This window comes from Streptomyces phaeoluteigriseus (genome assembly GCF_001896135.2).
GTDB classification, from domain to species: Bacteria; Actinomycetota; Actinomycetes; order Streptomycetales; family Streptomycetaceae; genus Streptomyces; species Streptomyces phaeoluteigriseus.
The window spans coordinates 1236858-1331267 of record NZ_MPOH02000011.1 but is presented as its reverse complement, the minus strand read 5'-3'; the positions used below and the strand labels follow the sequence as shown (position 1 = coordinate 1331267).

The following is a 94410-nucleotide window of genomic DNA, read 5'->3' as shown; positions in this document are numbered from 1 at the left end:
CCGGCGCCGGACGGTGCCGTGGCCGTCCCGGACACGGCGGACCGCCCGCCCCGCCCGCCGCCGAGAGCCCGTCATCCAGGGCCGACGCCCCGGTAAACCTGGATGTCTGAGAAACTTCCAAGAATCCGTGGGGCGGTTGAACACTCCTCGCTCCGGCCGCGTATTGAGCCGTGGGGATCTCATGTCCTGGCCGCCGACGACGTTTTGGAGCACTTCGTGGGACACACAAGGCGCAGGCGCCCGACGGGCGGACGACGAGCGACGTTCGCCGCGGTCGCGCTGATGCTCGGCGGCGGGGGGTTGATGGCCGCGAATGTCTACGCCTCCGCCACCGAGGACGACCAAGGGCCCTGGACCTCTGGTTCCGTCACGATCGACTGTCCGGACGTGGGCAGTCGGCTGACCTCGGTTCCGGACGCCGCGGGCGAGGAGGTGGACCGCGAACTCGCCCTGCTCGACCAGCAGATCGCCGCGGCCTACCAGCAACTGCAGAATTCGGCCCAGGCCGTGCGCGACGACGCCGGCTTCGCCGACAACGCGGTGATGAACCCGTTGAAGGAGAAGCGCGCCGCGACCATCGAGCGCATCGGCATCGCCATCGACCGCGTGGCAGACCGACCGGAGGGCCTCTCCGACCTCGCCGCCTGCACCCTGCGCACCGCCGACGACAACGCGGGCGAGGAAGCCGGGGGCGACGGCGGAGACGGCCAGAACCAGGGAGACGGCCAGCAGGGCGGAGACGGTCAGCAAGGCGGAGACGGGCAGCAGGACGGCGGCGAAGGCGACGGCCAGCAGGACGACGGAGGCGGCGAAGGCAACGGCGGGCAGGCGGGCAACGGCCCCGTGGCCGCCGACTTCGTCGACATCACGACCGTGCAGCCCTCCCAGCAGGCGGCCGACCCCGGTGCCGGCCCCTCCAAGGGCACCTTCGCCACCAGCTGCGGAGTCAACGCCAACGGCCTGTTCAACTCCGACAACGTGATCGTCGCGCCGGGCGTCACCAACGGCGCCCACCACTTCCACGACTACGTCGGCAACCAGGCCAACGACGCCTTCGCCTCGGACGACGACCTCGCGAACGGCGAGACCACCTGCGTCGACCAGGGAGACAGGTCTTCGTACTTCTGGCCCGTGCTGCGGCTGCAGAACGGCACCCAGGAGCAGGACGCACAGTCGCCCGGCGGCGGCGTCGAGGGCAACGCGGGCGAGATCGTCACGCCCAAGGAGGTCACCATGACCTTCGTGGGCAACCCGCGCTCCGAGGTCACGGCCATGCCCCGGCTGCTGCGCATCATCACCGGCGACGCCAAGGCGTTCGTCAACGGCACGGCCAACGCCAACGCCTCCTGGAGCTGCACCGGCTTCGAGGACCGGCAGTTGAAGGACAAGTACCCGGTCTGCCCGGCCGGCAGCGACGTGGTGCGCTCGTTCCGCTTCCAGAGCTGCTGGGACGGCAACAACATCGACAGCGCCAACCACCGCACGCACGTGGCGTTCGCGGCGGCGGACGGCAGCTGCCCGGCCGGCTTCAAGGCCATCCCGCAGCTGGTGCAGCGCATCGTCTACGACGTCGACGCGCCGAGCCTTCAGGACGGCGGCCGTACGACACCGCTGTTCGCGGTGGACTCCTTCCCCGAGCAACTGCACAAGCCGGTCACCGACCACGGTGACTTCATCAACGTCTTCGACGAGGACCTGATGAACGAGATGGTCGCCTGCATCAACGAGGGCCGCACCTGCGGCGCCGGCGGCAACGGTGGCGGCGGCGACAACGGCGGCGGTGGTGGTGACGACGCCGGTGGTGACAACGGCGGCGGTGCCGACAACGGCGGCGGTGGTGACAACGCCGGCGGTGACAACGGCGGTGGCGCGGACCAGCCCGGCCAGGACCAGGGCCAGGACCAGGGCCAGGACCAGGGCCAGGACGACGGCCAGCAGCAGCCCCCGGCCCAGAACCCCGCGGAGCCCTCGACCGAGCCCGCCGCGGGCGGCGCCGGCTCCGCCGACACCCCCCGCACCGCCGAGCCCCGCGTCTACACGAAGCCGAGCGCCAAGTCGACCAAGCCCGCGGCGGAGACCCCCGCCCAGGACACCGGCGCCAAGGGCGAGATCGGCACCCCCGCGACGGCGGCCCCGGACGGGAGCCCGGACCAGAGCCCGGTCGCGGCGGACACGGGTGACACGCCGTCCGTAGTGCCCGCACCGCAGGCCCAGGGCGGCCTGGCCGAGACCGGCGCCGACCTGTGGCCGGCGGCAGCCGGCGCGCTGCTGCTGATCGGCGGGTTCGTCATCCTGCGCCGGTCGGCGAAGCGTACGTAAGCGAGTTCCCGCCGAGGCAACCGCCGCGCAAGGGCACGAACGGGTGCTTCCTGACGCGAGAGGCCGCCCCGCCACCGGGCCGCACGGGTATATGTCGCTCGGAGTGACCGCACAGGTCACTCCGGGCGGCACCGGCCCCGGACCGGCGGGGCGACCGCGCGACGAGGGGAGCCCCATGCAGCACACGCCCAGCGATCCGGGCACGGACACCGATCCGGAGTACTACGACCTCGGCAGCCACCGCCGCACGGTCACCACCTCCTCCGCCGAGGCCCAGCGCTGGTTCGACCGCGGCCTGGTCTGGTCGTACGCCTTCCACCACGAGGAGGCGGTCGCCTGCTTCGAGCGCGCCGCCCGCGCCGACCCCGACTGCGCGATGGCCCACTGGGGCATCGCCTACGCGCTCGGCCCCAACTACAACAAGCCCTGGGAGTTCTTCGACGACCAGGACCTCGCACGGACCGTGGAGCGCACCCACGCGGCCGTGGAACTCGCCCACGGGAAGGCCGTACACGGCACTCCCGTCGAACGCGCCCTCATCGGCGCCCTGCGCGCCCGCTACCCGCAGGAACGGCCCGCCGAGGACTGCTCGGTGTGGAACGAGCCCTACGCCGACGCCATGGCCGCCGTCCACGCCCTCGCCCCCGACGACCTCGACGTGGCCGCCCTGTACGCCGACGCCCTGATGAACCTCACGCCCTGGCAGCTGTGGGACCTGCGCACCGGCGAACCGGCCGAGGGCGCCCGCACCCACGAGGCGCGGTCCGTGCTCGACGCGGCGCTCGCCACGGAGGCCGGCGCCCGCCACCCCGGCCTGCTGCACTTCCACGTCCACCTGATGGAGATGTCCCCGACTCCCGAGACCGCCCTGACCGCCGCCGACCGCCTGCGCGACCTCGTGCCGGACGCCGGCCACCTCCAGCACATGCCCTCGCACCTGGAGGTGCTGTGCGGCGACTACCGGGCGGTGGTGTCGGACAACACGCGGGCCATCGCCGCCGACGAGAAGTACGTGGCCCGGGCCGGCGCGATGAACTTCTACACCCTCTACCGTGCCCACAACCACCATTTCAGGATCTACGGCGCGATGTTCCTCGGCCGGTCGCAGGTAGCCCTGGAGGCCGCCGCCCGGCTCGAGGAGTGCCTGCCGGAGGAACTGCTGCGCGTGGAGAGCCCGCCCATGGCGGACTGGCTGGAGGCCTTCCTCGCGATGCGGGTCCACGTGCTGATCCGCTTCGGCCGCTGGGCCGACATCCTGACTCTTCCGGAGCCCGCCGACCCGCGGCTGTACAGCACGACGACCGCGATGCGGCACTACGCCCGCGGCGTCGCCCTCTCCGCGACCGGCCGCGTCCCCGAGGCGGAGGCTGAGCGGACGCTGTTCCGGGCCGCCGCCGCCCGGGTCCCGCAGACCCGCATGCTGTTCAACAACACCTGCGCGGACATCCTCGCCATCGCCGCCGCCATGCTCGACGGCGAACTGGAGTACCGCAAGGGCCGGCACGAGGCCGCCTTCGCCGCCCTGGAACGCTCGATCGAACTCGACGACAGCCTTCCCTACGACGAGCCCTGGGGCTGGATGCAGCCCACCCGGCACGCCTACGGCGCCCTGCTGCTCGAACAGGGCCGGATCGCCGAGGCGGAGGCCGTCTACCGCGCCGACCTGGGCCTCGACGACTCGCTGCCGCGTCCCTCCCAGCACCCCGGCAACGTCTGGTCCCTGCACGGTCTCCACGAATGTCTCGTCCGGCTGGGCAAGGACGGCGAGGCGCGGATCGTCGCCCAGCAGCTGAAGTTCGCCGCGGCGCTGGCGGACGTACCCGTCGAGGCGTCGTGTTTCTGCCGTCTCGACACGGCTTACGGGACCCCGGGCGCGAGCGGCTGCTGCGGCATGGACAATTGACCGATCGCCCGTCCGGGATGCCGAGCCGCCCCGCCGTCCCCACGATGGACGCAGGAGGCGGTACCGGGCAGTCCGAGCGGACGGGTAGGCGATGGCGCAGGCCACGCGGAACAGGGGGACCTCGGACCATGGCGGGCGCAGGGTGAACGAGACACGCACGAAGAGAACGGCGGGTACGAACCGCCCGTCCGGCGGGATCGGCCGAGCCCGCGGCTGGGCGCGGCTGGCCCTGGCGCTGGTCGCGGGCTGCGCCGCCGTCGTCTTCTCGGGCCTCCTCGACTCCGGCGGTTGGCTGATCCTGCTCACCGGGTTCGCCGGGCTCGCGCTGGCCGGGGCCGGCGTCTGGTGGATGCTGGCGCACCGCGGCGGTGCCCGGCTGCTGGGCGGCCTGCTGGCCGTGGCCGCACCCGTGGGGGTCATGGTGCTCTACGCCGCCTCCGGCCTGTGGGTCGTGGCCGTCGGCGCACTCGCCCTGTGGGCCGCGGCGCTCGCCTCGGCCCGCTCGGCGCTGCGCAGTCTGCGCCGTCCGCGCGGCATGCACACCCGCAAGGCACCGCCCCCGAAGCGCCCGGTGCTGCTGATGAACGTGCGGTCGGGCGGCGGCAAGGTCGAGAGGTTCGACCTCGTCAAGCGCGCCGAGGCGCTCGGCGCCCGCGTGATCGTGCTCGGCCCGGACACCTACCCCGACCCCGTGGAGGTGGCCCGGCAGGCCGTGGCCGACGGCGCCGACCTGCTCGGCGTCGCGGGCGGCGACGGCACCCAGGCGCTGGTGGCCTCCGTGGCCGCCGACCACGGACTGCCCTTCCTGGTCATCGCCGCCGGGACCCGCAACCACTTCGCCATGGACCTCGGCCTGGACCGCGCCGACCCGGTGCACAGCCTCGAAGCCCTCACCAACGGGGTGGAACTCCGCGTCGACCTCGGCGACGTGGGCGGCCGCCCCTTCGTCAACACGGTGTCCTTCGGGGCGTACGCGGAGATAGTGCAGAGCCCCGAGTACCGCGACGCCAAGGCCGCCACCGCCCTGGAGCACCTGCCCGACCTGCTGGCGGGCGAGGGCGGCACCGTCCTCGACGTCCACACCGACGACACCCACCTGTACGCCCCGCAGGCCCTCCTCGTCAGCAACAACCCCTACGCCCGCGCCGACCCGCTCGGGGGCGGGCGCCGCCCCCGTCTGGACACCGGACAGCTCGGGGTGATCGGCGTCCGCGTGGAAGGCCCGGGGCAGGCCGCCGAACTGGTCCTGCTCGGCGAACGCGCCAGCGGGATCACCTCCGTGACGTCCCGCCGGGTCACCGTGGAGGCTTCCGAGGGCCACATCCCGGTGGCCGTGGACGGCGAGGCGCTCGACCTGCCGGTGCCGGTCGTGTGCACGCTGCGGCCCCGCGCGCTCCGGGTCCGGGTGCCCCACCACCGTCCGGGCGCCCCCTACGCGCCGCCGACCGTCGACTGGCGGCGCATCGTCGCCCTCGCACTCGGCCGCACCGACACCCGAACGACCCAGGAGACGCACGATGTCTGACCACCGAACCGAGCCACGCGTCCGCATGCCGCACCTGGTCCGCGACCTCGCCACCCTGGACCAGGCCCTGTACGAGACGGTCACCATGACCAGGACACCCACCCTGGACACCGCCCTGCGCCGGCTGTCCGCGGCGGCGGACCACTCCAAGCTGTCCTTCGCCGTCGCCGGGGTGCTCGCGCTGAGCGGCGGCCGGGCCCGGCGCGGGGCCGTCCTGGGCGTCGCGGCCGTCGGTGTGGCCTCGGCCAGCGCCAACCTGCTCGGCAAACGCCTCGTCCGCCGTCCGCGCCCGCACCGCGCCGTCGACTCGCCGTTCCCGGGCCGGCACGTGCCGATGCCGGACTCGGCGTCGTTCCCGTCCGGGCACACCGCGTCGGCCGTCGCCTTCGCGGCAGCCGTCGGACCGGCCTTCCCGGTCGCCGCCGTCCCGCTGGGCCTGCTCGCCTGCGCGGTCGGCTACTCGCGCGTCCACACCGGCGTGCACTACCCGGGCGACGTCGTGGCGGGCGCGCTCCTCGGGACGGGGTCGGCGGCCCTGGTCCTGGCGGCTGCGGCCCGGCTGGACGGGCTGAGGACGGGACGCTGAGCCGCGACCGGCCCCGGCTACTCCCGTCCGCAGTGGAGGAAGACGTGGGGCTCGGGTACGGCCTCGGGGTGGTCGGGGGTGAACAGCAGGTTCTCCTCGGCGAGCACCGTCAGCCCCGCCCCCGTCACCATCTCGACGAGATCGTCGCGGGCGAAGCTGGTGACCCGCACCGGCTGCCCCATGAACACCGCGTCCACGCCCTCCACGTCCAGCGGCACGGTGGCGAGGACGAGGCTGCCGCCCGGCAGCAGGGCCCGCGCCAGCCGGCCGACCAGAGCGCGCTGCTGGGCCCGGTCCATCTGGAGCAGTGAGAAGTACACGCAGACCGCGTGGAACGAGCCATTCTCCAGCGGCAGTTCACGCACGTCCACGCACCGGAACGCCGCGTCGGGGACCTGCCGGGCGGCGAGGGCGACCATGACGGGGGAGACGTCGACGCCCAGCACGTCGTGCCCGGCGCCCACCAGGGTCTCGGCCGTCGGCCGGCCCGTCCCGCTGCCCACGTCCAGCACCCGGCTGCCCGGCGCGAGCCGCCCGAGCAGCCACTCCAGCGAGCGGTGATGGGCCTCCGCGTGCGCGAACGCCTTCTCGTACGCGGATCCCAGCGCGTCGAACACCGCCGCCGCGCGCCGCTTCTCGTCCTCGTCGGTCACGCCGGCCTCCCGTGGTGGTGGGCGGGTCCCGCGCACGCGCGGCCCTGACGGCGCCTCAGTGTAGGGCCGGGGTGCGGTGCCGCGGGCGGGTTCCCGGAAGCGGCCGGAATCCGAGTTTCCACTACCGTCAGTAACATGATCCACTCTCCTTCTGAGGTGGGGCTACTGGCCGGTAGCCAAGGCCCCGCGACCGTCGTTCCCTTCGGAGGACCCCCGATGACCTCGCCCGAGGAAGCCCTGCAACAGGCCCGCGCCACCTACGAGGAGCACGCCCGCACCTGCCGGCAGTGCCACTTCGACGCCGTGCCGTGCGCGGTCTCGAAGCATCTTCTGCGCGCCTACAACAACGCTCGCCGAGGGCAGATGCGGGCGAACTCGGCCGCGCGTTGAGCGATTTTCGTCACACCGGGTGACCGCGTGACCGGGTGACCGGGGCGGGCGGGTGAGCGGGGCGGGCGGCGTCAGGCGGGCCGTACCGCTCCGCGCAGTGCGCCCTCGCCCAGGGCGTGGACCGACTCCTCGCGGATGGCGGCACCGGGGCCCGGGGCGTGGATCATCCTGCCGTCGCCCGTGCACAGACCGGTGTGGCTCAGGTCGTCGAAGAAGAAGACGAGGTCGCCGGGGCGCAGATCCTCCAGGGTGACCCGGGGGAAGGCCCGCGCCTGGTCGAGTGCCGTCCGCGGCAGCGTCACCCCCGCGGCCCGCCAGGCGGCCTGGGTGAGGCTCGCGCAGTCGTACGACTCCGGCCCCGTGGCACCCGTCACGCAGGGCCGCCCGATCTGGGCGCGGGCGAAGGCGAGGGCCTTGTCCGCCTTGCCGAGGTACCCGGCTCCCGTCGCGTGGGTGGTGAGGCCGAGCGGGGCGGGAGCGGGGGCAGGGGCGGGGGCGGTCGGGGAGCGTGAACTCCGGCAGTGGCAGGCCCAGTTCGGGGGCGGGCAGAGGGAACTCGGGCACAGTGAAGGCGGGTTCGGGCGTCGGGAGCGTGGCGTGGACCGGCTGGGGCGGGACGGTCGGGGCGGTGATCCCCGCCGTGGGCGCGAGCAGGTCGCCGTAACTGGCCGCCAGGAGGCCGTTCTCCGGCTCCGGGAAGGCGTTCGAGGGCGGCGTGATCGGGGGTTGGGGCACGGCGAAGCCGGAGGTGGGGGCAGGGAAGTCGTACGAGGACACGGCGAAGCCGGTCGCGGGGGCGGGGGAGTCGTACGAGAGGAGGCCGGAGTCCGGCGTGGGCAGGGGGAAGCCGGTCCCGGCCATGGCGAGAACGGCGTGCTGGCCGGTCGACGTGAGGGCCGTGCTGCCGGTGTCGGCGTGCTGTCCCGCCCAGGTGTCCGTCTCCGGACGGTGGGCCTGCTGTCCCGCCCAGGTGTCCGTCTCCGGACGGTGGGCCTGCTGCGGCCCGGTGTCCCAGGTCTGCTCGACCGGCCACGACTCGATCGCGGGCAGCGACGGCGTGGCCTGCGGGACGGCGCGGGCCAGCACCTCGCGGGCGGCGGCGAGCTTGCGCCCGATCCTCTCCTTGCCGCTGCGCAGGAACGCCTGCGGCGCGGCCGGGGCGGAGGAGGGGGCCGAGGTGGAGAGGGAGGCGGAGGCCGGGGCCGGCATCAGCGCCCTGGGCTCCCGTGGCGGGGCCTCGATGGCCGCCGGCAGCGCGGCCACGGCCCGCCCGGTCAGCTCCGGTGCAGGCCTGCCGCCCGCCTCCGGCTCCCGGACGGCTCCGCCGGACGGCAGTTCAGGCGTGCTCCGCGGGGCGCGCGGCGAGTGCCGGACGGTCGGGCACGGCGGGCAGGTTGGCGGGAGTGGTCGGTCCGACCCGGCTGCGCGCCATCTCGAACCACTGACGGGTCACGGCCTCCAGCGAGGGATCGGCCGCCGGCCGCCCGCTGTTGGCGACCGAGGTGACGGTCCGGCGACCGCCCCTGCCCGATCTGGCGCGGGTGGCGTTGAAGGTGCCGGTGTCGCTCTCGGCCCGGTCGTACAGGGCGCTGACCCGCTGCTGGATCTCCGCGCGGCTCGGTGTGCCGGCGTCCTCGATGCGTGCGGAACCTGTCCCTGGGGGGAGCGTGGTGCGATCCGTCGCCATGGAAGACGTACTCCTTCCGTACTCCGCCGGCCGAGTGGGCGGTGGATTCGGGAGCGGTCCTTGCAGCAAGGTACTCCCGCGCTCCCCGCCCTGTGGGGCGGTCGAGCATCTCACCCCGGGGTGGACGGTCCCGGCTCCGGCCGCGGCACTGCTGTCACGGACTCGGCGGAGGTCGCGCGGCCGGCGGGGTTCGCCGGAGTCGGTCGTGCGGCCTTGCGTCAACCTAGCCAACTTGTGTGACTGGTGTGAAGATTCAAGCGTTAAATGTCCGATACGTATTCGTGACCTTGGTCTCTCTTCGCCGCAACCATGTTTGGACCGGCCCGACTTGACCGGTACGCCCGGCCGTCGTGGTCGCGTCGCTGGTCCGGCGCGCGCACGCCTCCGTCGGCCTCCGGTTCGGGGCGGGGTGCGGTCCGCCTCGTCCTGGGCGAGCAGTGAGAGCAGGGCCGCCACCGTCAGTCCCGCCTCGGCCGGGTGGCGCAGCACCTTGTCCGGTTCGATCCGGTAGGTGTTGCCGCGCCCCTCCCGGGTGTGGGACAGGTAGCCGTCCTGCTCGAGGTCGGCGATGATCTTCTGGACGGCACGTTCCGTCAGCCGGCAGTGTGCGGCGATGTCTCGGATCCGGGCGGTCTGGTTGTCCGCGATGACCGCCAGCACGCGGGCATGGTTCGTCAGGAACGTCCATCCGGTGTGCGGTTCGGGCACTCCTTCCATGGGGTCATGGTAGGGCCTGTCATTCACGTAAACAAACGCCAGAACTGAATTTCGTGTATCAGTTGACGTATGACGGGTATCGGCGTGAGCCTGGGACGGTGAGGAGAGTGACCGGGGAGGCGGTCATGGCAGAGCCTGCGTACGACGCGGAACGCGACGCGGGGGCGGCCTGCGGCTTGCGGGCCGGGGCGGGCGGTGCGCCGCCGCACACCCGGCCGCTGCCCGAGATCGCCCTGCGCGTGGTCGGCGAGCGGGTGGCCGTGGAGATCCGCGGTGAGCTGGACCTGGGACGCGCCGAGCAGCTGGAGCACGCCCTGCGGGCGGCGCTGGCCGCGGCCGTCGGTGCGGTGGACCTGGATCTCGGCGGGGTCACGTTCTGCGACTGCTCCGCCCTGAACGTGCTGCTCGAACTGCACGAGCGCGGCCTGCGGCAGGGCACGCCGGTCGTCATCCGCTCGGCCGCCCCCGTGGTCGAACGGCTGCTCGACCTGACCGGCACCGCCCCCCTGTTCGCCGGCACCGAACCCGGTCCCCACCGTGGCGACGACACCCCCCTCCCTGTTCCGCCGGAAGACCGTGGCGGGGAACACGACCTGCGTGTCGAGGTCGTCCAACTGCGGCGGGCCATGCAGACCCGCCCGGTGATCGACCTCGCCCGCGGCATCCTCATGGCCTCCTTCGCGCTGAGCGCGCAGGACGCCTGGCGAGTCCTGGTCGACGCCTCCCAGCACAGCAACACCAAGCTGCACCACCTCGCCCACGACCTCGTCGGCGCCGTGGAGGGAGACCCGCCACCGCAGGCCGTACGGGAACAGGTCGCGGCTGCCGTCGCCCGTGTCCGGTCCACGTCGCAGGCGACGGAAGAGGCCGGCCGCGTCGACGAGTGACCCGACCACGACGGCCGTGGCCCTCACGGACAGAGGCGCCGGCCTGACTCGGACGGCACGCTCCTTCTCGCCGTTCTCGCTGCCGGTGCCCTGTGGGCACGCACCACCGACGGTGAGCGGCACGTCGATCCGGCGACTGGTGCCCTACGGCTCAGCCCCGTGCCCGCGATCGCCGCGCTCGCTCTCGCCGACGCGCACCGCCGGGAAGTCCGGCGCCGCGCAGCCCGATTGACAGGACCTCGCAGATGAGGCCAGGGGCTGCGCCTCCCGCTCCGGTCGGTCGGGTGGGACCACCACCGGGACGCCGGACCCGCGGCCGGGTGGCCTCGACCCCCGCCGTGCCAGGACGCCTCGACAAGGGACTTCGGCAAGGTGCTTCGGCAGGTACGGCGAGGTGGTGTCGACCGTGCATCCGCTGTCGCGGGCGAGGCACACCACGGCGACGGGCGTTGTCAGTGGTCACCGGTAGCTTCGTTCTTGTCGCACCGACTCCGGTGCGACAGCCCCCCTGCGCTGCGCCGACCTGGCGCGACCGGGCTTCGTGCTGCAAAGGAGATGGTGCGTTGTCGGACTGGGAGAAGTCGAGCACGGCCCGGGTGGTGCCGCCCGCGCGGCCCCGCAAACTCGCCAAGGTCCCCTTCGTCGAACTGGCCGACGGACGCCTCCAGGGCGTCGTGTCCAGCGGCTCGGACATCGAGCGCGTGTACGTCTCCTCGGTGGCCGCCGGGACCTACGCGTTCGCGTGCAGCACCAACAACAACCGTCCCTGCGGCGGTGCCCGGGGTTCGTTCTGCAACCACATCCGCGCCCTGATCACCGAGGCCGTCCTCCAGTACGGCGCCGAGCGCGTCGCCCGCTATCTGCGCGTCGAGCCGGCCGGCGGGGAGGCGACGGTCCCCGGCATCACCGACGCCATGACCGCCACCCGGCCCGCCCCGGCCGACGGCAAGACCGCCGCGGCCTCCGTCTTCAGCCGGTTCCTGCGGCACCTCGCCTACCTGGAACTCGAGCCCACCACCGCTCCGTTGCCCGAGATGCAGTGGTTCCCGCCCACCAGGACGGCGGCCGACGCCCCAGAACCCCCGCGCGCGGCCGAGCCCGCCGCCACGCAGGAGCGGCGCGCGGACCCGCTGACCACGCCCGTCGACGGACTCGGCGAGGCCCTCGCGGCGGTCGACGCCTTCGACCGGGCACTCGTCGCGGGCCTGCTGCGTCCGCAGCCCGCCCGCGTCGCCGACCTGACGGAACTCGCCCGTGCCGTGGCCGGTTCGCCGCTGGCCGCCCGGGTCGCGGAAGCCGTCGAGAAGGTCGCGGCCGGAGCCGCGGGCGAGGACCACCTCGTCGCCCTCGCCGCCGCCCGCACCGCGCTGCTGGGCGCGGCGCACGACGCCCTGACGGCCCGCGCCGACGAAAGCACCGGCCGCGCCCGCGGCGAGGCGACGGCAGCGGCTCCGGACGGGCGGCAGACCGTCAATCTGCTCCTGGCCGCCCGGACCTGGCTCGCCGACCTGGCCCGCGCCGGCTGGCAGGGCATCGACCACGAACTCGTCGGCTCGGCCGCACAGATCGTCTCCGCGATGCTGCCCGACCCCGCCCTGCGCCGACTGGCCACCCTGCTCGACGGCTTCGCCGCCGAGCTCGCCGCCTCCTGCCCCGGCGCCTCCCTGGACCGCTTCCCGGCCCGCCGCTGGGGAGACCTGTGGGCGCGCGCCCTGCTCCTGACCCGGCCCGGGGCCGCCGCACCCCGGCCGACCGCCCCCGCCACCGGCCGCCTGCTTCCCCTCGGCATCGACCTGCACGAGCACGCGACGGCCGCCCAGGCACAGGTCCACGCGGTGTTCGAGCCCGCGGACGGCGGCGCGCCCCGCCTGGTACGGGCGAGCGTCTCCGTGCCCAAGCCGGACACCGTCGTCGCGGCCGGCGTCTGGCAGCTGCTGCGGCCGCACCTGCCGCTGCTCACGGCCCTCGGCGAAGGCCGGTCCATGCAGCTGACCGACATGCCCCTCACCGAGGAGGGCGACCTGATCTGGGAGGACCAGCGGGCCCGTGCCGGCGAACCCGCCGACGCCTTCGCCACCGCACGCGTCGCCCTCCCGGCCGCCACGGCCCCGCCCACCGCGCCCCTGGACCGCCACACCGCACGCCTCGCCGAACCGGTGTTCCTGGAGGGCTACGCCACCCGGCAGGACGCCGGTTCCCCGCTCATCCTCGACTTCGCCCGACACTCCCTCGCCGTGGACACCGACCGCATCCCGGCCGCCGGTCCGCTCACCCCCGAGGCGGTGGCCGCCTCCAGTGCCTGCATCGGCCTGCTGCGCTGGGACGACGGCGAGTTCCACGTCCAGCCGCTCGCCGTGGAGACCACGGTGCGCAGGAGGACCGTGGCCCTCCAGGCGGGCGCCTGGGCGGGAGGCACCACCGACAAGACCGGCGTCAAGGCGGAGAAGGCCGCCACGGACGCCGTGACCGTCCTGCGGGAGCGGGCGGGAAGGCTGCTGCGCAAATGAACGAGCCCGAGACCGATGTCGTGCACGCGGTCGAGCACGCCACCGAGGCCGAGCCCCACGACAACCGCCGACAGGTCCTCTACTGGCGGCTCCTCGCCCGCCTCTTCGACCCGGAGGAGCAGACCGCGCTGGAGTCCGCCAGCCTCGCGGTCGTCGAGGACATCGGGCTGCCGCCCGCGCTGCTGGACCCGGGAGCCTCCGTCGACTCCATCGTGCAGCGCCACCCGGAACTGGCCGCCGAGTTCGACGGCCTGATGGTCCCCGAAGCCGAAGCCGGAACACAGCCCGAGGCCGGAGCACGGCCCGAGGCCGGAGCACGGCCCGAGCCCGGAACACAGCCCGAGGTCGGAGCACGGCCCGAAGCCGGATCAGGGCCCGAAGCCGAAACACGGCCCCAAGCCGGAGCACGGCCCGAAGCCGAAACACGGCCCGAAGCCGGAACACAGGCCGAAGCCGAAACACGGCCCGAAGCCGGAACACAGGCCGAAGCCGGAGGACGGCCCGAAACCGATGACGGCGACATCCGCGACCGCCCGGCCGAGGTGCGGCGCGCCGCCCTCGTCTCCAAGGTGCTGCTCAACGTCTTCTCCACCGGCACCGGAGCCGTCAGCGCCGGTCAGCTGGCGCGCTGGCAGTCCGACGCGGGCTGGCTGGAGCGGGCGCTCGGCTGCACACCCGGCGACCTGCGCGGCGGTCGGGCGGGCGGCGGCCGGGGCGTCAGCCCGACCGGCTCGGGTGGCAACGGCGGGACACCCGACCTCAGCCGGCTCATCCCGCAGATCGGACCCGAACTCGGTGCCCTCGAAGGCGACCTGGTCAAGCGGATGCACCTGCGCGAGGTGCTCGCCGATCCCGCGCTCGCCGCCCGGCTCACCCCGAGCATGTCGCTCATCGAGCAACTGCTGCGGGACAAGAACAACCTGTCCGGCGTCGCCCTCGCCAACGCCAAGGCGCTGATCCGCCGGTTCGTCGACGAGGTCGCCGAAGTGCTGCGCACCCAGGTCGAGAAGGCCACGGTCGGCGCCATCGACCGGTCCGTCCCGCCGAAGCGGGTGTTCCGCAACCTCGACCTCGATCGCACCATCTGGAAGAACCTCACCAACTACAGTCCGGAGGAGGAGCGGCTCTACGTCGACCGCCTCTACTACCGGCACACCGCCCGCAGGACGACACCGCAGCGGCTCGTCGTCGTGGTGGACCAGTCGGGCTCGATGGTCGACTCCATGGTCAACTGCACCATCCTCGCCTCGATCTTCGCCGGGCTGCCCAAGGTCGACGTCCACCTCATCGCGTACGACACGCAGGCGCTCGACCTCACCCCCTGGGTGCGCGACCCCTTCGAGACCCTGCTGCGCACCAACCTCGGCGGCGGCACGGACGGCACCGTCGCCATGGCCCTGGCCCAGCCGAAGATCGCCGAACCGCGCAACACCGTCGTGGTGTGGATCTCCGATTTCTACGAGTGGCGCGGTGAGCCCCTCTACGACAGCATGGCCGCCCTGCACCGCTCCGGGGTCAAGTTCATTCCCGTCGGTTCGGTGACCAGCTCGGGCCGCGGCAGCGTCAACCCCTGGTTCAGGGAACGCTTCAAGGACCTCGGCACGCCGGTGCTCTCCGGCCACATACGCAAGCTCGTGCACGAGCTGAAGACGTTCCTCACCTGAGACGCCCGCGCCCTCTCGCTCTCCCTCTTTCTCCTTCTCCACCTGCTTCTCGCCCTTCCGTAGAAAGGCATGTCGATGTCCGACCTGTTGCGCGCCCCCGCCGAGATCAAGTACGCCGAGGAACTGGACTGGCTGGAGTCGGTCGACGACGGCCCCAAGCCGTTCTCCTGGCGGCTGTCGCCGAAGATGGTCCGGCTGTTCGTCCTCGGTTCCGAGCGCGCCGACGGTCTCGACCGGGACGTCTCGCAGAAGTGGTTCGGCGACCGCAGCATCGTCGAGCGGGCCATCGTCACCCTGGCCTCCGACCGCGGTCTGCTGCTCATCGGCGACCCCGGCACCGGCAAGAGCTGGCTGGCCGAGCTGCTGGCCGCCGCGATCTGCCGCAACTCCACCCAGGTCGTGCAGGGCACGGCCGGCACCACCGAGGACCACATCAAGTACTCGTGGAACGTCTCCATGGTGATCGCCAAGGGCCAGTCCCGCGAGTCGATGATCCCGTCACCGATCATGACGGCGATGGAGACCGGCACGATCGGCCGCGTCGAGGAACTCACCCGCTCCACCAGTGACGTCCAGGACGCGCTGATCTCCATCCTGTCGGAGAAGTACATCTCCGTGCCCGAACTCGACAGCGACAACATCGTTTTCGCCCAGCCGGGCTTCTCCGTCATCGCCACCGCCAACAGCCGTGACCGGGGAGTCAACGACCTGTCCTCCGCGCTCAAGCGGCGCTTCAACTTCGTCCGCATCCCGGTCGTGACGAACAAGAAGAGCGAGGCGGAGATCGTCCGCTTCCGCACCGAGGAACTGCTGCGCCGCCACCAGATCGAACTGGACGTCCCGCCCACTTTGCTGGACGTGCTGCTCCAGAGCTTCGCCGACCTGCGCGCCGCCTCCGCGGCGGCGGCCGGCGACGACGAGAAGCTGGAGTCCGCGCTGTCCACGGCCGAGCAGATCGGCGTGCTGGAGGACGCCATCCTGCACAGCAACTTCTTCGGCGAGCGCGCCCTGACCGCACACACCCTCGCCTCCTCCCTGGTCGGCTCCCTCGCCCGCCGCGAACCGGAGGACCTCGCGATCCTCAACAAGTACCTGCACGGTGTCGTCGAGCCGCGCAGCAAGGAAGAGGGGGGCTCCTGGCCGGAGTTCCTGGAGGGCGGCCGCGACGCGATCGCGACCCTCTCATGAGCACCCCGCCCGAGGGCACGTTCACCGCGCTGCGCGGCCAACTCCAGGACGCCGCCACGGCGTTCGCTGACGGGCCCGGCGCCCTCGAAGGCATCCTGCGGGGCATCGTCGACGACGTCGAGCGGGCGGTGCGCGAGCCGCTGGAGATCTTCCCGGTCTGTCACCACTCCCCGGCCTCGGCGCTCGCCATGGCCCGCCGGCTCCGCGAGAAGCAGCCGAAGGTGGTCTACCTGGAGCTGTGCGAGGACATGGCGCCCCTCCTCACCGAACTGCGCAACTGCCGCCTCCCCGTGGCGGTGCAGGCGTTCGCGTCGGAGATCGAGGGCTTCCCGGCGGACTGGGCGCCGCTGTCCGTCGTCGCGCCGGTCACCGAGGCCTCCGCCGAGTACCAGGCGATCGCATACGCCCTCGACACCCCCGGCGTCGACCTCGTCCTCGTCGACCGGTCCTCGGACCACGTCTTCCAGTGGGAGACCCCGCCCGCCGCGGACACCGGACCGGACGCCCCGCCCGCCGACGAGGAGAGCGCCCTGCACGGCGACGCGGTCGGCGTCGAGATCGGCGACCTGCGCCCCCGCTTCGCCGAACTGGAGGAGCACCTCCTGCGCCACGGCCGCGTGCGGCACTGGTCGGAGTGGTGGCACCAGTACGTCGAACTGCCCCTCGGCGGCAGCGACCACGACACCTACCGCCAGGTCATGCTGCTCATCGGCAGCCTCTTCCGGCGCCTGGCACCCGGCGACCAGCGCCGGGTCCGGATCGACGAGGACCGTGAGCGGTACATGTGGACGCGGATGCGCGAGCACCTCGCGGCCACCGGCACCGACCCCGCCGACTGCCTCTACGTCTGCGGCGCCTTCCACGCGGCCAGCCGCGTGGCGGAGTTCGGCGTCGGGGGCAGCGACACCTTCGTCATCAGCGCGCCCACCCCCACCAAGTGGCGGCACGGACTCATCCCCTCCAGCCACGCCGCGATCGAGGCGCAGTTCGGCCTCGCCGCCGGGTCGGTGTCCATCGCCGCGACGGAATGGGCGAAGAACCTCAAGCGCACCGGAGTGCGGCCCTACCGCCTGGAGGGACAGGCCGGCACGAAGAAGAGCAGCGGGCCGAGGAAGGCGGCCGTGCCCGCGCTGCCCGCCGCCGCGCTCCCGCCCGCCGACCGGCTCACCGGGTTCCTCCAGCGGCCGCCCGTCCTCGACCCCCTCGACGAGGCCGAACTGCTCGGCTGGTCCGTGGAGATCGTGCGGGCCGCCCGGCGGGGCGGCTACCTCGCCTCCACGGCCGACGCCATCGCCGTGTTCGAGACGTCGATCCTGCTGGCCGGGATGCGCGACCGGGTCCGCCCGACGCCGTACGACTTCCAGGACGCGGCCGTCACCTGCATCGAGAAGGAGGCCGTGCCGGGGCGGCGCGATGTCGCGCGGCTCGTCGAGATCATGATGGGTGGCGACCGGATCGGCCAGGTCGGGTACGACGCGCTGCCGCCCCTCGCCCGGGACGTCCACGACCGGCTCGCCCCGCTCGACCTGAAGCTCCAGCAGCGCGGCGTACAGCGCGCCCTGCTGGACATCGCCGGCCGGCCGGAGCTGGAGCGCTGCTCGGACGTGCTGTGGATGCTGCGGCGGCTGCTGCCGCACGGCGCCGCCCGGCCGATCATGGGCGACCGGCGCCTCGGGGAGCGCGCGATCCAGGAGTCCTGGGACCTGGCCCTCGGCACCCACCAGCGCGCGCTGATCGAGCTGGGCTACGAGGGCGTCAGCATCGAGCAGGTCCTGGAACAGCGGCTGCGGCGTGCCGCGTACGCCCCGCGGGCCACGACGGCGCAGGTCCTGGAGGCCGTCGAGGACGCCATCCTCCATCTGCGCAGCCGACGCCTCGCCGACGAGCTGGGCACCCGCGCCCTGGAGGTCCTCGCGGGCGAGCGCAGTGTGGACGGCGCCCCCGAGGTGCTGCGCCGCGTCCGCCGCCTGCTGGCGTACTACCGCACCGGCGAGCCGGTCCTGCCGCCCTGGATCGAGTCCTTCGTCAAGACCGGCTACGCGCACTACTGCACGCTGCTGCCGACGGCGTTCACCGACGAGGACGCCACCGTCCGGCAGGTGGCGGCCATGCTGGGCTTCCTCTTCAGCATGGAGGGCCTCGCCCTGTCCCTGGGCTGCGACCGTACGCAACTGGAGCTGGCCCTCGCCCAGTCCCACCCGCAGGAGCCGTCCCGTACGGCGCTCTTGTGGGCGGCGCAGACGCACCTGGGCACGCTGTCCCGGGCGGACCTGCGGGCCCGCTGCGAGGGACTGCTCGGCAATCCGCTGGTGGTGCCCGCCTACCCGCGCTATCTCAGCGGGTTCGTGCACGCGCTGGAGCCGGTGCCGGGACTGGCCGACCTCGTCGTGGAGGCCGTGTCGAACGCCTTCGCGCGGCTTCCCGACCCGGTCCTGCTGCCCTGGCTGCCGACGCTGATCACCAGCCTGCGGGCGGGCGGCGCGGAGCTGGCCCCGCTGCTGATCCGTGAGGCGGGCCGGGTCTTCCCGGCGCGGCTGGCGGAGCTGGACTCCTGGGTGCCGCCGTGGCGCGCCCCCCAGGAGATCCCGGCCCTCCGGCCGCGACAGGCCATCGGCGCGCCCCAGGGCGTCGCCCTCCTCGCCGCGCATCCGGCCACCTGCGACGCGCTGGCGGAGCTGCTCGGCTGCGACGGCGGCTGGGCGAGCCCCGAGGCGGCCGCCCCGCGGGGCGCGGAGCTGCTCGCCGGTCACCCGGAGACCGCGACGGCACTGGAGGCGCTGCTGACGGCCGGCTGACGCGAACGGGCCGCTCCACCGCTGTCGGATGCGGTGGAGCGGCCCGCTCTGCCCGGGCGGACCCGGTGCTGGTCGGAGAGCGGCGGCCGAGGGCCTGTCGTTCGGATCACACTGCAGACGCGGGGTCCGGCACGCCATCTGCCGCGTTGTCGTCACTCGCCGACGCTCCGCGTCGACTACCTCCTCCGCCTTGCGGCTGCACGCACCAGACCCCGCTCACCGGCACTGAACGGCGCTGTCGACTTCCTGCGACCTGATCCGAACGACAGGCCCTAGCGGTGCCGGGTGCCGACCGTGAGGGCGCCGGTCACCTTCGCCGCGCCGGTCGGTTCGTGGACGACGGCGCCCGTGGACTTCTTCCAGATCCTGATGCGGAAGGTGTCCGGCGCGTCCGTGGCGGTGACGCGGAAGGCGTAGCCCGCCGTGCCGTCGACGGTGCCGGAGCCCTCGAGGACGGCCCGGGAACCCGTGACCACCAGCCAGTCGAGCCCGGCGGAGCGGAACTTCAGCCGGGCCGGGCCGAAGTCGAGAGTGACCCGGCCGGTCGGAGTGGCGGCGCCGGTGCGGTAGCCGGCGGCCAGGGAGAAGGCCGCCTTGCCGGCGAGCGTCGCGTCGGCCGGGTAGGCCCCGGCGGGGGAGGCGACGAGGCCCGCGCCGGCCACGGGGCCCGCGGCACGGTCGTACACGATCAGCTCGGGGAGCGTCGTGCTGTCCGAGGCGCCGTCGTCGTCCGTGACGGTCACGACCGGGCGGTGGATGCCCGCCGCGGTGTAGGTGTGGGCGGCCCGGCAGCCCGTGTCGGTGACCGTGCCCGGCACCGGCTTCGTTCCGTCGTCGAAGTCGATCGCGCAGCTGTGGTGGTCGGAGGTGCCCGGGTCGGTGAAGCCGACGGTGACGAGGGCCCGCTGACGGACGCTCACCGGTGACACGGGGCCGGCCGCGGACGTGATCGCCGGGGCCGCGTTGGCGACGGTGACCGTGGCCGAGTCGCTGCTGCCGCCGCCGGTCACGGTGACCCGGAAGGTGCCGTCGTCCGTGCAGGTGAGCGTCGTACGCGCCGCGCCGGTGTCGGCGACGGCGCAGGGCGCGCCCGCCTCGACCGTCCACCGGGGGCTGCCCGCCCCGGAGACGGTCCCGCTCAGGGCGATCGCGTCGCCCTCCTTGCCGGCCGCGTCGGGACCGGCGTGCACGACGGTCACGGGGTCGACGCTGGTGAGGGTGGGGACGACCTTCCTGATCAGGCCTTCGGCGTCGAACCGCAGCCTGTCGACGGTCGTCTCGCGATGGGATCCGTCACCGCCGGGAAGGGCGAAGCGGTGGTAGGCGATGTACCAGTCGTCGCTGTTGGGGACCTGGACGACCGAGTGGTGGCCGGGGCCCTTGACGCCCAGGGCGAGGTCCTTCTCGAGGATCACGCCCCGCTTGGTCCACGGGCCGGTGGGGGAGGGGCCGGTCGCGTAGGCGACGCGGTAGTTCTCGTCCCGTGTGTCGTTCTCCGACCACATGAAGTAGTAGGTGCCCTCGCGCTCGATGACGAAGGAGCCCTCGTTGTAGCCGCTGGGGGTGATGTCCTGGAGCTTCGCCGCGTCGAAGGACGTCATGTCCTCGTTGAGCGGCACGACGTATCCGCGGCCGTTGCCGAAGTACAGGTAGGAGCGGCCGTCGTCGTCGGTGAAGACCGCCGGGTCGATCATCTGGCCGCTGTACTGGCCGGCCTTCAGCAGCGGCTTGCCCAGCGGGTCCTTGAACGGTCCGGTCGGCGAGTCGGAGACGGCGACACCGATGTTCGCGTCCGCGGAGAAGTAGAAGTAGTACTTCCCGTCCTTCTCCGCCATCGTCGGCGCCCAGGCCCTGCTGTCCGCCCACGACACGTCAGGCCCCAGGTCGAGGATCACGCCGTGGTCCTTCCAGTGGACCAGGTCGGTGGAGGAGTACGCCTTGAACTGCGTACCGCTCCAGCCCGCGAAACCGTCGGTGGTCGGGTACAGGTAGAAGGTGTCGCCGAACCGCACGATGTTCGGGTCGGCGTTGAGCCCCGGCAGCACCGGGCTGCGCATGATGAGCGCCGACACGGTCCAGGTGCGCTTCGCGCCGTCGGAGCCGGTCACCTCGTACGTCACCGGCCGGGTGAAGTCCTGGACGCTGCCCGAGGCGGGGCTGATCGCCGCGCCGTGCGCGAGGGTGAACTCCGGTGCCAGGGCCGTGAGATCGGCGCCCTCTGTCAGCGGCAGGGTGATCCTGCCGCCCGCGTCGTCGACGAGCGCGTCCACCTTCAGGTCGGGGTGGGCCGCCCGCGCGATGCCCGTGGTGTTGCCGGCCAGTTCCAGGACCTCGGTCGCCGACAGGGCCCGGTCGTAGACGCGGAAGTCGTCGACCTCGCCGCCGAAGTAGGGGTCGCCGTCGTACAGGGAGCGGCCGATGTAACCGCTGTGGTCCTTCGCCGCGTCGTACAGCTCGGACGGCTTGACGCTGACGCCGCTCGTGCGGGCCGCCTCGACGCCGTCCACGTAGAGGACCGCCGTGCCGGACGCGCCGTCGAGGGTGACGGTGACGTGCTTCCACTCGCCGGGGGGGAGCTGCGAGCCCGCCGTCAGCTTCTGCTCGGCCGACCAACTGGCCGCGGTGATCGCGGAGTACAGCTTGGAGGAGCCGTTGGAGGGGCTGGCGAAGAGGTACCTGTTGTTGTCCGGGCCGAGGCCGAACAGCCACTGCCAGTTGGCGCCGCCCTTCCACTTGGCGTACGTGGACACCGTGACACTGTCGGCGTTCTTCAGCACCCCGCCCGGGATCTTCACGTACGGCGAGGTGGCCGGGGCGCCGGACATCGAGAACGAGCCGCCGTCCACGCCGGTCCCGAAGTCGGGCGTGCGGACGTAGGTGCCGTGGAGGCCGTGGCCGCTGGAGTCGCGGGCGACGCTGCCGCCGGTCTCGTCGAAGCCGTAGTGCAGGACGAGGTCGGCGGGCACGGCCGGGCCCTTCTCGGAGACCGTGACCTCGGCGCGGACCCCGGTCGTGGAGCCGTCGGGCAGGCTGCCCTTCACGGTGAAGGTGCCGGGCTGCCCGTACGCCGACGCGGGGACGGGCTCCCAGGTGACCGGGACCGGCCGCTCGACGCCGTCGGCGTACCGGGCCACGACGGTGGCGGGCAGCACCGGGGCGTCACCGGTGCGGGTCGCGACCTCGATGTCCTCGACGCTCTCCACGAGTTGGTCCGGCTGGTAGGCCTTCAGTATCCGGTCGTACTCGGCCCTGGTGACGGGCAGGACCGTGCCGTGCCGGGGCCGGGAGGGGAGGTCGTAGCCGGCGGACGGGGTCCACACGCCGGAGTCGAGGTCGGTCGTCTCGAAGGGGATGTAGCCGCGCCCGCCGAACTCGTCGAGGAACGCGTACCACTTCTCCTCGGTGTTCGACTTGAACACCAGTGGCCCTTCCGCGGCGTTCATCGCGCCCTTGCCGATGCCCTCGGCGACCGCCGTCCAGGAGGTGTCCAGGAGCGAGTCGCTCTTCTCCTCGAAGACGAACTTGCTGTTGGGCGTGGAGGAGGAGTTGTTCCGCTCGTCCTTGGACAGCCGGTAGTACGTGCCGTCGTGCCGGATCACCGTGGAGTCGATGACCGAGTAGCCGCGGTCGATCCACACCTCGGGCTCGCTGAACGTGTGGAAGTCGCGGGTGGTCGCGTACATCATGCGGTTGTAGGTGTCGCCGGAGTGGTCCGCGTCGGCGTACAGCTTCGACGCCCAGAAGACCACGTACGCGCCGAGCCTCTCGTCGTAATAGGCCTCCGGGGCCCAGGTGTTGCCGGCGCTGTCCGGGGACACCTTGACCAGGCGCTGGTCCGTCCAGTTCACCAGGTCGGTGGACTCCCACACCATGATGGACCTGCTGCCGGTGCGCTGGGAGGCGTCCCAGTCACCGTTGCCGTAGATCCGCAGGTCCGTGGCGATCTGGTAGAACTTGTCGCCCTCGGGGGAGCGGATGATGAACGGGTCGCGCAGGCCCTGCTCGCCCAGTGTGGACGTCAGGACGGGGGCGCCGTCGTTCAACTCCCGCCACTTCAGGGGGTCGTTGCCCTTGCTGAGGGCGAAGTGGACCTGCTCGCCGCTCGCGGTGCCCTCACCGGTGAAGTAGCTGAACAGGTAGCCCTCGAGATCCTGCCGCGTGGGCAGTTCGGGTACCTCGGCGGTGAAGTCGCGGGTCGTGACGGCCGTGCCCTTGGTGACGGTGGCGGTCAGTACGGCCGTGGTGGCGCCCTCGCCGTGCGCGGGACGCTGGACCACGCCCTCGGCGGAGACGACGGCCGGCTTCGCGGAGGACCAGGTGACCTTCGTGCCGTAGGCGCCCGTGGCGGGCAGCGTGAGGTTGCCGCGTACGTCGTCGAGGTTGCGCACGGTGAGTGTCCCGGCGGCCTGTTCGGTGGCGGTCCTGTCGTCGAAGGCCGCCGGGACCGTGACCTCGAAGGTCTTGGTGTCGCTGACGGTCCCCTTGCGCAGGGTCGCGGTGAGCGTGGCCCGGCCGTCCGGTTCACCGGCGGCGGGGCGGTTCACCGCGCCGGAGTCCGACACCACGGAGGGGTTGTCGCTCTTCCAGCCGATGGCCGAGCCGCCGGCCGTGCCGGTCCTCGGCAGCGTGAGGTCGGCGGTGACGCCGTCGGTGTCGCCGAGGCTGAGGGCCGCCTTGTCGTCGGCGACGCCCCGCACGGCCACGGGGAGCGCGAGCTGCTCGACCTCGGAGCCGGCCAGTGCCCGGTCGTACACGCGGAAGTCGCGCATCCGGCCCTTGAACAGTTTGTCGCCGGAGTACACCGACCTGCCTATCGCGTTGGCGGTCGTGGTGCCGGAACCGATGGCGCCGGGGGTGATGGTGACCGCCGTGTTGCGGGCCACCTCCACCCCGTCCTCGTAGAGCACACCGGTGCTGCCGGTCTGGGTGTACGTGAGGTGCTTCCACACCGCGCGGGTCAGGTTGTGCGCGTCGGCGGGCCTGGTGGTCTGCTCGGTCGACCAGTTGCCGGTCGCGACGGACGTGCGCAGGGGGTTGCCGGTGGCGAAGAGGTAACCGTTTCCGTTGCCGCCGCTGGAGTTGCCGAAGCCGTAGAGGAAGTACGGCGTGCTCTGGGCCGCGTCGATGAGTACGTCCATCGAGACGGAGACCGAGTCCAGGCCCTTCAGCACGTCGTTCGGCAGCTTGACGTAGGTGTCCGAGCCGTTGAAGGCGAGTCCCTGGCCGGCGGTCGACCAGTCGGCGGTGCCCTGGACGGTGCCGTCGCGGCCGTGCCCGGAGGAGTCGGTGACACCGGCTGGCCCGTCGAGCGTGTACCGCAGGACGAGTCCGTCCGTGACGTCGGCCGCCTCGGCAGCCTGGGCGGGACCCGCGGTGCCGGTGAGACCCAGGAGCAGGGAGGCGGCGGTCAGTCCGGCGAGGCGGGCCGCCCACCGTCTCGCGTGGCTACGACGTCGTGGGGTGTGCGTCATATCGGCCCGCCGTTTCCGCTGTGTGACGTGGTGTTGCGAGAGTGTCAAACGGGGATCGGTACGGCGTCAATAGATCTCGAACAATGTCCGACAGGTCGAACGAGGGCAAGTGAGGGCAACGCCCGCCGCTCGGAGGACCGTTGGCGCCTCGGCTCGCAGCCCCGTTCGCCCGTACGGGAGTCGAGCGCCTGTACGACACCGGGTCCCTCACCCGAGTGGCGTACGGGCCACGCCCGTATGCGTGCGAGTGCAAAGGGCAGACCCTCTGCGAGGGGACGCGCGAGGGTGAGGAGCACGCCGGTGACCGACGTCTGTTTCAGAGCCGACTTCACTTCGACCCACCAGTGGGTGGCGGGCCGCTCGTGGGCCTATCCCGATGGTGGGCCCATCAACCCCGACGACAACAAACTCGACCACCTGGTGGCGGATCCCGCGTACTCGAGAACCGGCACCTTCCGGGCCACCCGGCGGGCCGACGGCCTCTGGGACGCGGGGCTGCTCACCACCGAAGGCAGCGACGAGGGCTTCATGGCCCGCACCGGCGACCGGCTCGAGGCCCGGGTGCGGCTGCCCGTCGAGACCGGAGCCTGGCCCGCCATCTGGACCTGGCGCGACGGCGACCAGGAGATCGACGTCTTCGAGTACCACCCCGACAATCCGGACCTGCTGGAACTCTCCAACCACGTCCGGAGCGCCCACCGCTATGTCCGCGACGACGCGGTCGGTCCCGGCGGCTGGATCGACCTCGCCGTCGAGTTCGGCGCCCGCAACGTCGTGTGGTCCCTGAACGGCACGGTGGTCTTCGCCGACCGGCGTGGCGTCGGCCGGCGCTGGTCCGCCTATCTCATCGTCAACCTCTCGGCGTGCGCGGGCCGTTACCACCCGCCGCCCGACCCGGAGGTGACCGAGATGTCCTTCGAGGTGGCCGCCCTCACCGTCCACCGCGAGTCCCGCGCCTGACCTCGGGCCGGCCCGGCCGGTGGGCGGGGCACTGTGCCACGGCCCGCCCCGGCCGGCCACCCGGGTGTGGCGGTCGGGCTACCGCCTCCCCCGAATGGCCCGCCCCGACGGGACGCGGGGCGGCCCGCACGGTCTTCTGGAGGCACGCCCGACAGAAGGGACGAGCCGTGTACGAGATGAAGGTGGGCCTCGCGTCGGGTGGCGGTGAGCATGTGTGGCATGTGGTGGTCCCGCACCAGGGGACGAGCCTGTGCGGCACGGATGTCTCCGCCACCGGCGCGACGGCCACGCACACCACCGACCGCCACTGCACCCCCTGCATGGTCCATTTGCAGACGCTACTGGATGCCGACCGGCACTGAACCGGCCGGCCGCCCCGCCGGCCCTCCCCGCGTCGTGCTCCCACCCCCCGGGTCCTGCCGCCCGGGGGGTGCGGCCGACGGGGGGACGAAAAGGTGCGGGCATCCGCGACAGCACATCAGATGGGAGGCATGCCAAGCCCCATGACAGCGGCGTTCGGCCGCATGCGTCTCTACGCGACCGGACTGCCGGTCGCCCTGTCCATACTCCTGTCCACGCACCAGCCCATATCCCCGCCGTCCCCCGGCGAGTCAGCCGGCACCCCGGCCCGCGGCACCGCCCACATGGGCATGGGCGTCGCCCTCCACGACGGCCGGACCGGCTCCCCCGACACCCGGGCGGCCACCCAGCCCGAAGGCGTCGACGTCTCCAGCCACCAGGGCGAGGTCGCCTGGCCCACCCTGTGGGCCTCCGGAGTGACCTGGGCCTACGTCAAGGCCACCGAGGGGACCTACTACACCAACCCCTACCACGGCCGGCAGTACAGCGGCTCCCGCGCCGTCGGCATGATCCGCGGCGCCTACCACTTCGCGACCCCCGACACGAGCGGCGGCGCCGCACAGGCCGACTACTTCGTCGACCACGGCGGCGGCTGGACCGCTGACGGCACCACCCTGCCGGGCGTCCTCGACATCGAGTGGAACCCGTACGGCGACGCCTGCTTCGGCAGGAGCCGGGCCTCGATGGTCTCCTGGATCGCGGACTTCCTCGCCCGGTACAGGGCCCGCACCGGCCGCGACGCCGTCATCTACACCGCCACCAACTGGTGGACGCAGTGCACCGGCAACCACGCCGGATTCGGCGCCACGAACCCGCTGTGGATCGCGCGGTACGCCTCGACGCCGGGCACCCTTCCGGCCGGCTGGCCCCGCCACACCTTCTGGCAGTACACCTCCACCGGACCCACCGTCGGCGACCACGACCGGTTCAACGGAACCCCGGACGGACTGCGGAAGCTGGCCACCGGCTGACCCGCGCGGGGCCGGCGAGGCCCGCAGCGGGAGTCCGACGACCCGGACCGGACCGGGCATGCCGTCGGTCGGGGGACAGGGGAGATCATGCACACGCACGAAGACGGACCCGACCGAGACCACCGCCGTCCCGAAGGGGTGAGCCGCGACACCGTGGAGGCCCTGGGCGCGCTGTCGAAGGCGCTGGAGACGACGGAGCGGGCCAGAGGCCACCTCTACGGCTTCCACCAGTTGACCGGCACCGCCGACCTCCAACTGGACGAGGCGGTCACCCTGCTGCGCCGGGCCGGGCACGAGGAGTGGGCCGAGAGGGTCTCCACCGAGATCCTCGGCCGCAACGTCATCCCCGGCCACTGGACGTTCCAGATCGTCGAGGCCTACGACCGCTCGTACTACGAGCCGTTCAGACGACTGGAGCGGGCTGCCGTGGACGAGCTGGCCGAGGGCAGGGACCACCTCTACGAGGCGGAACTGAAGGAGGCACGCCGAACCGCCGGTCATCCCGACCACACGGCTCGCCCGGAAACGGGGGAAACGTGAGGCAGAGTGGCCCGACTCACATGGCACTCCGGTGACGGCACCGACACCATGGTCCCGTCACCGGCAGGCTGAAGGGATCCAGGATGTTCCGCAAGGTGCTGGTCGCCAACCGTGGTGAGATCGCGATCCGGGCGTTCCGCGCCGGCTACGAGCTGGGCGCGCGCACCGTCGCGGTGTTCCCGCACGAGGACCGCAACTCGCTGCACCGGCTGAAGGCCGACGAGGCCTACGAGATCGGGGAACCGGGCCACCCGGTCCGGGCGTACCTGTCCGTGGAGGAGATCGTCGGCGCGGCGCGCCGGGCGGGCGCGGACGCCGTGTACCCCGGTTACGGGTTCCTCTCCGAGAACCCCGAACTGGCCCGGGCCTGCGAGGAGGCCGGCATCACCTTCGTCGGGCCCGACGCCCGCACCCTGGAGCTGACCGGCAACAAGGCCCGCGCGGTCGCCGCCGCCCGTGCCGCCGGCGTACCGGTCCTCGGTTCCTCGCAGCCCTCCAACGACATCGACGAACTGGTCCGGGCCGCCGAGACCGTCGGCTTCCCCGTCTTCGTCAAGGCGGTCGCGGGCGGCGGCGGACGCGGCATGCGGCGCGTGGAGGACCCCGCCCAGCTGCGCGAGTCCATCGAGGCCGCGTCCAGGGAGGCGGCGTCCGCGTTCGGCGACCCCACCGTCTTCCTGGAGAAGGCCGTCGTCGACCCCCGCCACATCGAGGTGCAGATCCTCGCCGACGGCGAGGGCAACGTCATCCACCTCTTCGAACGCGACTGTTCCGTCCAGCGCCGCCACCAGAAGGTGATCGAGCTGCGCCCGCCCCGAACCTGGCCCCGGAACTGCGCGACCGGATCTGCGCCGACGCCGTCCGCTTCGCCCGCGAAATCGGCTACCGCAACGCCGGCACCGTCGAGTTCCTCCTCGACCGCGACGGCAACCACGTCTTCATCGAGATGAACCCGCGCATCCAGGTCGAGCACACGGTCACCGAGGAGGTCACCGACGTCGACCTGGTCCAGGCCCAGCTGCGCATCGCCTCCGGCCAGACCCTCGCCGACCTCGGCCTGTCCCAGGACACGGTCACCCTGCGCGGCGCGGCCCTCCAGTGCCGTATCACCACCGAGGACCCCGCCAACGGATTCCGTCCCGACACCGGCCGCATCAGCGCCTACCGCTCCCCGGGCGGCTCCGGCATCCGCCTCGACGGTGGAACCACCCACGCCGGTACGGACATCAGCGCCCACTTCGACTCGATGCTGGTCAAACTCACCTGCCGGGGCCGGGACTTCCCGACCGCCATCAACCGCGCCCGGCGTGCGGTCGCCGAGTTCCGCATCCGCGGCGTGGCCACCAACATCCCGTTCCTCCAGGCCGTCCTGGCGACCCCGACTTCCAGGCCGGGCGGGTCACCACCTCGTTCATCGAGGAGCGCCCGCACCTGCTGACCGCCCGCCACTCCGCCGACCGCGGCACCAAGCTGCTCACCTACCTCGCCGACGTCACCGTGAACAAGCCGCACGGCGAGCGGCCCGACCTGATCGACCCCACGACCAAGCTGCCCCCGCTGCCCGCCACCGAGCCGCCCGCCGGCTCCCGGCAGCGACTGGTCGGCCTCGGCCCCGAGGGCTTCGCCCGCTGGCTGCGCGAATCGCCGACGCTCGGCGTCACCGACACCACCTTCCGCGACGCACACCAGTCGCTCCTCGCCACCCGCGTGCGCACCAAGGACCTCCTCGCCGCCGCCCCGGCCGTCGCCCAGACCCTGCCCGAACTGCTCTCCCTGGAGTGCTGGGGCGGCGCCACCTACGACGTCGCCCTGCGGTTCCTCGCCGAGGACCCCTGGGAACGGCTGGCCGCCCTGCGCGAGGCCGTCCCCAACATCTGCCTCCAGATGCTGCTGCGCGGCCGCAACACCGTCGGCTACACCCCGTACCCGACCGAGGTCACCGACGCCTTCGTGCAGGAGGCCGCCGCCACCGGCATCGACATCTTCCGCATCTTCGACGCCCTCAACGACGTCGGCCAGATGCGTCCCGCCATCGACGCCGTACGCGCGACGGGCACCGCCGTGGCCGAGGTCGCCCTCTGCTACACCTCCGACCTGTCGGACCCGAACGAACGCCTCTACACCCTCGACTACTACCTGCGCCTGGCCGAGCAGATCGTCGAGGCCGGCGCCCACGTCCTGGCCGTCAAGGACATGGCGGGTCTGCTGCGGGCCCCCGCCGCCGCCACCCTCGTCTCCGCGCTGCGCCGCGAGTTCGGCCTGCCGGTGCACCTGCACACCCACGACACCGCGGGCGGCCAGCTCGCCACCTACCTCGCCGCGATCCAGGCCGGCGTGGACGCCGTCGACGGTGCCGTGGCCTCCATGGCCGGGACGACCTCCCAGCCCTCGCTGTCGGCGCTCGTCGCCGCGACCGACCACTCCGACCGCACCACCGGCCTCGACCTCCAGGCCGTCGGCGACCTGGAGCCGTACTGGGAGGGCGTCCGCAGGATCTACGCCCCCTTCGAGGCGGGCCTCGCCTCGCCCACCGGCCGCGTCTACCACCACGAGATCCCCGGCGGACAGCTGTCCAACCTGCGCACCCAGGCCGTCGCGCTCGGCCTCGGCGACCGGTTCGAGGACATCGAGGCGATGTACGCCGCCGCCGACCGCATCCTCGGCCGGCTGGTGAAGGTCACCCCGTCGTCCAAGGTGGTCGGCGACCTCGCCCTGCACCTGGTCGGCGCGGGCGTGTCCCCGCAGGACTTCGAGGCCGACCCCGACACGTACGACATCCCGGACTCGGTCATCGGGTTCCTGCGCGGCGAACTGGGCACCCCGCCCGGCGGCTGGCCCGAGCCGTTCCGCACCAAGGCCCTCCAGGGCCGCGCCGCGGCCAAGCCCGTCACCGAGCTGACCACCGAGGACCGGGAGGGCCTGGAGAAGGCCCGCCGCGTCACCCTCAACCGGCTGCTGTTCCCCGGCCCGACCCGCGACTTCGACACCCACCGCCAGGCCTACGGCGACACCAGCGTCCTGGACAGCAAGGACTTCTTCTACGGACTGCGCCCGGGCAAGGAGTACGCCGTCGACCTCGAACCCGGCGTGCGGCTGCTGATCGAACTCCAGGCCGTGGGCGAGGCCGACGAGCGCGGCATGCGCACCGTGATGTCCTCCCTGAACGGCCAGCTCAGGCCGATCCAGGTGCGCGACCAGGCGGCGGCCTCCGACCTCCCGGTCACCGAGAAGGCCGACCGGTCCAAGCCCGGCCATGTCGCGGCGCCGTTCGCGGGTGTGGTGACGCTGGCGGTCGCCGAGGGTGACGAGGTGGCGGCGGGCGCCACGGTCGCCACCATCGAGGCGATGAAGATGGAGGCCACCATCACCGCCCCGCAGGGCGGCCGGGTCAACCGGCTGGCCATCAACCGGATCCAGCAGGTGGAGGGCGGCGACCTGCTCGTCGAGGTGGGCTGAGCCGGCCGGGGCGGGCGCGGTCCGCCCCGGCCGGCAGCCGGTCACTCCCCGGCTGACACGTACCGCCCGTGGCCCTCGGCGTCCGCCCTCTGGCGGTCGTCGAGGTCGACCCGCACGCCGGACGGCTCCAGCGCCTCACGCAGGCGGCCCGTCATCGGCTCGGACAGGTAGTGGTGGTGGAGGTCGAGTTCCGCCAGGTGCGTCAGGGGCTGGCCGCCGAGCAGCGCCTCGGCGCCGGCGTCGCCGAGGGTGCCCAGGCTCAGCCGCAGCGTGGAGAGCCGGGCCACGACGGGAGCGGCCGCGACGGCCGCGGCGATCTCGTCCTGGATGTCCGCGTTGCGCAGGCCCAGGTCGCGCAGGGCGGCAGCCGGCCGCCGTCCAGGACGGGCGCGAGATCGGCGACGGAGGCGGAACGGCCGTAGTCCTCCGTGCCGAGCCACATGTCCAGCCGTTCCAGCGCGGGCAGATCCGAGGCGGCGACACCGCGGGCCACCGAGGAGGGCAGACCTCCGTTCTCGAACCGCAGTGTGCGCAGACGCTCGTGACGGATCGGGGCGAAGTCCAGCCCCGGCTCGCCGTCGAACCCGCCGTTCGATCCGCGCACCGCGAGTTCCTCGAGCCGCGGGTAGGCGGCGAGGATCGGGGTCACGTCGCCCTGGACGATCCAGGACAGCTCGCACTCCTCGAAGGTGAGGTCGGCGAGGTAGAGGGCCTCCAGCCCGGTCAGGCGGCCGGCGGCGTCGGCGAGCAGTTTCGCCGTCGTCGCGGGATCGGCGGCGTCCAATTCGCTGCCGTAGGCGCCGACCCCCAGCACCAGGGCCCGCACCCGCGCGGGGTCCACGGTGTGCAGGAAGCGCTCCCAGCCCTCCTCGAACGACTCACCGCCCCGGTCCTCGTCCGCGGACAGCCGCCAGGCGACCGTCTCCGCCGCCGGTAACGTCCCCGCGTCCTGCCCCGGGGCCGGGAAGTGGTGGACGGGCAGGCCGTGCAGTTCCGCTATGTGGTCCATGCTCAAGAGCCTCCGGCTCGCACGACGGCCGACGTGGTGCCGGCCGGGGCGCCCTTTCTAGCAGGGACCACGGACAGCCCTACGCCTCGGAGGTGCCGCTCGGCCGGACCAGCCCGCTCTCGTACGCCAGGATCGTCGCCTGCACCCGGTCGCGCAGCCCCAACTTGGACAGCAGGGCGTTCACATGGGTCTTCACCGTGCCCGTGGTCACCCCGAGCGCGGCACCGATCTCGGCGTTGGCCAGCCCCGCCGCGATATGCAGCAGGACCTCCTTCTCACGGGGCGTGAGCGTGGACAGCGAACCGGTGACGGAGGGCGGCCGGGGCGCACCCTGCGCGAAGGTGTCGATCAGCCTGCGGGTCACGGTCGGGGCCAGGATGCCCTCCCCGGCGGCCACGACCCGGATCGCGGACAGCAGATCCTCGGGATGGGCGTCCTTGAGCAGGAACCCGGACGCCCCGGCGCGCAACGCCTCGTACACGTAGGCGTCCAGGTCGAAGGTGGTCAGCACCAGCACCCGCGGGCCGTTCGGCGCCGCGGTGACGAGACGGGTCGCGGTGAGGCCGTCCATGCCGGGCATGCGGATGTCCATCAGCACCAGGTCGGGTCGCTCGTCGGCGGCCAGCGCCACGGCCGACGCCCCGTCACCGGCCTCGGCGACCACGGTCAGATCGGGCTCGGCGTCCACGATGGCGGCGAATCCGGCACGGACCACCGCCTGGTCGTCGACGACCATCACACGCGTGACGACGGGGCCACCTCCTGAACGGGCCCGGACTTCCCCGGACCGACAGCAACACGGTCACGATACCGGCCGGTTCGTGGGGACCACGCAGCGGAGGGGCACAGGCGTACGGCGCGGACGGTCAGGGGACCGAGAGCCCGGGGCCTGTGTCGCGGACGAGTACCCCACCCGGGGCAGCCGTGCCGACCTCCACGCGGGCATCCTCGCGGTGGACGCGGTGACCGCTCCCGTGCCGGACGGGGGGCGGCAGCGGCATTGCGGTGCCTCGGGAGGCGGTGAGAAGCGGTGCGAGGCGTGCCTACTCCTCCCCGCCCCGTCGCTCCGACGCGTTCAGGCCGTGCAGGAGTTCGCGCATGGCGGCCAGCGCCGAGCGGGCCTCGGCGGCCACCTCCTCCAGCCGCCCCTGCCGGGCGTGTTCGACCACGGCGGACGTGTGCCTCAGCACCGCGTCGCGCAACTTCGCCGCCAGCCGCCACCGTTCGGCGTCCGCCGCCCGCTCCGCGTGCCACAGCCAGGTGGTCAGCTCGTGGTCGTCGACGGCCAGCATCCGCAGGCGCCGGCGGCGCACGGCCAGCCCGGCCCCCCACAGGGCCGCCAGCGCCGCGGCCGCCATGACGACCAGCAGCAGGAACAGCATCACGGCGGTGAGCCGTACCGAGCCCGCCCCCGTCAGACTGCCCTCGGCGGCGGCCGTGACCACCAGAACCGAGGAGAGCGACACCGCCGACAGAACCCAGGCCGGCCAGGTACGGTCGGCGCCACCGCCGTAGACCCCGATCGCGTACACGGCCAGCAGCTCCGTGAGGGCTCCCGCGTCGAGGAATTCGGACACCCGCGCCGGTATGACACCCAGGACGACCGCCGACGGCCACAGCCAGGACGTGGCCAGCACCCCGAGGAGAGCCGCCCAGGGGGCGCGCCGCCGCCACAGCAGCGGCAGCGCGTGGACGGTCAGCAGCGCGGCCAGGACGAGTAGACCGGGCAGCGCGCCGCGCAGGCTCGCGGCCGTCCAGTCCTCCGCGACGACCAGGGCGAACGCCAGAGGCAGCACCGCTCCGGCGAACACCAGGGCCGGATCGGCCAGCCGCTGCTCCCGCAGCAGCCCCGGCCGGTCCGTTCCCCCGGGCGGGTCCCAGGGCCCGGTGAGGTCGGGGAGAGTGGCCCGGACCCGCCAGCCGCCGTCCGGCCGCGGTCCGGCCGTCAGCTCCCCGCCGACGGCCGCCGCCCGCTCCCGCATCCCCACGAGCCCGCGGCCCGATCCGAGACCGCCCGCCCCGGACGTCACGCTGCCGCGCGGCGGAGCGTTGTCAACGGTCAGCTCAAGGAGGCCGACCCCGCGCCGGACGCCCACGTGCGTGGCACAACCCGGCGCGTGACGCAGGGCGTTGGTGAGCGCCTCGCGGACGATGCCGTACACGGCCTCCGCCGCCGGACCGGCCAGGTCGTCGGGGAGATCGGCATCTATCGGCCTCCCCAACCGACCGAACCCGGCCATGAGTTCCTCGATGCGCGCGGTCATCGGACGGGTGTCGGCGCCGTCGGCGTCCCGCATCAGCCCGACGAGCCGCCGCAGCGTGGTCAGCGTCTCGATGCCGGTGCGCTCCGCGAACGACAGTGCCTCCGCCGTCAACTCGGGTCTGCGGTCGCCCAGTCGGCGGGCGGCGTCGGCGGTGATGACGACGGAGGTCAGATGGTGGGCGCTCACGTCGTGCAACTCGCGGGCCAGGCGCCGCCGTTCGGTCTCGGCCGCACGCCGCCGCGTCTCCTGCGCGCCTGCCAGCCGACGGGCCGCGGCCGCCCGCCCTCCGACCCACTGGCGGCGGGCTTCGCCGAGCCCCGCGCACGCCACGTACACCAGCGCGCCGAGCGCCCATTCGGTGGCGAGCGCCGGCCGTATCCCGACATGGACGAGCGACAGCAGCCACTCGGCGGCCACGACCGCGGCGACCGCGCGGAGGGTCACGGGCACGGGCCGGCGGACGGCGACCGAGTACAGCGAGACCAGCGCACCGAGCCCGAAGTAGCCGTCCTGCCAAACTACTTGGCCGAGGACGAGCGTGCCGAGCGTCCAGGCCAGGGTCCGGACCGGCGCCTGCCGCCGACGGCCCAGCGCGACGGTCTCGACGGCCAGGGCGGCCAGGACGGCGGCGAGCCGGGCGACCCGGGCACCTCCTCGCCGGCCAGTTCCGCGCCGGTCCCCAGCCAGGCGAGCTGTCCGGCAGCGAGCAGGGCGGGGAGCACCCAGTTGCGTATCGTCTCCATGTAGCAGCGAGCGTAGGTCGCGCCACGACCGGGCTGCACCCGCCCCCCCCCGGTACGAAGCCGCTCTCCACCCTGCGATGGAGGTGCCCTTCCTGCGCCGGACCGATGACCGGGGACGGGCGGTCGGCGAGGCTTGCCGCCATGACGAACCCGTCCGCCACCGCACCGTACTTCCCCGGATTCCTTCCCGCCCCGCCGCCGGGCCTGCCCGCCGAACCGCTCGGCTATCACCGGCTGGCCCGGATCTCGGCACGTCACCGATGGTGGCGGCCCGTGCTGGGCACGCTGTTCGTGGCGGTGACGTACACGGTGACGGTCGGGTTGCTCTACGTCCTCGTCTCCGCCGTGGGAGTGGCCCGGGGCTACCGTGAAGGCCCGGACGGAACCGTGGAGTTCGGCCCGGTGACGACCACCGCCGTCGATCTGACGATGCTCGCCGTCGCCATCCCCCTCGTGCTGCTCGCGGTCCGCTGGATCGGCCGCCGCCCGGCCGGCACGGTCTCCTCCGTGACGGGCGGACTGCGGTGGCGGTGGCTCGGCCGGTGCCTGCTCGTGGCGCTGCCGATCCTCGCCCTGACCACCGGGGCGATGCTCCTGCTGCCCGCGCAGGACGGGCCGGAGCAACAGTGGGCGGGCTGGGCGGTCTTCGGGCCGGCCCTGGCCATGCTGGTCGTGCTGGTGCCCCTTCAGGCGGCGGCCGAGGAGTACGCCTTCCGTGGCTGGCTCATCCAGGCCGTCGGCGCCTTCCTGCGCTCACCCTGGCCGGCGATCGTGCCCCAGGCGGTGCTGTTCGCCGCCGCCCACGGCTGGGGCACCCCCTGGGGCTTCGCCGACCTGGTGGTCTTCGGGGCCGTCGCGGGCTGGCTGACCGTGCGTACCGGCGGGCTGGAGGCGGCCATCGGGCTGCACGCCGTCAACAACCTCTTCGCCTTCGCCGCCGCGGCCTTCGTCGTCGACGGCCTCGAGAGCGACGACACCGCCGCCGACGCGCCCTGGGAACTCGTCGCCCTCGACCTGACCGGAGTCGCCCTGTACACCGCCGCCGTGCTGTGGCTGGCCCGCCGTCACCGGCCCGCCCGCACCGCCCCGGCAGCGCTCTCGTCCGTCCCGGCACCGGGCCCGCCCACCCCGGCCCGGATACCGCCCACGTCACCGGCACCCGGCTTCCCCGTCCCCCACGGCGCCCGCCCGGACGCACCAGGTCTGCCCCTGGGAACATCCGCCTCTGCCTCCCCGTCCGATGACTCCGTCCGCTCCCCGCGCTAGCGTCCGCCCGTGAGCACGAGCAACTCCCCCCGACGGCCCGTCGCATGAGCGAGAGCGGGGCCGTCGAGACGCGCCCGGAGCGCCCGGAGGAGGGCTCGGCGGGGGAGCGGTCTCCCGGTGTCGCCGCAGATCCGGCCGCCCTCACCCCGCCGCAGTCCGCGCCGCCGCAACCCCCGCCGCCGCAGTCCACCCCCCGCCCCCGCAGACGTGGCCCCGGAGCCTTCACCTTCCTGGTGCTGCCCGGTCTGCTCACCCTGTCCGGGGTGGCCGGGTTCCTCGCGCTGACCGGTGGGCTGCCCTCCGACCGGACACCGGGGGCGGACGGGCAGCAGGTCACCGTGCCGGGGGTGAACGAGACCTACGTGCCGTGGCTGCGCAAGGCCGCGGCCGGATGCACCGTGGTCACGCCGTCCGTGCTCGCCGCGCAGATCGACCAGCTCTCCGGCTGGCGGGACGACACCGGCCGGCTCTCCGGCGAGCAGGGCATCGCCGGATTCACGGACGCGGAGTGGCGGACCTGGGGCAAGGACGACGACGGCAACGGGAACTCCTCGCCCCGCGACCCCGCCGACGCCATCATGGCGCTCGGTCGCCAGGACTGTGCCCTCGCCGGGGAGGTCACCGACCTCAGGACCGACGGCACCGTCACCGGCGACCTGGTGGACCTCACCCTCGCCGCGTTCGCCGTGGGCGGCCGGGAGGTCGCCGCGGCCGGCCGCGTGCCCGCCGGGGCCCGGACCTACCTCGCCGAGGTGAAGCGACTCCTCCCGCGCTACGAGGCGTTCGACCGTGAGACTCCGGCCGGCGGCGGCCCCGCCGACGCGATCCTGGCCCCACCCGTGACCACCCTCCTCATCACCTCCCCCTACGGCTCCCGCCAGCACCCCCTCACCGGCGTGACCAAGCTGCACACCGGAGTGGACTTCGGCGCGCCGCAGGGAGCGCAGGTCGCGGCCGCCCGCGACGGCCGGGTCGTCTTCGCGGCCATGACCAGGGCGTACGGCAACCGCATCGTCATCGACCACGGCACCATCGACGGCAAACGGCTGGAGACCACCTACAGCCACCTCTCCGTCCTCGGCGTCGCCGCCGGGCAGAGCGTGCGGACCGGCACCCCGATCGGCAGGGTCGGCTCGACGGGCCTGTCCACCGGCCCGCACCTGCACTTCGAGGTCGTCCACGACGGCTACTACGCCGACCCGCGGCCCTGGCTGGCCCTCGGGGACTGAACCGGACGGAGGGGAGACGCGCTCACGTCAGTACCGCCTCCCACGTGTCGACGGCGTAGTGCACGGTCATCCCGTTGCGCGCGTACAGCTCGGGTGCGCCGGTGGTGTTCGAGGTGTCCACCCCCAGGCCCACCGTGTCCCGGCCCCGCGCGGCGAAGGCCGCGAAGGCGTGCCGCAGCAGCAGTCCGGCGAGACCCCGGCCGCGGGCCTCGCGCACCACACCGATGCTGCGGATCCAGGCCATGGCCTCACGGTCGTCGCGCGCCAGCAGGAAACCGGTGTCGCCGAGTCCGTCCGTGGCGGCGATCCACACCAGTGACCAGTCAAGGCCCTGCGCGTCGACGTCGTGCAGCCACTGCTCGTAGCCGCGCGGCTGGAAGTCGAAGTGCCCGGCGAAGCTCGCCTGGTACAGCTCGTGCACCCGCCTGCGGTCGGCCTCGTCGGCGCAGGCCCGCACCCGCACGCCCGCGGGCGGCACGGGCGCGAGGTCCGCGGCCCGGTCCAGGGGGCGGCGCAGCACGTGGTAACGCCGTACGACGGACCAGCCGCGACCGCGGATCACCTCGGTGTCGAGGGTGGGCCGCACGTTGAGGTGCAGATGGACCACCGCTCGCGCGCAACCGTTCTCGACGGCCTTGCGCAGCGCCCTGGCCTCCATCGCCTCCAACAGGAGCCGGCCGGCCTGCTGGTGCTCGGGCAGGACGTAGTGGTCGATGTCCACGCGCTCGCCGGACGACTCGTCCCACAGCAGGCCGTAGGCCACCAGTCGATCCCCGTCGAAGGCGAGCCAGGAGTCCTGGGCGAGGTCCGTCTCCGGGTGCTTCAGATCGGCCTCGACGGTGTGCAGGTCCGTCTCGGGACGGCCGATCTCGATCAGGTCGACCGCGTTGAGCAGGTCGGTGACGGCGGGTGCGTCGGCGAGCGTGGCCGAACGAAGGACGTAGGACATGAAGGCAGGGTCCGGGGAGGAGACACGGGCCGCAACGGATTTTGCGCGCCGGTACCGACGGCCGGTACCGACGGCCGGCGCCCACGGGGCCACGGCTGCCACCCACGGTCGCCACCCACACGAGGGGCGCACACAGCGCGTCAGTGAGCCCTGTACGCGCCCCCAGAGGCGTGGGCAGAATGCGCTCTGCCAGTGATCACATGGCGGAGGCGTCGGTCCGCACCGCCAACTTCCCCGGGAAGGCAGGTCGGTCGCCGTGTTGTTGCGTCTTCCCACCTCCATGTCCGAAGCGCAGGAATGCCTCGCTGAGGGTGCTGTACCGATAGGCGGGGCCACTCTCGTGTGGGCCACCTGGCAGCGGGACGGTTTCCCCGAACTGGCCATGTCCCTGCGTGACTTGCCCGCGGCCAACGCGGTCGGGCGCGGGACGCTCGGCGCGGCCGTGGTGCTGCACCGCATCGACGCCGAGGTGCCGGAGGTGTTGCGCCGGGCCGCCTCCACCGTCGGCACCGGAGCCGTACGGAGGACCGCCACCGTCGGCGGCAACATCGTCGGCAGCACCCTGCGTTGTCTGCTGCCCGCCGCCCTCGTCCTGGACGCGCGGGCCACGGTGCTCGAGACCGACCGGGTGTACGAGACCGACCTCGCCGAGGTCGTGGCCAAGCGGCATCTCCTGCTCGGCCTGCGCTGGCGTGAACCCGTCGTGAGCGGATACCACAAGGTTCCCGCGGACGCGGGCGGCCCGCCGCCCTTCGTCGTGGCGACCGCCGTCCACGCCGACGGCGACGGTCGCAGGCTGCTGCGGGTCGCCGCCCGCGACGGCTACGAGGTGCTCAACGAGAGCGTCCCGTGCGGGGCCGGCCCCGAGGAGGCGCTGGGCACCCTGGACCGCACGGAGTTCGGCGCCCTGCCCGCAGAGGCCAGGGAGGTCGTCCACCGGCAGGTCACGGACGTCCTGGCCCGTTCCGCCGAGGGCTGAGCCGGGGCCTTGGGCGGTGCGAGGCCCCGGTCGGACCTGCCGGTACCGAGGCCGACTCGCCGCGGGCACCGCTGTGTCCGGAGGGTGTTCGGAGGATGACGCCCGCGCGCCCGCCCGGTGGAGCGGGCCCGCGCCCTGTCGTCAGGTCTCGCGCACCGGCGCGTACACGTCCGGTCGCAGTCCGAACGTCCAGGCGACCCCCTCGCGGGCCGTCCGGGTCGACGGCGGCACCCGCAGCCAGTAGGTGCGCCGGGTGCCGTCCGGTTCCGGTGTGGAGTTGAGGACCTCCACCATCACCACCGGCTCGTCGCCGTCCAGGTCGATCCGCCACAGGGTGCCCGTCTCGTCCCGGTGCAGCGGCCGTGCGCCGGAGTCGGCGAGATAGCGGTCGTAGCCGTAGTGCTCCAGCATCACCCGGCGCAGCTCGGCGTTCTCCTCGGCCCGGATCCGGTCCGGTGTCAGAGCGGTCAGCTCCGCGAGGAACGCGGCGGGGACCGGCATGCCACGCCAGGCGTACAGGGCGAAACCGTCGGGGTAGGCCAGTGCCGGGCCGTCCCCGCGGTCCAGGCGGCCCGCCTCGTCGCGGTGCAGGGCGACGGGGCGTTCACACACCACCGCGACCCTGGCGAAGGGCCACCACCAGCCGGCGTTGCGGCACACCGCGGCCAGCCCGTCGAGCGGCTCCCGGTCGGTGGGGAACGCGGCGAGCCACGGCGCGTCGTGCTGCCCGAGCACGGCGTCCAGCAGGAGCAGCCGCAACTCGGCCTCGGCGGCCCGGCCACCGGTCCCCGCACCGGTCCGAGCCTCAGTCCCTGTCCCCGTGCCGGTCCCGGTCCCAGCCCCGGTCCGAGCCTCAGTCCCTGTCCCCGTGCCGGTCCCGGTCCCAGCCCCGGTCCGAGCCGCGGTCCCAGTCCCCGGCCCCGCCCCCGCTGTCCCCGTCCCGTCGGTCATCTCGTCCAGCACGCCGCGCCGGATCCGCTCGACGAGCACCTGCGTGGTCTCCCACAGGCGGCCACCCGTCGCCGCCCAGTGCGCCGCCCAGCCGGCGGGCCCCAACTCGGCGTGCAGCCGAGCCCGTTCGCGTGCCCAGGGGGCCGTGCGGACCGCCTCCCGGACACTGGGTCCCGGGTCGTCCAGCGCGCGTATCAGCGTGACCGCCTCGCGCGGGGAGGCGGCCCACAGCACCCGCTCCGGCTCCGCCAGACCGGCCCGCCGGTAGGCGCGCCGGACACCGGCCTCGGCGGCCACCCGATCGGCGGGGACGGCCGCCGCCGCGCACGCGCGCCACAACCCGACGTCCCCGACGGCCGTGTCCCGCGGTCCGGCTGCGCTCGTACCGTCCGTGCCCCGCGGACCGGTCGCGCTCGTACCGTCCGTGCCTGCCATCCGCTCCTCCGTCATCTTCGCCGCCACCCCGCTCAGTCCGCCACGATCCGCACGGACCCCGGCACGTACTCCCGCTGCCGGATCACCCGGAACCACCCCTTGGGCAGGGAGATCACCGCATGCTCCTCGTGCACCACCTGGCCGCCCTGCGGCAGGTGCAGCAACATCGGGCCGAACGGCCCCGGCTCCCGCACCAGTTCCCCCGGTCCGACGACCGCGTGGGCGTGCCCGGTCACCTCGCCCAGCGCAAGCACCAGCCGGCCCCGCCGGTCACGAGGCTCCCTCGGCGCGGCGGCGACATGCGCGGGCACGGCCCCCTCGGCCACCGGAACGATCAGTACGTCTCCCTGCCGGTACACGAACGGCCCTCCCTCCCACCGGCGCGGGACCGCACCGGACTCATGGCGCAGACCGTAGGGGCACCCACTGACAACGGCCCCGGCGCAGGGCCCGACCGCCGCCCCGCCACCGGCCCTGTCAGTGCCTGTTGGTAGAACTGCGGTCACACGCAACGCACCCTCTTCCTCCACAGGAGCAGCCGCATGACGATCGGTGACCACCTCGACGCGCTGTACCGGCTGCCCGCCTACAACTTCCCGGGCCCCGACGCGCGGACCGACGACCTGCCCGAGCCGGACGCCTTCGCCTGGCGGATCAGCGGTGGCGTGTACGACGCGGAGGAGGAGTGGACGCAGGCCTTCGCCCGCTTCTGCGAAGCCGTCGACACGACCCGGGTGCGCGCGCTGATCGTCGGCGCCTGGGAGGAGGCGTACGACAGTGATCCCTCGTCCGTCGTCGCGGCGCTGGTGGCGGCCCGGGAGCGCTTTCCCGCGCTGCGGGCGCTGTTCGTCGGGGACATGGTCGTCGAGGAGTGCGAGATCTCCTGGATCAACCAGACCGACCTGACCCCCCTCCTCGTCGCCTACCCGGACCTGGAGGAGTTCGGCGTCCGTGGCGGCTCGGGACTGCGCTTCCCCGCGCTGGAGCACCGCGCCCTGCGCCGGCTCACCATGGAGGCCGGCGGCCTGCCCGCCGAGGTCGTGCGCGGGGTCGGCGCCAGCGACCTGCCCGCGCTGGAGCACCTCGACCTGTGGCTGGGCACCCCGGACTACGGCGGCGACAGCGAGGCCGCCGACCTGGAGCCGATCCTGTCCGGTGCCCGCCTGCCGCGCCTGCGCCACCTGGCGCTGCGCAACAGCGAGATGCAGGACGCCGTCGCCGCCGCGGTGGCCTCCGCGCCGGTGGTCGCCCGCCTGGAGGTCCTGGACCTGTCCATGGGCATCCTCACCGACGAGGGCGCCGCCGCGCTCCTCGCCGGACAGCCGCTCACCCATCTGAAGAAGCTCGACCTGCACCACCACTACCTCAGCGAGGCTCTCCAGGACCGGATCCGCCGGACCATCGAGACCGAGGGCGTCGAGGTGGACCTGGACCGCGACGACGCCGACGAGGAACAGGAAGACGACGGCACGGTGTGGCGGTACGTGGCCGTGGGGGAGTGAACACCCCCTGACCGCGAACACCTCACGACAGGACGCCGTGCAGCGGCCCGCCCCCCGTCGGCGGCCGCGCTTCGCGGTCGTCGGCAACCCCGAGAACCGTCGCGTCACCCTCTTCGCGGAGGCCGTGCTCGCGGCCGGACTCCCCGCTCCGCGCGTCGTCGCCTGGACGGACGTCCTTCGCGCGGGCGGGCCGAGTTCGGCCCCGAGGAGATCGTCCGGATCGACTCACCGGGGGAGAACACGCAGGTCGACCGGCTGCTGCGCGGCACCGGCGACCCCACCCGGGTCGAGGGCTCGGCCCGCTGGTACGCCGGGTTCACCGCCGCGCTCGCCGGACTGCGCGGCGGCGTCCGGCTCGACGACCCGGACGACCTTCCCGTGCTGTTCGACAAGCGGCGCTGCCACGCCGTCCTCCACTCGGCCGGTGTACCGGTTCCCGCCTCGCCCACCTCGGGTCCGTCGGCCGCCACGGTGCGCGGCTGGGACGACGTACGGGCGCTGATGCGGGAGCACCGGATGCCGCGGTTGTTCGTCAAGCCCGCGCACGGTTCGTCCGCGTCGGGGGTGCTGGCCGTGGAGACGGGCGGACCGGGGCGGATCAGGGCCACCACCTCGGTGGAACTCACCGCCGACGGCAGCCTGTTCAACTCGCTCAGGGTGCGTCGCTACGAGGACGAGCGGGACATCGCGACCATCGTCGACGCGCTCGCCCCCGACGGCCTGCACCTGGAGCGCTGGCTGCCGAAGGCCTCCCAGCGGGGCCGCGCCGCCGACCTGCGGGTCGTCGTCGTGGCCGGCCGGGCACCCACGCGGTGGTCCGTACCAGCAGCTCGCCCCTGACGAACCTCCACCTCGGCGGCAGCCGCGGCGACCTCGACACGGCCCGGCAGGCCGTCGAGGCGGCGGGCGCCCGCTGGTCCGACCTGCTGGACGTGTGCGAACGGGCGGCCGCCTGCTTCCCGCGCACCCTCTGCGTGGGCGTCGACCTGCTGCCGGCCGTCGACTGGCGCAGATCCGCCGTCGGAGAGGTCAACGCCTTCGGCGACCTGCTGCCCCGGCTCACCGGCCTCCCCGGCAGCGGCGCCGAGGGCCTCGACACCTACGCCACCCAGGTGGCCGCAGCCCTGGGCGGCGCCCACGCCCGGCACAGAACAGGAACACCTCATGCGTGAGCCGGACATGATCCAGCCGGACAGGAACCAGCCGGACGCAGACGGACCGGACATGATCGAGCGGGACAGGAACCAGCCGGACGCAGACGGACCGGACATGAACGAGGTGGTGGGCAGCCACGACCTCCTGCTCGTCACCCTCGACACCCTGCGCCACGACGTCGCCGCCGAACTCGCCGCCGCCGGCCGCCTGCCGAACCTCGCCCGCCACCTCCCCGGCGGCCGCTGGGAGAAGCGGCACGCCCCCGGCAGCTTCACCTACGCCTCCCACCAGGCGATCTTCGCCGGCTTCCTGCCCACCCCGGCCGCCCCCGGACCGCACCCACGCCTGTTCGCCGCGAGCTTCGCCGGCAGCGAGACCACCGCCGACAAAACCTTCGTCCACGACACCCCCGACCTGGTGTCCGGCCTGGCGAAGGCGGGCTACCACACCGTGTGCGTCGGGGGAGTGGGGTTCTTCAACAAGCAGGGCCCGCTGGGCTCGGTGCTGCCCGGCCTCTTCCACGAGTCCCACTGGGAGACGGAGTTCGGCGTCACCTCGCCCCACTCCTTCGAGAACCAGGTGGCCCGCGCCGAACGCGTCGTACGCGAACTCCCGGCCGAACAGCGCCTGTTCCTGTTCGTCAACGTCTCCGCGCTGCACCAGCCGAACTGGTTCCACCTGCCCGGCGCGACCCGCGAGTCCGGCGACACCCGCGAGACGCACGCCGCCGCGCTGGAGTACGTCGACCGGCACATCGGGCGGCTGTTCGCGGCGGCGAGCAGTCGGCGCCGCTGCTTCGCGATCGTCTGCTCCGACCACGGCACCGCCTACGGCGACGACGGCTACACGGGCCACCGCCTCGGCCACGAGTCCGTGTGGACCGTGCCCTACGCCCATTTCGTCCTCGACCCGGCACCCGACCCCACAGCCGACCCGGCACCCGACCCCGCACCCCGTCCCGACGGACGGCCACCCGATGACCACCGCCGAGCCGACCAGCGCCGAGCCGACCAGCGCCGAGCCGACCAGCGCCGAGCCGACCACCCGCCCCAGCCCCTACCAGCACTACGTCTACGCCTACCCGCACAAGACCGCCTACCGCACGCTCCCCGACCGCCCCCCGCTGAGCACCCTGTGGGCGGCCGAACCGAAGGACGCCCTCTCCCTCTATCTGCACATCCCGTTCTGCGAGGTCCGCTGCGGCTTCTGCAACCTCTTCACCCGCATCGGCGCACCCGACGGCCTGACCGGCGCCTACCTCGACGCGCTCGAACGCCAGGCGGACGCCGTACGCGCGGCGCTCGGGGACAGCGACGAGGTCCGCTTCGCCACCGCGGCCTTCGGCGGCGGCACCCCCACCTTCCTCACCGCCGCCGAACTGGACCGCCTCTGCGACATCGCCGAGCACCGCATGGGCGCCGACCTGCGCGCGGTCCCGCTGTCCGTCGAGGCCTCGCCCGCCACCGCCACCGCCGACCGGCTCGCCGTCCTGGCCGGGCGCGGTGCCACCCGGCTCAGCCTCGGCGTGCAGAGCTTCATCGACTCCGAGGCCCGTGCCGCCGTACGCCCGCAGCGCCGCGCCGATGTCGAGGCCGCCCTCGGCCGCGTCCGCGACGCCCGCGTACCGGTCCTCAACATCGACCTCATCTACGGCATCGACGGCCAGACCGAGGACACCTGGCGCCACTCACTGGACGCGGCCCTCGACTGGCGCCCCGAGGAGCTGTACCTCTACCCGCTGTACATCCGCCCCCTCACCGGCCTCGACCGCCGCCGGACCGGCCCCGACCCCGACTGGGACGAGCAGCGGCTGCGCCTGTACCGGGCGGGCCGCGACCACCTCCTCGCGCACGGCTACACCCAGCAGTCCATGCGCATGTTCCGCCGCGCGGACGCCCCCTCCCAGGGCGCCGACGACTACGCCTGCCAGACCGACGGCATGATCGGCCTCGGCTGCGGCGCCCGTTCCTACACGGCCCGCCTGCACTACTCCTTCGACTACGCCGTCGACATGCACGAGATCCGCGCGATCATCGACGACTACGTCACGACCGCCGACTTCTCCCACGCCGAGGTCGGCCACGCCATGGACGCCCAGGAGGCGCGCCGCCGCCACCTCCTCCAGTCCCTCCTCCAGGCCGACGGCCTGCGCACCGACGACTACCGGGCCCGCTTCGGCGCCGCCCCCGCCGACGACTTCGGCCCCGAACTGGAGCGCCTCGCCGAGCACGGCTGGCTGGCCGACGACCCGGCCGTCCTCCGGCTCACCCCGGAGGGCCTCGCCCACTCCGACGCGATCGGCCCCGGCCTGTTCTCCCCGGCCGTGCGGGCCGCCATGGCCGCCTACGAGAGGAAGTGACCGCCCGTCATGGACCTGACACTGCTCTACCGCGGCCCCCTCGCCTCCTGCGACTACGACTGCCCCTACTGCCCGTTCGCGAAGCGGCGCGACACCGGTGCCCAACTGCGCGCCGACCGCGACGCCCTGGACCGCTTCGCCGACTGGGCCGCACGGCAGACCGACGACCGTCTCTCCCTGCTGTTCACCCCCTGGGGCGAGGGCCTGGTCCGCTCCTGGTACCGGCGAACCCTCGCCGACCTGTCCCGCCTCCCGCACGTCCGCCGGGTCGCCATCCAGACCAACCTGAGCTGCCGCACCGACTGGCTCGCCGAGGCCGACCCCGACACCCTCGCCCTGTGGTGCACCTACCACCCCGGCCAGACCCCCTACGACCGCTTCCTCACCAAGTGCCGCGACCTCACCGCGCGCGGCATCCGCTTCAGCGTCGGCGTCGTCGGCCTGCCCGAACACCTCGACGCGGCCCGCCGGCTGCGCACCGACCTCCCCGAGCACGTGTACCTGTGGATCAACGCCGCCGAGGGCCACACCTACAGCGACGCCGACGCCGCCCGGTGGACGGACCTCGACCCGCTGTTCCCTTACAGCCGCCACCCGCACACCAGCGCCGGCCTGCCCTGCCGCACCGGTGACTCGGTGGTCTCCGTCGACGGCGAGGGCACCGTCCGCCGCTGCCACTTCGTCCCCGCCCCGCTCGGCAACCTCTACGACGGCTCCTACCGCGCGGCACTGCGTCCCCGCGCCTGCCCGCTGGCCGTCTGCGACTGCCACATCGGCTACGTCCACCTGGAGACACTGCCCCTGTACGACGTCTTCGCGGGCGGTGTGCTGGAGCGCGTCCCGGCCACCGTGCCCGCGCGGCACGCCGTCGACCTGCCGGGTCCCGTGCCGGCCGGCGCTCCGGGCGTTTGATCCGGCGCAGAGTGTCAACCAGGTAGACATGACGCAGTCGACGCGGGAGACGGAACGGAAATACGAGGTGCCGGCATCGGGCGACGCCCCACGCCTGCCAGGACTGACCGGCTCGGGCAAGGACTGGTCACTCGTGGACGGGGGCGCCCACGACCTGGACGCGGTGTACTACGACACCGCTGACCTGCGCCTGCTCCGCGCCTCCGCGACCCTGCGCCGCCGCGAGGGCGGCCCCGACGCCGGCTGGCACCTGAAACTGCCGCTCGGCGAGGACACCCGCGAGGAGATCCGCGTACCCCTCGGGACGCACGATCGCGGAAACCCGCACGACATTCCGGAGGGCCTGCGTGACCTGGCGCTCTCCCGGACCCGCGGCGCCCGCCTCGAACCGGTGGTGCGCCTGCGCACCGAACGGACCGTGCGGGAACTGGTCGACGCCGACGGCGGCCTCCTCGCCGAGCTGACCCTCGACCGGGTCCGCGCGGACTCGCTGCGCGGCGACCACGGCCACGCCGCCTGGACGGAGCTGGAGGTCGAAGCGGTCACCGAGGACACCGCCCCCACCGTCCTCAAACGCGTCGAGAAGGCGCTCGGCAAGGAGGGTTTCACCCGCTCGGACGCCCCGTCCAAGGCGGCCCGCGCCCTGAGCGAAACCACGCCCGGCACGGTGCCCGCCGCGCCGCGACCCGTCGGCACAGCGTGCGGCACCGCGTCCGGCACCGCCGGCGAGCACGTGCTCGCCTACCTGACCCGACAGGCCCGTGCCGTCGTGGACCTCGATCCGGCCGTACGACGCGGCCTGCCGGACTCGGTCCACCAGATGCGCGTCGCCTGCCGTCGGCTGCGCAGCTGCCTGCGCTCCTACCGCCCGCTCCTCGACCGGGAGGTCACCGAGCCGGTCCGGGCGGAGCTGAAGTGGCTCGGCGGCGAGCTGGGCGCCGAACGGGACCAGGAGGTACTGCTGGCACGGTTGCGCGGCGGCGTCGACGCTCTTCCCGGCGAACTCGTCCTCGGCCCGGTCTCCGCCCGCCTCCAGGCATGGGACGCCGCCCGCTCGTCCGAGGCCCGCGACCGCACCCTCGCGGCGCTGTCCTCGCCCCGCTACGTGGCCCTCCTGGAAGCCCTGGACCGGCTCACCACCCACCCGCCGCTGCGTGCGAAGGCCGCCAGGAAGCCGGCCAAGGTGCTGCCCCGGGCCCTTCTGAAGGAACACGACCGCCTCGCCCACCGCGTCGAGCGCGCGCTGCGGACGCCTGCGGGGCCGGAGCGCGACGCCGCCTTCCACGAGGCCCGCAAGGGAGCCAAGCGCGTCCGGTACGCGGCCGAGGTGGCCCGGCCCGCCCTCGGCGGTGCCGCGAAACGCCTCGCCAAGCGCGTCAAGGCCGTGCAGGAGGCGCTCGGAGACCACCACGACAGCGTCGTGGCCCGCGAGACCCTGCGCCGCCAGGCCGTCGCCGCCCACCGGGTCGGCGAACCCGGGTTCACCTGGGGCCTGCTGTACGGCCGGGAGCAGGCCGGGGCCGCCGGCCGGGAACGGGAGCTGCCGCAGCTGTGGCGGGCCGCCACGCGCGGCGACGCGCGCAAGGCGCTGCGCACCTGACGGTCGGAGCACCCGACGCGGCGAGGCCCGCGCCCGCACCGTGGACGACACGGTGCGCGCGGGCCTTCGGACTGCCGGACCGGACGCTACGACGCGTCCGTCACGTCCGTCACGTCCGTCACCCTCCAGCGCTGGTTGGAGCCGGAGTTGGGCTGCCAGGTCGTGACGGCGGCGCCCTCGTTCGTCGCCTGGCCGCCCACCTCCAGGACCCGGCTGGTGGCCGGGTTCACCAGGGTCCAGGTGCCGTCACCGGTGGTCGACATGACCCACTCGGTGGCCGGGTCGCGCTCGCCCGTGTCGGGCTCGACCACGGGCACGTTGTCGCGGACGGCCAGCCGCTTGCCCTCGGCCGGGTTGGCGAACACGTACCGCTGGCGGGCGCCGGTCCCGCCGTACCGGGCGTCGAGCTGCCACTGCTGGGCCGCGGTGCCGTTGCCGGTGCCGATCACCAGGCTGGTGCCGTTCGCGGCGACGGTGACCGCCTTGCCGCTCTGCACGCCGGTCAGCGTGTAGGTGTGGCCCTTGCGGATCAGCGGGGCGTCCTTGGCGACACCGGACACGCCCCTGACGGCGAAGGAGGTCACCGACTGGGCGGGCACGGTGAAGGTGGCCCGGCGGTCGCTGACCGCGATCGGCGCCTGCGGCTGGAGCTTGCCGTCGGCGCTGGTGACCACCGGCGTGACGGTCGCGTTCTTACCGACCTTGCGGAACTTCGACAGGTCGATCGTGACGGTGCGGGCCTCGGTCGTGCTGTTGACGTGGACGAGTGAGGCGCCCTTGCCGTCCGCGGTGACGGCGGCGGCGCTGGAGGTGTCGTCCACCTTGATCAGCTTGTCGCCGGGCTTGATGAAGTGCGTGAAGTTGCGCGCGGTGTCGAACTTGGTGTTGGTGTGGATCGGGCAGGACTCGAGGGTGTCCGTCGAGGTGCAGCTGAACGGGAGCTGGATGCTGCCCCAGTTGCCGCCCTTCGCCGATTCACCGCCCGGCCTCATGTTGTCGAGGTCCTCGACCGGCTGCCAGAACACCCAGGCGCTGGGCTCGAGTTCGCGCAGGTCGTTCACCATCTGCTGGGCGAGACCGAGACCCGGCCGCATGTCGGTGAAGCTCTGGCCGTCGCCCCAGTCGCCCTCGACCTCGCTCATCCACAGCGGCTTGTCGGCGGCCTTGGCCAGGTCCCGGACGGTGGTGCGCTGCCCGGTGCCGTAGGTGTGGACGTTCATCTGGTCGACGAGGTCGCGGGAGGCCTGCGAGTAGGCGTTCCAGTTGGTCGCGAAGATGCCCGGGTTGGTCTCGTCCATCGCCGAGATCTCGGCCTTGACCTTGGCCTTCTTCAGCGCCGGCGCCAGGGCGGCGAGGACCTTCTGCTGCATCTCGGGGCCGATGTGGGCACCCTCCTGACGGCCGCCGACCGGCTGGCCGTCCGCACCGAGACGGGTGCCCCAGTAGTTGGTGTTCGGCTCGTTGAACGGGTCGACCGTGTCGACCTTGATGCCCTCGGCCTTCTCCAGCAGTTTGGTCGCCCCCGCCACGTAGGCGGCGAAGTCGTCGACGGACTCCGGCTTCAACTGCTCCGCACTGGAGTCGAACCCGCCGGAGACATAGCCGCTGACGGTCATGAACCACGGCGGGGAGTTGCTGAACGTCTCCCAGTGGTCGATGTCGTCCTTGATCCGGTCGACCCACCAGCGCTGGCCGGCGTCGGCGTCCTTGTTCCAGTCCGCCGGGTCGTCGGCGCTCCACCAGTCGGTGTCCGTGCGGGTGGTGCCCGCGGGCGCCTTCCACCAGCCCTCGACCGCACCGCCGGCGCGCAGGTAGTCCTTGACGTCCGGGGCGTTGCCGCCGCCGATGTTGTACCGGGCGATGTTGAGCGCCAGCCCGTCGTCGCCGAAGAGGAGCCGCGCCAGCTTCTCGCGTATCTCCGGCGGATAGTCGCCGGTCGCGTTGGCGAACCAGACGAGACTGGTGCCCCAGCCCTCGAACTTCTCCTGCTGGTACGACGGGTCCGGCTGCACGGTGACGGACGCGGCGGCCTCGGCCTGCGCCGGAACGGCGAGCAGGGCGCCTGCTGTGGCCAGAGCGGTCAGTCCGGCGGCCCCGAGGGTCCGTCCGGTGCGGGTACGGCGTGCCATCTGTTCTCCCAACTGCGGTGCGGTCGCTGCGTGGGCCCCTCCCGCCGAGGGGGCGGGAGGGGATGGCCCTCGCACGGCTGCGTGCCGTGCCGAGGAGTCGTGCGGGGCGGGGAGGTGTGCGCGCCGGCCTCGGCGGGCGGCATGCCCCGGCCGGCGCTCCGCCTCAGCCCGCGGGCTGGTGCAGTACGGCGACCTGGCGCGGCCCGAGGACCAGAGCACCGTCGGTGCCGTCCGTGCCGTCCGTGCCGACCAGGACCTCCCCGGCGAGTCCGGTGACGGGCACGGTGTCGTCGGTCCGGTTGACCAGGAACAGGAACCGCCCCGAGTCCCCGCGGCGGACGGTCAGTTCGACCCGGCCGCGGGCCTCCTCGGGAAGCTCGCTGCCGACCCCGGCGGGCTCCAGCAGCCGCGGCAGCAGGGACACGAGCCCGTCGACGCCGAGGCGGGTGGAGACGTAGGACGCCGAACCCTCGCCCGTGCGACGGCGGGTGACGGCGGGGCGGCCGGCCTGCACACCGGTGCGGTAGCGGGCCAGGATCTGCGTGTCGGCGTCGGCGGCGGTGATCTGGTCGGTCCACAGGGTGCCCGTGGCCCCGTCGTCCAGCTCCACGCTCTCCCCGGCCCGCAGCGGCCCGAACTCCTCGACCCGGATGCCGAGCAGCTCGCGCAGGGCCCCCGGATAGCCGCCCAGCCAGACGTGGTCGTTCTCGTCGACCACGCCGGAGAAGTACGTGGTGATCAGGTGGCCGCCCCGCTCGGTGTACCGGGTCAGCTCCTTGGCCAGCTCGGCGGGCACCACGTGCAGCACCGGGGCGATCAGCACCTGGTGGCGGGAGAGGTCGGCGCGGGTGGTGACGAGGTCGGCGCGGACGCCGAGGGCGAGGAGCGCCGAGTACCAGTCGAGCGCCTCCTGCCGGTAGTCGAGCAGGGAGGTGGGGTGCGAGTCCTGCTCGCTGGCCCACCACGACTCCCAGTCGTACAGGATGCCGACCCGGGCGGTCTCCCGCTCGGTCCCGGCCACCGGCGCGAGAGTCCTGAGGGTGTCGCCGAGCGCGGTCACGGCCCGGAACAGGTCGCTGTCCGCGCCGGCGTGCGGGACCATCGCCGAGTGGTACTTCTCGGCGCCGGCCGCCGACTGCCGCCACTGGAAGTAGCAGACCGCGTCCGCGCCGTGCGCCACGTGCAGCAGCGCGTCGCGGGCGAGGTCGCCGGGCCGCTTGGCCACGTTGACCGGCTGCCAGTTCACGGCGCTGGTGGAGTGCTCCATCAGGAACCAGGGCCGCCCGCCGGAGATGCCGCTCGTCAGATTCGCGGAGAACGACAGCTCGTCGCGGTCCTGCGGTCCGGGGTGCACGTAGTGGTCGTTGGAGACGAAGTCGATCTCGGCGGCCCAGTCCGGGTAGTTCATGCCCTTGGTGTTGCCCATCACCATGAAGTTGGTGGTGACCGGCACGTCCGGGGTGATCTCGCGGAGGACCTCCCGCTCCGCGCGCAGGTGGTCCTTCAGCGCGTCGGAGGAGAAGCGCTTGAAGTCCAGCTGCTGCGTCGGGTTGGGGTGCGAGGCGGCCAGCCGAGGCGGCAGGATCTGCTCCCAGTCGCTGTAGCGCTGCGACCAGAACGCCGTGCCCCACGCGTGGTTGAGGGCCTCCAGCGTGCCGTAGCGGGCGCGCAGCCAGCCGCGGAAGGCGCGGGCCGCGTCGTCGGAGTAGTCGTAGACGTTGTGGCAGCCCAGCTCGTTGGAGATGTGCCAGGCCACCAGCGCGGGGTGGTCCTTGTACCGGGACGCCAGCTCGCGCACCAGCCGCAGGGCGTGCTCGCGGAAGACGGGGGAGGTGGGCCGCCAGTGCTGGCGGGCACCCGGCCACACCGTCTCGCCGCTCGCCGTCACCGGCAGGATCTCCGGGTGGGCGGTGGTCAGCCAGGGCGGCGGGGAGGCGGTCGCGGTGGCCAGGTCGACGCCGATGCCGCCCGCGTGCAGAAGGTCCATGACCTCGTCGAGCCAGCCGAAGTCCCAGGTGTCCCGGTCCGGCTGGATCCGGGCCCAGGAGAAGATCGCCACGGACACCACGGTGACGCCGGCCTCGCGCATCAGCCGTACGTCCTCCTCCCACACGTCCCGGGGCCACTGCTCGGGGTTGTAGTCGGCGCCGTAGGCCAGACGCGGGGCGGGGTCACCGTCCGCCCCGCGGCGGCGGGAGTGGAGGGTGGAAATCATGGCGGTCCTTCCGGGGTGTGGTGCACGGGGCGGCGCGGACATCGCCCGCGCCGCCCATCGTCTGTCGCTGTCCTACTTCTCGACGGTGAAGCCCTGCTCCTCGCCGTACTTCACCGAGGCGTCCTGCCACGACTTCAGACCGTCCGACAGCTTCGTGCCGGAGACGTAGGCCTTGCCCACGGTGTCGTTGAAGATCGAGTTGGCGTACTGCTGGAACGGCAGGTACGACCAGTCGTCGGCGACGTTCGCGGCGGAGTCGGCGAAGATCTTGTTCGCCTCCTGGCCACCGAAGTACTCGAACTTGGTGCTCTGGAACTCGGAGGACTGCAGCTCCGCCGTGGTCGCCGGGAAGGCACCCTGCTTGACGCGGGTCTGCACGCCGTCACCGGAGTTCGCGTACTCGACGAAGGCGTACGCGAGTTCCTTGTTCTTGCCGAGCGAGGGCAGGGTCAGCGAGCTGCCGCCGTTCTCCGCGCTGGCCTTCTCGCCCTTGGTCCACGCCGGCATGGGGGCCGCGCGCCAGTCGCCGGCCGCGTTCGGCACACCGGTGGCGAAGTTGGCGGGCATCCAGGCGCCGCTGGTCAGTGTGGCGATGGTGCCGTCGCCCAGGCCCTTGTACCAGTCGTCGGTCCAGCCGTTGATCGGCGAGACGAGCTTCTCGTCGATGAGCTTCTGCCAGGTGTCCGTGTACTTCTTGGCACCCGCGTCGGCGAAGTCGATCTTCACGTTGGTGCCGTCGACCTGGTAGGGCCGCGAACCGGCCTGCCACAGCATGCTGGTGGTGAAGCCCGCGTCACCGGCGTCGTTGGCGATGTAGACCTTGGGGTCGGCCTTGTGCAGGGCCCGCGCGGCATCGACGTACTCGTCCCACGTGGTGGGGACGGCGATCTTGTACTTGTCGAAGACCTTCTTGTTGTAGAACATCGCCATGGGGCCGGAGTCCATCGGCAGGCCGTAGACCGCCTTGTCCTCGCTGACGGCGTTCCACGGACCCGGCGTGTACTTGGACGCCAGCTTGTCGGCGCCGAAGGGGGCCAGGTCCGAGAGGCCCTTGGTGAGGGCGTACTGGCTCACCGCGAAGTACTCGACCTGCGCGACGTCCGGGACGCCCTTCTCGGCCGAGATCGCGTTCGACAGCGCGGTGTAGTGCTTGTCGCCGGACCGCTCGCTGACGAGGTTGATCTTGACCTTCGGGTACTTCTTCTGGAAGTCGGCGGCGACCGTCTTCAGCGTGGGCTCCCAGGACCACACCGTCACCGTGCCGCCCTTCTTCAGGGCCGCCTGGATGTCCGAGGCGGAGACCGCCTTGCCGGCGGAGTCGTCGTCCGAGCCGCCGCAGGCGGTGGCGCCCAGGGCGAGCGTGGACAGGAGGGCGATGCCGCGAAGCAGGCGGCTGGTCTTTCTGCGCATGGAGGTGCTTCCACTTCTTCGTGGGCGGGACGGGGTGAGGGTGGTGGTGCGCGGTGTGGGGCTGAGGGGACGGCCGCTGGGCCGAGGGGTCACTCCTTGACGCTGCCCGCGGCGAGACCCGACTGCCAGTACTTCTGGAGCAGCAGGAACGCGGCGATGAGCGGCAGGATGGTGAGCAGCGAACCGGTGATCACCAGGTTGAAGATGACGTCGCCGCCGATGGTCTCGGCCTGGGAGTTCCACACGCTCAGTCCGAGCGTCAGCGGATACCAGTCCGAGTCCTTGAGCATGATCAGCGGCAGGAAGTAGTTGTTCCAGGTGGCGACCGTGGTGAACAGCAGCACCGTCACGATGCCCGGGGCGAGCAGCGGCAGGGCGACGGTGAAGAAGATCCGCGCCTCGCCGGCCCCGTCGATGCGGGCGGCCTCGAGCAGTTCGGTGGGGATCGCCTCGGTGGCGAACACCCACATCAGGTACAGGCCGAACGGCGAGACCAGCGAGGGGATGATCACGGCCCACGGGGTGTCGGTCAGACCCATCTTGCTGAACATCAGGAAGGTGGGCACCGCCAGGGCCGTACCGGGGACCGCGACCGCGCCGATGACCGTGGCGAAGATGCCGCGCTTGCCGGGGAAGTCGAACTTCGCCAGCGCGTAACCGCCGAGCACCGCGAGGAAGGTGGCCCCGCCGGCGCCCAGCACCACGTACATCAGGGTGTTCAGCAGCCAGCGCGTGAACACGCCGTCGTCGTAGGTGAACGTGTCACGGATGTTGTCCCACAGCGCGAAGTCGTCGGCGAACCACATCCCGGACGAGTCGGCCAGACCCGTCTGCGTCTTGGTGGCGTTGATGGCCAGCCAGATCAGCGGTACGACGGTGTAGATGACGATCAGCGAGGTCAGCACCGTCAGCAGCACGCTGCGCCTGGGCTTTCCGGCGGAGGGCTTGCCCGGCTTGCGCAGCCGCGGGGTGTTCCGGCCGGGACCTGAGGTCTTCGCGGGTACGGACGGGGAGGCGGTGGTGAGAGGGCTGCTCATCGGGTCACGCTCCCTTGCGCATGCCGCGCAGCTGCACGACGTAGGCGATCACCATCGTGATCAGGCCCATGATGATGGCCACCGTCGCGGAGTAGTTGTGCTGCTGGCCGTTGAAGGACAGCGAGTACGTGTAGAAGTTCGGCGTGTAGTCGGTGGTGATGGCGTTGCGGGCCAGCGGCCGCAGGATGTTCGGCTCGTTGAACAGCTGGAAGCTGCCGATGATCGAGAAGATCGTCGCGATGACGAGGGCGCCCCGGATGGCGGGCAACTTGATCGCCGTGATCACGCGGATCTGTCCGGCGCCGTCGATCTCCGCCGCCTCGTACAGCGAGTGCGGGATGACGCGCAGCGCCGAGTAGAAGATCAGCATGTTGTAGCCGACGAACTCCCAGGTGACGATGTTGCCGATCGACGCCAGCACCAGGTCGGGGGAGAGCGGGTCGGGCAGCGAGACGCCGAACGCCTCGTTGACGTCACCGACCAGGCCGTACTTCGTGCCGTACATGAAGCCCCACATGAGGGTGGCGACCACGGCGGGCACCGCGTACGGCAGGAAGATCGTGATGCGGAAGAAGCTCTTGCCGTAGAGCCGGCCGCTGTCCAGCGCCAGCGCCACCAGCAGGGCGATGCCCAGCATGATCGGCACCTGGATGGCCAGGAACAGCGACACCCGCCCGAGCGCGCCCCAGAACTGGTCGTCCTTCAGCGCCTGCGTGTAGTTGTCGAAGCCGACGAACTGCGTGCCGCCGATGAGCTGGTCACGGAAGAGGCTGAGGTAGATCGAATACGCGATCGGGGCCAGGAAGACCAGGGCGAATACGGCCACGAAGGGACCGATGAAGCCCCAGCCCATCCAGGAGCGGCGGTCCCGGTTCGCCGGAGGGGGCGCCGGCCGCGGCTCGGCGGCCACCGGCGGTTGCAGCGTCGTCATGTCGTTCCTCGCTCATCCAGTCCTGGAACCCGCGGTGTCGCGCCGACGTGCCGTGCGCACCGCCACGATGTTTACGCAAACATCAGCCACCGCGAAGAGGCGGTGGGCTGTTATGTTTACGTAAACATCTGATGGCGGCATGTCTACACTGCCCCGATAACCATGGTCAAGGGTCATCTGCGGAGACCCTGAAAGCTACGGCGACAGAAAGATGGGGGCAACGCGTGGAGATGGCTGAAAGAGCCCCGGCGAACGGAACCGGGACGGCCATGGGCCCGGCCGGGGGTGCTCAAGGCCCGGACGGCGCGGTACGCCGGGCTCGCGGCCGGGGCCGCACCACCGCCTCGATGGCGGACGTGGCACGCCTCGCCGGGGTGTCCTCGCAGACGGTGTCCCGGGTCTCCAACGGTTACGCCGGTGTGAACGAGGAAACCCGGCAGCAGGTGCTCGCCGCCATGAAGGAGCTGGGCTACCGGCCCAACAGCGCGGCCCGCGCCCTCAAGCGCGGAGAGTTCCGCACCATAGGCGTGATCACCTTCACGCTGTCCACGACCGGCAACGTACGCACCCTGGAAGCCATCGCGACCTCCGCCGCCGCCGAGGGGTACGCGGTGACGCTGCTGCCGGTCGCCGTGCCCACGACGGACGAGGTGCGCGGCGCGTTCTCCCGCCTCGAGGAACTCGCCGTCGACGCGGTCATCGTCATCATGGAGGTCCACCTGCTGGACGCGGCGACCGTCACCCTGCCGCCGCACGTCCAGGTCGTGGTCGTCGACTCCGACGCCGGCAGCCACTACACCGTCGTCGACACCGACCAGTCCGGCGGCACCCGCACGGCCGTCCAACACCTCCTGGACCTGGGCCACCTGACGGTGTATCACCTCGCGGGGCCCGAGGACTCCTTCGCCGCCCAGCGCCGCGCCGACGCCTGGCGCGGAGCACTCACCGACGCGGGCCGCCCCACGCCGCCCGTCGTCCGCGGCGACTGGTCGGCCGAATCCGGCTACCACGCCGGTCTAGAACTCGCCGCCCAAGAGGACTGCACCGCCGTTTTCGCGGCCAACGACCAGATGGCCCTCGGCCTGCTGCGCGCCCTGCACGAGCGCGGCCGGCGCGTCCCCGAGGACGTCAGCGTGATCGGCTTCGACGACATCCCCGAGGCGGGCTCCTTCCTGCCCCCGCTGACCACCCTCCACCAGGATTTCGCCGAGGTCGGCCGTCTCTGCGTGCAGGCCGTACTCCGCAAGATGCGCCGCGACGGCCCCCAACGCGGCACGACCCTGGTCCCCACTCGCCTGGTCCTGCGCGACAGCACGGCGCCACCGCCGGGGGGCGGTCGGCGGGAGAGCTGAGGTCGAGGGGGCGGAGGTGCCGTCGGCGGGCTGGGGACGCCCTGCCCGCGGCGGCACGGTTCCCGGGGGTGGTAGGGGAGGGCGGTCGGCGATGCCCCTGGCCGGGGCGCCATCCGCGGCGCGTGCGGCGACTCGGGCGCGTGAGGCGAGGCGCACGTCGCCGGCGGCCGCGGACTCGGCGACCTGAGCCCCCGCCCCGGGTCCGCCGGGATCGCTCCCTACACCAGCCGCAGTTCCACGTCCCGTTCGCCCACCGCTCGGGCCGCCGTGCGCCAGGCGACCGTGACGGCGGTGCGGGCGGCCACCGTGCCGGTGTGGGCCTCCGCGGGGAGTCGTTGCGGGGCGCCGACGTGGACGTGGCAGCGGGGACGGCGTACCGGGGCGGTGAGGGCGCCCGCCAGCTGCTTGGCGGTCGAGCCCGAGGTGATCCGCCGGGCACCGGCGTGACCCACCGGCACCACCAGCGCGCCGGAGACCTGCGCCAGCCGGGCCAGTCCGGTGCGGAACGCCTCCGGCGGGCCGGGCGCGGCGTCCCTGCGGTCCGGCAGCCCGCCCTCGCCGTAGAGCAGGACGTGCCGTCCCCCGGCGAGGGCATCGGCGGCGGCGTCGAGGGCGTACGCGGCGCGTGCCGAGCGGCGGTGGACGGGGATATGGCCCTCGCGGGCCAGAGCCCGCCCGAGCACGGGCACCCGCCAGAGCCCCGCGGTCGCCATCACCACCGGCTCCACGCCGAGCCCGCGCAGCGCGGCCAGCACGACCGCGGGGTCGGCCAGGGAGTCGTGGTTCGCCGCGAAGATGGTCCCCGCGGAGAGGCGCATCCTGAGTTCGCTGGTCACGGTCAGGCGTCCGAACAAGGGCACCAGGACGGAGGCGGCACGGGTCAGCACGGAGGGCCCTTTCCGGTCGGGGAGGGTGAGTGGGCCCAGTCTGGTGGCGGCACGGCGACCGCGCCTGAGTACGCCTACTCAGACACCCGTACGACCTCCGTGGGGTTCCGCGTGGTTCGCGGTGTCCCGGCCCGGACGGGGCATCAGGAAGGCGACCGACCCCGACGAGCCGACCTCCGCATCCCACGACACCACCCGCACCCAATTGCCCCCGAAGGGACGCACATCGTGCTGGCCATCATCGCGGCGGTGGGGTTCTTCATCGCCTTCCTGATCAACGCGGCGGAGATCTCGACCAACGACACCTTCACCTCCACCAACATCATGCTGCTCGGTCTGACCCTGCTCGCCCTCCGTCTCGGCGGGATCGGCGCGGGCTGGTCGGCGCGCGGCCGCAGACGCTGAAACCGAGCGCGGGCCCGGCCCCGCCGACCGCGTGGAGCGGGCCGCCCCGATGTGCCGGGGCGGCCGCTCGGGCGTGTGCGCGGGCGGTCGGAAGGTGCGGCTCCCGCGGTCGAGGCGGCGGTGTCCCGGACGCCGTCTCCCCCCGCGTCCTCTCCGGACCAGCGGGGGCGTCGCCGGACCGCCCGGTGACGGTCAGGGACGGCTCGGCGGTGCGCGGGCCGGGAATGCCGTACCGGTCGGGACCGATGAAGCGGTCGCCCCGGAGGGCAGGAGGCCCCAGGTGCACGGCAGGTCGAGCCGCTCCGGGAGGCGGCGTCGATGAAGGGGACGGGGGACGGGGGGACGGCGGGGACAGGGGCGGTGAGGACGGTGACGGGCACGGTGACGTCGAAGGGTCGAAGTGTCGAAGTGGCCAGCGTGAGTGGGCGTGGCGAGAGGCGGGCAGGGGCGGGATCGCGGTGATCGGCCAGGGCGGCGACGGCCCGGCCGCTCGCCGCGTCACGGGAGCCGTCCCGGCCGCTCGCCGCGTCATGGGCACCGCCCCGGCCGGCACCTGTCAGGTGTGGCTCGACCTCCGCGCAACGCCCCGCCATCCGGCGGGTTCCGCCGCTTTTTCCCATGGCTGCGGGGAGTCGGGGTAGGCGGGAGAGAACCCAGGAAAGGATCGTCATGACGACCTACGTGATCAGCGTTCCCGGCACCTTCACCACCGACGTCGACGCGGACACCCGGTCCCGGATCAGCCGCTCCCTGAGTCCGGCCGACCCGCACCGCACGCAGATGGGGAACAGCGAGGACCTCGACACCCTCTCGCTGAACGACGACGACACGTTCACCATCCGGCTCACCGTGGAGGCGGACACCGCGCCGCACGCAGAGGAGAGCGCACGACTGCTCGCTCAGTCGGCCCTGCGCGAGTCCGGCCTGGACGAGAGCGACGCCCCGCTGGGGCCGGCGGCGGTCACCGGCATCGACTCCGACGTCTGATCCCGGCCGCGGGAGAACGGGAGACGCGGGGAACCGCTTCCGGAAACGCCTCGGCGGAAACTTCGGCAACCGTTGCCGAATCGCTCACGCGAGCAGAGCGGGCGAAAACAGCGAAGCCGTTCTCCGAAACGCCTGCCGCGAGCCACACCGGGCACACGCAGAAGCACACAGCACAGAAGCACACGGCACAGAGCACACAGCACACAGCACAGAAGCGCAGAGCGCAGAAACAAACCCCATGGAGGACACCGTGAGCGAGTACCGAGGGCACAGCGTCCCGACCGCCGGGCACACGCCGGACGACGACCTGACCGGATACCAGGTGGACGGCACGGACGGCCATGTGGGCAAGGTCAGCAAGTACACCAAGGACCTCGGCCGGCTGCACATGGTGGTGCACACCGGGATCTGGTTCCTCGGCAAGGACGTGGTGCTCCCGGCGGACTCCGTCATGGGCATCGACCACGAGGCCCGCATCGTGCAGGTCTCCCGGACGAAGGACGAGGTGCGGTCGGCTCCCGTCTTCGACGTGGACAGGTTCCTGGGCGACCCCCGCCACCGTGACCAGCTCGGCGGCCGGCACGGTTCGGGACACTGATCCGCGCCGCCCCGCGCGCCGCCCCGCCCCCCGCCGCGGACCGGGGCCCCCTCGCGGACCGGCCTCCTGACGAGGAAAGATAAGACGGCGAGCGACGGATCAACCTATGCGGAGGAACGGACCATGCAGCACGAACGAGCGGGTCGCCGGCCGGCCCCGAGGACCTCGTCGACGTGGCCCGACTGGTCACCGCGTACTACGCGCTGCACCCCGACCCCGCCGACCCGGCGCAGCGGGTGGCGTTCGGCACGTCCGGGCACCGCGGCTCCTCCCTGAACACGGCGTTCAACGAGGACCACATCGCGGCGACCAGCCAGGCCATCTGCGAGTACCGCGGCGCGCAGGGCACCGACGGCCCCCTCTTCCTGGGCGCCGACAGCCACGCCCTGTCCGAGCCCGCCCGGGTCACGGCGCTGGAGGTGTTCGCCGCCAACGACGTGAGCGTGCTCATCGACAGTGCCGACGGCTACACGCCGACCCCGGCCGTCTCGCACGCCATCCTCGTCCACAACCGGGGCCGGACCACGGGCCTCGCGGACGGCGTGGTCGTCACCCCCTCGCACAACCCGCCCGGTGACGGCGGGTTCAAGTACAACCCGCCCAGCGGCGGCCCGGCGGGCTCCGACGCCACCTCCTGGATCCAGGACCGCGCCAACGAGATCATCGCGGCCGGCCTGAAGGACGTACGCCGCGTCCCCTACCGCAAGGCGCTCGCCGCCCCCGGCACCGGCCGTCACGACTTCCTCGGTGCCTACGTCGCCGATCTGCCGGCCGTCCTGGACCTGGACGCGATCCGCGCCGCGGGCGTCCGCATCGGCGCCGATCCGCTCGGCGGGGCCTCGGTCGCCTACTGGGGCCGGATCGCCGAGGAGCACCGTCTCGACCTGACCGTGGTCAACCCGCTCACGGACCCCACCTGGCGGTTCATGACGCTGGACTGGGACGGCAAGATCCGCATGGACTGCTCGTCGCCGTACGCGATGGCCTCGCTCATCGGCCGGCGAGACCGGTTCGACATCGCCACGGGCAACGACGCCGACGCCGACCGGCACGGCATCGTCACCCCGGACGCGGGCCTGATGAACCCCAACCACTACCTGGCCGCCGCCATCTCCTACCTCTACGCCCACCGCGAGCAGTGGCCGGCCGGTACCGGGATCGGCAAGACCCTGGTGTCGTCCTCCATGATCGACCGGGTGGCCGCCGACCTGGGCCGCCGTCTCGTCGAGGTGCCCGTCGGCTTCAAGTGGTTCGTGGACGGACTGGTCGACGGTTCGCTCGGCTTCGGCGGGGAGGAGTCGGCAGGCGCGTCCTTCCTGCGCCGCGACGGCTCGGTGTGGACCACCGACAAGGACGGCATCATCCTGGCGCTGCTCGCTTCCGAGATCACCGCCGTCACCGGAAAGACGCCGTCGGAGCACTACGCGGCCCTGACGGCACGTTTCGGTGAGCCGGCGTACGCCCGTATCGACGCGCCCGCCACCCGCGAGGAGAAGGCCCTGCTCGCCAAGCTCTCGCCCGCGCAGGTCACCGCGGACACCCTGGCGGGGGAACCGGTCACCGGCGTCCTCACCGAGGCACCCGGCAACGGCGCGGCCATCGGCGGCATCAAGGTGACCACCGAGAACGCCTGGTTCGCGGCCCGCCCCTCCGGCACGGAGGACGTGTACAAGATCTACGGCGAGTCGTTCCTGGGCCCCGACCACCTGCGCCAGGTGCAGGAGGAGGCCAGGGACGTGGTGATGACGGCCCTCGGCGGCTGACGCACAGGCCCACGCAGCCTCGTGCTGCGGCATCGGGCGACGGTGCAGCGAGCGGAACGCGCCGTCGCCCGAGCCCCGGCCACATGTGCCGTCCCTCCCGCTCCGGCCCTCGATGGCAGCCCGGACCGGGAGCCGCAGCCACACGTCCCGTCCCTCCCGCTCCGGCCCTCGATGGCAGCCCGGACCGGCTTGCGCCTCTCGTGCACCCGGCGTGGAAGCCGCCGCAGGCCGTGCGCGCACGCCTGCGAGCCACGACCACGACCGGTCCCCTGGTCATTGCCCCGGACGGTTCCGGACCGTCAGCGTTGATGGATATGTCGGTATCATCCAGTAAACGTAAAACGCGAGGTTCGCCCCGAAGGGGGTACCGTCCTCTCCGGAGTGAGGCCATGTCCCGCAAGCGCCCGATGGACGACGGCGACGAGCTGCTGGCCAGGCTCGGTTCGCTCACCGCCCAGGCGCGCGAACGGGCGGAGCTGCAACGTTCCCGCGTCGAACTGGCCATCGCCCTCCAGCGCGGCATGCTCCCCAGGGACCTGCCCACCGCGTCCGGCTACCGGATCGCCGTCCGCTACGCGCCTGCGTTCCACGGCCTCAACGTGGGCGGTGACTGGTACGACGCCTTCCGGATGTCCGACGGCCGTATCGCCCTGTCCATCGGTGACGTCCAGGGCCACAACATCGAGGCGACCGCCTTCATGGGCCAGGTCCGCGTCGGCCTGCGCGCCCTCGCCTCCGTCACCAGCGAGCCCGGTGAACTCCTCGCCCTGACCAACGATCTGCTGATCTCCCTCGGCGGTGAACTCTTCGCCACCTGCACCTTCATGCGCCTCGACCCGGCGACCGGCGTACTGGAGAGCGCCCGGGCCGGTCACATCCCGTGCGTGTGGGCCACCGCGGACGGCAGGTCCGGCGTGGCCGAGGACGAGGGCGGACCACCGCTCGGCGTCCAGGAGGGGATGGAGTACCCGGTCACCCGCTACCGGCTCACCCAGGGCGGGGTGTTCGTGCTGCTCACCGACGGCGTCGTGGAAGGGCCGTCGATGAGCGTCGAGGAGGGCCTGGACCAGGTGGTGCGCCTCGCGGGCATCGCCGCAGTCGCCGGCCTGGAGGCCCATGCCCTCGCCACCGCCGTGATGAAGGGCGCCGAGCGCGTCGGGCACGAGGACGACGCGGCCGTCCTGGTCGTCGGGCACGACGGCACGCGCGCCGGGTAGGGGACGGCGGGGCCTTGGTCGAGGTGGCGGCCCGTGCGGCTGTGGGGCCGAGCGGTGATCGTGGTCGTCGGGCACGAGGACGACGCGGCCGTCCTGGTCGTCGGGCACGACAGCACGCGCGCCGGGTAGGGGACGGCGGGGCCCGGGTCGAGGCGGCGGCCCCTACCGCCATGAGGCCGAGCGCCGTGCTGGTCGTCGGGCACGGCCGGGTAGGGGGCGGGCGGAGCCCTGGTCGAGGAGGCGGGCCCGTACAGCCATGGGGCCGAGCGGCCGTCCCGGTCGACGCGCACGTCGGGGCACTGCGCCACGCGCGCCGGGTAGAGACCGGCGGGGCCCTGGTCGACCCGGCACGTGCGCCGGGTAGGGGACCGGCGGGGCCCTGGTCGATGCGGCGACCCGTTCAGCCATAGGGCCGGTCCGTCCGCCTCCCGCCTCGCCGTCGGCACCGGCCCGGTGTCTGATGGCTGCTGTGGTGGGCACCAGCGATCTGCGTCGGCCGGCCGTCCTCGCCGCGGAGACGGCGGCGGTCGCGGTCGGCTACTACGCGGCCGGAAAGCTGGGCCTGCTGCGTCAGCTCGTCGTCGAGGGCGCGATCTTCACCCCCATCTGGCCGCCCTCGGGCGTCGCCGTGGCCTGCCTGCTGATCCTGGGGCTCCGCTGCTGGGCGGGCATCGCCCTCGGGGCGCTGCTCGTCATCCTGTCGCTCACCTCGCTCAGCCCGTCCGTCGTCTTCAACCTGGCGGGCAACACCGCAGCCCCCGTCTGCGCCTACCTCATGCTGCGCAGGGTGGGCTTCCGCAACGACCTCGCCCGCCTACGCGACGGTCTCGCCCTGGTGTTCCTCGGGGCGCTGACCGCGATGCTGCTCAGCTCGACGGTGGGCGTCGGCGTCCTCTTCATCACCGACCAGCTGCCCGCACACGCCTTCTGGCCCGTCTGGCTGGCCTGGTGGGTCGGCGACGCGATGGGCGTCCTCATCGTCACGCCCGTCCTGCTCGTCGTGCACGCCGCCCGCCGACCGCCGCCCCTTACCCGCTGGAAGGAGGCCGTGAGCCTGGCCGTCATCGCCCTCGCGCTCATCCCCCTGGCCACCAACAGCCACGTCAGCCTGCTCTTCCTCGTCTACCCGCTGCTGATCTGGACGGCCCTGCGCTTCCAGCTCGCCGGCAGCATGCTGTGCGCCCTGGTCACCTCGGTCCTGGCCACCGTCGCGGCCACCGACGGGGTGGGCCCCTTCGCCGGGCTGACCCGCGTCGAGGTCATGAGCAAACTCCAGGCCTTCAACGGCACGATGGCCCTGACCGCCCTGCTGCTCTCGGCCGTCATCACCGAACAGCGCAACACGCGCCGCTCGGTGGAACAGGCCTGTCAGGAACTGGTCGAGGTCCTGGAGCACCTCACCGCGGGCGAGGCCCCCTACGGCAGGACCCCGAAGGACACGGAGGACGGTCCGCCCGGCGGCACATAGGGCCTGGCCGATGCTCGGCGCGCGACGGGTCGGCCGGGTGACTAGCGTGAGGAACCGGACACCCGACAGCTCTCACCGGAAAGGGCCGCGACCATGGCCGTGCAACCCGAGGGAACCCCTTGCTGGGCCGACGCGATGTTCAGTGACGTGGAAGGGGCCAAGCGCTTCTACGGCGACGTCCTCGGCTGGACCTTCGGCGAGTCGTCGTCGGAGTACGGCAACTACACCCAGGCCTACGCGGACGGCAAGGCGGTCGCCGCCGTCGTACCGCCGATGCCCGGACAGGAGGGCCAGTCCGCCTGGTGCCTCTATCTCGCCGCCGAGGACGCCGCCGGCACCGCGGCGAGGATCCGCGAGAACGGCGGCGAGGTGCTGATGGGGCCGATGCGGGTCGGCGAGTTCGGCACCATGTGCCTGGCCCGCGAACCCGGTGGCGCCGTGTTCGGCGTGTGGCAGGCGGGCAGCCACGAGGGCTTCGACGCGATGGGCGTGCCCGGCGCGTACGCCTGGGCGGAGGTCTTCACCCGCGAGCCGGAGAAGGCCGACACCTTCTTCTCCGCCGTCTACGGGTACGGACAGAAGCAGATGGAGGACGAGGGGGGCGACTTCCGCCTCTACGACCTGGGCGAGGACCCCGTCCTCGGCCGGATGGAGATGGGCGACGACTTCCCGCCCCAGGTCCCGTCCTACGTCAACGTCTACTTCACCGTCCCCGACTGCGACGAGGCCGTCGCCAAGGCCACCGAACTCGGCGGCCGGCTCAGGTTGGGCCCGATGGGTACGCCGTTCGGCCGGTTCGCCGCCCTCACCGACCCGCAGGGGGCGGACTTCTCGGTGATCGACGTCACCACCACCGAGGGCGAGATGCCGCAGACCAGGGACGTCGTCTAGGCCTGGGCGGGCGCACCGCCGGGCCATGGCATGATCGTGCGCATGCGTGAACGAGTGGTGGCCGCGTGCGACGGGGCCTCGAAGGGAAACCCCGGTCCTGCGGGCTGGGCCTGGGTGATCTCCGACGCCTCCGAGGCCCCGGCCCGCTGGGAGGCGGGTCCGCTCGGCAGGGCCACCAACAACGTCGCCGAACTCACCGCCCTGGAACGCCTGCTGGCGGCCGTCGACGCCGACGTACCGCTGGAGATCCGCATGGACTCGCAGTACGCCATGAAGGCCGTCACCACCTGGCTGCCCGGCTGGAAGCGCAACGGCTGGAAGACCGCCGCTGGCAAGCCGGTCGCCAACCGGGAGTTGGTCGTGCGCATCGACGAACTGCTCGGCGGCCGCACGGTCGAGTTCCGTTACGTGCCCGCCCACCAGGTCGACGGCGACAGGCTGAACGACTTCGCGGACCGGGCCGCCAGTCAGGCGGCGATCGTGCAGGAGCCGGCGGGCAGCGCCCTCGGTTCGCCCGAGCCGCCGTCGGCCCCCCGACGTCCCGGCGAAGGCCGCAGTACGCCGCAAGGCAACGGCGGGAACGGCGCCGGAGGGGCCACCGGGGGCAATTCGGCCCGGCGGCCCGGCGGTTCGTCCGCCCGCACGATCAAGGCCAAGTTCCCCGGCCGCTGCGTGTGCGGGCGCCCCTACGCGCAGGGCGAGCCGATCGCCAAGAACGATCAGGGCTGGGGCCACCCGGAGTGCCGTACCGCGGCCGCCGGGTGACCTCGGCCCGTACGGCTGCCGTACGGGCCGAGGCGGTGGCGCCGGTCAGACGACCGCGCCGCGCCAGCCGCCGGTCTCGAGGCCGCGCTCCTCGATGAACTTCTTGAAGCGCTGGAGATCGCCCTTGGTCTGCCGCTTCACGAAGCCGAGTTTGTCGCCGACGGTCTCGGCGAGGCCCTCCGGCTCGAAGGCCATCTGGAGCATCACCTTCGTGTGCTCGTCGTCGAGCCGGTGGAAGGTCACCACGCCGGACTGCCGGGCCTCGCCGCTCACCGTCGTCCAGGCGACCCGCTCGTCCGGGATCTGCTCGGTGATCTCCGCGTCGAACTCCCGGTGCACCCCGTTCACGTCGGTGACCCAGTGGGTGAGTGTGTCGGAGCGCTGTTCGACGCGCTCCACCCCGTCCATGAACTCGGGGAACGTCTCGAACTGCGTCCACTGGTTGTAGGCGGTGTGCACCGGGACACCGACCTCGATGGATTCCTCGACCTGCGTCACGGTCGGTCTCCTCCTCGTTCTCCTCGGGTACGTGGCACCCGGGTACCCGAGGCCTCGGCGGCCAACCCGGCTTCTGTCAGGCGGTGTCGAAGGTGTAGTGCGGGGTGTGGTCGAGCAGGTCGGCCGGAGTGGTGTCGTTCCACGGCTTCATGGTCTCGCGCAGGTCCACCACGTCCGGCGTCCCCGCCGCCGGGAGATACCCGGCCTGCGGGTGCCGGCGCTGCCACTCCGCCCACAGCTTGTCTATGTAGGCGTGGTGCAGCCAGAACACCGGGTCGTTGGGGGAGACCCCGGTGGCCATCTGGCCGCCGACCCAGACGTGCACCCGGTTGTGCAGGTTGACGCCCCGCCACCCCTCCAGATGGTTGCGGAAACCGTCCGACCCGCTGTTCCACGGCGCCATGTCGTACGTCGACATCGCCAGCACCGAGTCGACCTCGGCCCGCGTCGGCAGCTCACGCACGCCGGTTCCGAGCGCGCGCCGCAGAAACGTCCGCCCGTCGACCCGCACCGTGATCGGCCAGTTGCCGGAAGAAGCGGCGAACGGGCCGTCCGTCACCTGCCCGTCCCGGCTGCGCCCGGTGCCGCCGAGGAAGTCCGGCGCCCACAGCGAGGATCGCGGCGACCGGTCGACGGACCAGTCCCAGTAGGGCAGCGCCACCGATGCGTCCACCGACTGGAGCGCCCGCTCGAACTCCAGCAGGAATCTGCGGTGCCAGGGGAGGAAGGACGGTGAACGGTGGCCGGTGCGCTCGCCGTTGTCGGTGTCGCCGATGATGAACGCGTTGTGCGTGGTGACGAAGGCGTCGTAGCGGCCGCTGCGCTTGAGTTCGAGGAGGGCGGCGACGAAACGGCGCTTCTCGTCGGCGGTCAGGGACGCCTGGTTCTTGCGGACGGTCATGTGCGTGGTGCTCCAAGTGTGCTTGCTGGTCGGTCAGTTGGTGGGGAACGGCAGTAGCCGTGCGCCCTGCAGTTCGTCGACCGCGGCGCGGGCGGCGGCCCGCGGGGACGGCACCGGGGCGTAGTGACTGACCACGCTGATCCAGCTGCCGTCGGCGTTGCGCATCACGTGCAGCTCCACACCGTCGACGAACACCGCGTAGCCACCGCCGTGGTGACCGCCGCCGTGGTGCCCGCCCCCGGCAGCGGGCCGGCCCTGTATCCGGCGTCCCTTGTAGACCTCGTCGAACGAGGCCGGGGAACCGGGGGAGTTTGGGGAGTCGGACGGGGTGGCGTGCATGGAGTGCGCCGCGGCCGTGCCGGTGGCGGTGGCGGCCGCGGCGAGGGCGGCCGCGGTGGTGAGTGCGCGACGTCGGCTGAGTTCCGGCATGCGGGACCTCCTGGGGTGCGTTCGGTTGACGACCCCGCATGCCTATCGGCCGACCGGAGGGCGGGAGAAATCCCACGGAACGGGTTGGCTGCGATCCGGACAATCGATAACAAGCCGTGCAATCTTAAATGAAGATGATCTTGCTCTCCGGTGCGGGCCCCGTCGAGCGGAACGGGCAATTCCTTGCCCTGGAAGGGGCCCTTTCGGTGATCTCTGGCGGGCGACGGCTCCGCCAGTGGTGTGGCTCACGTGGAGAAAGTGACGGAATTACGAAGAAGGGCCCACCGTGACCACCCCCGCCCGCTGCTACTGTGCGTCGTCAATCAGCCACAGTTCGTCATTTCTGGGGGTGTGCGTGAAGGTCGCCTGCGTCGGCGGCGGGCCCGCCGGCCTGTATCTCTCCATCCTGCTCAAGCGGCAGGACCCGTCCCACGACATCACCGTCCACGAACGCGACCCGGAGGGCTCGACCTACGGCTGGGGCGTCACGTACTGGCGCGGTCTCCTCGACGAACTCCACGCCCGCGACCCCGAGTCGGCGCGCGCCGTGGAGGAGCACTCGGTGCGCTGGAACCAGGGGGTCGCGCACGTACGGGACCTGGTGACCCGTCAGCCCGGCGACGCGGGCCACGGCATCGGCCGCCACAAACTGCTGGAGATCCTCACCGCACGCGCCCGCGCACTCGGCGTACGCCTGGAGTTCGAGCGCGAGATCACGCCCGACGAACTGCCCGAGGCGGACCTGGTCGTCGCGGCCGACGGCGTGCACAGCGCCCTGCGCACCCGTCACGCACAGCACTTCGGCGCCGCGCTCACGCCCGGCCGCAACCCCTACGTCTGGCTCGGCACCACCAAGGTCTTCGACTCCTTCACCTTCGCCTTCGTGGAGACCGGCCACGGCTGGATCTGGTGCTACGGCTATCCGTTCAGCGCCGATCGGAGCACCTGCGTCATCGAATGCGCCCCCGAAACCCGGACCGGTCTCGGCCTCGACCGGGCGAACGACGCGGACGGAACGGCACGGCTGGAGGGACTCTTCGCGCACATCCTCGACGGCCACCCCCTGATCGGCCGCGCCTCCGGCGACGGCGGCGCCCCCTGGCTGACCTTCCGCACCCTCACCAACCGCACCTGGTACCGGGACAACGTCGTCCTCCTCGGCGACGCCGCCCACACCACCCACTACTCCATGCGGCGCGAACCACCCTCGCCCTGGAGGACGCCTTCGCCCTCGCCGACGCCCTGCGGGAGTGCCCCGTCCTGCCGCAGGCCCTCGCCCGCTACGAGCGCGACCGTACGGCGGCCCTGCTGACCCCGCAGAGCGCCGCCCGCCACAGCGCCCAGTGGTACGAGAACCTCGCCCGCTACATCGACCTGCCGCCGGAGCAGATGTTCGCCCTGCTCGGGCAGCGCCACTCGCCCCTGCTGCCGTACGTCCCGCCCCAGCTGTACTACCGGCTCGACAAGGCCGCCGGGCGGCTGGAGTCCATGCGCAGGCTCAAGCGCTGGCTCGGACCGAGGCTCGCCAGGACCGCGCAGAGCGCACAGACCGCGAGAACCGCGCAGGCCGGGACCCCGGCCTCCCGGAAGTAGCGGACCGCCCGGCCGAGCGGGGAAGGGCCCGCACCGAGGAGATCGCCGACCGCCGCGGCCACGGTGCGGGCGGATCCGACCGGCCGGCCGCCGCGTGGACGAACCGCAGGTGGCGGGCCGGACCGGGCGGTTCCGCGCCCGGCCGGAACGATGACAGACTGCCCCCATGGACGAGCGCGAATTCGGCAGGTCTGGTCAGCACGCATCCGTCATCGGTCTCGGCACCTGGCAACTGGGCGCCGACTGGGGCGACGTCGACGACAAGGAGGCGCTGGCGGTGCTGGAGGCGGCCGCCGAGTCGGGCGTCACCTTCTTCGACACCGCCGACGTGTACGGCGACGGCCGCAGCGAGCAGACCATCGCCGGCTTCCTCGGCGGACGGCCCGACCTGCATGTACTGGTCGCCACGAAGATGGGCCGCCGCGTGGACCAGATCCCCGAGAACTACGTTCTCGACAACTTCCGCGCCTGGAACGACCGCTCCCGCCGCAACCTCGGCGTCGACCGCATCGACCTCGTGCAGCTGCACTGCCCGCCCACCCCCGTCTACTCCACGGACGAGGTCTTCGACGCCCTCGACACCCTGGTGGAGGAGGAGCGCATCGCCCACTACGGCGTCAGCGTGGAGACCTGCGCCGAGGCCCTCACGGCGATCGCCCGGCCGGGTGTGGCCAGCGTGCAGATCATCCTCAACCCGTTCCGCATGAAGCCGCTGTACGAGGTCCTCCCGGCGGCCCGCGAGGCCGGCGTCGGCATCATCGCGCGCGTTCCGCTCGCCTCCGGCCTGCTGTCCGGCAAGTACACCAAGGACACCGTCTTCCCGGAGAACGACCACCGCACCTACAACCGGCACGGCGAGTCCTTCGACCAGGGCGAGACGTTCTCCGGCGTCGACTACGCCACCGGCGTCGAGGCCGCCGCCGAGTTCTCCGCCCTCGCCCCCGAGGGCTGCACCCCGGCCCAGCTGGCGCTGCGCTGGATCGTCCAGCAGCCCGGCGTGACCACGGTGATCCCCGGCGCCCGCTCGCCCGAGCAGGCCCGCGCCAACGCGGCCGCCGCCCGCCTGCCCGAGCTGTCCGAGGAGACCCTGGCCGCGATCCGGGACCTCTACGAGCGGCGGATCAAGGAGCAGGTCGAGGGCCGCTGGTAGTCCGGCCCGCGATCAGCCGGAGAAAAACGCCGATCAGCGGGTACACGCCGGTGAGAACACGTAATCGAACCGGGGAGGACACGTGGCCACCGCAGTGGGGGACGAGCGTCGCAGAGGTCGCAACGAGACCGAGGAGGAGCGGGCCGACCGGATGTGGGGGGAGCTGATCCAGGAGGTCCGGGTCGCCCAGACAGGCGTCCAGATCCTCTTCGGCTTCCTGCTCACGGTCGTCTTCACCCCGCGCTACGCGAGCCTCGAGGACGTCGACCGGGCCATCTACATCGTCACGGTGGTGCTGGGCGCCTGCGCGACGGGCGCCCTCATCGGCCCGGTCTCCCTGCACCGGCTGGTCTCCGGGCGGCGGGTGAAGTCGCAGGCGGTCACCTGGGCCTCCCGGATGACGTTCGTCGGGCTGATGCTGCTGCTCGCCACGATGACCTCGGCACTGCTGCTGATACTGCGGGTGGCCACCCACGACGGCTATGTGCCGTACCTGGTGACCGGGGTGCTCGTGTGGTACCTGGTGTTCTGGTTCGGGGTTCCCCTGTGGACCCGGCGCCGCTACTCGTCCCGCTGAGAGGTCCACTTCCCGCGGCGGCGGGCGGGCGGGCCACTGGTACGGCCGCCCGTCCGCCGCCCGGCGCGCACGGCTCAGTCCGTGGCGCGGGCCCCGCGCAGGGCCGCGATGCAGCCGCCGATCGCCTGCTGGAGTTCCTCCAGCTGCTTGACCATGTCGTCCTCGTAGAAGTCCTGCGCGTCGTCGAAGGTCAGCTCCTCGAACACCTTCGTCGCCTTCTGGAGACCGCTGTAGAACTTCGTGCGCCGCTCCTGCACCCGCAGCTCGGGGTCGGCCTCCACGGCCTCCACGACGAGGGTCTTCAGCGTGTCGTACGCCTCCGTCGCCCACTCACCGGAGTCCTCGCCCTCCTCCAGCTCGTCGAGCAGGGACAGGTGCCGCTCGGCCTCCTGGCGCAGGTCGGCGGGCGCGTCCACGGTCTGCCCGGCGGGCGTCTTGATCCGACCCGACTCGGCGATCTGACGGACGTAGCCGATCCGGTCCGCGGAGCGGCTCTCGCTGGCGACGGCCTTCTTGAGGTCGTCGGTGCGCACCACGTCCCGCGCCAGCTCGCTCTGCAGCTCCGGGTCCTCCTTGATGCGGTCCAGGAGCGCGGCACGCGCCGCCCGCGCGGTCGACGGGTCGGCGAGGATCGCCGCGCGCAGGGCCGTCGGGTTCTCGGCCACCTCCAGCGCCTTGGTCGGCCGGATGCCCTCGGCCTCGGCGGCCTCGGCGATCGCGGTGCCGCGCTCGGAGGAGGCGCTGGAGCGCGACACGTAGTAGGTCAGCCATACGTCGGCGTCCGGCAGCTCGACCTCCTGTCCCGGCGCCAGTTCCTCGAAGTGCGGGACGAGACCGTCGTCGGCGGCCCGGTCCCAGGCCTTGTAGTGACGCATGACGCGCTCCGCGGAGCAGCCGGCCAGTTCGGCGAACTCCTTCGCCGACACCTTCGGCGTCTCCTGCGCGCTCTGCCCGCCCGGCCGGACGCTGCGCGCCACCATCAGCCCGAAGGCCCAGCCACCGGTCCGCGCGTACACGCCGAACTCGCGGGCGTCGCGCGCCACGAGGTCGGACAGCGGAGCGGGGGACGCCGCCGCGGCGGACGTCTCGGACGGGTCGATCGCTACGGTCACGGATGACTCTCCTGTGCAGACTGCGGGAACCGCACGCCCCGGAACGGGATGCGCGGTTCCCGCAGCCTAGGACAGGCAGGTGGGCGCCGCCCGTAACCCGTCACGCCGGTGGGGGGCCGGGGGGAGTCAGCCGAACGCGTCGCGCAGGGCGGGCAGCAGCGTCTTCTCCGACCAGTCCAGATACGCCGGCTGCGTGTCGCCCCCGATCTGCACCAGGGCGATCTCCGTGAAGCCGGCCTCCGCGTACGGACGGACCGCCTCGACGAAGGCGTCCGGGTCGTCGCCGCACGGGATGGACGCGGCCACGTCGTCCGGGGTGACGAACTGGGTCGCCGACTCGAAGGAGTCCGGATGCGGCAGCTCGGCGTTCACCTTCCAGCCGTTGCCGAACCAGCGGAACTGGGCGTGTGCCCGTTTCACCGCCGTGTCCCGGTCGGGGTCGTAGGAGACCGGCAGCTGGCCCACGCGCGGCTTGCCCGATCCGCCGTGCCGGTCGAAGGCGTCCAGCAGCCCGGCCTTCGGCTCGGTGGCGATCACCAGGTCGGCGAGGCGCCCCGCGAGCGCGCACGACTGCTCCCCGGAGACGGCGATGCCGATCTCGGGCGGCGCGTCGGGCAGGTCCCACAGCCGGGCCGAGTCGACGTCGAAGTGTGTGCCGTGATGCGTCACGTGGCCGCCCTCGAAGAGCGCCCGGATGATCTCCACGGCCTCCTCGAGCATCTCGTGCCGCACGTCCACGGCCGGCCAGCCACCGCCCACCACGTGCTCGTTGAGGTTCTCCCCGGAGCCGAGCCCCAGCCGGAAGCGCCCCTCGGACAGCAGCTGCATGGTGGCGGCCTTCTGCGCCACGACCGCCGGGTGGTAGCGGACCGTCGGGCAGGTCACGTACGTCATCAGCGGAATGCGCGAGGTGGCCTGGGCGGCGGCGCCCAACACGCTCCACGCGTAGGGGGAGTGGCCCTGTGACCGCAGCCACGGAAAGTAGTGGTCCGAGGTCACCGAGAAGTCGAAACCGGCTTCCTCGGCCCGCACCACGTGGTCGACCAGGTCACGAGGGCCGGCCTGTTCGGTCATCATCGTGTATCCGATTCGCACCATGTGTGACGGGTCCCCGGGGAACGGGGCAGGAAACCGGCCGCGGGCGGGACCGGAAAAAGCCCGGACCTCCCTCGCCGTCCGCCCGGCATTCGGGGAAGGATGCGGACATGAGCGCCCGTCCACTGCCTGACAGCACCCCGTCCGCCCAGGGCGTCGACGCCTCGGGCGTCCTCGCCTTCCTCGACGCCGTCGACGCGGCCGACGCCATCGAGCCACACAGCCTCATGGTCCTGCGGCACGACCATGTCGTCGCCGCCGGCTGGTGGGCGCCGTACACGCCCGACCGCCTCCACCTGCTGTACTCCCTCAGCAAGAGCTTCACCTCGACGGCCGCCGGGTTCGCCGTCGCCGAGGGGCTGATCGGGCTGGACGACCCGGTGATCTCGTACTTCCCGGAGTTCGACGCCGACATCACCGACCCGCGCAGCCGCGCGATGCGGGTGCGGCACGTGGCGTCGATGGCGAGCGGACACGAGGCCGAGACCCTGGACCGGGCCCGCGCGCTCGACCGCGACGACCTCGTCCGCGGCTTCCTGCTGCTGCCGCCGGACCGCGATCCGGGCACGGTGTTCGCGTACAACCAGCCCGCCACCTACACCCTCGCCGCGATCGTCCAGCGCGTCACCGGTCAGTCCCTCACCGCCTACCTACGGCCCCGGTTGCTGGACCCGCTCGGTTTCGGCGAGGTCGCCTGGCTGACCGACCGGACCGGCCGGGAGCTGGGCTTCAGCGGCCTGCACGGCACCACCGACGCGATCGCCCGGCTGGGCCGGCTGTACCTGCGCGAGGGCGAGGCGGACGGGCGGCGGCTGCTGCCGCGGGAGTGGATCGCGCAGGCGACCCGCGAGCACATCCCGACGGCGGGCGCCATGGGCGACACCGACCGGCAGGACTGGGATTGCGGGTACGGCTTCCAGTTCTGGCGCTCCCGGCACGGCTACCGCGGCGACGGAGCCTACGGCCAGTTCTGCCTCGTCCTGCCCGAGCACGACGCCGTCATCGCCACGACCGCGGCGACCCCCGACATGCAGGGCCTGCTGGACCTCGTCTGGGAGCACCTCCTGCCGGCGTTCCGCCCGGCCCCGCTGTCCGGTCGCCAGGACGCCGACGCGGCCCTCGCCGACCGCCTCACCCGCCTCGCACTCCCGCCCGCCCCGGGCAAGCCCGCCCCGCCGGACCGCCCGCGCGCATGGTCGGGGACCGCCTTCACTCCGGACGGCGGTGTCTGCGCCGACCAGCCGAGCCTCACCGGCGTGCGCGTCACGGCGGACGGGGACGGTTGGACACTGACCCTCGCCGAGGGCGACGAGCGCCTCGCACCGCGCCTGGGCCCCGGCGGCTGGACCGTGACCGAGGAACCCGTGCCCGTCGCGGCGAGCGGCGGCTGGAGCGACGGCGACACCCTCGCCGTGGACCTGGCCTTCCTGGAGACCCCGCACCGGCTCCGGGTGACCTGCTCCCTCCCTGCCAGGACCTTCACCGCCCGCTGGGCCACACAGCCCCTGCACGGCGGCTCCCTGCACATGCGGCGCGCGCCGCGGTCCTAGCTGGGGCCTGTCGTTTGGATCACGCCGCAGACGCGGGGCCCGTCACGCACATCTGCCGCGTTGTCGTCACTCGCCGACGCTCCGCGTCGACGCCCTCCTTCGCCTCGCGGTTGCACGCACCAGGCCCCGCTCACCGCGCTGAACAGCACAGTCGATTTCCTGTGGCCCGATCCGAACGACAGGCCCTCGGCCCCGGCCGGGGTCCGGCGCTCCGTCGTTCCGCACGACCGGCGGCCCGGTTCGCCGGCCTCCGAGGGGGACGGCTCAGGGCGAACCCGGCCGGAAGGTGCTCAGGAAGGTGTCCAGGGCCCGGTCGTTGGCGGGTTCGTCCCAGTCGGCCGCGGGGGTCGTCCAGCGCAGGGAGAAGCCCCGGTGGTCGCCGAGGAGGAAGCCGCGGCCGAAGGTGCGTACCCGGGTGCCGTCGACGTCGACGACCCATTCCATGTCGGCCGCCTCGTAGCCCCGGTACGTCGTCGCCTCGATCGCCCCGATGCGCGCGAACCCGTCGGCCCGGCGCAGGCCCGGCTCCACGTCGTCGCGCCAGACCGCCACCGGGTCCGGGCCGACGCGTTCGCTGTAGGTGACCGCGAGGGTGCGCGGATCGCCCTCGGCGCCGAACGTGACCCGGTAGGCGAGGTCCCCGGTGCGCGAGGTGTCCAGCCGGCTCCAGTCCTCGGGGAGGGCGACGGAGAAGCCCTCCTGCGCCCGGAACACCCGGAAGCCGGCCGGCAGGGCCCCGGCGGTGGCCGACGGGGAGGCGGCAGTGGGAGTCGGGGCCGAGGTCGGGGTGGGGCCGGCGGAGGCCGCGGGCGGTGAGGACGCGGCCGGCGGGCTCGGGGCCGGCGTCGGGCACGTCCGTGACTTCGTCGGCGCGGTCCTCGCCGGGCGGGGCGCTGGGCGCGGTCGGGCGGGTCCGCGCGCTGTCCGACGACGTGCTCTCGGTCCCGGGCAACTGGCCCGTCGCGGCCAGGACGGCGACCGTCATGGCGATCACGGCCAGCGCGGTCCCGCCCGCCACGGCCCGCCCGTTCCACCCCCGACCGGCGACCCGCTCGACGGCGTACGCGCGCCGCAGTCGGGGCTCGGGCACCCCGTGCGTGTCCTCGTCCAGGACGCGGGCGAGGCTGTGGCGCACCGCCGGCCGGGTCATCCGCTCCCGCGAGTCCTTGCGCAGCAGGCCCTGGATGGCGGGTCCTAGCGGACCGGCCCGCAGCGGAGTGCGCAACGGCAGCCGGTCCACGCCCTTCAGCGTGGCCTCCGGCCGGTCCCGGTCCCGGTACGGCGGCCGGCCCTCGACCATCGTGTAGAGGATCGCGCCCACCGCCCACAGATCCGCCGCAGGCCCGATCCGCTCGTCCCGCGCCTGCTCGGGGGAGGCGTACGACGGGGCCGCGAGGCGGGGAGCCAGGGCCACGCCCGCGAGGCCGAAGCCGGTGACGACGACCGGGCCGTGTGCCCGCACGAACACCTGACCGGGGCTCAGCTCGCCGTGGGTGATGCCCTGGCCGTGCGCGACCTCCAGCACGTCGAGCAGCTCCAGCCCGATGCGCGCGGCGCGGGCGTGCGGGAACACGCGCCGCTGCTCGATCAGTTGGCCCAGGGGGAGGCCGTCGATCCACTCGGTCACGGTCCACAGGGACCCCGTCTCAGCGAGGGCGTCGAGGACCGTGGCGACCCGGCCGGGGCACACCCGGGCCATCGTCTCGGACATCCGTACGACGCGCTCGGCGGCCCGGTGCGCGTCCTCCTCGCCGAGGCCCGTGGGCAGCCCGATCCGGGTGATCAGACACGGGCGGGTGCCGGCCGAGTCGTCGGCGTACTCGCCGTACCAGCCGACGCGGTTCGTCTCGCGGTGGACGACGTCGAGGAGCCGGTACCGACCGGCGACCAACTCGTGCTCGGAGACGTGCGCCTTGACCATGGTCATCCCTCGCTGAAACCCCGGCTGCTCACCTTTCCCAGTGGTACGGCGATCGAGAGGGTGTGCGTTCAAGAGATCCGCAACTCCGCCGTGATTTCTGTCTTTCATTCAAAAATGGCGGCGAGAAAGCCGATCAAATGTGCGAGGAAAGGAAATTGCTTCGGGCCGTCCAGGGGTGTAACCAGCGGTAAACGGCTGCCGGGCGGCCACGGAATCGCCCGCGACGGGCGTCGGTCCATTCCAGGACTACGGCCGCCGCGGGCGTTTTCCTCGGCCCCGCGCACACCGAAACGTCAGCGCAGTCCGAAACGCTCGACCCAGGACGCCATGTCCACGGCCGACGCGTTGCCCCCGCAGACCACCAGCCCCAGCCGGGCGTCCGGGCCCACCCGCTCCACGACCCGCCGGGCGGCCGGCAGCAGACATCCGGCGGCCGGCTCGGTCCACACCTTGGCGTGCTCGGCCAGCTCCAGACAGCCCCGTACGGCCTCCCGGTCCGGCACCACGAGCACCTCGCCCACCAACGCCGCGACATGCTCGTACGTCAGCGGTGCGACGGCCGGCGCGCTCAGCGTGGTGGAGATGGACGACACCTCCACCGGCACCGGACCGCCGGCCTTGAGCGCCTCCGCCATCGCCTCCGCGCCCTCGGTCTCCACACCCCAGATCCGCACCTGCGGCCGTAGCGCCCGCAGGGCCGTGGCGACACCCGAGATCAGCCCGCCGCCCCCGACGCTGACCAGGACGTCCGTCAGCTCGTCGGCGTCCCGCGCGAACTCCAGGCCGACCGTGCCCTGCCCGGCGATCACCACCGGGTCGTCGAACGGGTGGACCAGCGTCAGCCCTTCGTCCCGCAGGTCGTTCACGAGCGAGAAGGCACTGCCCATCCCGTCCGTCAGCCGCACCGACGCGCCCGCCTCCTCGGCGATCTCGATGGCACGGGCGGGCGCCGAACGCGGCATCACGACCGTGGCCTTCACGTCGAGGGCGGCGGCCATGACCGCCACCGCGATCCCGTGGTTGCCGCCGCTCACCGCCACCACCCCGGCCGCGCGCTCCGCCTCGCCCAGCGAGAGCAGTTTCGCCGCCGCCCCGCGCGCCTTGAAGGAGCCGGTCCGCTGGAGCAGCTCCAGCTTCACGGTGACGGGGACGCCGAGCAGCCCGGAGAGTCCGGGACTCGGGAGGGTCGGGGTGCGGACGACGTGCCCGGCGATCCGCTCCGCCGCGGCTTCGATGTCCGTGATGCCGATCAAGACGACCACCTTTCCCGCGCGCTGTGCCGCGCGCTCTTTGCACCCTGTCGCGCGTCGGTGGCCCAGGTCAACCGGGTCCGGACGGTGGTCAGAGGTCGCGCCGCACCAGGAAGTCGAGCAGCGACCGCAGGTCGCCCGCGGCCCGCGTCCGCAGCGGCACCCCGGCGAGCGCCGACTCCACGGCGGACACCTGTCGGCGCGCCTCGGCGAGCGCCGCCGTCCGGCCCCCGGCCTCCTCGACCAGTACGGCCGCCTCGGCCGGGTCGCCCCCCGACTCCAGCAGCCGGGCCAGGCGTCGGGCCGCCGGTGCGGGGGACTCCAGTGCCGCCAGCACCGGGAACGTCTTCCTGCCCGCGCGCAGGTCGCCGTGGACGGGCTTGCCGGTCACGGCCGGATCACCCCAGATCCCCAGCAGGTCGTCGACCACCTGGAAGGCGATCCCCAGATGCCGCCCGGCCCGGTCCAGGGCGATGACGGTCGCCTCCGGGGCACCGCCGAGCACGGCGCCCAGCGCGACGGCGCAACCCAGCAGTGAGCCGGTCTTGCCCTCGGCCATCGCCCGGTACGCCTCCGGCCGCACCCGCTCGGGCCCCGACCAGGGCCGCGCGGCGAACAGCAGGTCGTCGGCCTGCCCGTGCACCAGCTCGGCGAGCGCCCCGGACAGCAGCCGTACGCCGCCCGCGCCGCCCGGGGCCGCGGCGAGCGTCTCCACGGCCAGCGCGAACAGGGCGTCGCCCGCGAGGACCGCGGGTCCCGTGCCGTAGGCCTTCCAGACGGTGGGGCGGCTCCTTCGCGTGGGGTCGCCGTCCATGATGTCGTCGTGCAGCAGGGAGAAGGTGTGCACGAGTTCGACGGAGACGGCCGCGGCGACACCGGCCCGCGCGGGCGCCCCCGCCGCCTCCGCGCCGAGCACGGCGAGGGCCTGCCGCAGCCCCTTCCCACCGGACGCGGCGGCAGGGGCTCCGCCGACCTCGCACCAGCCGAGGGAGTACGCGGCCATCTCTCCCACCCACGGATGCAGCCGGCCGACCGCCTCGGCCAGCGCGGGCCGCACCAGCGCGCGGCAGCGGTCGAGAACGGCCGGCGCGACCGGTGGAGTCGGACGCACCGCCGAGGCCGCGGCGGGGTCCGCCGCGGCCGGGGGGAACCCCGTGGAGAACGTGGTGGACAGGGGCGTCACCGTACGGCCTCCGCGGTCTCGCCGCGCGGACCGGCCGGGTCCGTCCCGATGCCCAGTTCCTCTTCGGCCCGGCCCACCATCTCCCGCGCGTGCCGCAGCCCGATCCGCTCCAACTCACCGGCCAGGGCCGTCAGTTCCTTGGCCGTCTCGGAGCGGTCGCGGCCCAGGCGGGCCAGCGACTTGGCGAGCCCGAGCCGGGCGAGGGCCTTCCCGCGCGGCTCGCTCATCGCGCCGAACTCGGCGAGGGCCCGTTCGTAGAGGTCCCGGGCCTCGGCGTAACGGGCGGCGCGGTACAGGACGTTGCCGCGCATCTTGTGGTTGTAGGCCAGCGCTCCGGTGAGGTTCATCGCACGGCAGGTCGTCTCCGCCTCGGACAGCAGCGCGAGGGCGCGCTCGGTGTCGCCGTCCCGTGTCGAGACCACGTCGGCCAGGCCGCGCAGCGCCCAGGCGTGTCCCCGCCGGTCGTCGGCGCGCGCCGAGATCTCGGCCGCCTCCTCGAACAGGGCGTGAGCGGTGTCGAGATCCCCGGAGTTGCGGTGCATCTGCGCGATGCCCTCCAGCGCCCACACCGTGTGCCGCGCCTCGCCGCGCCGGCGGGCCTCGGCGAGCAGTTGCTCGTGCAGCCGGCCGACGGCCTCGTAGTCCCCCTGGATACGGCCGGTCTCCGCGAGCCCGGCCAGCGAGTACCCGCGGACGACGACGTCCCCGCCGCGCTCGCCGAGGTCGGCCGCCAGCCCCAGCAGCCGTCGGGCCAGCGGGAAGGCGCCCCGCTGCCGGGCCAGTGTGCCGCCGCTCCACAGGGCCCACGCCATCGCCGCCACGTCGCCCGCGTCCCGGGCCGCGCGATAGCTCGCCTTCCAGGCCAGGTCCGCCTCCCGCACCTGGCCCAGCCGACGGTGGGCCTCGGCGACGGCGAGCCCGGAGCGGGCCACCTCGGCACGCTCCCCGGCCCGCTCGGCGGCCGCCAACCGCTCGGTGCCGGCGGCCAGTACGTCGACCAGGGAGGAGTTCACGGACAGGGTGGTGAGGGCGCCCTGATACTCGGGGGCGGAAGCCTTGCCGTACATCGATTCCTTTCGGCCACCATGTATACGCTATGTGTATACATGGCGTGTATAGTGCGCCCGGAATGTGCCCCGGCCGTGGGGTGGCCGGGGCGGGCGTCACCGGATGCTCTGTGGTGTCGCCGGTCAAGACGTGCGTACGGCGGGCCGGGTTGCCTGTGAGGCGCAGATCACTCGGCGGGCCGAAGCGGGCGGGCGGGGGCCATCGGGCGTCAGGCGCCGAAGAGTTGGGTCCAGTACGTCCCGGACGGACCGCCGCCCGCGAAGCCGACGCCGATGTGGGTGAAGTCGGGCTCGAGGATGTTGGCGCGGTGGCCGGGGCTGTTCATCCAGCCCTCCACCGCCTCGGCCGGGGAGCGCTGGCCGCAGGCGATGTTCTCGCCGATCGTCCGCCGCGCCGAACCCGCGGCGGCGGCGCGGTCCCACGGCGGCCGCCCTCGGGCGAGGTGTGCGAGTAGAAGGAACGGGCGACCATGTCCGCGCTGTGCGCCCGGGCGGCGGTGGCGAGCAGCGGATCGACGGCGAGCGGCCGCAGTCCCGCCCGCGCCCGCTCCCGGTTGGTGCGGTCGACGACCTCCGCCTCGGTCCCCGCCAGCCCGGCCGGTGTCAGCGGGCTCGCCCACAGGGCCGTCCACAGGACGTCACCGGTGCGGCCGTCCTCCGCCCGGGCCAGGCCGGCGTGGGTGAACGCCGGATCGTGCAGGGTGCGCCGGGCCTGGTCGGTGCGCAGGCAGTACCCGAGGAACTCGGCCGGGGTGCGGGGACCGGAGACCAGGTGTTCGCCCACGGCGAGGTAGCGGAAGCCGGCGGCCGTGACGCGCTGGTGGACGGAGACGCCGTCGGCGCCCATGGTGCCCAGCCGGCCGGCCGCGGCCATCGCGGTGACGTGGGCGCGGGCCGCCGAGACCAGCCGGGCGTCCAGCGAGACGGGCGGTGACCCGGCCCCGGCACGAGCGGAGTTGACCGGTCCCCAAAGCCCCTCCGGATCGGGGGCGCGAACGGATGCGGGCGCCGGCGCGGCAGCGGTTCGGGGCGCGGGAGACCCCTGGGCGGCGGTCCCTTCGTCGGCGACCTCCACCCCGAAGTCCCGGGCCAGCCCGGCCAGTCCGTCCGCGTACCCCTGCCCCAGTGCCCGCAGCTTCCAGACGTCGCCGCGCCGGTACACCTCCGCGAGCAGCAGGACCGTCTCCTGCCGGGCGGGCGGGGGTGTGAACCGGGCGAGCGGACGGCCCTGCCGGTCGGTGACCTGGAGCGTGGGCGCGGGCAGTCCGCCCGGCGAGGTGCCCGGCTCGACCGCGCTGACGACCACCGTGACCCGGGTCGCCCCGGCCCGCAGCCGCGCCGGCTCCAGCGTGAGCGTGCCGCCCCGCAGCCCGGCCCCCGGCGCCGTCGGCTGGTTGTAGAACACGAAGTCGCCGTCCCCGCCCACCTTGCCGCTGTCGTCCGTGACCAGCGCGCACACATCGAAGGGGCCCGACACCCGGACGGCCAGGGCACCCTCCGGCAGCGCCACATTGGCCCCGGCAACCAACTCGCTCATCCCGCCGCCCCGCTGTCCCGGCCCGACCCTCACGGAGCCTTGCGGGGAGAACGGACGGCGGAGCGGAGGCGTTCCCCCCGGGGGCCGCCCGACCTCAGCCCGAGGCCCCCGCCCCCGGCTCCAGCAGCCCCTCCCGATGGGCGACAGCCACCGCCTCCGTACGGCTGGACGCGCTCAGCTTCGCCAGGATGTTGGAGACGTGGACGCTGGCCGTCTTCCCGCTGATGAACAGTTCCTCGCCGATCTGACGGTTGCTGCGGCCCAGGCCGAGCAGCCGCAGGACGTCCCGCTCACGGGCCGTGAGGGCCGCCGGTCCCTCCCGGCCGGGCGGCGCGGGCGCGAGCCGGCCGCGCCGGATGAGGGCGTCCACCCGCTCCAGCAGCGGCGCCGCCCGCAGCCGTACGGCCGTCTCCCGGGCGGCGCGGAGCGGCCCGGCCTCCGTTCCGGCCCGCCCCGGGGCCCGGCCCCGTTCCGCCCCGCCCGTCACCCTCGCTGTCGGGCCGACCGGCCCGTCATCCGCCCCGCTCGGCCTGCCCGTCACCCTCGCTGTCGGACCGTCCAGCCCGTCATCCGCCCCGCTCGTCATCCGCCCCGCTCGTCACCCTCGCCGTCAGACGGTCCGGAACGTCCGGCCCGTCATTCGGCCCGCCAGTACCCCAGCGCGTGCGTCCGCTCCTTCGGGACCGCCAGGTCCTTGCGGACGTACGCCGACAGGGCGCGGGTGGTCCGGGTGTCGCAGGCGATCCAGACGTACGGGTCCGCGGTGGCCGCCAGGAGGGCGGGCAGCTCGGTCCTCACCCGGTCGATCAGTTCCGTGCGGGGGGTGCGGCGGAGGTCGTGCCGAGCCGGGTCGGTGCGGAAGGGGAGGTCGTCCCCGCCGCCCTCGAACCAGATGGTGGCCGGGGCGGAGTCGAGGGCGTCGAGGAGGGAGTTGATCGCGGGGAGCGAGGCCGGGTCGCCGATCGCGAGGATGTGGGAGGGGGCCGGGGCGGGTTCGGCGAAGCCCGTGCCCTGGACGGTGGCCTCGATGGTGTCACCGGGCTTCGCTGCCCGCGCCCAGTCGCTGGCGGCGCCCTCGTGCAGGGCGAACTCCAGGGAGAAGGTGCCGGCGGCGGGGTCGGGGTCGACCAGTGTGTAGGCCCGCTGGTGCGGTTTGCCCGCGTTGGTGAACCACAGCCGTACCCACATCGTGGGGTGGACGCCGGTCGCGGCGAGCAGCCCGCCGTCGGTGAGGTGCAGCCTCCGGTACTCCGGGGTGACCTGCTCGGCTCCGGTCACGGTGAGGGTGAAATCCTTCGCCCGCATCAATTTGAGCACCGCGCCCTCCCAACCCCTCCCCTGCGCCATGCCTCTTCACCTCTCGCGTACGATTCCTGCACCGATTAATTAGGTGAGCCTAACCTAAAGGTCAGAGGGGTCGCAGGGTGACGAGCGAGACGGACGGAGCCGCCCGGCAGGCGGAGGGAGAAAAGGCGGAGGAGGACAAAGGGGAGGTCTACCGGGACGCCTGGGGCATCCCGCACCTGCGGGCCGGCAGCGCCCGCGCCCTCGCCCGCCTCCAGGGCCGGGTCACGGCCCACGACCGCGCCTGGCAGCTGGAGATCGAGCGGCACCGCGCGCAGGGCACCTCGGCGTCCTTCCTCGGCCCCGAGTCCCTCCCCTGGGACCGCTTCGTCCGCCGCGTCCGCCTGGACGACACCGCCCGCCGCTGCTTCACCACCCTGGAGGAGCGCGACCCCGAGACCGCCGACTGGGTACGGGCGTACGTCGACGGCGTCAACGCGGGCCTGCGCGTGACCCCCGAGTTCGAGCGCGTCGGCCTCGCCCCCGGCCGCTGGGAGCCCTGGACCCCGCTGGCCGTCTGGCTCTCCACCCACATCCTCTTCGCCGGCTTCCCCGCCAAGCTGTGGCGCGAGGAGGCCGCCCGCCACCTCGGCGAGGACGCCGTCGGCCTGTTCGCCGCCGACGGGCCCGGCACCTCCGGCAGCAACGGCTGGCTGGTCTGCGGCGAACGCACGGTCACCGGGCAGGCCGTCATCGCCGGCGACCCGCACCGCTTCATCGAGGACCCCGGCGTCTACCAGCAGATCAGACTGGCCTGCGACGAGTTCGACGTCGTCGGACTCGCCGTGCCCGGCATCCCCGGCATCGCCCACTTCGGGCACACCGGCACGGTCGCCTGGGCCATCACCAACGCCATGGCCGACTACCAGGACCTCTACCGTGAACGCCTGCGCCGCACCGGCGCCGGCGTCGAGGCCCTCGGCCCGGACGGCAGCTGGCGGCGGGTCGCCCGGCACACCGAACTCGTCCGGGTGGCGGGGGAGGAGACCGTCGAGGTGGAGGTGCTGGAGACCGAGCGCGGCCCGGTCGTCGCGGGCGGCCCCGAGGGCCTCGACGACGGGAACCCGGACGGCACCGACGACGGCACCCCGCTCGCCCTCGCCCTGCGCTACCCGCCCCGCGTCACCGGCGACCTCGGCTTCTCCGCCCTGCTCCCCCTCCTGCGGGCGCGCCGGGTCGCCGACGTCGACCGCGCCTTCGACGTCTGGGTCGAGCCGGTCAACGTCGTCCAGGCCGCCGACACCGAGGGTGGCCTGCTGCACCGGGTCGCGGGCCGCGTCCCCGAACGCGCGCGGGCCAACCGCACCCGCCTGGTCCCCGCCTGGGAACCCGGCCACGAGTGGACCGGCTGGCACGAGATGCCCCGCGCCGGACTCACCGACGGCGTCGCCGTCATGGCCAACCAGCGCGGACCGGCCGCCGGGCTGGGCGTCGAGTTCGCCCCGCCGCACCGCGCCGACCGCATCCGCGCGCTGCTCGACGAGCGCCGGAAGTGGGCCTCGTCCGACATGTCCGCCATCCACACCGACACCCACCTCGCCTCCGCCGCACCCCTGCTGGACCACCTGGCCGCCCTCGACGGCCTCACCGCGGGGGCCGCGACCTGCGCGACCGACTCCTGCGCTGGGACCGCCGTATGGACGCGGACAGTCGGGACGCGGCGCGGTTCGCGGCCGTGCGCAGCGCGCTCGTGCGCCGCCTCGCCGCCGAGCCCGCCTTCGCCGCCCTCACCGCCCCGCCCGCCTACCCCGAGGTCCTCCTCCCCTGGCTGGCCCTCCTCCCGCGCATCGGCTTCGCCCTCGAACACCTCCTGCGCGCCGAGGATCTGTACGGCATCGACCGGCCGGAACTCGTGAAGGAAGCCCTCGAAGAGGTCGCCGGGCAGCCGGCCGCCCGCTGGGGCGACACCCACCGCCTCGCCCCCTGGCGCGCCCTGCCCGACCCCTCCCAGGAGGCTCCCGCCCTCTCCGGCGACCACGACTGCGTCCTGTGCACCTCGGCCGTGCCCGGCTGGACCGACCTGGCCGCCCGCGGCCCGGCCGCCCGCTACGTCTGGGACCTGGCCCGCCGCGAGGACAGCCGCTGGATCGTGCCCCACGGCGCCTCCGGCCACCCCGACAGCCCCCACCACCACGACCAGCTCCCCCTCTGGCTCACGGGCGAGCTGGCCCCGGTCGTCACCGACTGGGCGCGCCTGACGAAGGAGAGCGATGACTGACCCGTACGTCCACGAGGAGAAGACCGAGGGCTTCGGCACCGTCCGTATCCGGCCCCTCGACGCCGAGGCCGACGCGGAGGTCGTGCACGGCTGGGTGAGCGAGGAACGCGCCGTGTTCTGGGGCATGAACGGCCTGACGCGGGACCAGGTCGCCGAGATCTACGCCCACATGGCCGGCCTCGACAGCCACCACGCCTACCTCGTCGAGCTGGACGGCGAGCCCGTCGCCGTACTCCAGACGTACGAGCCGTCGGAGGACCGCGTCAGCGAGTGCTACGAGGTCGAGCCCGGGGACATCGGCGTCCATGTGCTGATCGCGCCGCCGGGGAGCGGGGCGCGCGGCCGGGCTGGTCCGCGGCGCTGCTGCGCGCCTTCACTTCGTACGTGCTGGTGGGGAGGGACCGGCGGCGGGTCGTGGTCGACCCCGACGTGCGCAACGAGAAGGCCCTGGCCCGCTTCCTCCGCCACGGCTTCGAACCGGGACCGGTCGTCACCCTCCCGGAGATCGACCTGCCGGACGTGTACCTGCCGGAGAAGACGGCCCAACTCGCGTTCCTCAGGCGGGAGGTAGCCTTCCCCGGGTGACCCCCGAGGACCTCGTCGCGCACTACGGCATGGAGCCGATCCCCCGCGAGGGCGGCCTGTTCCGCCGTACCTGGAGCGGCCCCCCACTCCCGGACGGCACCCCCGCCGGGTCCGCGATAGTCGCCCTGCTCACCGCGGACGACTTCTCGGCCCTGCACCGCCTCCCCGGCGACGAGGTCTGGCACTTCTACCTCGGCGACCCGCTGGAACTGCTGCTCCTCGCCCCCGACGGCACCTCCCGCACGGCCGTCCTCGGCCCGGACGTCCTCGGCGGACAGCACCCGCAGCTCACCGTCCCCGCGCGCACCTGGATGGGCGCGCGGGTGACGTCCGGCGGAGCCTGGGCCTTCTTCGGCTGCACCATGGCCCCCGGCTTCACCTACGCGGGCTACGAACACGGCGACGCGGCCACCCTCACGGCGCGTCACCCGGACCGGGCCGCCGAGATCGCGGAACTGTGCCGTCCATGACCCTGCTGACGGGCCGGACGGCCCTGATCACAGGCGCGGGCGGCGGCCTCGGCCGAGGCATCGCGCTGCGCTTCGCCGAGGAGGGCGCGGCGGTGGCACTGCACTGCCGTACGGCGGTGGAGGCGGCCCGGGCCGTCGCCGCGGACATCGTGGCGGCGGGCGGCCGGGCCGTCGTCCTCCAGGCCGATCTGAGGGCCGAGGAGGAATGCCGGCTACTCGTCCGGGAAGCCGCCGAGTGGGCCGGGGGAGGTGGCGGGGGACGGCTGACCAGCCTCGTCAACAACGCGGGCGTACAGCCCGTGCAGCCCCTGCCCGGCATGACGGCGGCCGACTGGCGGGAGGTCGTCGACACCAACCTGACCAGCGTCTTCGCCTGCACCCAGGCCGCCGCCGAGGTCATGCGCGGCCAGCGCGGCGGCACGATCACCCACATCGCCTCGGTGGAGGCGGCGACGCCCGGCGAGGGTCACGCCCACTACGCCGCCTCCAAAGCGGCGGTCGTCCTGCACGCCCGCGCGGCGGCCCGCGAGTACGGCCCCCACGGCATCCGCGTCAACTCCGTCTCGCCCGGCCTGATCGAACGGGACGGCCTGGCCGAGGCCTGGCCCGAGGGCGTACGGCGCTGGCGTGAGGCGGTCGCCGTCGGCCGGCTCGGCCGCCCCGAGGACGTGGGCGACGCCTGCGTCTTCCTCGCCTCCCCGCTCTCCTCCTGGATCACCGGGCACGATCTGGTGGTGGACGGCGGAGTGTCGGCACGGCCGGCGTGGTGAGCAGGACCGGCCCGCGGTCCGTACGTATCCCCGAGCAGGGGAGTCCGACATACGGAGCGGTGACGTGAACGCAGGGCGCGACGGCGGACGGCGGAGCGGTGCGGGCGGGAGCACCCGGCGGCTTCGGGCGCTGGTGCTGCTGGGCACCACGCTCGTCCTGCTCCTCCTCGGGGGCGCGGGCCAGGCGTCCGCGCACGCCGCCCTCCGCGGCGCCGACCCCGCCGACGGGGCCGTCCTCAAGACCGCTCCCCGCAGCATCACCCTGACCTTCACCGAGTCCGTCGGCCTCATCGACGACACCTTCCGCGTCTTCGGCCCCGACAACGGGCGCGTCGGGACGGGCGAGGCACAGCACGCCGACGGCCGGTCCGACACCGCCCGCGTCACCCTCCCCGCGAAGCTCGACACCGGCACCTTCACGGTGGCCTGGCGGGTCGTGTCGGCGGACAGCCACCCCATCGCGGGCGCGTTCACCTTCTCGATCGGCGCCCCCTCCCCGACCCTGGCCACCGTCCCCAGCGGCCCCGTCGAGGACCCGGCCGTCGCCGGACTGCACAAACTCGGCCGCTATCTGGCGTACGGTGCCGCCGCCCTGCTCATCGGTACGGCCGCCTTCGTCGCCCTGTGCCGCCCCCCGGACGTCCGCCCGCTGCGCGGGCTCCTCGTGGCCGGCTGGTGGACGTTCACCGCGTCGACGGTCCTGCTGCTCCTGCTGCGCGCCCCCTACGAGACCGGCGCCGGCCCCGCCCAGGCACTCGACCCCTCCGGCCTCACCCGGACCCTCTCCGACCGCCCCGGCATCGCCCTGGCCGCCCGGCTGCTCCTGCTGGTCGCGGCCGGCGCCCTGCTGCTCCGGCAGCGCGGCCGGCCCCGGCCCACCCGGGCGACCCTCGTCACCGGCACCGCCCTGGCCGTGGGCCTCGCCCTGACCTGGGCCGCCGCCGAGCACGCGTCGGCCGGCATCCAGGTCCCCGCCGCGATGGCCTCCTCGGTGCTGCACCTGGTCGCCATGGCGGTGTGGCTCGGCGGCCTCACCGCCCTGCTCACCCTGCTCCGGCACGGCTCCCTCCCGGCCGCCGTGGCCGCCCGCTTCTCCCGGCTCGCCACCACCTCGGTCACCGTCCTCGCGGTGACGGCGTCTACCAGGCCTGCGCGGCCTCGGCACCCTCGACGCCCTCACGGACACGACGTACGGCCGGACCCTGCTCGCCAAGCTGGTGGCGGTGGGCCTGCTGCTCCTGGCGGGCGCGTGGTCGCGGCAGTGGACGGGGCGGCTGGTGAGAACGGAGGCGAAACACGCGGACGGGACGGACAGGACGGACGGGACCGGCGGGACGGACTCGAAGGAGGCGCAGGTGCCGGAGGGCGAGGAGAACGAAGCGATGGCAGGGGCGAAGGTGAAGGTGGCGGCAGGGGTCGGTGCTCCGGCGAAGGCGGGGGTCGCCGCTCGGACACCCGCGGACGGCCCCTCCCTGCCCGGCGGGCCCCGGTCCGGTGACGGTCCGCCCCTCACCCCGGCCGAGCACGCGCATCGCCGTGCCCTGCGCCGGTCCGTCCTCGCGGAGGTCGCGGTCTCCGTCGTCGTACTCGGTCTCACGACCGTGCTCACGGGCACCCTGCCCGGCCGGGCACAGGCGGAGGCGGCGACGTCCGAGCAGTCGGTCGGGCTGCCCGTCGCCTCCGTGACCACGGTTCCCTTCGACATGAGCGCCCCCGGTGCCCCCGGCGCCCGGGGCACCGTGCAGATCACCCTCGACCCGGGGCGGGTCGGCGAGAACTCGGTGCAGGCCGTGGTCTACGGCCCCGACGGCGGCTTCGCCACCGTGCCCGAACTCCGCATGTCCTTCAGCCTCCCCGGCCAGGACATCGGCCCGCTCGACGCGAGGATCACCGACCGGGGCGGCTACTGGGCCGCCGACGCCGTCAACCTGCCCCTCCCCGGCACCTGGGAGATGAGCGTGACCGTGCGGGCCTCGGAGATCGACCAGGTGACGGAGACGAAGTCGGTACGCATCACGCGCTGAGGGCGCCGCAGGCTGAACGAGCGCCGCAGGCTACGGGCGCCGCAGGCTGAACGGGCGGGTCGGCGGCGCTCGGGCCAACGACGCTCTGGTCGGCGGCGCTCTGGTCGGCGGCGCTCTGGCCAACGACGCTCGGGCCAGCGACGCTCCGGTCGGCGGCGCCGAAGCCGGCGGGTCGATACAGCCGGGGCCAGTGGCGCTCGGGTCAGCGGCCGAGGGCCGCGACGCCCGCCCGCGCGAACTTCTCGTCCAGGTCGCCCGAGGGCGCGCCCGCGACGCCGATGCCCGCGACCGGGGCGCCCTGCGCGGTGACGGGGGCGCCGCCGCCGAGGAACAGCGTGCCCGGGATGTCCTTGAGGTTCGGCGCCTGCTTCAGCCGCTCCGCCAGCTCGGACGTGGGCGCGTTCCAGGAGACCGCGGTGAAGGCCTTGCGCTCGGCGGACTCGTACGACTGCGGGCCGGCGCCGTCGCCGCGCAGGGTGACGAGGGTGTTGCCGTTCCGGTCGACGACGGCCACGGACACGTGCTGGTTCTCCCTCTCGGCGGCGTCCACCGCGGCCTGCGCGGCCTCGGTCGCGGCGGTGAGGGTGAGATGCGTGGTCCTCGTCAGCTCACCCCTGGCGGGACCGGAGACGGCGGCCGTCGTGGCGGATGCCTGGGCGGGGGAGTCGGCGGCGTTGGCGGCCACCGTGCCGAGGCCTCCGGCGGTCAGGACGGCGAGGACGGCTCCGCCGGTGAGGAGACGGTTGCGGGAGGTGCGGCGGGCGCGGGTGTGACGCATGGCTGGTTCGGCCTTCCTGAGTGGAGTGGAGTCGCGTGGAGTGGAGTCGCGTGGAGTGGGGCGGGAGCGCCGGAGCGTCCCCCGGAATCCATCCTGTGGCCGGGACCGGCCGATCCGGGTCGACGGTCCGGTCGTCCCCGGGGTCGTCCGATCGGACGACCCCCGCACCCCCGTGGCGGGCGACAATGGAGGTGTTTGCCCAGTTCAGAGGCGCCTGAGACAGGCGGGAAAGGTGAAAGAGGGTGACGACGACGAGTAACCGCGCCGAGGGAAGCCGGCCGGGCGACCGGGACGAGACCCGCATCCTCGCCCTCGTCATGCACGCGGCCTTCTTCGTCCTCCTGGCCGCCTCCCTGGCCCGCTACCTGGCCCGCCACGCCGCCGACCCCCGCACCCCGTGGATCATCGCCCTCTCCGCCCTCCTCGCGGTGCTGTACGTCCTCGGCCCGGCCCTCGGCGCCCGCCTCACGCGCCTGGCCTGGCTCGGCCCCACGGTCGCCGCGTGGGCGGTGCTGGTCCTGCTCGCCCCGAGCTTCGCGTGGTGTGCGGTCCCCCTCTTCTACGCCGGTCTGCGCAGCCTCGCGCCCGGCGCCGCGATCCCCCTGGTCGTATTGCTCACCGCCCTCACGGTCGTGGCCCAGCTGAGGCTGGCGGGCTGGCCGGACCCCAACGTCCTGCTGGCGCCCCCGGCCGTGGCCGCCGTCGCCACGACCGTGTTCGTCGTGATGCGCCGCCAGTCGGCCCGCCGGGACGCCCTGATCGACGACCTGGTCAGCACCCGCCGCGAACTGGCCGCCACCGAACGTCGCGAGGGCACCCTCGCCGAACGCGAACGCCTCGCCCGCGAGATCCACGACACCCTCGCCCAGGGCCTGTCCAGCCAGCGCATGCTGCTCCAGGCCGCGGACCGCCTCTGGGACACCTCGCCCGGAACGGCCCGCGACCACGTGCGCACCGCGGCCACGATCGCCGAACGCAGCCTCGCCGAGGCCCGCCGCTTCGTCCACGACCTGACCCCGGCCGACCTCGCGGACGGCGGCGGCCTGGAAGCGGCCCTGCGGGCCCTGGCCGACCGCGACACGACCCCCGCCCTCACCGTCCGGGTCCACACGGAGGGCACGCCGTCCGTGCCGCTCCCCGCCCCGGTCGAGTCCGCCCTGCTCCGCATCGCCCAGGGCGCCCTGGCCAACGTCCGCGAACACGCCGGCGCGACCACGGCGGCCCTGACCCTGACCTGCCTGGACGACCAGATTGTGCTGGACGTGACGGACGACGGCCAGGGCTTCGACGTACCGGCCACCACCGCCGACCCCACCGGCGTCCGCGGGCACGGCCTGCCCGCGATCCGGGCCCGCCTCCGCCAGCTGGGCGGCACCCTCACGATCGAGTCGTCCCCCGGCGAGGGCACGGCCCTGTCGGCGTCGATCCCCCTGGAGCCGAGATGACCCCGATCCGCATCCTGGTCTGCGACGACCACGCCGTCGTACGGGCCGGCCTGCTGGCCCTGCTCGGCAGCGCCCCGGACATCGAGGTGGTCGGTGAGGCGGGCAGCGGCGAGGAGGCCCTCGCGCTGGCGCGCAGACTGCGTCCCGACGTCGTCCTGATGGACCTCCAGCTGGGCGAGGGCATCGACGGCGTCGAGACCACCCGCCGCCTGCGCGCCGGGAACCCCGCCCCGCACGTCCTGGTCCTCACCACGTACGACACGGACGCCGACGTCACCCGAGCCGTGGAAGCCGGCGCCACCGGCTACCTCCTGAAGGCCGAACGCCCCGAGGACCTCTTCACCGCCCTCCACGCCGCCGCCCAGGGCCGCCCGTCCCTCTCCGCCCCCGTCGCCGGCCGCGTCCTCTCCCACCTGCGCAGCCCCCGCCCCACCCTCACCCCCCGGGAACGGGACATCCTCGCCCAGCTCTCCCGAGGCCTCCCCAACCGAGACATCGCCCGAGCCCTGTTCATCAGCGAGACCACCGTGAAGACCCACCTCCGCCGCATCTACGACAAACTCGGCGTCGACACCCGCTCAGGAGCGGTATCGGTGGCGAAGGAACAACGCCTGCTGCCGTGAGGGGCGGCACCGGAGGTCCCCACGGGCGCTCTCCCGGGTCAAGGTGGAGCCGATCACGGAGGCAGCGGCCAAGGCGGCGGCCCAACTGCTCAAGGGCGCCGGTCTGCACGGACACAAGTACGCGATCGACGCCACCGTCGCGGAAGCGGCCTTGCGTCAGCCTGGCCCGGTCGCCATCCTCACGTCGGATGTCGATGACATGACCCGGCTGTGCGGGAGCAAGGTCCGGATGATCGGGCTATGACCGCGACATCGTCCCGGGACCATGGACAGATCCGCGTGGATCCGCCGAGACCAGAGTCGCCGCAGGCCAACCCGTGATGGGTGAATCAGGCATCGACGGATGCCGGGGCATGACTGCGTTCGATGCCGAAGCTCCTCAGGGCGCGACACCTGCTGGCGGCTCAGGGCGGCGACTGCCTCTTCGTCCACGCCGTTGGGGGTGGGAGCCGGGCACCTCCGCGAGCATGCGGGCCCGGTACCTCCACGTGCCGGACGCCCTGCTCAAGGACGTCGCCCGGAAGATCGCCGATGCGATCCGGGGGACCCCGGAGACACCCGCTGTGGACAGAAACCAGGACAACGAGGTCTGAGGACAACGACGAAGGGCCCCACCCTGAGGTGGGGCCCTTCGACATCGTGCCCGGTGAGGCACTGGCGGAGGATACGAGATTCGAACTCGTGAGGGGTTGCCCCCAACACGCTTTCCAAGCGTGCGCCCTAGGCCACTAGGCGAATCCTCCGCGGCAAACAATACAAGACGTTGAGGAGTGCTCGCGAACTCGTTCCCCCCGGCCGCCATCGGGTACTGTTGGCGCAGCCCCTCACGCGGCGCTATCTGACTGAACTCCCCCAGGGCCGGAAGGCAGCAAGGGTAGGTCGGCTCTGGCGGGTGCGTGGGGGGCGCTTGCGTTCCGGGGCGGGGCCGGTTGTCGGTGGGCGCCTATAACCTCGTATGCGTGTCGTCTCTCGCGCTGTACCGCCGCTATCGCCCGGAGTCGTTCGCCGAGGTCATCGGGCAGGAGCATGTCACCGACCCGTTGCAGCAGGCGCTGCGGAACAACCGGGTCAATCACGCGTACCTGTTCAGCGGGCCGCGCGGATGTGGCAAGACGACCAGCGCGCGCATCCTGGCCCGATGCCTGAACTGCGAGAAGGGCCCCACGCCCACGCCGTGCGGCGAGTGCCAGTCGTGTCAGGACCTGGCGCGTACGGGCCCGGGTTCCATCGACGTCATCGAGATCGACGCCGCTTCGCACGGTGGTGTGGACGACGCCCGTGACCTGCGGGAAAAGGCCTTCTTCGGGCCCGCGGGCAGCCGTTACAAGATCTACATCATCGACGAGGCCCACATGGTCACGTCGGCCGGTTTCAACGCGCTGCTCAAGGTGGTCGAGGAGCCGCCGGAGCATCTCAAGTTCATCTTCGCCACCACCGAGCCCGAGAAGGTCATCGGCACCATCCGGTCCCGGACCCACCACTACCCCTTCCGGCTCGTGCCGCCGGGGACGCTGCGGGAGTACCTCGGCGAGGTGTGCCAGAAGGAGAACATCCCGGTCGAGGAGGGGGTCCTGCCGCTCGTCGTGCGCTCCGGCGCCGGCTCCGTGCGTGACTCCATGTCCGTCATGGACCAGCTCCTCGCGGGCGCGGGCGAGGCCGGTGTGACATACGCCATGGCGACCTCCCTCCTCGGGTACACGGACGGCTCGCTGCTCGACTCCGTCGTCGAGTCGTTCGCGACCGGTGACGGGGCCGCCGCCTTCGAGGTCGTGGACCGGATCATCGAGGGGGGCAACGACCCGCGGCGGTTCGTCGCCGACCTGCTGGAGCGGTTGCGCGACCTCGTCATCCTCGCCGCCGTCCCGGACGCCGCGGAGAAGGGGCTCATCGACGCCCCCTCCGACGTCATCGAGCGGATGCAGGCCCAGGCGGGCGTCTTCGGCGCCGCCGAGCTGAGCCGCGCCGCCGACCTCGTCAACCAGGGCCTCACCGAGATGCGCGGCGCCCACTCGCCCCGCCTCCAGCTCGAGCTGATCTGCGCCCGCGTACTGCTCCCGGCCGCCTACGGCGACGAGCGTTCCGTCATGGCCCGCCTCGACCGGATCGAGCGCGGCGTGAACTTCTCCGCGGGCGCGGCCCCGGCCGGAATGCCCGCCGTCGGCTACGTCCCCGGACCCGAGGCACACGCGGTGGCCGCCCCGGCCCCGACCGGCGCCCCCGTCCCACCGGGCGTCGGCGCGGCAGCCGCCCGCGCGGCGGTACGCGGCCCCGCGGCGGCCCCGAGCCACACCGGCGCCCCAGGC

The 94410-nt window shown here is 73.2% G+C and carries 67 protein-coding genes, 1 tRNA gene, 1 other RNA gene and 16 pseudogenes; 52 read left to right on the top strand and 33 right to left on the bottom strand.

The genetic code is table 11. The features are described 5' to 3' along the window. The first annotated feature begins 303 nt into the window (after positions 1–303). The 4 genes from BM536_RS17130 to BM536_RS17115 all read left to right on the top strand — a co-directional run bounded on the left by BM536_RS17130 (position 304) and on the right by BM536_RS17115 (position 6333). Positions 304–2319, top strand: a complete 2016-nt coding sequence (locus BM536_RS17130; protein ID WP_094103143.1) for a DUF1996 domain-containing protein — start codon at positions 304–306, stop codon at positions 2317–2319. 175 nt (positions 2320–2494) lie between these two features. Next, positions 2495–4222 carry a hypothetical protein gene (locus BM536_RS17125; protein ID WP_094103106.1) on the top strand — a complete coding sequence of 576 codons (1728 nt, stop codon included), beginning with the start codon at positions 2495–2497 and terminating at the stop codon, positions 4220–4222. Positions 4223–4364: 142 nt separating this feature from the next. Continuing rightward, positions 4365–5747, top strand: coding sequence for a diacylglycerol/lipid kinase family protein (locus tag BM536_RS17120; protein ID WP_245873533.1), 1383 nt, complete (start codon positions 4365–4367; stop codon positions 5745–5747). Continuing rightward, on the top strand, positions 5740–6333 hold the full coding sequence (locus tag BM536_RS17115; RefSeq protein WP_073498246.1) for a phosphatase PAP2 family protein: 594 nt from the start codon (positions 5740–5742) through the stop codon (positions 6331–6333). The genes BM536_RS17120 and BM536_RS17115 overlap by 8 nt, the downstream gene beginning before the upstream one ends. A gap of 17 nt (positions 6334–6350) precedes the next feature. Here the strand turns inward: BM536_RS17115 and BM536_RS17110 are convergent, their stop codons facing one another. After that, the gene (locus BM536_RS17110) at positions 6351–6986 is read right to left on the bottom strand and encodes a class I SAM-dependent methyltransferase (protein ID WP_094103104.1); all 636 of its coding nucleotides are present in this window, start codon (positions 6984–6986) and stop codon (positions 6351–6353) included. Between the two features lie 216 nt (positions 6987–7202). On the opposite strand from BM536_RS17110, the gene BM536_RS41250 reads away from it, so the two are divergent. Beyond that, on the top strand, positions 7203–7376 hold the full coding sequence (locus BM536_RS41250) for a hypothetical protein (protein WP_170109919.1): 174 nt from the start codon (positions 7203–7205) through the stop codon (positions 7374–7376). A gap of 71 nt (positions 7377–7447) precedes the next feature. On the opposite strand, the gene BM536_RS42895 is transcribed toward BM536_RS41250, so the two are convergent. The 3 genes and pseudogenes from BM536_RS42895 to BM536_RS17100 form a co-directional block, all read right to left on the bottom strand. Continuing rightward, entirely contained in the window at positions 7448–7750 is a 303-nt protein-coding gene (locus tag BM536_RS42895; RefSeq protein ID WP_245873531.1) for a C40 family peptidase, read from the bottom strand. 962 nt (positions 7751–8712) lie between these two features. Beyond that, positions 8713–9063, bottom strand: a complete 351-nt coding sequence (locus tag BM536_RS41245; RefSeq protein WP_170109903.1) for a hypothetical protein — start codon at positions 9061–9063, stop codon at positions 8713–8715. Positions 9064–9447: 384 nt separating this feature from the next. Beyond that, positions 9448–9780, bottom strand: a pseudogene (locus tag BM536_RS17100) (helix-turn-helix transcriptional regulator); the annotation flags it as partial. Positions 9781–9905: 125 nt separating this feature from the next. Between BM536_RS17100 and BM536_RS17095 the strand changes: the two are divergent. The 6 genes and pseudogenes from BM536_RS17095 to BM536_RS17075 all read left to right on the top strand — a co-directional run bounded on the left by BM536_RS17095 (position 9906) and on the right by BM536_RS17075 (position 18821). Continuing rightward, on the top strand, positions 9906–10667 hold the full coding sequence (locus BM536_RS17095) for an anti-sigma factor antagonist (protein ID WP_079275214.1): 762 nt from the start codon (positions 9906–9908) through the stop codon (positions 10665–10667). 563 nt (positions 10668–11230) lie between these two features. Beyond that, positions 11231–11734 (top strand): annotated as a pseudogene (locus BM536_RS42890) (hypothetical protein); the annotation flags it as partial. 63 nt (positions 11735–11797) lie between these two features. Then, positions 11798–13174 (top strand): hypothetical protein, encoded by a 1377-nt coding sequence (locus BM536_RS17090; protein WP_094103142.1) that lies wholly within the window; start codon positions 11798–11800, stop codon positions 13172–13174. Further along, the gene (locus BM536_RS17085; RefSeq protein WP_094103102.1) at positions 13171–14838 is read left to right on the top strand and encodes a VWA domain-containing protein; all 1668 of its coding nucleotides are present in this window, start codon (positions 13171–13173) and stop codon (positions 14836–14838) included. Before BM536_RS17090 ends, BM536_RS17085 begins: the two co-directional genes overlap by 4 nt. A gap of 75 nt (positions 14839–14913) precedes the next feature. Then, on the top strand, positions 14914–16026 hold the full coding sequence (locus BM536_RS17080; RefSeq protein ID WP_073496511.1) for an ATP-binding protein: 1113 nt from the start codon (positions 14914–14916) through the stop codon (positions 16024–16026). Beyond that, positions 16023–18821, top strand: a complete 2799-nt coding sequence (locus tag BM536_RS17075; protein WP_094103101.1) for a DUF5682 family protein — start codon at positions 16023–16025, stop codon at positions 18819–18821. The genes BM536_RS17080 and BM536_RS17075 overlap by 4 nt, the downstream gene beginning before the upstream one ends. Before the next feature lie 272 nt (positions 18822–19093). Here BM536_RS17075 and BM536_RS17070 read toward each other — a convergent pair whose 3' ends face one another. Then, positions 19094–24292 carry a family 43 glycosylhydrolase gene (locus BM536_RS17070; RefSeq protein WP_094103100.1) on the bottom strand — a complete coding sequence of 1733 codons (5199 nt, stop codon included), beginning with the start codon at positions 24290–24292 and terminating at the stop codon, positions 19094–19096. 300 nt (positions 24293–24592) lie between these two features. Between BM536_RS17070 and BM536_RS17065 the strand changes: the two genes are divergently transcribed. The 7 genes and pseudogenes from BM536_RS17065 to BM536_RS44850 all read left to right on the top strand — a co-directional run bounded on the left by BM536_RS17065 (position 24593) and on the right by BM536_RS44850 (position 30579). After that, positions 24593–25252 carry a LamG domain-containing protein gene (locus BM536_RS17065; RefSeq protein ID WP_094103099.1) on the top strand — a complete coding sequence of 220 codons (660 nt, stop codon included), beginning with the start codon at positions 24593–24595 and terminating at the stop codon, positions 25250–25252. Between the two features lie 167 nt (positions 25253–25419). Next, on the top strand, positions 25420–25614 hold the full coding sequence (locus tag BM536_RS17060; protein ID WP_073496505.1) for a hypothetical protein: 195 nt from the start codon (positions 25420–25422) through the stop codon (positions 25612–25614). 129 nt (positions 25615–25743) lie between these two features. Next, a complete protein-coding gene (locus BM536_RS17055) occupies positions 25744–26583 on the top strand; it encodes a lysozyme (protein ID WP_073496509.1) in 840 nt (279 codons plus the stop codon). An 87-nt stretch (positions 26584–26670) separates the two neighbouring features. Next, positions 26671–27123: a hypothetical protein gene (locus tag BM536_RS17050; RefSeq protein WP_073496503.1), complete on the top strand. Its 453-nt coding sequence runs from the start codon at positions 26671–26673 to the stop codon at positions 27121–27123. A gap of 83 nt (positions 27124–27206) precedes the next feature. After that, positions 27207–28111: pseudogene (locus BM536_RS44860) on the top strand (ATP-binding protein); the annotation flags it as partial. 15 nt (positions 28112–28126) lie between these two features. Continuing rightward, positions 28127–28561 (top strand): hypothetical protein, encoded by a 435-nt coding sequence (locus BM536_RS44855; RefSeq protein WP_425444644.1) that lies wholly within the window; start codon positions 28127–28129, stop codon positions 28559–28561. Continuing rightward, the gene (locus BM536_RS44850) at positions 28537–30579 is read left to right on the top strand and encodes a pyruvate carboxylase subunit B (protein ID WP_425444643.1); all 2043 of its coding nucleotides are present in this window, start codon (positions 28537–28539) and stop codon (positions 30577–30579) included. The genes BM536_RS44855 and BM536_RS44850 overlap by 25 nt, the downstream gene beginning before the upstream one ends. Positions 30580–30620: 41 nt before the next feature. Here BM536_RS44850 and BM536_RS17040 read toward each other — a convergent pair. The 4 genes and pseudogenes from BM536_RS17040 to BM536_RS40795 all read right to left on the bottom strand — a co-directional run bounded on the left by BM536_RS17040 (position 30621) and on the right by BM536_RS40795 (position 34595). Continuing rightward, positions 30621–31588, bottom strand: a pseudogene (locus BM536_RS17040) (STM4015 family protein). A gap of 79 nt (positions 31589–31667) precedes the next feature. Beyond that, a complete protein-coding gene (locus tag BM536_RS17035) occupies positions 31668–32324 on the bottom strand; it encodes a response regulator (RefSeq protein ID WP_094103098.1) in 657 nt (218 codons plus the stop codon). A 307-nt stretch (positions 32325–32631) separates the two neighbouring features. Beyond that, positions 32632–34302, bottom strand: a complete 1671-nt coding sequence (locus tag BM536_RS17030) for a sensor histidine kinase (protein WP_158086530.1) — start codon at positions 34300–34302, stop codon at positions 32632–32634. A gap of 68 nt (positions 34303–34370) precedes the next feature. After that, complete coding sequence (locus tag BM536_RS40795; protein WP_158086529.1) at positions 34371–34595, bottom strand: hypothetical protein; 225 nt, start codon at positions 34593–34595, stop codon at positions 34371–34373. Positions 34596–34736: 141 nt separating this feature from the next. Here BM536_RS40795 and BM536_RS17025 point away from each other — a divergent pair, with 141 nt between their 5' ends. Both BM536_RS17025 and BM536_RS17020 read left to right on the top strand, forming a co-directional pair. Beyond that, positions 34737–35861 (top strand): CPBP family intramembrane glutamic endopeptidase, encoded by a 1125-nt coding sequence (locus BM536_RS17025; protein WP_094103096.1) that lies wholly within the window; start codon positions 34737–34739, stop codon positions 35859–35861. 44 nt (positions 35862–35905) lie between these two features. Further along, the gene (locus BM536_RS17020) at positions 35906–37090 is read left to right on the top strand and encodes a M23 family metallopeptidase (RefSeq protein WP_094103095.1); all 1185 of its coding nucleotides are present in this window, start codon (positions 35906–35908) and stop codon (positions 37088–37090) included. Positions 37091–37112: 22 nt separating this feature from the next. Here the strand turns inward: BM536_RS17020 and BM536_RS17015 are convergent, their stop codons facing one another. Next, the gene (locus BM536_RS17015; RefSeq protein ID WP_073498078.1) at positions 37113–38039 is read right to left on the bottom strand and encodes a GNAT family N-acetyltransferase; all 927 of its coding nucleotides are present in this window, start codon (positions 38037–38039) and stop codon (positions 37113–37115) included. A gap of 256 nt (positions 38040–38295) precedes the next feature. Between BM536_RS17015 and BM536_RS17010 the strand changes: the two genes are divergently transcribed. Then, entirely contained in the window at positions 38296–39018 is a 723-nt protein-coding gene (locus tag BM536_RS17010) for an FAD binding domain-containing protein (protein ID WP_094103094.1), read from the top strand. Positions 39019–39159: 141 nt separating this feature from the next. Here the strand turns inward: BM536_RS17010 and BM536_RS39555 are convergent, their stop codons facing one another. Both BM536_RS39555 and BM536_RS16995 read right to left on the bottom strand, forming a co-directional pair. Then, the gene (locus tag BM536_RS39555; protein WP_245873527.1) at positions 39160–40404 is read right to left on the bottom strand and encodes a DUF6745 domain-containing protein; all 1245 of its coding nucleotides are present in this window, start codon (positions 40402–40404) and stop codon (positions 39160–39162) included. A gap of 32 nt (positions 40405–40436) precedes the next feature. Further along, on the bottom strand, positions 40437–40763 hold the full coding sequence (locus BM536_RS16995; RefSeq protein WP_073498082.1) for a hypothetical protein: 327 nt from the start codon (positions 40761–40763) through the stop codon (positions 40437–40439). A 183-nt stretch (positions 40764–40946) separates the two neighbouring features. Here BM536_RS16995 and BM536_RS16990 point away from each other — a divergent pair, with 183 nt between their 5' ends. From BM536_RS16990 to BM536_RS16965, 6 genes and pseudogenes are all read left to right on the top strand, one after another. Further along, a complete protein-coding gene (locus BM536_RS16990) occupies positions 40947–41906 on the top strand; it encodes an STM4015 family protein (RefSeq protein ID WP_094103093.1) in 960 nt (319 codons plus the stop codon). Positions 41907–41943: 37 nt separating this feature from the next. Beyond that, positions 41944–43078 (top strand): annotated as a pseudogene (locus BM536_RS16985) (STM4014 family protein). Positions 43079–43175: 97 nt separating this feature from the next. Beyond that, a pseudogene (locus tag BM536_RS16980) lies at positions 43176–43991 on the top strand (STM4013/SEN3800 family hydrolase); the annotation flags it as partial. A 46-nt stretch (positions 43992–44037) separates the two neighbouring features. Continuing rightward, positions 44038–45420 carry an STM4012 family radical SAM protein gene (locus BM536_RS16975; protein ID WP_073498084.1) on the top strand — a complete coding sequence of 461 codons (1383 nt, stop codon included), beginning with the start codon at positions 44038–44040 and terminating at the stop codon, positions 45418–45420. Between the two features lie 9 nt (positions 45421–45429). Further along, positions 45430–46332 carry an STM4011 family radical SAM protein gene (locus BM536_RS16970; protein ID WP_094103092.1) on the top strand — a complete coding sequence of 301 codons (903 nt, stop codon included), beginning with the start codon at positions 45430–45432 and terminating at the stop codon, positions 46330–46332. A 28-nt stretch (positions 46333–46360) separates the two neighbouring features. Continuing rightward, entirely contained in the window at positions 46361–47932 is a 1572-nt protein-coding gene (locus BM536_RS16965; protein ID WP_094103091.1) for a CYTH and CHAD domain-containing protein, read from the top strand. Positions 47933–48018: 86 nt separating this feature from the next. Here the strand turns inward: BM536_RS16965 and BM536_RS16960 are convergent, their stop codons facing one another. From BM536_RS16960 to BM536_RS16940, 5 genes are all read right to left on the bottom strand, one after another. Beyond that, entirely contained in the window at positions 48019–50061 is a 2043-nt protein-coding gene (locus BM536_RS16960; RefSeq protein WP_094103090.1) for an RICIN domain-containing protein, read from the bottom strand. 163 nt (positions 50062–50224) lie between these two features. Continuing rightward, positions 50225–52276: a beta-galactosidase gene (locus tag BM536_RS16955; RefSeq protein WP_094103089.1), complete on the bottom strand. Its 2052-nt coding sequence runs from the start codon at positions 52274–52276 to the stop codon at positions 50225–50227. 72 nt (positions 52277–52348) lie between these two features. Further along, on the bottom strand, positions 52349–53686 hold the full coding sequence (locus tag BM536_RS16950; RefSeq protein ID WP_073494624.1) for an ABC transporter substrate-binding protein: 1338 nt from the start codon (positions 53684–53686) through the stop codon (positions 52349–52351). Positions 53687–53775: 89 nt separating this feature from the next. After that, positions 53776–54723 carry a carbohydrate ABC transporter permease gene (locus BM536_RS16945; RefSeq protein ID WP_073494622.1) on the bottom strand — a complete coding sequence of 316 codons (948 nt, stop codon included), beginning with the start codon at positions 54721–54723 and terminating at the stop codon, positions 53776–53778. A gap of 4 nt (positions 54724–54727) precedes the next feature. Further along, on the bottom strand, positions 54728–55654 hold the full coding sequence (locus BM536_RS16940; protein WP_073494620.1) for a carbohydrate ABC transporter permease: 927 nt from the start codon (positions 55652–55654) through the stop codon (positions 54728–54730). Positions 55655–56001: 347 nt separating this feature from the next. On the opposite strand from BM536_RS16940, the gene BM536_RS16935 reads away from it, so the two are divergent. Continuing rightward, on the top strand, positions 56002–57006 hold the full coding sequence (locus tag BM536_RS16935; RefSeq protein WP_170109918.1) for a LacI family DNA-binding transcriptional regulator: 1005 nt from the start codon (positions 56002–56004) through the stop codon (positions 57004–57006). Positions 57007–57224: 218 nt separating this feature from the next. Here the strand turns inward: BM536_RS16935 and BM536_RS16930 are convergent, their stop codons facing one another. After that, the gene (locus BM536_RS16930; RefSeq protein WP_094103087.1) at positions 57225–57893 is read right to left on the bottom strand and encodes a lysophospholipid acyltransferase family protein; all 669 of its coding nucleotides are present in this window, start codon (positions 57891–57893) and stop codon (positions 57225–57227) included. Between the two features lie 228 nt (positions 57894–58121). Between BM536_RS16930 and BM536_RS16925 the strand changes: the two genes are divergently transcribed. From BM536_RS16925 to BM536_RS16890, 8 genes and pseudogenes are all read left to right on the top strand, one after another. Then, positions 58122–58298 (top strand): hypothetical protein, encoded by a 177-nt coding sequence (locus BM536_RS16925; protein WP_170109917.1) that lies wholly within the window; start codon positions 58122–58124, stop codon positions 58296–58298. A gap of 669 nt (positions 58299–58967) precedes the next feature. Further along, complete coding sequence (locus BM536_RS16920) at positions 58968–59285, top strand: hypothetical protein (protein WP_073494618.1); 318 nt, start codon at positions 58968–58970, stop codon at positions 59283–59285. 250 nt (positions 59286–59535) lie between these two features. Next, positions 59536–59883 (top strand): PRC-barrel domain containing protein, encoded by a 348-nt coding sequence (locus BM536_RS16915; protein WP_245873525.1) that lies wholly within the window; start codon positions 59536–59538, stop codon positions 59881–59883. 123 nt (positions 59884–60006) lie between these two features. Further along, positions 60007–61646: pseudogene (pgm, locus tag BM536_RS16910) on the top strand (phosphoglucomutase (alpha-D-glucose-1,6-bisphosphate-dependent)). Positions 61647–62035: 389 nt separating this feature from the next. Continuing rightward, positions 62036–62863: a PP2C family protein-serine/threonine phosphatase gene (locus tag BM536_RS16905; protein ID WP_094103085.1), complete on the top strand. Its 828-nt coding sequence runs from the start codon at positions 62036–62038 to the stop codon at positions 62861–62863. A gap of 460 nt (positions 62864–63323) precedes the next feature. Continuing rightward, positions 63324–64331, top strand: coding sequence for an MASE1 domain-containing protein (locus BM536_RS16900; RefSeq protein ID WP_211362890.1), 1008 nt, complete (start codon positions 63324–63326; stop codon positions 64329–64331). Positions 64332–64424: 93 nt separating this feature from the next. Further along, positions 64425–65222 carry a VOC family protein gene (locus BM536_RS16895; RefSeq protein ID WP_073494612.1) on the top strand — a complete coding sequence of 266 codons (798 nt, stop codon included), beginning with the start codon at positions 64425–64427 and terminating at the stop codon, positions 65220–65222. A 30-nt stretch (positions 65223–65252) separates the two neighbouring features. Further along, positions 65253–65987 carry a ribonuclease H family protein gene (locus BM536_RS16890; protein WP_094103084.1) on the top strand — a complete coding sequence of 245 codons (735 nt, stop codon included), beginning with the start codon at positions 65253–65255 and terminating at the stop codon, positions 65985–65987. Positions 65988–66032: 45 nt separating this feature from the next. Here BM536_RS16890 and BM536_RS16885 read toward each other — a convergent pair whose 3' ends face one another. The 3 genes from BM536_RS16885 to melC1 form a co-directional block, all read right to left on the bottom strand. Continuing rightward, the gene (locus tag BM536_RS16885) at positions 66033–66485 is read right to left on the bottom strand and encodes an SRPBCC family protein (protein WP_073494610.1); all 453 of its coding nucleotides are present in this window, start codon (positions 66483–66485) and stop codon (positions 66033–66035) included. 76 nt (positions 66486–66561) lie between these two features. Then, positions 66562–67386: a tyrosinase MelC2 gene (gene melC2 / locus BM536_RS16880; RefSeq protein WP_073494608.1), complete on the bottom strand. Its 825-nt coding sequence runs from the start codon at positions 67384–67386 to the stop codon at positions 66562–66564. A gap of 33 nt (positions 67387–67419) precedes the next feature. Further along, entirely contained in the window at positions 67420–67815 is a 396-nt protein-coding gene (gene melC1 / locus BM536_RS16875) for an apotyrosinase chaperone MelC1 (RefSeq protein ID WP_073494606.1), read from the bottom strand. Between the two features lie 355 nt (positions 67816–68170). Between melC1 and BM536_RS16870 the strand changes: the two are divergent. From BM536_RS16870 to BM536_RS16860, 3 genes and pseudogenes are all read left to right on the top strand, one after another. Beyond that, positions 68171–69408, top strand: a pseudogene (locus BM536_RS16870) (FAD-dependent monooxygenase). Positions 69409–69574: 166 nt separating this feature from the next. Continuing rightward, positions 69575–70558 (top strand): aldo/keto reductase, encoded by a 984-nt coding sequence (locus tag BM536_RS16865; protein ID WP_094103083.1) that lies wholly within the window; start codon positions 69575–69577, stop codon positions 70556–70558. An 82-nt stretch (positions 70559–70640) separates the two neighbouring features. Then, positions 70641–71135 carry a DUF6328 family protein gene (locus BM536_RS16860; protein WP_094103082.1) on the top strand — a complete coding sequence of 165 codons (495 nt, stop codon included), beginning with the start codon at positions 70641–70643 and terminating at the stop codon, positions 71133–71135. A 74-nt stretch (positions 71136–71209) separates the two neighbouring features. Here BM536_RS16860 and BM536_RS16855 read toward each other — a convergent pair whose 3' ends face one another. Next, positions 71210–72247 carry a hypothetical protein gene (locus tag BM536_RS16855; RefSeq protein WP_211362889.1) on the bottom strand — a complete coding sequence of 346 codons (1038 nt, stop codon included), beginning with the start codon at positions 72245–72247 and terminating at the stop codon, positions 71210–71212. 126 nt (positions 72248–72373) lie between these two features. After that, complete coding sequence (locus BM536_RS16850) at positions 72374–73345, bottom strand: LLM class F420-dependent oxidoreductase (protein ID WP_094103081.1); 972 nt, start codon at positions 73343–73345, stop codon at positions 72374–72376. Positions 73346–73452: 107 nt separating this feature from the next. Between BM536_RS16850 and BM536_RS16845 the strand changes: the two genes are divergently transcribed. Beyond that, complete coding sequence (locus BM536_RS16845) at positions 73453–74892, top strand: serine hydrolase domain-containing protein (RefSeq protein WP_094103080.1); 1440 nt, start codon at positions 73453–73455, stop codon at positions 74890–74892. 264 nt (positions 74893–75156) lie between these two features. Here BM536_RS16845 and BM536_RS42885 read toward each other — a convergent pair whose 3' ends face one another. Continuing rightward, positions 75157–75606 (bottom strand): hypothetical protein, encoded by a 450-nt coding sequence (locus tag BM536_RS42885; RefSeq protein WP_245873569.1) that lies wholly within the window; start codon positions 75604–75606, stop codon positions 75157–75159. Positions 75607–75749: 143 nt separating this feature from the next. Between BM536_RS42885 and BM536_RS42880 the strand changes: the two genes are divergently transcribed. Further along, on the top strand, positions 75750–76199 hold the full coding sequence (locus BM536_RS42880) for a hypothetical protein (protein ID WP_245873567.1): 450 nt from the start codon (positions 75750–75752) through the stop codon (positions 76197–76199). On the opposite strand, the pseudogene BM536_RS42875 reads toward BM536_RS42880, so the two are convergent. From BM536_RS42875 to BM536_RS16810, 7 genes and pseudogenes are all read right to left on the bottom strand, one after another. Further along, a pseudogene (locus BM536_RS42875) lies at positions 76184–76591 on the bottom strand (protein kinase domain-containing protein); the annotation flags it as partial. The gene BM536_RS42880 and the pseudogene BM536_RS42875 overlap by 16 nt on opposite strands. 515 nt (positions 76592–77106) lie before the next feature. Then, positions 77107–78066 (bottom strand): threonine/serine dehydratase family protein, encoded by a 960-nt coding sequence (locus BM536_RS16835; protein WP_094103139.1) that lies wholly within the window; start codon positions 78064–78066, stop codon positions 77107–77109. 88 nt (positions 78067–78154) lie between these two features. Then, positions 78155–79174, bottom strand: coding sequence for a polyprenyl synthetase family protein (locus BM536_RS16830; RefSeq protein ID WP_211362897.1), 1020 nt, complete (start codon positions 79172–79174; stop codon positions 78155–78157). A 68-nt stretch (positions 79175–79242) separates the two neighbouring features. Then, on the bottom strand, positions 79243–80313 hold the full coding sequence (locus tag BM536_RS16825) for a tetratricopeptide repeat protein (RefSeq protein WP_094103078.1): 1071 nt from the start codon (positions 80311–80313) through the stop codon (positions 79243–79245). Positions 80314–80522: 209 nt separating this feature from the next. Then, positions 80523–81850, bottom strand: a pseudogene (locus BM536_RS16820) (CAP domain-containing protein). Between the two features lie 94 nt (positions 81851–81944). Beyond that, positions 81945–82301: pseudogene (locus BM536_RS16815) on the bottom strand (response regulator transcription factor); the annotation flags it as partial. 185 nt (positions 82302–82486) lie between these two features. Further along, entirely contained in the window at positions 82487–83197 is a 711-nt protein-coding gene (locus tag BM536_RS16810; RefSeq protein WP_073498453.1) for a siderophore-interacting protein, read from the bottom strand. Between the two features lie 167 nt (positions 83198–83364). Here BM536_RS16810 and BM536_RS16805 point away from each other — a divergent pair. From BM536_RS16805 to BM536_RS16785, 5 genes and pseudogenes are all read left to right on the top strand, one after another. Next, positions 83365–85412 (top strand): annotated as a pseudogene (locus BM536_RS16805) (penicillin acylase family protein). Beyond that, positions 85405–85997: pseudogene (locus BM536_RS44365) on the top strand (GNAT family N-acetyltransferase). Before BM536_RS16805 ends, BM536_RS44365 begins: the two co-directional pseudogenes overlap by 8 nt. Continuing rightward, entirely contained in the window at positions 85994–86467 is a 474-nt protein-coding gene (locus BM536_RS16795) for a cupin domain-containing protein (RefSeq protein ID WP_073498455.1), read from the top strand. Before BM536_RS44365 ends, BM536_RS16795 begins: the two are co-directional and overlap by 4 nt. After that, entirely contained in the window at positions 86464–87237 is a 774-nt protein-coding gene (locus BM536_RS16790; protein WP_079275224.1) for an SDR family NAD(P)-dependent oxidoreductase, read from the top strand. The genes BM536_RS16795 and BM536_RS16790 overlap by 4 nt, the downstream gene beginning before the upstream one ends. 133 nt (positions 87238–87370) lie before the next feature. Beyond that, a pseudogene (locus BM536_RS16785) lies at positions 87371–89261 on the top strand (copper resistance CopC/CopD family protein). A gap of 202 nt (positions 89262–89463) precedes the next feature. Here the strand turns inward: BM536_RS16785 and BM536_RS16780 are convergent. Then, complete coding sequence (locus tag BM536_RS16780) at positions 89464–90039, bottom strand: GlcG/HbpS family heme-binding protein (protein WP_073498461.1); 576 nt, start codon at positions 90037–90039, stop codon at positions 89464–89466. 317 nt (positions 90040–90356) lie between these two features. Between BM536_RS16780 and BM536_RS16775 the strand changes: the two genes are divergently transcribed. The 4 genes and pseudogenes from BM536_RS16775 to BM536_RS16760 form a co-directional block, all read left to right on the top strand. Further along, complete coding sequence (locus BM536_RS16775; RefSeq protein ID WP_094103138.1) at positions 90357–91484, top strand: sensor histidine kinase; 1128 nt, start codon at positions 90357–90359, stop codon at positions 91482–91484. Then, the gene (locus tag BM536_RS16770) at positions 91481–92107 is read left to right on the top strand and encodes a response regulator (RefSeq protein ID WP_073498463.1); all 627 of its coding nucleotides are present in this window, start codon (positions 91481–91483) and stop codon (positions 92105–92107) included. The genes BM536_RS16775 and BM536_RS16770 overlap by 4 nt, the downstream gene beginning before the upstream one ends. A gap of 25 nt (positions 92108–92132) precedes the next feature. Continuing rightward, positions 92133–92351, top strand: a pseudogene (locus BM536_RS16765) (DNA-binding protein); the annotation flags it as partial. Between the two features lie 196 nt (positions 92352–92547). Next, positions 92548–92700, top strand: a pseudogene (locus BM536_RS16760) (site-specific integrase); the annotation flags it as partial. 62 nt (positions 92701–92762) lie between these two features. On the opposite strand, the gene BM536_RS16755 reads toward BM536_RS16760, so the two are convergent. After that, positions 92763–92850, bottom strand: a tRNA-Ser gene (locus BM536_RS16755). Positions 92851–92922: 72 nt separating this feature from the next. Here BM536_RS16755 and ffs point away from each other — a divergent pair. Both ffs and BM536_RS42870 read left to right on the top strand, forming a co-directional pair. Further along, positions 92923–93021, top strand: an RNA gene (gene ffs / locus BM536_RS16750) — signal recognition particle sRNA small type. A 45-nt stretch (positions 93022–93066) separates the two neighbouring features. Further along, a partial coding sequence (locus BM536_RS42870) for a DNA polymerase III subunit gamma and tau (protein ID WP_245873521.1) occupies positions 93067–94410 on the top strand: 1344 nt, incomplete at its 3' end.

Coding starts and splice junctions, on each gene's coding strand:
- BM536_RS17130 (WP_094103143.1), top strand. CDS start 304: ATGGCCGCGAATGTCTACGCCTCCGCCACCGAGGACGACCAAGGGCCC.
- BM536_RS17125 (WP_094103106.1), top strand. CDS start 2,495: ATGCAGCACACGCCCAGCGATCCGGGCACGGACACCGATCCGGAGTAC.
- BM536_RS17115 (WP_073498246.1), top strand. CDS start 5,740: ATGTCTGACCACCGAACCGAGCCACGCGTCCGCATGCCGCACCTGGTC.
- BM536_RS41250 (WP_170109919.1), top strand. CDS start 7,203: ATGACCTCGCCCGAGGAAGCCCTGCAACAGGCCCGCGCCACCTACGAG.
- BM536_RS41245 (WP_170109903.1), bottom strand. CDS start 9,063: ATGGCGACGGATCGCACCACGCTCCCCCCAGGGACAGGTTCCGCACGC.
- BM536_RS17095 (WP_079275214.1), top strand. CDS start 9,906: ATGGCAGAGCCTGCGTACGACGCGGAACGCGACGCGGGGGCGGCCTGC.
- BM536_RS17085 (WP_094103102.1), top strand. CDS start 13,171: ATGAACGAGCCCGAGACCGATGTCGTGCACGCGGTCGAGCACGCCACC.
- BM536_RS17080 (WP_073496511.1), top strand. CDS start 14,914: ATGTCCGACCTGTTGCGCGCCCCCGCCGAGATCAAGTACGCCGAGGAA.
- BM536_RS17075 (WP_094103101.1), top strand. CDS start 16,023: ATGAGCACCCCGCCCGAGGGCACGTTCACCGCGCTGCGCGGCCAACTC.
- BM536_RS17070 (WP_094103100.1), bottom strand. CDS start 24,292: ATGACGCACACCCCACGACGTCGTAGCCACGCGAGACGGTGGGCGGCC.
- BM536_RS17055 (WP_073496509.1), top strand. CDS start 25,744: ATGCCAAGCCCCATGACAGCGGCGTTCGGCCGCATGCGTCTCTACGCG.
- BM536_RS17050 (WP_073496503.1), top strand. CDS start 26,671: ATGCACACGCACGAAGACGGACCCGACCGAGACCACCGCCGTCCCGAA.
- BM536_RS17035 (WP_094103098.1), bottom strand. CDS start 32,324: ATGGTCGTCGACGACCAGGCGGTGGTCCGTGCCGGATTCGCCGCCATC.
- BM536_RS40795 (WP_158086529.1), bottom strand. CDS start 34,595: ATGGAGACGATACGCAACTGGGTGCTCCCCGCCCTGCTCGCTGCCGGA.
- BM536_RS17025 (WP_094103096.1), top strand. CDS start 34,737: ATGACGAACCCGTCCGCCACCGCACCGTACTTCCCCGGATTCCTTCCC.
- BM536_RS17020 (WP_094103095.1), top strand. CDS start 35,906: ATGAGCGAGAGCGGGGCCGTCGAGACGCGCCCGGAGCGCCCGGAGGAG.
- BM536_RS17015 (WP_073498078.1), bottom strand. CDS start 38,039: ATGTCCTACGTCCTTCGTTCGGCCACGCTCGCCGACGCACCCGCCGTC.
- BM536_RS39555 (WP_245873527.1), bottom strand. CDS start 40,404: ATGGCAGGCACGGACGGTACGAGCGCGACCGGTCCGCGGGGCACGGAC.
- BM536_RS16990 (WP_094103093.1), top strand. CDS start 40,947: ATGACGATCGGTGACCACCTCGACGCGCTGTACCGGCTGCCCGCCTAC.
- BM536_RS16975 (WP_073498084.1), top strand. CDS start 44,038: ATGACCACCGCCGAGCCGACCAGCGCCGAGCCGACCAGCGCCGAGCCG.
- BM536_RS16970 (WP_094103092.1), top strand. CDS start 45,430: ATGGACCTGACACTGCTCTACCGCGGCCCCCTCGCCTCCTGCGACTAC.
- BM536_RS16965 (WP_094103091.1), top strand. CDS start 46,361: ATGACGCAGTCGACGCGGGAGACGGAACGGAAATACGAGGTGCCGGCA.
- BM536_RS16960 (WP_094103090.1), bottom strand. CDS start 50,061: ATGGCACGCCGTACCCGCACCGGACGGACCCTCGGGGCCGCCGGACTG.
- BM536_RS16955 (WP_094103089.1), bottom strand. CDS start 52,276: ATGATTTCCACCCTCCACTCCCGCCGCCGCGGGGCGGACGGTGACCCC.
- BM536_RS16950 (WP_073494624.1), bottom strand. CDS start 53,686: ATGCGCAGAAAGACCAGCCGCCTGCTTCGCGGCATCGCCCTCCTGTCC.
- BM536_RS16945 (WP_073494622.1), bottom strand. CDS start 54,723: ATGAGCAGCCCTCTCACCACCGCCTCCCCGTCCGTACCCGCGAAGACC.
- BM536_RS16940 (WP_073494620.1), bottom strand. CDS start 55,654: ATGACGACGCTGCAACCGCCGGTGGCCGCCGAGCCGCGGCCGGCGCCC.
- BM536_RS16935 (WP_170109918.1), top strand. CDS start 56,002: ATGGCGGACGTGGCACGCCTCGCCGGGGTGTCCTCGCAGACGGTGTCC.
- BM536_RS16920 (WP_073494618.1), top strand. CDS start 58,968: ATGACGACCTACGTGATCAGCGTTCCCGGCACCTTCACCACCGACGTC.
- BM536_RS16905 (WP_094103085.1), top strand. CDS start 62,036: ATGTCCCGCAAGCGCCCGATGGACGACGGCGACGAGCTGCTGGCCAGG.
- BM536_RS16900 (WP_211362890.1), top strand. CDS start 63,324: ATGGCTGCTGTGGTGGGCACCAGCGATCTGCGTCGGCCGGCCGTCCTC.
- BM536_RS16895 (WP_073494612.1), top strand. CDS start 64,425: ATGGCCGTGCAACCCGAGGGAACCCCTTGCTGGGCCGACGCGATGTTC.
- BM536_RS16890 (WP_094103084.1), top strand. CDS start 65,253: ATGATCGTGCGCATGCGTGAACGAGTGGTGGCCGCGTGCGACGGGGCC.
- melC2 (WP_073494608.1), bottom strand. CDS start 67,386: ATGACCGTCCGCAAGAACCAGGCGTCCCTGACCGCCGACGAGAAGCGC.
- melC1 (WP_073494606.1), bottom strand. CDS start 67,815: ATGCCGGAACTCAGCCGACGTCGCGCACTCACCACCGCGGCCGCCCTC.
- BM536_RS16865 (WP_094103083.1), top strand. CDS start 69,575: ATGGACGAGCGCGAATTCGGCAGGTCTGGTCAGCACGCATCCGTCATC.
- BM536_RS16850 (WP_094103081.1), bottom strand. CDS start 73,345: ATGGTGCGAATCGGATACACGATGATGACCGAACAGGCCGGCCCTCGT.
- BM536_RS16845 (WP_094103080.1), top strand. CDS start 73,453: ATGAGCGCCCGTCCACTGCCTGACAGCACCCCGTCCGCCCAGGGCGTC.
- BM536_RS16825 (WP_094103078.1), bottom strand. CDS start 80,313: ATGTACGGCAAGGCTTCCGCCCCCGAGTATCAGGGCGCCCTCACCACC.
- BM536_RS16810 (WP_073498453.1), bottom strand. CDS start 83,197: ATGGCGCAGGGGAGGGGTTGGGAGGGCGCGGTGCTCAAATTGATGCGG.
- BM536_RS16790 (WP_079275224.1), top strand. CDS start 86,464: ATGACCCTGCTGACGGGCCGGACGGCCCTGATCACAGGCGCGGGCGGC.
- BM536_RS16780 (WP_073498461.1), bottom strand. CDS start 90,039: ATGCGTCACACCCGCGCCCGCCGCACCTCCCGCAACCGTCTCCTCACC.
- BM536_RS16775 (WP_094103138.1), top strand. CDS start 90,357: ATGCACGCGGCCTTCTTCGTCCTCCTGGCCGCCTCCCTGGCCCGCTAC.
- BM536_RS16770 (WP_073498463.1), top strand. CDS start 91,481: ATGACCCCGATCCGCATCCTGGTCTGCGACGACCACGCCGTCGTACGG.